The following is a 113616-nucleotide window of genomic DNA, read 5'->3' as shown; positions in this document are numbered from 1 at the left end:
AACACGATCCGCTTGTTCGACGGGTCAACGGTGCGGCCCCGAAGTTCGGCGAGGACGCGCAGTTTGGCCACGGTGTCGACATCGTCGCCCTTGACCGGGTTCAGGTCCCGTGCCGCGACGACGACGTCCACACCCGGGAGGTGACCCAGTGGCATCAGCTCGGCGGCAGAGAACGCGGCGTGCCGCGCGCCCCGGCGGCCGAGCAGTACGACTTCGCGAATATTGCTGCGTGACAGTGCCTCAACGGCATGGTCGGGAATGTCGGTGTCGTGCAATTGTTCGCGGTTCATCAGCAGGACACGCGCGACGTCGAGCGCGACGTTGCCGTTGCCGATGATGACGGCGCGCTCAGTGCCGAGGTCGTAGCGATCGCCGGCGTGGTCGGGATGCCCGTTGTACCAGGCGACGAACTGGGATGCCGGATGGCTGCCGGCCAGTTCTTCGCCGGGGATGCCGAGATCGCGACTGCGGGATGCGCCGACGGCGTAGATGACGGCGTGGTGGCGCCGCGCGAGCTCGTCATGGGTGAGATCACGACCGACTTCCACGTTGAGGTAACAGCCGACCCTGTCGTCGGTGAAGATCGTGTCGAAGGCGGTGACGACGGCTTTGGTCCGTTGATGGTCGGGTGCGACGCCGGCGCGGATCAGACCGTAGGGCGTCGGCAGCCGGTCGAACAGGTTTATCTCGACCCCACCGACCCGCAGCAGGTCGGTGGCGGCGTAGAGGGCGGCCGGTCCGGTACCCACGATCGCGACCCGTAGCGATCCGGACTCGACGGGTGGATGTGCCGGGTCGGGTGTGGGATACGCGACAACCAAGGGGTGCTGCACGAAGTAGTCGGCGTTGAGATCGCGAAAGGCCTGCTGATCGGTCGGGAGGTCGTTCTCGGGGTAGATGGCGTCCACCGGGCATTCGTCCACGCAGGCCCCGCAGTCGATGCAGGCGTCGGGGTCGATGTAGAGCATGGGTGTGTCGCCGGCGTCGGCGGGGTCCGGACGGATGCAATCGACCGGGCATACGGCGGCGCAACTGGCATCCTTGCAACAATTCTGGGTGATGACGTGGGCCATGTCGGGGGCTAGCTCCGTCCGTTCACGAGGGGAAGCAACGGCTGAAAGCGAGCAGCAGTTGGGGTGATCCGCGCAGCTTGATGCGCAGCCTGAGCAACGCCCAGATCAACGACGCGTGCCCGTTGAGGAATCGAATCCAGGTCGTGGAGTCGGCGGTCACCCGGAGGTCGGGCGACCCCTGGTGCCCGTCGGAGACCGTCAGCCGGCGGTCACGAATGGCGATGGTCACCTTGCGCGGCTCCGCACCGGTGAACGTGAAGTGATAGGTCGCCGACATGTCTTTGGCCTGCTCCCGCTGGAAGATGACGGGCAGTCCCTCCACGAAGCCGGCAATGCTGTTGGCGCGCAGACTCTGTCCCACCTGTTTGATCTGCTTGTGCGGGAACCGCTTGGCGACATAGCTTTCCGCGTCTGATCCGGGCACGACATAGATGGTTTCCTCCTTCAGTTGAAGGGGGCGGACAACCTCGGCGAGGTGGGTCTTGCGATCATCGAGCCAGGGCCGGAGCACATCTTCGCCGGCCGGGCAGACTGCCATGCAGTACGCCGCTTTGTAATTGGCGCCGAACGACAGGCTCTGCCACACCGAGGCGGTCTCGTTGTCGGGGACCTTCGACCGGTAGTCGGTGGCGTTCTTGCTGTCCGCGACCTGGCCGACCCAGTCACCGAAGCCGCCCATGAATTCACGGTAGTTGTGGGTGTAGCAGGCCGAGAAGTCGAAATGACCGTCCGAGGCGATGGCGCCGGTCGGACAGGCGGCGACGCACAGTTTGCAATCGAGGCACGGGTTGAAGGCGATCGGTTGCGAGTCGTCGTTCACCTCGGCCTCGATCAGCACGGTGCCCAGCAGGATGAAGTTGCCGAATTTGGGGTGAATAACGTTGCGGTGCAGACCTATATGCCCGAGTCCGGCCGCGACGGCGACCGGCTTGTGGCTGACGACCCACGTCTTGCGCGGAAACTTGTCCATCTCCATCGGGAAGCCCATCGCCGGGTTGATGGCGCGGATGCCCAGCGCCTCCAACTTCGACACCACTGTCCGACCGACCGCGTCGGAGTGGTCGCCGGTGTGGTGGAACTCGAGATTGGCCACCGAACGTGCCGGGGTGCGGATGTTCTCCCGGTTCATCTTGCACACGAAGCTGATCAACGTCCTCACGCGCGGCATTACCGCCGTCAGATCGGCCCTCTGGTCGGCGATCTCGGCCCGATCGATGGCAACGAACCCCACGTCATCGGCGCCTGCGTCGAGGCAGAGTTGGCGCAACCACGTTGTGTCCAGCGACTGTGCCGGGCGGGGCTCGGTGTCGCTGCTCTCGCGTACCAGGGCTACGGTCGGATGGCTGTCGATCTTGCTCGGCTTAGACATTGGATCCGTTTCGTTGTGGTGCCCCAACCGATTTGCGATCGGTGGGCAGCGTGTCGAGGATGATGCGTGCCACGAGACGGGGCTGTTCCAGGGCAGAGAAGTGGCCGGTGCGTGGCAGGTTCACTCGGTGGACACGGCGCAGCGCGCTTTCCGCAACTCGTCCAGCAGGTCGGCCGGGAGCGCGGCGTTGTCGAAGAAACCGCCGTGCAGCACTGCACGCATGACAGGCCGAGGCTCGATGCCGGTGGTGTAGTACCGCAGCCGAGATCCATGGCCGCGGCTGAAGTTCCGAACTTCGCCACGGCCACCGGTCCACGTCCGTGTGTAGCTCGAATCGGGTAACTCGGTAGATGTCATGAGAAGCGTCTCCCGCCTTGGTTCTCCGATCATCTCCATATTAGACAAAAAAATCAAGCGATAGATTGATAATTCTGCCTCAGTGCAAATGGGAATAGAACCGACGATCCTCTAGATTCAGGTGATGGCTGTGCACAAGACCTATGGCCAGAACTGCCCGGTGGCTCTGGGTATGGACGTTCTGGGCGAACGCTGGACCATGTTGATCCTGCGTGAGCTGTTCGGCGGACCGCGCCGCTACAGCGACCTACGTGCCGAGTTGCCCGGCATCGCCACCAACCTGCTTGCCGACCGATTGCGGGCATTGGAGCTAGAGGGTCTCCTCAAGCGGACGGACCTGCCCCCACCGATCGCCCGTACGGTCTACGAACTCAGTGATACGGGCTGGCGGAAGCTCACCCCGGTCCTTCGAGCTGTTGCCATCTTCGGGATAGATCGGATCGACGACAGCGATCTCGCCGGAAAGCCCCTGACCGGGTTCCTCGCGGGCCTGATTGCCGGCTTCGAATCGCCCGGTGCTGCCGATGCAGTGGCCTCCTACCGTGTCGATATCGACGGGCGCACCTTCGAGTTCTCGGTGGATCACGGTGAACTGGCACCGCCACGAGACAACCCGGCGGTCACGATGCAGGCGACGGCGCTCGACTTGATCGCGATGCGGGCGGCGCCGACAGCTACGCGACGGAAGGCTGCCCTTCGGCGCCTCAAGTTCGATGGCGACCCCGCAGCGGTCGCAGAGATGCGGCGGATCTTCCACCTGGCCGCGTGATCGGCCGGGAGCGATCAGCTGTCCATCGACTTGATCGTCGCGGCCTGACCGGTCAACAACGTGTCGATGAGTTCGCGGTACGGGCCGACCAGGTATGCGGTATCTCCCGCACAGAGCTGGGTGTCGCGCCGCGGCCTCCGATGCGTCGTACCCGCCCGGGTGATGGCGATGACCCGGATTTGCGTGGGCACCTCCGCCATCCGCATGCCGTCGAGTGCGCTGCCCGCGTCCACGTGGACGCCGCCCACGGTGAACGACTGCTGTCCCACCGTGAACGTGCCCAGCACCTGCAATCCCATGGCCGCACCGACGAACCACGGGGCCGCCAGCTCGACCGTCGACCGGACGTTGGCGAAGCCGAACCGCTGGGCCACCGCAGCCCCGAGCGTGCGGTCGTAGATCCGCAGCACCAGCGGGACGTCGGGCCGGTCGATTTCCGGCAGCACCCGGGGACTGAGCATCTCGCGTAGCACGATGCCGGTCTCGATGTTGACCATGTCGTCCTGGGTCAGCACCGCGACGGCGCGGGCCCGGTCGAGCCGGGCCAGCTCCAGCGTCTGCCGCAGGGTGGCGTCGCCGAAGATCACCGGGACGTCCAATTGCGCGGCCTGCGCGAGGAACCGGTTGGACTCGTCGCGTTCGATGACGGCGACGTCGTAGCCGGCTGCAGTCAGGTCGCTGACCACCCGGATGCCGAACGATCCGAGGCCCACCACGACGATGTGGTTGCGCAGATGCTGCACCCGCCGCCGCCCGGACGAATTACCGAGACGACGGGACAGCAGTGCGTCGGCGACGAACGCGACCAGGATCGCGGTGGTGGTGACACCGGCGAACATGAGCCCAATGCCCCACAGCCGCAACCAGGTTGGTTGATGCATGAAACTGAAGTCGCCGTAGCCGACCGTCGCGATGGTCTCGGTGGAGAAGTACAGCGCATCGATCCAGCTCATGCCGGCCGGGTTGTGATACGCGAAACGCAGCAGGATCGTCGACCCGAGCAGCAGGGACGCCGACGTGCCGAGGGCCCACCAGAAGATGGGGTTGATGTCGTCGCGGATGACGCGCAGCGTGTCGATCAGGCGGCGCGGCCACGGGCGGTGCGTTCGGCTGGTCAACGGACGTGGCACCGTGATGCCGGCGTCCGCCAGCTCGTCGGCGGTGCCGATCATGGCCGTCCAGTCGCCGGTGCGCACCTCGAAATCCCTGCCGGGACACGGTGTCACCTCGCCGGGCGACTCGGAGTTCTCGCCGCGGACGACGGCGACGGGCGCCAGATCGCCGAACATCTCCCGCAGCGTGGCATCGCGCGGGGCCTCGGTGCCGGAGATGACGTAGTCCACGCCGGCCACCGAGATGGCGTGGGTGGTGCGGGCCAGGCAGGCCTCCACGACCGACGGCGCGGCCAGGTCGGCGACGTCCAGGACCGCGCCGGGGCCGTTGTCCTGGGCCACCGCGGCGCGCAGCACGCTGTTGGCCAGACGGGTCACGACCCGGACGGTGGGATTGAGTTCCCGTGCCAGCAGGGCGATTTCGAGGTTGACGGCGTCGTCGTCACCGACGCAGACGATGGCGGCGGCGCTGGTGACGATGGCGGCCTTCAGGCCGGCGGGTTCGTGGATCGTCACCACCGTCGCGCCCGCCGCCTGCAGCCCCTCGGCGATGCGGTTGGCCAACGCGTCGGTGCCGCAGACGATGACGTGCCCCTGCATACGGCTATTGCCCAGTCAGTGCGAAGTCGGCGAAATCGAAGCCGGGCACCACGACACAGCTGACGAGAGTCGGCTCGTCGACTGTGCTGTTTCCCCGTCGCTCCGCTCGCCCGGGCCGGGCCAGGGCGCGCTGCCAATGCCCGGGCGGCACCAGCGCCTGCGGCTGTTCACCCGCCGCCACGTCGGCGCCGAGCAGCACGGTGTCCGCGGTGTCCCGGTCGGCCCCGACCTCCAGCAGCAGCGGGCTGCCGCGGTGGTACAGCCACAGCTCGGCGCTGTGCACGGTGTGCCAGGCCGACTGCTGGCCCGGCATGAGCAGGAACAGGATCGCGGTCCCGGCGCTGCGCGGGCCCGTGTACTGCGCGGGCAGTGCGGACTGCGGAACGGTCAGGTCGCTGCGCCAGGTCTCGCGGTACCAGCCGCCTTCCGGATGCGGCGACAGGTCGAGCTGTCGCGCCCAATCGGGGAGATCCGTCATGGCAGTTGAGGCTACGGCGCAATGGCGGTGTCGGCAGGTCGATACGCTCATGCCATGGAACGGTTGCGGCCCGCCTGGATCGTGGCGCTGTGCGCGGCGGTGCTGTTGGTCAGTGCCTGGTTGCCGTGGTTGTCGAGCCCGGCGGGGCATGCGAACGCCATCGGCGGCAAGGTCGGGCACATCGCTGTTCCGCCACCGGGTTTCGGGGTCGGGCAGCTGATGGTGCTGCTGTCGTCGTGCCTGCTGGTGGCGGCCGCGATGGCCGCGCGCAAGGTGTCGCCGCGTGCCGCTTCCGTTGTGGCCCTGGTGCTTTCGGCCGGACTGACGGCGCTCGGCGTCTGGTACCACCTGCTGTACGTGCACGGCCCCGTGGTCGCGGCGTACGGGCTCTATGTGGGCTTGGTGGCAGCCGCACTGGCCATCGTGCTGTCGGCGCTGGCTTCCGTCGTCGCCTGGCGTGCGTGATGGGATTTGTCGAGCCGGTCGTGCTGACGGGACGGCAGTGGGTCTCGCTGGAGCCGCTGACCGAGGATCACGTGCCGGAGATCGCCGAGGCCGCCGCCGATGGGGACCCGGGCCGCTTGTGGTTCACCTCCGCGCCGTCCCCGGCGACGGCGGAGCAGTGGGTACAGGCCCGGTTGGCGGCGCAGCGCCCCGATACCGGGCTGACGTTCGTCGTGCGCTCGCTCGACGGCCGGCTCATCGGGTCGTCCAGCTACCTGAATGTGGACGGTCCCAACCGGCGTCTGGAGATCGGCGCGACCTGGTATGTGGAGTCGGTTCGCCGGACCGGGGTGAACACCGAAGCCAAGCTGCTGCTGCTCGGGCACGCTTTTGAAGCGCTCGACTGTATAGCAGTGGAGTTCAGAACCCACTTCTTCAACTCGGCGAGTCGCGCGGCAATTGAGCGGCTCGGAGCCAAGCTCGACGGGGTGTTGCGCTCGCATCAGTTGCTCAGTGACGGCTCCCGACGTGACACCGTGGTGTACTCGATCCTGGACATCGAATGGCCCGCAGTGCGCAACAACCTGCAATTCCGCCTGAATAGGTAACGCCGCCCACCCCGGTGATCAGCATCTCTTGAGCAAAACTTGACAGTTTGCCAAGCTATGTTTTTGAATTCGTGTCTAATCGTGACCGAATTGTGATTTGATCCAAGCATCGGTTCGTTCGCTTGATCGGGGGGACGGATGTACGCAATGAGCTTCAAGTCGTATGCGGGTGCCATGCTCGCGGCCGCTTTGATCGCCGGTGTGGGGGTGGTGTCGGCGCCGCTGAGCAACGCCGACTCGGCGGTGTACGTCGGTCCCACGGGCTACGGCCAACCCGTCTCCAGCCCCGGCCGAACCATGGGTGCGGTCCAGGCCTCGAACTCCGGTTGGCCGGGTCAGTGCACCTGGGGTGCACTGCAGATGGCCTACCAGAACGTGGGCTACTACCCGGACATCCACGGCAACGCCAGGCTCTGGGCGGATTCCGCCCGCTCGCGTGGCTGGACGGTCGTCGACGAGCCGCAAGCCCGCTCCATCGCGGTGTATCCCGCCGAACTGCCGGGCGTCAGCGAGTACGGCCATGTGGCGTGGGTGAATTCGGTGTCCGGCCGGTGGATCAACATCACCGAGATGAACAACGAGTCGCACGGTGGGCCGTTCGCCTGGTGGACCCGCGACACCCAGCACGTCCCCGGGATGAGCTACATCCTGATTCCCTGATCGCTCAGGGGCGTGCCTCGAAGACGAGATTGAACGGTGTCTCGGTGGCCCGCCGGAATTGGGTGAATCCGCTCTGGTCGACGATGACGTCGCGCAACCTGGCCTCGCCGGCCTGCGCGCCGAGTGCCGGCCCGTTGCGGGCGAGCGAGACCGGCACACAGATCTGCGATGACGCGCCGTACATCATGCGGCCGACGGGATTCATGTTGTCCTGCACGTGATCATTGGCGAATGGCTCGACGATCATCGCGATGCCGTCGTCCTTGAGGGCGGCCCGGGTGTGCTGCATCGCGCCGACCGGATCGCCCATGTCGTGCAGGCAATCGAAGAATGCGATCAGGTCGAAATCCTCGTCCGCATATCCCGTCGCGTCGGCGACCTCGAACAGTGCGTTGGTCACGCCGGCTTCCTCGGCGTGTTCGGCGGCGACGTGGATCGACTCGGGGTGGTAGTCGTAGCCGATGAACGTGGAGTTCGGGTAGGTCTGCGCCATCAGGATGGTGCTGACCCCGTGGCCGCAGCCGACGTCGGCCACCTTGCCCCCGGACTCGAGGCGTGCGACCGCGCCGTCGAGGGCCGGCAGCCAGGAGCTGACGAGTTCGGCGTTGTAGCCGGCGCGGAAGAACCGCTCGGTGCCGGCGAACAGGCACGGATGGTGCTCACCCCATTCGAGGCCGCCGCCCGATTTGAAGTTTTCGGTGGTGCGGTCGAGGACGTGGAACACCGCCTCGACGATGTTGTAGGCGCCGGGGATGTCGACCGGTCCGTTCGGGTCGGCCAGGCAGGCGGCTTGTTCCGGGCTCATAGACCACGTGGCGCTGTCGGCATCGAATTGGACGTAGCCGCCGGCTGCCTGGTTGGACAGCCATTCGCGGACGTAGCGCTCCACCGTGCCGGTCTTCTCGGCCAGCTGGGTGGAGGTGAGTGGCCCGGCCGCCAGGGCATTGTACAGCCCGAGGCGGTCGCCGATGAGGACCAGGCTGGCGCTCATCGCGGCGCCCATGTCGCCGATCGCCATGCCGAGAAATTCGTTGAGTTTGGCTTCGTCCACGGTCATGTCTGACCCTCCGATATTTGGTTGTCAGCTTGACTGTACGGCCGCGGAAATTCCTGAACAATGCGTAGATTTCCGACGGTTGAATGGGTGTTGAGGCAATCGGTGCGCCAGCGGCGTCCGCTTCGGATTCGGGGCATCTCCGACCGATCCGCGGCGTCGAATGTTATTGATCAGGGGTGACTCACCAAATGTGGATCGTCGTCGGCATCCTGGCCGGGGCGGTCGGGCTGTTCGTGTGGGGCCGTCCGCGCGCCGACATCGTCGGCGTGCTCGTGGTCGTCGCGTTGATGAGCAGTGGAGTGCTCACCCCGACCGAGGCGCTGGCCGGCTTCGGCTCGCCGGTGGCGATTCTGCTGGCCGGGATATTCATCGTGAGTGCAGGCCTGGTCAACACGGGGATCACGCAGCGGCTGGGCGAATTCGTCGTCAAGGTCGGTGGCCGCAGTGAAGCCCGGCTGGTCGCGTTGGTCATGGTGCTCGCTGCCGGCATCGGCTCGGTCATGAATTCGGCGGCGATCGTCTCGATGCTCATTCCCGTGGTCCTCACGGTCACGGCCGCAACGGGTTTGAACCGCAAACGCATGCTGATGCCGTTGTGCGTGGCCGTCATGATCAGCGGCATGATGACGTCGATCGCGTCATCGCCGAACATCATCATCGAGAGCATCCTCAGTCAGCGCGGCATCACGCCGACGCTCGGCTTCTTCGGCTTCACGCCGTTCGGCGTCGTCACGCTCGTCGTGAGCGTCGTCTTCATGCTCGTCGTCGGCCGTAACCTGTTGAGCCGCAAAAGAACCGGTGATGCGGATGCCCAGGAGCCTTCCACCTTCGACGTCATCGAGTCGTACGGTTTGAAAGCCCGCTGGCACTTGCTGCATGTTTCGGCTGACTCGTCATTGGTCGGACAATCGGTTGCGGCGCAACGACAACCGCTGCGCGACCGGTACGGCCTGGAACTTCTCGGCTTCGAGAAACACGGCCGTGGCGCTGCGCGGTACCTGTCGGCGCGGCCTGAAACCGTGTTCGAGGCAGGCGATCTCGTTTTCACGCTGGTCGACGAACAGCAGACCGCCGCGCTGTCCGCGGACCTTCGTTGCCTGGTGACCGGTCCCCGCGCGGAAGATGAGCGCCGCGAGGTGTTGCAGGATGTCGGTGTGGCCGAGGTGATGCTCGCGCCCGAGTCGAAGTCCATCGGCACCACACTCGGCGACCTGGACCTCGCTGCCGCACACAACGTGACGGTGCTGGCGGTCCGGCATCGCGGTCAGTACATCACCGAGGACCTGGCCAGCCGCACCCTCGACTTCGGTGACGCGATGTTGGTGGGCGGCAATTGGGACGACATCGAGCGGCTCAGCGATGCTCGGCGCAATTTCATCCTGTTGAACCTGCCCGCCGAGTACCAACAGCGGTTGGTGGCGCCGGGCCGGGCGCGCGCCGCGGTGGCCATCCTCATCGCGATGGTGGCGTGCATGGCTTTCGGCTGGCTTCCCGGGGCCGACGCGGCCCTGCTCGGGGCGCTGGCCATGGTCGGCGCGCGCTGCGTTCGTGTAGACAGCATCTACCGGCTGATCAGCTGGAACGCCCTGGTCCTGATCGCGGGGATGCTGCCGTTGGCCACGGCGCTGGCCAAGACGGGGACGACGACGCTCATCGCGCACCGCCTGGTCGAGACGCTCGGCGCGCTGGGCCCGACCGGCATGCTCGCAGTGGTGTTCCTGGTGACGGCGGTGGTGGCGCTGTTCATCTCGAATTCGGCGACCGCCGTGCTCATCGCGCCGGTCGCCATCGAGGCGGCCCAGGCGTTGCATGTTTCGCCGCAGGGTTTCGCGATGACCGTCGCCATCGCGTGCTCCGCGGCGTTCGTCACGCCCGTGTCGTCGCCGACCAACATGCTGGTCATGGAGCCCGGCGGCTATCGGTTCTCCGACTACGCGAAGGTCGGCGTGCCCCTGCTGGCGCTGACGATGGTGATCACGGTGGTCATGGCCCGGCTGATCTACCTACCGGGCTAGCGCCCTACGCCGAGGGTGGGGGTTGACGAGGCGACACGCCGCGGCGGACCTCGAAAGGTCGCACGCTCGACGTAGCGCAAACGGAAAGTGCCCCCGGCAGGATTCGAACCTGCGACACCGGCTTTAGGAGAGCCGTGCTCTATCCCCTGAGCTACGGGGGCGGGGGACCTATCGAAATAGGTGTCGAAGACCCATAGGGACGACTCATGCTAAACGCCGAGCGCCGTATCGGTGGCATCGGGACTCTGATGTCAGTCACGGTGCCGTATGCACCGACGGTGATGTTTGACTGTGCGGCGCGGTGTCGGATGAGTCGAGTTGGTCTGCGACGGCGACGACCAAGCCGCCGAGCATGAAGGCAGTGATCGCCGCGGTCAACGTCGGAGTACTCAGCGTAGGGATGAATCGTCGAATTCCGGCGACGCCGGGACCGCCGCCCCCGTGGTACTTGTGAGTCAGCGCGTGGCCTTTGCCCTTTTGCAGCAGGTATCGGTTTACGGGGTAGGAGGCGAAGAAGGCGGCAGCCAGCGCGATCATCATCCCGATCCAGAAGATCGGATTGACCAGGCCGGCGTTCATAGCGCCGGGGATCACGGCCATGACCACGTTGTCGACGATCTCCATGGTCGCTATCGAGAGAGTGTCGGCGGCCAGGACCACGCTGAGCGCCGTGCCGATCGCCAGACCGGCTTTCAGTAGCGGCAGCGTCGACAGGGTGTAGCCGAAGACGAATGCCAGCGCGATGGCCAGCCCGATGGTCGCCAGGTTCGTCAGACCAAGTGCCGTGCCGATGATCAGGCCGACGATCTCCCCGATGGCGCAGCCGGTGAGGCAGTGCAATGTCGCGCTGACTGCCATCGCGTTGATGTCGCCGCCGTGGTGCGCATGATCCATGTGGGAGCTGTGGTCGTGTCCGCCGTGGTGGTCGGCTTGATGGTGCTGGGAATCGCTGGCCATGGTTGTCGTTCCTCATCGTCCAGATCGAGCGCGGTATCGGAGTCGACCCAACGATACCCCTAGGGGGTATATATGCCTATGTGCGTTGCGGAAGTCGCGTCGACTGCCTGCGTCGCCACGCAATGATCGGCAACAGCCGGCCGCGGCGAAAGCCGCTGCCTGACGCAAAACGGATCGGCCCCCTTCTCTGGCGGGAAGGGGGCCGATTTCTGCATATGGAGTGCGGAAATATGGCATTATTTACGCAATTGCAGAATCACGCGACCGGGCGTCGAATGGAATGGTCATTCCGGGGTAAATGTCAAATCGCAGCAATTGTGGTAATGACGTTCTCTGGTTGTCTACACTTCCGTCCAAATGTGTGAATTTGACATGAACGCGTGCGATCCCGTCGATGTGGTGCGCCAGTTGGACGCGACGGGTGTCGCTCAGGTAGCAAACGCCGTGCAATGGGATTGGGTGATCGATTCCCGGGCAGAAATCGATCGTTGGCTGGCCGCGCATGGCGAGAAAGACCATTTCGTCCTATCGCCACAGGATGGGCACCTTGAGTCGATTCATGCGTTCATGGCCAGCGATTCAGTTCGCACATTTCTCGACAATGTCGTGCGCCAGCGCTTCCCGGACCGGGCGCACGAATTGGCCGGTACCGCGGTGCGCATCGTGGCCGGCCCGCACGCCGACGGTGACGCGTGGTGGTTCCACTACGACGCCAGCGTCGTGACCATGGTGGTCCCGCTGTTCATTCCCGAAGCGGAGCCGGGCCGCTCAGGCGAGCTGGTGGGCTACTTCAACAAGCGGCCGTTCCGGCGGTCTGTGGCGATCAACATCCTCGAGAAGATCGTCCACCAGAGCGCCACGTTCCGGCAGCGGATCCTGCAGAGCCTCGGCCGCGCCGGCGGCCCGACCGTCGTCGACATGAATGTCGGTGACGTGTACCTGTTCTGGGGCTATCGAAGCTTGCACGCCAACATGCCGATCGCCTCAGGTCAGCGGCGCGTCACGTTGCTCATTCACTATGGTCAGCCGCACGCGCCCAGCGGCACCTTGGCCGCGGCCAAACGCCTGCACTGGGCGCTGCGCGGCCGCGCCGACGCCGCGGACCAGCCGGCCGCGGCGAGGGCGTACTAGCGGCAGGTGTTGGCGCTGACCCAACGGCCGTTCCAGCCGACGCATCCCTGCACGGGCGGKGGGGGCGGGGGCGGCGGCATGTCCTCGGGCAGCGGCGCGTAGTAGGCCGGCGGCGGCGCGTATGGCGCGACGGCGCCGAAGTCGGTGCATCCGCTGACCGTGATGCGTCGTCCGGCGCCGAAGCAGACGTCGGCACTCGCGGTACCGGCGGGGGCGACGGCGATCAATCCGGGCACGGCTGCAGCTGCCAACGCGGCAGCGACGAGGCGCATCATTCGCCGAGCAGCGGGCGGTCGGGCTGCGCCAGGCCGCAGCGCTCGCGGAAATCGGTCATGGGCTGACGGATCGCCCGAAGTTCGTTGTGCGCCTGCGGGTTTGCATCGAAGAAGGTGCGCACGTCGTTCGCGACCTCATCGCGGGGCTTGCCCTGCAGGCTGCCGTAGAAGTCGTTGACGTCCGGGTGCGTGAACAGGTAGGCGGAGGCGGCAGCGGCGACACCCGAAGCCACGCCGGCCAGGTCCGCGGGGGTGCAGTTGGGGGCCGTCGGGGCGGCCATCGCCTGACCCGAAGTCGGCAGGGCGACAGCCATGACGGCCATGACGGCTCCTGCGGCAGCCACGACCGCCCGCTGGGCGACCGATTTGGTGAAGACCATTGCCGTATTCCTTTCCACAGTGCCAGGTTCGGCGTCGATCGGCGCCGGATATAGCCGGACTGTAGCAGGCGGATTGACCCGGACGACATTTTCTCGGAGAGCCCCGGTGTGCTCGTCGGGCCGGTGGCCGATGTCGCCGCCGCCGCACGTTGCCGGCGGACCCGACAACTGCGTGGTGCTGTGCGGTTTCGTACTTCAGAAAGTTTGCGGAGAATGCTTGGCAACGTCGCAGCGGGATTGGCATGCTTGGTCCACTATGGGTGATCTAGGGGTGTTCGGTGCATGGCTCCTGCTGGCCTTGGTCGTCGGCGGAGCGGTCTGTGTAGCGGTCGGCTGTGTTTTCGTGACGCGCCGCATCATCGCGCGCGATGCGCGTCCGGAACAGAACTCGTTCCTGTCTCCGTTTCTGACCGTCGTCGGCCTGGTTTACGGGGCGCTCCTCGGGTTCACGGTCGTCGTCGGCTGGCAGCAGTTCCTCAGTGCCGAGACCAATGTCGCCAACGAAGCGTCGGCCTTGACGACCCTGTATCGCCAAACCATCGCGATGCCCCAGCAGGAGCAGGCGCAGGTGCGTGAACAGCTACGTAAGTACGCCGCCGCAGTGCAGGGCCCTGCCTGGGGCATGGACGAATTCGCGGACATCAGCAACAACGGTCGCGCTGCGCTCGGCGAGCTGTATCGCATTGTGGGAACGCATAGTTCGGGGCCGACGGCGAGTCCGATCGATTCGCAGTTCCTGAGTGAGCTGACGGTGCTGGCCTCGGATCGCAGCGAGCGCATCCTCAATGCCAGGCAGCGCATCCCCACCTTGCTGTGGTGTGCCCTGATCTTCGGCGGGACGGTGTTGATCCTGCTGACGTGCTTCATGCGGCTGGAAAATGGCCGCGCCCACGCGATCCTTGTCGGCGCGGTTGCCATCTTGTTGTCGTTGTTGATGTACGTCATCTACACCCTCGATCATCCGTTCGGTCCGATAGGTGTGACGTCGCAGCCGTTTTCGCATGCGGTCAAGGTGTTCGACATGGTCGACCGCGGCAGCTGAGCGCTGCTCCGACGACCGCGGTGCGGCCGACGGTCTATTATCTGCGTATGAATGCAGGTAAGCAGATGCCGGCGCCGCTCGCCGATGATCAGGTGCGCCTGGTGGTCGAGGTGTTCCGGATGCTCGCCGACCCGACCCGCGTCCACCTGCTGTGGGCGTTGAGTGCATCCGAGCTGTCGGTCAATGAACTGGCCGAGCGCGTCGGCAAGCCCGCTCCGTCGGTATCGCAGCATCTGGCGAAGCTGCGGATGGCGCGGTTGGTGCAGACCCGTCGTGCCGGGACGACGATCTTCTACAGCTTGGAGAACGAGCACGTCCGCCAGCTGGTGGTGGATGCCGTGCACAACGCCGAACATGCCGGTCCCGGTGTGCCGGCCCATCATCGCCAGGATGCCGGCCTACGGAGCCTCGAAAGGGGCCGACGATGAGTGGGCGTCAACACCACCACCATCACGACCATGGCCATCCGCATGGCCACGGCGTCCGGGGTGTGGTCAAGGGCATCTTCGCGCCGCATTCCCACGATGCGGCGGACAGCCTGGACAGTGCGCTCGAATCGAGCGCGGCCGGTATCCGGGCCGTGAAGATCAGCCTGCTGGTGCTGGGCCTCACCACGGTCGTGCAGATCGCCATCGTGGTGGTGTCGGGGTCGGTGGCGCTGGCCGCCGACACGATCCACAACTTCTCCGATGCGCTGACCGCGGTGCCACTGTGGATCGCATTTGCGTTGGGCGCCAAGGCCGCAACCCGCCGCTACACGTACGGATTCGGCCGGGTCGAGGACCTCGCGGGGTTGTTCGTGGTCGGCATGATCGCGCTGTCGGCGATCATCGCCGGCTATGAGGCGGTACAGCGGTTGATCCACCCCCAGGTCATCGATCACGTGGGATGGGTGGCGCTGGCCGGGTTGGCCGGATTCGTCGGCAACGAAACGGTGGCGGTCTACCGCATCCGGGTGGGACGCCAGATCGGTTCGGCGGCGTTGGTCGCTGACGGCGTGCACGCGCGCACGGACGGATTCACCTCACTGGCGGTGCTGCTCGGCGCCGGCGGGGTGGCCCTTGGGTATCCGCTCGCGGACCCGATCGTCGGGTTGATCATCACGGTGGCGATCCTGGCCGTGCTGCGCACCGCGGTGCGAGATGTGTTCCGTCGCTTGCTCGATGGCGTCGACCCGGCGCTCGTCGACACGGCCGAGCGGTCCCTGGCGGCCGAACCGGGCGTGCGGTCGGTGCACAGTGTGCGCATGCGTTGGATGGGGCACCGCCTGCATGCCGATGTGGAGCTCGACCTCGATCCTGACTTGAGCCTGGCGCAGGCTCACCGAATCGCTCATGACGCCGAGCATCATCTGGTCCACGCCGTCCCCAAGCTCACCACGGCGCTGATCCATGCGTATCCGGCGCGCTAGAGGCGGATCGCGCCGAGCTGTTGCAGCTGGGCGAGGGTGTCGACGACACCCCAGACCTCGGCGATCTGTCCGTCGGAGAACCGGATGATGAACATCTCTTCGTACACAACGGGTTTCCCGGTCGGCGCCAGGCCGCGATACTCGCCGAGATGTGTTCCGGTCACCGTCTGCCGCGAGGCGATCTTGTCATGGTCGACGACCATGTCGTCGACCTTGACGTGAATGTCGGGGAAGGCGCGAAGGAGCAGGGTCCAGATGCGTTTCATGGTGTCCGGCCCGGAGCCGGCCGACAGCGGTGAATGGACGACGGCGTCGGGATGGAAGACGTCGTCGATCGTGCTCACGATGTCGTCGACATCCCCGCTGTTGCAACTGCAGTGGAATCGTTCGAAGGTCGCGACATTGGTGCTCGTGGGTGTCGTGGACACGGTTCTCCTCGCCTATGGGTCAGGCCCGATCTGCCAGCCCCAGTCTCAGGTGCTCGCTGTGGTAGACGGCTTCGTCGAGCAGTTGCGCGACGTGGTTGTCGTAGAGGCTGTAGACGATGCTGCGTCCGCTGCGGGTGCCGCTCACCAGTCCGAGATTGCGCAGCAGGCGTAGCTGGTGGGAGACGAGGGACTGCTCGAGGCCGATCGCGTCGGCGAGGTCTGTGACGGAGCGGGCACCTTGGCGTAGCTCGGTGAGGATCATCAACCGGCTGGGGGTGGCCAGTGCCTGCAGTGTCGTAGCCACCTGAGCTGCGGCGTCGGCGTCGAGACGCCCGGTGGGGCGATCGCGCCCCTCGACACCGTGTCCCATTGTTGTAGTGTACTAGCGCATACACATGAAGACGTGTTCATTTATTCTGATAACGTTGGCCTCATGCGTTTACGAGGTGCGTCATGGCGACGGTGACCCAGGTCGTCCCGCCGGTGACGGCCGGTACGGCGCTGAACCGGTCACGCCGCGGGTGGTTCGACCTATCCGAGATGCGCTGGGCTGCAGCAGCTTTGGTGTTGTTCCTGGCTGGTCTGGTGATACAGCTGACTGGCGGGCCGACGTGGGCATGGTGGGCTCTGTACCTGGCCTGCTATGTCACCGGCGGCTGGGAACCGGCGCTGGCCGGTCTGCAGGCCCTCCGTGAGAAGACCCTCGACGTGGACTTGTTGATGGTCGTGGCCGCGATCGGCGCGGCATCGATCGGCCAGGTCACCGACGGTGCGTTGTTGATCGTCATCTTCGCGACCTCCGGGGCGCTGGAAGCGCTGGCGACCGCGCGTACCGAGGATTCGGTCCGCGGTCTGTTGAACTTGGCCCCCGACACCGCGACCCGGCTGTCGGACGACGGCGAGCAGGTGGTGAAGGCCGCTGAGCTCGCGGTCGGTGACGTGGTGCTGGTGCGGCCAGGGGAGCGGATCTCCGCCGACGCGACGGTGGTCGACGGCGCCAGCGAGGTCGACCAAGCGACGATCACCGGTGAGCCACTGCCCGTGGACAAGAGCGTCGGCGACGAAGTCTTCGCCGGCACGCTCAACGGCACTGGGGCGCTGCGGATCCAGGTGGACCGACGGGCTGCGGACTCGGTGGTGGCGCGCATCGCGGCACTGGTGGACGAGGCGTCGCGGACCAAAGCACGCACGCAGCTGTTCATCGAGAAAGTCGAGCAGCGCTACTCGATCGGCATGGTCGTCGTCACCCTTGCTGTGTTCGTCGTGCCCCTGCTCGCGGGGGACACCGTGCGCGAGGCCCTGCTGCGGGCCATGACCTTCATGATCGTGGCGTCACCATGCGCAGTGGTGCTGGCCACGATGCCACCGCTGCTGGCGGCCATCGCCAATGCCGGACGTCACGGCGTGCTGGTCAAGTCGGCAGTGGTGATGGAACAGCTCGGCGCCACCACCCGCGTGGCCTTCGACAAGACCGGCACGCTGACCCGCGGCGCCCCTGAACTCGCGGAAATTCATTTGCTGACAGTCGATTTCACCGAAGATCAGGTGCTGACGTTGGCGGCGGCGGCCGAACATCCCAGTGAGCACGTGCTCGGCGCGGCCATCGTTCGTGCGGCGAAGGCACGTTGTCTGGCCTTCCCGCATGTTGCCGATTTCGTTGCCGAACCAGGCCGCGGCGTGCGGGCCACCGCCGACGGACGCGCGGTCACCGTGTCCGCGCCGTCGACAGCAAGCGCCGGCGCGGTGGCGCAGGTGGAACAGCGCGGCTGCACCGCGGTGATCGTCGGGGTCGATGGCCGGTCTGTCGCTGTGCTCGGACTGACCGACCAACTGCGCCCGGACGCCGAGGCTGCCGTCACTGGCGTTGCCGACCTCACCGAGCAGCATCCGGTGCTGCTCACTGGCGATAATGCTGCTGCAGCAAGGCAATTGGCCGGTCAGGTTGGCATCGTCGAGGTGCGGGCCGGCCTGCTGCCGCACGACAAGGTGGCCGCCGTCCGCGAGTTGCAAGCCGACGGTACGCGCCTCGTCATGGTCGGTGACGGCATCAATGACGCGCCCGCGCTGGCTGCTGCGCATGCCGGCATCGCGATCGGTGGTGCGGGATCGGACCTGACGTTGCAGACCGCGGACGCGGTGGTTATCGGTGCTGACCTACGCGCCATTCCCGCGGTGATCGCACTGTCCCGACGAGCCCGGCGTGTGGTGATGGCGAACCTGGCCATCGCCGCGACATTCATTGCCGTGCTGGTGGTTTGGGACCTGTTCGGCACGCTACCCTTGCCGTTGGGAGTGGCCGGCCACGAGGGGTCGACGATCATCGTCGGGCTCAACGGCCTGCGGATGCTGCGCAATGCCGCCTGGCGGACTGCGGGAGCGTCAGCTTCGAATCATTCTTCGTAGGGGACGAACTCGTCCTTGCTGACACCGCAGACGGGGCACACCCAGTTGTCGGGGATGTCCTCGAACGCGGTGCCGGGGGCGATCCCGCTGTCAGGGTCGCCGTCGGCAGGGTCGTAGATCATGCCGCAGCGCACGCAGATCCACAGCTGGGCGGTTTGGGTCTCGGTCATTGTGTTTCCGTTCGGAGAAGTGGTGCGGTCAGGGCTCGACGTGCGCCGGGGCGAGGCTGAAGCGGTTGGCCCGGTGGAAGGTGCCGAAGTCGTTGAACCGGACACCGTTGTCGCGCAGTACTTTCTGGCAATCGTGCTTGATCGCCTCGCGCAGGTAGAACGGGTCGCGGACCAGGAAGTGGTGGATGGCATGGGTCTCGCCGAAGTTGAAGCAGAGGGCGTGGAAGGGCTTGAGCCACTTGGCTGTCCATACCTGGGTCTGCTGCATGACGTTGTGCTTCTCGACGTCGCCGTAGTAGTGCATGTTGGAGCTGACGAAGTGCAGGCAGAACGTGCGCACCGCGTTCGGTGCCAGCAGCGTGACGGCGACGAAGTTCAAGGCCGTCACCCAGCTGCCGGAAATGCTGGTGCCGGTGACGAACTCGAACACGTGCAAGCCGATGAACAGGTGCCACAGCGTGTAGTGGATAACCCCCAGCGGGAAGTACACCGCGAGTGTCTTGGCGGCGAGCTGGCGCGCCTCCTCGGCGGAACGGGCCTCGTGGTTGATGTAGGCGGTGACGATGGCCTGCTGCCGGAGCGGCTTGCTGTAGATGCCGAGCATCGAGTCGAGCAGGCTGAGCAGTCGGTGGCTGCCCCAGCCTTCGCCGTTGGTGATGCCCCGTTCCTCGAGGTCTGAATCGGTGCCCGACACCTCGTGGTGGTGCAGGTGCAGGGTCCGCCGGATCCAGGGGTTGATGGTGCTCGGCCGGAAGAACCAGACCCCGAACATCATCACGTTGTGCACCACGCGGTTCTGCCGGAAATACATCGAGTGAATGAGGTCGTGCTCCAGTTCGTGCAGCAACGACAGCCAGAACGCGGTGATCAGGATGGTCGCGTACCAGGGCAGGATGCCGGCCGCGTAGAGCGCGGCATCGACGACTACGCCGGCGATCGACATCAGGAAGATCGCCATCCCGACCCCATCCTGGTGAGCGGTGAGGAACGGATGGCGCTCGCGCCAGCCGTTGCCGATGCGGATGAGCTCGCCCCGGATCTCGGCGATCCGGTCGCGGTCTTCTTCGGCGAGGTTGCGCTCGCCGGGTAGGCGGGTCGCGATGCGTGCCATGATCTCTCCATTCGAGTTAGAGAACGAATGTTCCGTAAGATATGGTTGCCGATATGTCGAGGTCAATAGCTAGAATTGGATTCGTGACCGGTGACACAGAGAACAGACGCTCTCTATCCGTTGACGCGGACTCCGGCAAGGGGCGGGATCGGCATGGTCGCCGGACACAGCAGGAGCGCCGCGAGCACACCCGCCGTGCGCTGATGTCGGCGGCGCTCGATCTGACCGCCAGCGGGTCGAGCTTCGACGCGCTGAGCCTGCGGCAACTGGCCAGCAAGGCAGGTGTCGCGCCGTCGGCGTTCTATCGCTACTTCCAGTCGCTCGATGACCTCGGCCTTGCCGTGATTCATGAGACGTTTCGCACGCTGCGCGAGATCATGGGCGAGATGGCCACTCTCGACATCGATTCGTCCGGCGGCGCCATCCACGTTGGTGTGCAGGCACTTCGTGGTGTGGTTTCGCGCGATCATGCGCACCTGGCGTTCCTGGCTCGCCAACGCGCGGCCGGCCATTCGGTACTCCGGCGTGAGATCCGGTCGGAGATCCGCTTGTACGCCAGCCAGTTGGCCACCTACATGGCCCGGTTCGAACCCATTCGGTCGTGGAGCGTCGGTGATGTGGAGATGCTGTCGAGCATGTTGATGGCCACCATTCTCGCTGGTATCGATTCGATGCTCGAGGTCATCGCGCGCGGGCTCGACGAAGAGACCACGGCGCGCGACCTGGACGCGGCCACCGCGATGCTCGAGCGTCAGATTCGGTACCTGTACGTCGGTGGTACCGCTTGGCGCAGCAGTTGATGGATTGTGGAACTGAAAACCTTTGACTACCAACAGGAGCGACATGACATTCTCACTGCAGCTCAGCGATGACGTCATCGAGGTGCGTGACTGGGTGCACCAATTCGCCGCAGAGGTCGTACGCCCTGCCGCCGCGGAATGGGACGAACGGGAACAGACTCCGTGGCCGATCATCCAGGAAGCGGCCAAGATCGGGCTGTACTCACCAGAGCTGTTCGCCACCCAGGCCGCCGAGCCGAGCGGGCTCGGCATGCTCACCGTGTTCGAGGAGTTGTTCTGGGGTGACGCCGGTATCGCGCTGTCGATCATGGGTACGGGTCTGGCCGCCGCCGCCTTGGCAGGTAACGGAACTCCTGAACAGATAGGTCGCTGGCTGCCGGAAATGTTCGGCACGGCTGCGGATCCGAAGGTCGCGGCCTTCTGTTCATCTGAGCCCGACGCCGGCTCCGACGTCGGGTCCATCCGGGCCCGGGCCCGGTATGACGAGGCCACCCGTGAGTGGGTGCTCAATGGAACCAAGACCTGGGCCACCAACGGTGGCATCGCCAACGTGCACATCGTGGTCGTGTCGGTGTACCCGGAACTCGGGTCGCGCGGCCAGGCCAGTTTCGTCATCGGACCGGACACCAAGGGCTTGACCCAGGGCCAGAAGTTCAAGAAGCACGGCATCCGGGCGTCGCACACCGCCGAGGTGGTGCTCGACAACGTGCGGCTGCCGGAGGATGCGATCCTCGGCGGCCGGGAGAAGTTCGAGGCCCGAGTGGCTCGGGTGAAGTCGGGTGCGTCGGCGGGCGGCCAGGCCGCGATGAAGACGTTCGAACGGACACGTCCGACGGTCGGCGCGATGGCAGTCGGGGTGGCCCGGGCCGCCTACGAATATGCCCTCGAATATGCCTGCCAGCGTGAGCAATTCGGCAAGAAGATCGGTGAATTCCAGGCCATCGCTTTCAAGCTGGCGGACATGAAGGCCCGCATCGACGCCGCCCGGCTGTTGGTGTGGCGGGCCGGCTGGATGGCGCGCAACAATGTGCCGTTCGAAAATGCCGAGGGCTCGATGGCGAAACTGGTGGCCAGCGAGACCGCCGTGTACGTGACCGACGAGGCGATTCAGATTCTCGGCGGCAACGGCTACACCCGTGACTATCCGGTCGAGCGGATGCACCGAGATGCCAAGATTTTCACCATCTTCGAGGGCACCAGTGAGATTCAGCGGTTGGTCATCTCGCGGGCGGTGACGGGTCTGACGATCCGCTGAATTACGACTCGTCGATGCGGTGCTGGTACTCGGCGCGGGCTTTCGGGTCGAAGTCGAGGAAGGTGCTGTATGCGCCCAACTGCGTGTTGATGGCATCGCGCAGCCGGCGCCCGATGAGGGGCTGCGTGCGCAGGATCGGTCCGATGACCTTGGGCACGAACACATCCGCAGTTGGCCGTGCGACGGCATCCACGATTGCCTGAGCGACATCTTCGGGCTGCGCTGTCGGGATGAACTTCAGGCCGGCGGTCCCGGCGATGAGCTCGGTGTTCGTGAATGACGGCATCACGCAGGTGAATTGCACGCCCGTATCGGCATATTCGACGCGGGCGGTCTCGGTGAGCGCGATGACGGCGGCCTTGGTGCCGCAGTAGGTGAGGCCGCCGGGCACCGGCGTCTTGCCGGCCGACGAGGCGATGTTGATGATGTGGCCCGAGCCGCGTTCCACCATGGCCGGCAGCGCCAGGTGCATGCCGTTGATGCAACCCATGACGTTGATCTCGACGGCGCGACGGTGCCTGTCGGCGGACTGATCGAGGAACCGCCCGATCGGCATGATCCCGGCGTTGTTGATCAGCACGTCGAGCGGGGCGTCGGCCGTCGCCTCTTTGTGGAACGCCGCGAAGGACTCGTAGTCGGAGACGTCGACGGGGTAGGCCTCGGTACCCGGGCCGACGAGGCCGGCGGCAGCGGCTGCCGACTCGTTGTCCAGGTCGCCGATCACGATGGTGGCTCCGCGCTGGTACAACGCCCTGGCGGTGGCCAGACCGATGCCGCGGCCGGCGCCGGTGATCGCGATCCGTCGTCCACGTAGGGAAGTGGCGCTCATGGGTGATTCCTCTCGTCGTTCCGGTTCAAATGTAGGTCCACATATATTTCCCGCGCAAGAGGTCTTGACTGTCATATATAACGTAACTTACATTTCAAATGTCGCGTGGGCGGTACGGAATCTGACGAAGGTGGTGAAGCGAGTGGTTGGTTCAACGGCGTACGAGCAGGAGACCGCGGTGGTCGACACGCTGCGCAAGGTGTTCGCTACCGGTCGCACGCGCGAGCTGTCCTGGCGGATCGACCAGCTGCGCGGCATCGAGCGACTGTGCGAGGAACGTGAGCAGGAGATCGTCGAGGCCCTAGCTGCCGACTTGGGCCGCTCGGCGTTCGAGGGTTGGCTGGCCGACATCGCCTCCACCAAGGCCGAGGCGGCCTACGCGCGTAAGCACCTCAAGAAGTGGATGCGCCGACGTCCTGTCGGTCTGCCGCTGAGCCAACTACCGGCCAAGGGCTGGGTGCAGTACGACCCGCTCGGCGTGGTGCTGGTCATCGGCCCGTGGAACTACCCCTTCTATCTGAGCGTCAGCCCGCTGGTCGCCGCCGTCGCCGCCGGCAACTGTGCCGTCGTCAAGCCCTCCGAACTTGCTCCAGCGACCTCTGCGCTCCTCGCCCGACTGCTGCCGCAATACCTCGACCCCCAGGCGATTCGTATCGCTGAAGGGGACGGCGCGACGACCCAGGCGCTACTGGCTCAGGGTTTCGATCACGCGCTGTTCACCGGCGGCACCGAGGTGGGTAGGAAGATCATGGCCGGCGCGGCGCCGACGCTGACCCCCGTCACGCTGGAGCTGGGCGGCAAGAGTCCGGTCATCGTGACTGCGGACGCCGACATCGACGTGGCAGCCCGGCGCATCGCCTGGGTGAAACTGCTCAACTCGGGGCAGACCTGCATCGCGCCGGACTACGTACTGGCCGAGCGAGCCATCGCGGGCGAACTCGTGGCCAAGATCGCCGAAAACGTCGAACGATTCCGGTCGGCCGAGCCGAACACCTCGCAGCGAATCGTCAACGACCGTCAGTTCGATCGGCTCGCCCAGTTGATCGGCACGACGACCGGCACCGTGGTGATGGGCGGCGGCTCCGATCGATCGACGCTGCGCATCGAACCCACCGTCATTCTCGATCCCGCGGCGGACGATCCGGTCATGGCCGACGAGATCTTCGGCCCGATCCTGCCGGTGATTCGCATCGGCTCAGTCGACGCGGCAGTGCGATACATCAACGCCAAGCCGAAACCCTTGGCGCTGTATGTGTTCACCGAGTCGACGGCGCAGGCACGGCACATCATCGACGCGGTCCCGTCCGGCGGCGCTGTCGTCAACCACATCGCGATGCATGTGTTGGTGCCGCAGTTGCCGTTCGGTGGCGTGGGGGCCAGCGGCATGGGTGCGTACCACGGCCGGTGGGGATTCGAAGCGATGAGTCACCGCCGCGCCGTGCTGGCCAAGCGCAGCAGTCCGGACCCGCAGATGTTCTACCCGCCATACGGCCGTCTGGCGAAGAAGCTCATGCGAAAGGTGTTCTGATGCGACGCCTTTCGAGCCTGGATGCCCAGTTCCTGGCAGCAGAAACCCGTACTTTCGGCTCGCACTACAGCGGGCTGGCCATTTTCGAAACCGGTGACAGCACGACCATCACCGCCGCAACGATGCGGAGCCGGGTGGCGGCCTGTATCGATCAGCTTCCGCCATTGCATTGGCAGGTGGTGGAAGTTCCGCTCGGGCTTGATCATCCGGTCTTCATCGAGGCGGACGTCAACCTGGACGATCACATTTTCGAGTCGACGCTGCCGGAGGAGGCCGACGACGAAATGCTGGGCCAGGCGGTGGCCGACATCTTGTCGACGCGCCTGGATCGCGACAAGCCGTTGTGGCGGCTGGACGTCATCCACGGCCTTCCCGGTCGCACTGCTGTGGTGATCACGCTGCACCACGCGGCTGCCGACGGGATCGCGGCAAGCGAAGTCCTGGCCGCGATCCTGGACAACGCGGCGTCGCCGGAGCCCGCACCGCGACGCCGGTCGGAAGCTGCGCCAAACCCGTTGGGGCTGGCCGCTCGTGGACTGGCAGTGCTCCCCGTTCGTGGGGTTCGAGCGCTGCTGGCCGCGCCGCAGACCTTGGCACACCTGGATCAGGTGCCGGCCATCCGTGCGCTGCCAGGAATACACACCCTGGCGCAGACGGTGCGCCGCGACGGAGCTGCGAAGCCTCTCAACGCACCGCGAACTCGGTTCAACGTGAAACTTTCCGGCGCTCGGACCGTGGCATACGGGACGGTGCCGTTCGGTGAGATCAAGGCGTTGAAGGCGCATTTCGGGATCACCGTCAACGATGTGGTGATCGCCTTGTGCGCCGGCGCGCTGCGGCGCCGACTCACCGAGACCGGCGATATGCCGACGGGGCCGCTGGTCGCCTACATTCCGGTATCGAAGCGGTCGCCCGATGCGCGGGATCGTTTCGGCAACGCGATCAGTTCCATCATCGCGCCGGTGCCGGTACACCTGCCGAAACCTGTTGACCGACTGCGTTTTGCGCACGAAACGATGACGGCGGCGAAACAGCGGACCAGCGACGCGCCGGACACCCTGCTCAGCGACGTGAACGATCCGATTCCGGTACCGATCTTCGGGATCGCCGCGCGTGGCCTGATGGAACTGACCTCATCGCGATTCGCCCGGCCGCCGATCAACATGGTCATCTCCAACGTGCCCGGCTCGCCGTCCGCGATGACGTGCGAGGGGGCTCCGCTGGTGGCGACCTACCCGGGCAGCCTCGTGTTCGACGGCTTCGCCCTCAACATCACCGTGGTCAGCTACCAGGACGGTCTCGACATCGGAATCGTTGGTGATGCAACCGCTTTGCCGGATGCGTGGGACCTGCTGGCGGATTTCCGCAGCGAATTGGACGAACTGTCTGCCTTGGTCGATACAGAAAGGAGTGTGCACTGATGTCTGCGACGGACGTCGAACTGGTGGTGCGGCGGCGGGAGACAGCTGCCGATGGCGTGGTGACCCTGGACCTCGTCGAACCCGATGGCAACGAACTGCCCGCGTGGGAGCCCGGCGCCCACATCGACCTGCTGCTCGACGAGGGCCTGGTGCGTCAGTACTCGCTCTGCGGTGATCCGCGCGAGACCGGCACCTGGCGGGTCGGCGTCCTGCTCGACCCGAACAGCCGGGGCGGATCCCAGCATGTCCACGCGCACCTGCAAGAAGGCTCCGCTGTCCGGGTTCGCGGACCCCGCAACAACTTTCCGCTCGTAGAGGCGCCGAGGTACCTGTTCATCGCGGGTGGCATCGGTATCACGCCGATGAAGGCCATGGCCGAAAGCGCGGAGCGCGCGGGCCTCGATTGGTCCATGCTCTACCTCGGCCGCTCGCGGTCCTCGATGGCCTTTCAACAGGAACTGCAGGACACCTACGGTGACCGCGTCACGGTGTGGGCCGACGACGAGCGCGGTGGATTCTTCGACCTGGCCTCTGCGCTGGCGGAGCCGTCGGACGGCGCCGTGATCTACAGTTGCGGGCCGGAGCCGCTGCTCGCGGCAGTCGAAAAGCATTGTGCGCATTGGCCGGACGGCAGCCTGCATGTCGAGCGGTTCACCGCCAAGGCGCCGGCCGCCGAAACCCTCGAGCAGGCGCTGGACACCTACCAGGTGATCTGTCAGCGCTCGGCCATCACCGTCGAGGTGTCGGACGGCGTGCCGATGCTGGAAGCGCTCGAGGACGCCGGCGTTCCGATCATGTCCTCCTGCGGCGAGGGCGTGTGCGGCACCTGCCGGGCCACCGTCCTGGAAGGCACTCCCGATCACCGCGACTCACTGCTCACCGACGCCGAACGTGCGTCCGGAGACGTCATCCTGCCCTGTGTTTCCCACTCCCTATCCGGAAAGTTGGTGCTTGACCTATGACCGTTCAATCCGACATCGATCTGGCCACAGTCGATCTCACCGACCTGTCGTACTTCCAGGACGGGCCGCCGCATGAGTTGTTCGCGCGCATGCGTAAGGAGGCGGGTCCGCATTGGAACGCGCTCACCGACGCCGACGAACCCGGTTTCTGGTCGTTCACCAAATACGCCGACATCCAGGCGATCAGCAGCAACTCCGAACTGTTCTCCTCAGCCCGGGGTGGGGTCTTCTTCACCGCCTCCATGGGCGCCGCACCGATCGAGGCGCTGCGCGAAGTGATCCTCGGGATGGACCCGCCGCGGCACACGCAGCAGCGCATGGTGGTGCAGGCGGTCTTCACCCCACGGATGATCCGGCAGATGGAAGCCGAGGTCCGTGCCACGGTGGCCCGGCTGATCGATGACGTAATCGAAAGAGGTACCTGCGACTTCGTCGAGGAGATCGCTGTCGAGCTGCCTCTCATCGTCATCGCCGACATGCTCGGCGTCGTGCAGGAAGACCGCCGGCAGCTCTTCGAGTGGACCAACATGCTGTCGCGTGCGGCGGCGACCGGTGATTCCCAGATGGGCATGGGCGCCCTGATCCAGATCGGTGGTTACCTGACGGCGCTGACTGCCGCGCGCAAGGAAAACCCCGGCACGGATTTGTTGTCGCGGATGCTGACCGCCGAGGTGGACGGCGAGCGCCTGTCCGAAGCCGAGATCACCTTCTTCTTCGCGATTCTGATGTTCGCGGGCAACGACACCACGCGCAACACCGCCTCGGGCGGCCTTCGTGCGCTCATCGAGAATCCGGCGGAGCGGCAGAAGCTGCTCGACGACCCGGAACTGATCCCCGGCGCCGTCGAGGAGATGCTGCGCTGGGTGTCGCCCGTCGTGTACTTCACCCGCACCGTCACCGCCGACACCGTCGTCGGCGGGCACGCGCTGAAAGAGGGTGAGCGCGTGTGCCTGTGGTACCCGGCCGGCTCCCGCGATCCGGAGAAGAACGAGGACCCCGAGACGTTCAACGTCTCGCGCGGCAAGATGCCGCACATGGCGTTCGGCGGCGGCGGAGCGCACTTCTGCCTCGGTAATCAGTTGGCACGTCTGGAATTGCGGGTGTTGTTCGAGGAGCTCCTGCGCCGCATCCCGGACATGGAGATCACCGGCCCGGTGAACCGGCTGGTGTCGACGTTCTCCAACGAATTGACCTCGATGCCGGTCACTTTCACGCCCGGCAGCAGGGAAGGCTGACGATGTTCCCAGGGACGCACGCACTGACGACGCCCGACAAGGCGGCCGTCATCATGGCTGAATCAGGGCGCATCGTCAGCTACCGCGAACTCGATGACAGCTCGCGCCAACTCGCCGTCGCATTGGCTGATCTCGGGCTCGTCAAGGGTGACGTCATTGCGATGCTCAGCGACAACGCCGCCGAGTGCTTCACCATCTACTGGGCGGCCCTGCGGTCTGGGCTGTACCTGACCGCGGTGAACTTCCATCTCACGGCCGACGAGGTCGCCTATATCGTCGACGACTGCGAAGCCAAGGTGCTGATCGCCGCCGGTGGGCTGGGCGAGTTGGCCGAGCAGGTGCGGGTCCTGGTTCCCGGTGTCGAACACGCCTACAGCTTTGGTGGCGATCTTGCCGGATTCGGCTCGTACGCAGACCTTTTGGCGTCAGCCGGTGACCGAATTCTCGCCGACCAGCCGCGCGGCAGCGACATGCTGTACTCGTCGGGCACCACCGGTCGTCCGAAGGGGATCAAACCGCAGCTGCTGCCGATTCAGGTAAGCGAGCCGGGAGACCCGATCACCGGGCTGCTGAGCACTGCGTTCGGCGTGACCGCTGATGATGTCTATCTGTCTCCTGCGCCGATCTACCACGCCGCACCGCTGCGCTGGTGCGGCGCGATCCAAGCGCACGGCGGCACCGTCGTGGTGCTGGAGAGGTTCAAGGCCGACCGCGCGCTGGCCGCGATTCAGGAGTACCGGGCGACCGCCATCCAGGTGGTGCCGACGATGTTCGTGCGGATGCTGCAAATGTCGGACGAGGAGCGCACGTCGTACGACCTGTCGAGTCTGCGCTTGGCAATCCACGCTGCCGCGCCATGTCCCCCCGATGTGAAGCAGGCGATGATCGATTGGTGGGGACCGATTCTCGTCGAGTACTACTCGTCGACGGAGGCGTGCGGGTTCACCGTCATCAACTCCCACGAGTGGCTGGCCAAGCGCGGATCCGTCGGCCGCAGCATGCTGGGGCCGGTCCACATCTGCGGTGACGATGGCGCTGAATTGCCGGTTGGCGAACCAGGATTGGTGTACTTCGAGCGTGACGTTCGTCCGTTCGAATATCACAACGATCCGGCCAAGACCAAGGAAGCCGAGCATCCGGCGCACTCGAACTGGACGACAGTGGGAGACATCGGCTACATCGACGCGGACGGTTATCTCTTTCTGACAGACCGGAAGTCGTTCATGATCATCTCCGGTGGGGTGAACATCTATCCGCAGGAAGTGGAGGACGCACTCGCGTTGCACCCGTCGGTGTTCGATGTGGCCGTCATCGGGGTACCGGATCCGGCCATGGGTCAGCAAGTCAAGGCGGTGGTCCAGCTGCGCGAGGGGGTGGAGCCCAGCGACGAATTGGCCGAGCTGCTCATCGCGTACTCCCGGAGCAAGGTGGCGGCGTTCAAGACGCCCAAGACCGTCGACTTCGTCGAGAGCCTGCCACGTACGCCGACGGGAAAGCTGGTCAAGCGGACGCTGGTGCAGCGATACGCGGCCGCTCCGGCCGGCTGATGCGATGAGGCGAATCGTGAGCGTCGACGATTACTTCGACGCGGCGATCGAACTGCTTGTGACGGAGGGGCCGGGCAGCATCAAGGTCGGCTCGCTGTGTTCGTCGTTGGGCGTGACGACTGGGTCGTTTTATGGTTACTTCCGGGGGCTGGAAGATTTCGTCGCAGCGCTGCTGGCTGCCCGTTTGTCGACCCAGAACCGGCGACTGGCCGAACTGACCGCCAGTCGTGTGTTGCCCGAGATGCGGATGGCGCAGCTGCGGGAAGTCGCGCGGGATGTTCCGCACCACGCCGAGGCCGCGTTGCGGACCTGGGCGGCAGGCAATCGGGCCGTGGCACGGCTGCAGCAGCGCCTCGACGAGGAGCGGGTTGCCACTCTCGTCGAATTCCTTCGTCCCATCGTGGTCTCGCCCGAGGTGGCGGCGCGGCTCGGCGACTTCGGGATGGTCTTCCTGATCGGGTGGCAACATCGTCACGCCGGCGCCTGCGGCCCGGAGTTCGACGTCATGTTCGACCACTTCGAGGCAGCCATACGCCAATCCGCATGGGCTGGGTAGCTGCACGTCGGCCGCAAATGTAAGGATCATTACATCGAAACCGGCGCAGAGCCGGTGACTTGTTGAACCGGCGGGAGGAATTGCCGTGCGCCTCTTGGTTACACGTGAGCAGTATTTCGACGCAGCCATGACGTTGTTGGCCACCGACGGCGTCGGCAAGCTGAAGATCGCCACGTTGTGTGGGGCCCTCAATGTCACGACCGGATCGTTCTACGGGTACTTCGGCAGTCTCGACGGATTCGTCGCCGAATTCCTCGCCTATTGGGAAGAGACCCAGACTGAGCGGTTGGGGCAGTTGGCCGGCGTACCAGGAGATCTCGCCGCGCGAGTCCACCTGCTGAAGCGCCTGACCGCAGGGCTTCCCCATTCCGCGGAAGCCGCGATACGTGGCTGGGCCCATTCCGACGCTCAGGTCGCAGCGGCCCAGAAGCGGGTGGACGACCGTCGCATCGACATCGTCACCAACCTCCTCGCACCCGCCGTCGGATCGCGCCGGGAAGCAGCGACCCTGGCGATAATGGGTGTGACACTGCTGATCGGGATCCAGCAGTGGCGTTCACCGGTGACCACAAGGGATTTCAACCGCATCTTCAACGAATATGAAAAGGTGCTGTTCGCTCGGATGACCGGCGACGAGACCATCGCGTAGCGGCCCGGTCGGTCGGCTCGCCTTCAGGCCAGCAGATACATCACCGACAGCACCCCGAGCAGTACGAGGCAGAAGAACTCGAATAGGCCACGCAATGCCCACGGTGCCGCGCGAAGCTCCATGAAATAGAGGCCGACCAGGCGTGCCTTGAAGATGGCCACCACGAAGATCGCCAGGCTCGCTGCCACGTGCGCGCCGCCGCTCGCCGTCTGACTTCCGATCACCCATTGGGCCAGTGTCAGCGCAACGAGAACCGCCCAGGCCAGCGACGCCCTGCTCAGTACCAGAGTCGCCATGATCAGTGCACCAGGAAGACGAGTGGAAAGATGATGAGCCACAACAGGTCCACCATGTGCCAAAAACACCCGCCGCCCTCGAAGATCGCAACCTGAGTTCGCGTGGTCTCGGTTTTGCGCGCGAGCCGCCACAGCACCAGCAGCACGATCAGTCCGACGATCACGTGGACGAGGTGTAACCCGGTCAGCGCGAAGTAGTAGAGGAAGAACTCGTTGGTGTTCGGCGTGATACCTGCCGCGACCTTTGTGCGGTACTCGATGACCTTTGCGATCACGAAACAGGAGCCCACCAGTGCACCCGCCAAGGTGAGGCGGGCGGCCAGGTGTCGAAATTGCGTACTTCGCATCGCCCTGACCGCCAATACGATCAACATGGAGCTGCAGAGCAGCACCAGTGTGTTGGCCACTCCCAGAGTCCGGTTCAGGGCCAGTTGAGACTCCGCGAACAGCGCCCGGTTGTGGCTGCGGCTGTTCAGGTACGCGCCGAACAACATCGTGAAAAGCAGCATGTCGCCGAAGATCAAGACCCAAACCCCTTGCTCGCCAGGCACATGTTTGGCGGGTGGGCAGGGGTGCGCGGTCGGTTCGGCCGGCCGAGGACGCGTCGAGACGCTGCCGTCAGGCAACTCCGGCACCTTCGAGCTCTCGGTCTTCGGCCTCCAGTCGCTGCAATGCCGCGCGGGTCAACGGCACCATGGCAAAGAGGTAGACGAAGAACATGACGAAGACGAGCCAGAAGGTGATCAAACCCTGCCACGCGAACGGCCCACGGGTCATGAACGAGATCATCGTCGTCGAGATGAACGTCGCACACGTGAAGAATCCCACCCAGGCGATCCACGACGGGAACAGCGGCTTTTGCCGCTTGTCGGTCAGCATGGCGAAACCGATTGCGCCCCATTGGATGGCGAAGATCATGAATGGCGGGTCGAAGATGAACCAGCCGAGGTCATACAACATCTGAATGTTCTCGTTGGATCGGACACCCGGGCGAAAGGCCGCGGTCATCCAGCAGATTGCCGGTCCGAGCAAGGTGATCATGGCGACCGCGCCGCTGATCGCCTGCAGCTGCGGCAGAACGCTCATGGAGTCTTTCTGCATGCGCTCCATGAGCTTGGACATGGCGATGGTCCAGGTGAGATAGAAGGGAATCGACAAGAACATCAACACCATGCCGATGCGGATGTCGACACTGTTGTCCCGGAAGTAGGTGCCGATCTGGTCAGCGGAGAGGTAGGCCTCCGGTGGCGGAAAGAACCCGCCGAATACCGCGAAGCCGAGCAAGCTGACGATGCAGAGAAGCAGGATCGAGTAGTTGCACAGGTGCAGAACGCGATAACTGGTACGACGTGCTGGGTTCATGGTGGCACTCCTTGTTGAGGTGGCAGAGGTCAGCGCTGTGCGGTCAGGGCATCGTGTAGCCGCCGCTGACCGAGATCAGCTGCCCGGTCACCTGTCGTGCGGCGAAGGGGGACGAGAACCATGCCACCGCGCGGCCGACGTCCTCGGCCGTCGTCAAGCGGCGCATCGGGGTGTCCTTGAGCATGAACTCGATCTGCTTGGGGTTGAAAACGTCGTCCTGCCCGACCGCCCACAGACTCGAGGCGCCGATGGCCTCGGGTCCGTCGGGCATGACGAGCCCGGGGCAGACGACATTCGAGCGGATCCCGTGCCGCCCGTGTTCACGTGCGGTGGTGCGGGCCAACGCCACCATGGCGGCCTTTGACGCGCCATAGACGCCTTGCCGAATCTGTCCGAAAGCGGCATCGCTGGCGATGAAAACGATCGACCCGCAGCCGGCGTCCCGCATCGGACCGATCGCAGCCTGGGTGGCCGCCAGCGCGCTGAAGAAGTTGATCTCCATCGTGCGTTGCCATTTCACGCGGTCGGTGTCGGTGGCCACGAAGCCGGGGACACTCCACCCCGCATTGTTGACCAGGACGTCCACGCCACCCCAGGCATCGACGGCGCGGCCGACGGCCGACTCGGCGCTACCGGGCACGGTGAGATCGGCTATGACCACTTCGACCTCCGCGGCGCCGAGCGCGAGCGCCTCGGCGCGAACGCGCTCGGCCTGCGCCGCGTCGATGTCGTTCAGCACGATCCGGGCGCCCTCTGCGGCGAAGACATGCACGATGCCCCGACCGATGTTGGAGGCCCCGCCGGTGATGACCACGCGGGCGTCCGCCAGTCCCAGGTCCACGACGATCCTTTCTGACCACGGTGTTCGCTCCGTGGATTTAATTCAGAATAGAAATTGGGATTAGATTTGTCTACTAGTCAATCTGGTCGATCGCCTATGCGGGGCGCATGACATCGACCTTGACGCTCCAACACTTTTGAATCTAGATTCAATAGTGAGTTCAATGGACCAGAGGGAGCAAGTCGTGGCAGGAGTGCAGGACAGGGTCATCGTCGTGACGGGTGCGGGAGGCGGGCTGGGGCGTTCGTATGCCCGATTCCTCGCTGCACACGGCGCACTGGTCGTCGTCAACGACCTTGGGGGAGCGCGGGACGGTTCTGGCGCCGGGACTTCGATGGCCGACTCGGTTGTCGACGAGATTCGCACTGCGGGTGGGCGGGCCGTCGCGGACTATTCGTCGGTGGCCGATCCGGACGGAGCGGCCGAAATCATCCACACCGCCTTGTCGGAGTTCGGTGCTGTTCACGGCGTCATCAGCAATGCCGGCATTCTGCGCGACGGTGCCTTCCACAAGATGACGCAGGACAACTGGGACGCCGTCATGCAGGTCCATCTCTACGGCGGCTACCACGTGATCCGGGCTGCCTGGCCGCACCTGCGCGAACAGAACTACGGACGTGTTGTGGTGGCGACGTCGACCAGCGGTCTGTACGGCAACTTTGGTCAGGCGAACTACGGGGCGGCCAAAGCCGGCCTGGTCGGACTGATCAACACCCTGGCAATCGAGGGCCGAAAGTACGGCATCACCGCGAATGCCGTTGCGCCGCTGGCGGCCACCCGGATGACCGCCGACATCGGGTCCGCAGAATTGCTCGACAAGCTCGACCCGGAGCTAGTTGCGCCGGCGGTCGGGTACTTGGCATCTGCGGAAAACACCGACACGGGTTCGGTTTTCGTCGTCGGCGGTGGGCTCGTGCAGCGAGTGGCGCAGTTTCAAAATGCCGGTGTCAGTTTCACCTCGGCACCGGACCTCGCGACGATCACGGACCGGTGGTCGGAGATCAACGACATGTCCGGGGCGACCCTCGGCAGCAATCCGGTGTGAGCGGCGGCTCGGTGGCAGACATGACGCTGACGGAGTCCTACTGGCCGGCCGACCACAGTGTGCCACTCGTCGATTTCACCGTGGGTGCGCTACTGGCTGATCGTGCTGCGCAGTACCCGGACCGCGAAGCGATCGTGGCCTTACGGCACGGTACCGAGAATCTGGCCCGGCTGACCTATCGCGAATTGTTCGACGAGGCGCGCCGGGTGGCCACCGGCCTACGGCGTATCGCGCAGCCCGGCGACTACGTGGCCCTATGGGCGCCCAACGTCCTGGAATGGACAACCATCCAATATGGTGCCGCGTTGGCCGGCGTGGTGCTCGTCGCACTCAATCCGGTCCTGCCGGCCGCCGACCTCGAGTATGCGTTACGCCATTGCGGCGCAGTCGTATTGCTGCACGCCGACACCAGTCGCGGCTACGCCATGGCGGAAGTCGCAGGGGAGGTGTGCGACAGAATTTCGGGGCTGCGCCGAATATCGTTGTCGGACAGTGCCGTCTGGCGACCCGATGACATCGACCACGACGTCATCGCACGTGCCCCGGTTGATCCGGACCGCCCCGTCATGCTGCAGTACACATCGGGCACCACAGGGCGGCCGAAGGGCGTTGTGCTCACTCATCACGCGCTGGTGAATGTGGCGAAGTTGACGATGGAGGCCGCTGGAATCGGCACGGCCGCCGTATGTGTGAACCCGTTGCCGTTGTTTCATACCGCCGGATGCGTGATCGCGACCCTCGGGCCGCTGTGGGTGGGTGGCACCGCGATCGTCTGCGAACGATTCGTCGCGCATGCGGTCCTCGACACACTGCGTGCCGAGGAAGCCTCGGTGCTGTTCTACGTGCCGACCATACTCAGCGCACTGCTGGCTGCGCAGGAGGTCAGTCGGCAACGACCGCCGCCATTGCGCGTGATCATGGGCGGTGCCGCTATGGTGTCCCCGCACTTGATCGACAGCGCCGCAGCAGTTTTCGGGGCCGGCGTGTTCAATCTCTACGGGCAGACCGAGCTGGCCCCCGTGCTGACAATGACCCGGCCGACGGACACCCGGGACGAGCGGCTGTCCACGGTCGGCCGACCGTTGCCTCAGGTCGACTGCAAGATTGTCGATCCGGAGACCGGATGCACCGCACCCGTCGGCCAGATCGGGGAGATCTGTGCTCGGGGCTATCAGCAGTTTGTCGAGTATCTGCACGACCCCGATGCCACCGCGCGTGCACTCGACCCGGACAACTTTGTCCGCACCGGCGACCTCGGCACCATGGATTCGCGCGGATTCGTGTCTGTCACGGGCCGCCTGAAGGAATTGATCATTCGCGGCGGTGAGAACATCGCTCCGGCGGAGATCGAATGTGCCGTCGCTGCCCACGACGACGTGAGTGAGGCCGTCGCGGTGGGTGTCCCCGACGAGCGGCTCGGCGAGATCGTCGCCGTGGTGTGTCGGTTGACCAACGCCGCTCACGTCGGTCTCAGAACCGATCTGGTCGATCATGCGCGCGAACGCCTGCCCGCATACAAACTGCCGGCCCGCTGGTTCGTCGTCGACACGTACCCGACCACGGCGACCGGCAAGGTGCAACGCCACGCGCTGACAGCGGCGATCAGGCGCGGTGAACTCCACGAACTATGAGCGATACCAAGGCGATAGCGGCCCGGCGCGACGAACTGCTCGCGCGCTTTCCCGTATGGCGTGAACGCACACTGGATGGCTGGCTCGATGACTGCGCTGCCCGGTATGCCTCGCGCCCGTTTGTGCTGTCCGATGATGATTGCCTGACCTATGAGCACGTCGCAGTCGAATCGCGGCGGTTGGCGGCGGGTCTGATGGCACTCGGGGTGCGACCGGGCGACCGAGTTGGCCTGGTCATGGCCAACTATCCGGAATTCGTGACGGTGAAATTTGCGATCGCCCGGGTCGGAGCCATCGCGGTGCCGTTCAACTACCTGTACCGCCGCGACGAATTGGCCTTCGTGCTCGGTGATTCCGGGTGCCGGGTGTTGGTCACCATGACCGGTTTCGGGGACCTGGACTATCAGTCGATGTTGGACGACATCGCTCCCGGCTGGGATCACGACGGTTTTGCGGGTCGCGCCGATTCGCCGGACTCGCTCGCCGCGCTGCGTCACGTTGTCGTCCTCGAAACCGACCGCCCGCGCCGAGCGGGCGCGCGGTCGGTGGCAGACCTCGCCGAGCTGGGCGCGGACACGGCGGATCATGTGCTCTCCCAGAGCGATCCGCGCGCCCCTGGCGACATCCTCTACACCTCGGGAACGACGGGGTCGCCCAAGGGCGTGGTCACCTCACACGACGGTGTTCTGCGTACAGCATTCGCATCTGCGCTGACGCGCGCATATGAGGATGGCCGGCGAATCCTGTTCTCGTTGCCGTGTTATCACATGTTCGGTTACGTCGAGGGTCTGCTATCGGTGATGTTCGTGGGTGGGGCCGCGGTCTTGCAGCAGAGGTTCAGTGCCGAAGGCTATTTCCGAGGCATTCAGCATCACCACGCCACCGACATCCTCTGCGTGCCGACGATGGCAGTGGCCATGGTGGAGAGCCCGGCTCGGTCGAGCTTCGATCTCTCCTCGCTGTCTGCGATCCTGTGCGGTTCGGCGCCTGCACCGATCTGGTTGTGGCAGCGGATCGAACGTGACTTCGGTGTGAGTGAGATCGTCACTGGCTACGGGATGACCGAATGCGGCGGTGCCATGACTCTCACGTTGCCTGAAGACGCGCTGTCGTTGACCTCGGAGACGGTCGGTCGTCCGAAACTGGCCGGCGCCGCCGGTGTCGCGGGCACCGACGCGTTGGTCACCTACCGGGTGGTGGACCCCACCACCGGTGCCGATGTCGAGGCCGGCGTCGATGGGGAACTGTTGTCGAGCGGGCCGTCCACCATGCTCGGATACTGGAACCGTGCCGCCGAAACATCCGCAGCGCTCCGCCTGGGCTGGTTGTGGTCGGGTGACCTCGGCTGCCGGCGCGCAGATGGCTACCTGCAGGTCACCGGCCGCAGTAAAGACATGTACAAGAGCGGCGGAGAATTGGTGATGCCCAGGGAGATTGAAGATCTCCTCGCCGATCACCCCGACATCAGCCAGGTCTTCGCGATCGGATTGACCGATGATCGCTGGGGCGAGATCGGTTGTGTGGTCGTGGTTCCGGTGCCGGGCGGAGTCATCACCGAGCGGGAGGTCATGGCGATCTGCCGCGACAACCTCGCCCGCTTCAAGGTGCCGAAACGCGTGGTGTTCTACCGCGCGGACCAGCTGCCGACGACCCTGACCGGCAAGGTGCAGAAGTTCCGCCTCGTGCAGCAGTTGCGTTCTGGCGGTGCCGCGTTCACTGACTAGGCGACGGCGAACACGGTGACACCCGCTTCGGCCCGACTGGACAGCAGGTGTTGTGTGGCAAGCAAATCCAGATGAGCGGCGACCTCGAGCACAGCCGTCATCTGATGCACGACGTCGAGCTCGTCGAGTGTGCGAACGCGGCGGGTCCAGCGCATCTGCGTCGCAACGTCGAACGCTGTGGACGAGCCGGCGGCCACGAATTCGGCGACGCGCGCCAGCCGTTCGCGGTGATGATCGAGCAGTTCTTGGGCGCGATCGCCGGTGCGCCGGTCCGCTGGGCCGTGCGCCGGCAGCATCCGGGACTGCGGCAGTTGGAGGAACAACCGCAGCGAGGACAGGTAGGACCGCAGAGGCAATGCCTCGGGCGCTCGTTCGAAAGCTAGCGAGGGTGTGATCCGGGGCAGCAGATGGTCGCCGGTGAACACCATCTGGTGGTCGACGTCATCGAAGACCATGTGTCCGCGGGTGTGGCCCGGAGTGAACCGTGCGACGACCGACGCACCGCCACAGTCGATCACATCACCATCCATCAACCACCGGTCCGGCGGCGTGAACGCGACACCGCGTTCGTACGGTTCCCACGCCAGCTCTTCGACGGCACGTGCGAGGTGGGGTGCTCCGCTGGTCCTGAGCATCCCGACCTGCGTCGGATGAACGCCGGCCAGCGCCGAGAAGGCTTCGATGCTGTGCCGCTCTTCGTATCCCAGCATCAATTCCGCGTCGTAGGTGCCGCTCCATCGCAGGGCGAGCGAATAGTGGTCCCAATGTTGGTGGGTCACCAGGATTTGTCTGACGTCGGACGGTCCGGCATCGATCCGGCGGAGAGCATCGATCAATACGGCTTCGGAATGCGCGTAATCCCAACCGGGGTCGATGAGGGTGACACCGTCGCCGCCGAGAATGAGGTACGCGTTGACCGACGTGAGGTCGGGCAGCGGCAATGGCAGCGGCACCCGGACCACGTGATCGGCGATCAGTTCGTGCGGGGACCCGACACCAGAGGTACTCAGGGCAGTCATCTCGGCGTCCTCCGGGTGGTTTCATGTGCAACAAATTTAATTTAACACAGATTTGAAAATGGTGTTAGGCTGCGCGTCACGATGGAACGACGCATTGAGAACCTCGGTTGCGCACGCAGTGTGCTGTTCGTGCCGGGCGATCGTCCCGACCGATTCGCCAAGGCCGCCGCATGCGGGGCCGATCTCGTCGTGCTCGACCTCGAGGACGCGGTGGCGCCGGCCGCGAAGAGTGCTGCTCGTGACGCGGTGGATCGATGGCTCGGTACCGGACGGCAAGCCGTCGTCCGGATCAACGGGACCGGCACCCCGTGGTTTGACGCCGACGTCGCTGCGGCGTCGGCGCACCACTGCGCCGTCATGTTGCCGAAAACCTCCAGCGCGGACCATGTCTCGACGGTTGCGCGCCGGCTGCCCAGTCGAATCCCGTTGATCGCGCTCATCGAGACGGCGTCGGGCGTCCTGGCGGCCGGGGAGATCTGTGCAGCCAATCGGATCGCCGCCGTGGCTTTCGGGAGTATCGATCTCAGCGCGGAACTCGGCATTCGTCCCGACGACCGACAGGCACTGCTTCATGCGCGCAGCTCTGTCGTACTCGCGGCCGCTGCCGCGCGGCGGCCCGCACCATGGGACGGGGTGACCACTGCCGTGCACGACGACGAGGCGGTCCGCGACGACGCTGCCCACGCCGGGCAATTGGGGTTCGGAGGCAAGCTCTGCATCCACCCCCGGCAGGTGGCGATCGTCAACGCTGAGTTCCAGCCCTCGTCGGCGGAACAGGCCTGGGCGCACCGCGTCCTGGACGCTGCGGCGGTCGGCGGGGGAGCGGCATGTGTCGTCGATGGCTGCATGGTCGACAAGCCCGTGATCGACAGGGCTGTCCGGCTCTTGGCGCGGGTCCGCAACGACGAACCGCTGCCGTCGGGCGGCCAATTGGAAGGAAAACTGCATTGACCGGGACTGACTCCACATTGACCGCCAATGCCGATGCCGCGCAACGGTTGTACGAGGCATTGCGCGGGGGCGACCGAGACACGCTCGCAGTTCTGTTGCATCCGGAGTTCGTCGGCCACACCACAGCGGGACTGCCGCTGGACCTCGGTGGCGAGCACTCGGGGCCTGACGAGATGCAACGGGATTTCTGGTGGCGGATCGGGCGTCACTACGTGGCAGAGGCGCATCCCGATGAGATGCGCCGCCTGGATGACGGACGACTGTTTGTGCGGGGCCGGTACCGCGGCCATGGCCGCGCGTCGGGTAACCGGCTGGAGGCCGAGTTCGTTCACGTCCTGACGTTCGCCGCAGATGGCACGATCGTGCGGTTGGATCAGCTCACTGACAGCGCTTCCTGGATTGCCGCGTTGGAAGCGGCCGCCGAGCCATCGGTGATCGACTACGCCGTACGCGACGGCGTCGCGACAATGTGCCTCAACCGGCCCGAGGCGCGCAACGCCATCGACATGCGGATGGGTGAGGAGACCCTTCGGGTTGCCCAGCAGATCGCCGAAGATTCCGCCGTGCGGGCCGTGCTCATCTGCGGCAACGGACCTGCGCTGACCGTCGGTGGCGATATCGACTATTTCGTGAGCACACCCCCCGATCGATTCGGTTCGTTGTTCGCGCGCATGACCAGCCCGTTTCACGAAGCGTTCCGGATACTGAGCCGAATCGACGCGCCGATCGTGACCGCGGCGCATGGCGCTGTCGCCGGCGGCGGCCTCGGTTACGTATATGCCGCCGATCTCGTCGTCGCCGCCGAAGGCACGAAGTTCGTGACCGGATTTGCCGACCTCGGCCTTTCCGGCGATGGCGGTGGCACGTGGCATCTACCGCGTCTGATCGGTGCGCGACGAGCTGCCGAGGTGTATCTGCGCAACACCCCGATCACCGCGGCCGACGCATTGCGCTGGGGGATGGTCAATGCGGTGGTTCCCGCAGACGAACTACGTTCGCGCGCAACACAACTAGCTTCAGAGCTGGCGTCTGGACCCACGCGTGCCTTTGGGCGCATGCGGGCGTTGCTGCGTGAGACCTGGAGCCGTGACCTGTCCGAGCAGCTACTGGCAGAGACTGAGTCGATGCGAGAGTTGGGCGGAAGCGCCGATGCCGGCGACGCCATCACCGCGTTCGTCGCGAAGCGAAAGCCGCGCTTCACCGGCAGATGAGTTACTTGGCGCGTTTGTGACGCGGCGATACGTCCTCGTCGGCGCCGGGTGCGGCGATCGCGTTGCGGACGAAGGTCGTCGCGTTGCGGACGACCGAGTCCACGGACCCGCGGCGGGGTGTCCACCATTCGGCAGCCCAGTTGAGCGATCCGATGATCAGGAGCTGAGCGACGGTGAGATCAAGGTCGTCGCGCAGCTGGCCCTCTGCATGGGCCGCCCTGAGGAGCTTGCGCCAAATGGCGGAGTAGGTGGCTTCCTCCGCCAGCTGCCGGGCCCGCAGGTGCTCGGGGACCTGACCGCTGTTGCGGATCGACGCGGTGGCGTAGTCGGACAGCTCGAGTTCGTGGCGCAGGTGTGTCTCGACGGCGACGAGAATCCGGTCCAACGGCGCAGTTTCGGAGGGCAGCTCGTCGAGCACCGACTGCAGATGTCGCGCCATGTCGGCGATGCCGCTCCACATCACCTCCTCGATCAGATCTTCGCGCGAGGGGAAGTAGTAATAGATCGCCGGCGCCTGAAGTTCCGCGTGCTCGGCAACGTCGGTGAGGCGAGTGCCCGCATAACCCTTGGTACTCAGTACGTGCGCTGCGGCATCGAGGATGCGCCGACGGGTGCGCGCTGACTTGGAGTCCGCGTCACTGCCGTCTTCCGACGCCAGAGCTTGGGCCGATTTTCTAGCCATCGTTCAACTATATGGGGAACGGCGGGCAAACGTTCCCCAGGGCACGCGGACGGTTGCTCCTGCCGGTGTCCAGCGCCTGCCGGTGCCTCGAAGCGTCATTGACCAATTCCCAAGTTTTAATCTATATTCAAAAGTAAGAGAGGTACGGAGGTGATGTGCGTGAAGGTTTTTCGGAGCATCGAGGAATTCGCGGCAGCCGAGGGGACGTCGTTGGGTCCCACCGATTGGCTGACGATCGATCAGGAGCGCGTGAACAAGTTCGCCGATGCGACAGGCGATCATCAGTGGATTCACGTCGATCCGGAGCGGGCCGCGCAGGGACCATTCGGCACCGCGATCGCCCACGGTCTACTGACCCTGTCGCTGACGCCGGTGCTGGTTCACGATCTCTACACCGTTGAAGGTGTGCAGATGGCGGTGAACTACGGCTACAACAAGGTGCGCTTCGTCTCGCCGGTGCCGGTCGGTTCGAAGATCCGGGCTGCTGCCGTGGTCGGACCGGTGACCGTCGTGCCCGGCGGTGTCCAGGGGCAGCTCACGACGACCATCGAGATCGAAGGCTCCGACAAGCCGGCGTGTGTCCTCGAATCCATTGCGCGGTACTACGCGTGACGAAGCCGGTTCTGCTCGAGGTATCCGGCAAGGTGGCCACCGTCACCTTGAACCGGCCCGAGCAGCGCAACGCCATCACCGTCGCCCTCGGGGCTGCGTTGGAAGACGCGTTGCACGAGGCCGCTGCCCTCGCTGACGTTGTCGTGGTGCGCGGCGCCGGCGGGAACTTCTGCGCAGGAGGGGATTTCCATGAGTTGGGACGTCTGCGCGCGCTCGGCCGCGCTGCGATGGCCGAGCTCTTCGACAACTTCCGGCGTGCCTGCGCGATCATCGAAACGCTGCCCGTACCGGTGATCTGCGCGGTCGAAGGTTTCGCGACCGCCGGAGGCTTCGAACTCATCCAGGCAGCCGACATCGTGCTCCTGCACGAAAATGCCGTGCTTGCCGACATCCACGCGAAGTTCGGTCAGATTCCGGGTGGCGGCAGCACGCAGCGACTGCCGCGACTGGTCGGCCGGCAACGAGCACTCGCCCACATTCTCACCGCCGACAGCCTGACGGCCGCCCAAGCACTCGACTGGGGACTGGCGTACCGCGTGTTCGCGAGTGACGAATTCGACTCGGCCGTAACAGCCTTTGCCGAGCGGCTGGCGACCAGGGACCGCATTGCGCTCGCGCGCAGCAAGGCCCTGATCTACCAGGGGTTGCGGCAACCACTCGATGAGGGGTTGGCATTGGAGCGCGAGGCGGTGCTGGACCACGTCGCGGTGACCGGAACAGGGGTCGGGCGTGGCTGAGCAATTGGTGCTTCTCGACGTCGCGGACGACGGCGTCGCGCGGTTGCGGCTGAACCGGCCCGAGGCTGCCAACGGCATGAATGTGCCTTTCCTGCAGGCGCTGCACGCTGTGATCATGCAATGCCACGGCAATCCCGCCATCCGCGCCGTGGTCATCACCGGCGAAGGCAAGAACTTCTGCGCCGGCGGCGACGTTCGAACATTCGCGTCCAAGGGTGAGGCGCTGCCGGATTACCTGCGCGAGGCCACCGCATGGCTGCAGCTGGCCGTCGATGCACTGCTCCAGCTGCAGGTACCGGTAATCGCCGGAGTGCACGGATTCGCCGCGGGCGGGGGCGGATTCGGGCTGGTCTGCGCATCGGATTTCGTCATCGCCACCGAGTCCGCGAAGTTCATGTCGGGTGCGGTCCGTGTCGGGATGGCGCCCGACGCCGGTGTATCGGTGACCCTCACGCAACTTGTCGGGCTCCGCAAGGCCATGGAGATCGTGCTCACCAATCCGACACTGTCAGCACAGCAGGCCCTCGACATCGGCCTGCTCACCAAGGTCGTGCCCGACGACCAGCTCGGTGATGAATTAACTTCCTTTGCAGCACAATTCACCGAGATGGCGCCCAAGGCTGTGGGTGCGACCAAGCGGCTGATGTGGGGAGGCGTGGGCGCCGGCGTGGTGCAGCGACTGGGCGAGGAGGCTCGCACCGTGGCCGAGCTGTCCGGCACCGCGGACTCGCGTGAAGGGCTGGCTGCCGTCATCGAGCGGCGGCCGCCCCGGTTCACCGGGAAATGACATGGACGACGTTGTAACGACCTCTGACCACGGGCACACCCGGGTCATCACGCTGAATCGGCCCGACCGGCGGAATGCGATCGACATACCACTGCGCGTGGCGCTGGCCGATCATCTCGAAGATGCCATGGCCGACACCAATATTCGGGCCGTGGTGCTGACGGGTGCGGGCGCGAGCTTCTGTGCCGGCGGTGACATCTCGACCATGCGCCGGATGCCAGAGACACAGAGCCGGCCGCGTGCCGAAGCCGCCGCCCGAGTGGTGCGGGCCATCTGGACCGGTGGCACGCCGGTCGTCGCCGCAGTGGAAGGAGCCGCGTTCGGCGCCGGTGTCTCGCTGGCGCTGGCCTGCGATCGAGTGGTCGCCGCCGAGGATGCGGTGTTCTCCACGGCCTTCACGGGTGTCGGCCTGGCCGGCGACATGGGCATTTTCGCATCACTGCCCGCACGGGTCGGTCCGGCAAAGGCGCGGCAGCTGATGCTGTTGCCACAGAAGCTGTCTGGCGCGGAAGCCTTTGAGCTCGGCCTCGTCGATGCGCTCGTGCCGTCGGGCTCGACGCTGACATCGGCACTTGCTGACGCCGAGCGAATCTCGGCACTCGCGCCCCTCGCGGTTCGCGAGATCAAAGGGGCATTGACCCGTTGGCCCGTTGCGCCGCTGGCGATGCTCGACCACGAGGTCGACGTGGCAGTTCGCCTGTTCGACACCGAGGACTTCGACGAAGGCGTCGCCGCTTTCCATGACCGCCGTCCGCCCCGATTCCGGGGCTGCTGAGGAGAAGCCATGACCACCGCTGTCGAATATTCACGGCTCATCGAGCCGACCCGCGTGCACGGCTCGCTGTACACCGACCCCGCCATCTTCGCCGAAGAGCTGGAGCGCATCTGGTACGGCGGCTGGGTGTTCGTCGGCCACGAGAGCGAGATCGCGCAGCCGAATGACTACGTGCGCAAGCAGATCGGCCCGCAGGACATCATCATGACCCGGAGCCGTGACGGCGACGTCCACCTGCTGGTGAACCGCTGCGCCCACCGCGGCAATCTGGTGTGCGACGACGCGAGCGGGAACTCGGGATCGTTCCGGTGCCCGTATCACGGCTGGACGTACCGCAATGACGGTGCGCTGGTCGGCTACCCGTTCAAGAAGGGCTACGGCGATGAGAAGCTGGACCTGGGCCTCGGACGCCTGCCGAAAGTCGACAGCTACCACGGCTTCGTGTTCGGCAGTTTCAACCCCGACGTACCGCCGCTGCTCGAGCACCTCGGCGCCGCTGCCGGTGAGATGGACCGGCTGGCGCGCCTGTCGCCGGCAGGCCAGGTGCGGCTCGACGCCGGCTGGCTCAAGCACAAGACCCGCGCCAACTGGAAGCTGTTGGCGGAGAACGAGACCGACGGCTACCACCCGCAGTTCGTGCACGGCTCGATCTTCTCGGTGACCGGCAGCACCATCGGCCCGCTCTACAGCGACAAGTCCACCGCCGTCACACGCGCGCTCGGAAACGGGCACAGCGAGAACGACCTCCGGCCGGAGTTCCGCAAGTTCGCCGAGCCGATGCGATGGTTCGGCACGACGGCCGAACGGGTCCCTGACTACGTGGCCAGAATGCGAGCAGTCCACGGCGACGCGGCCGAGCAGATCCTCATCGAGGGTGGCCCGCACGTGATGGTGTTCCCGAACCTCTTCATCGCCGAGATTCAGGTGTTCAACATCCAGCCGCTGTCCGCCGGTGAGTGCATCCAATACTCGACCGCCGTTCAGCTGGAGGGGGCGCCAGAGCTCAACAAGCGCATGCTCTCGCAGTCCATCGGATCGGTTGGACCGGCCGGAATGCTGCTCGCCGACGACACCGAGATGTACGAACGCAACCAGGCCGGCGTCGCGCAACTGCTGCCCGAATGGCTCGACATCCGCCGCGGCACCGTCCGGGAGCGCCAGGACGAGAACGGGTTTCAGATCGGTGGCGCCACGGATGAGACGGCCATGCGCGCCTTCTGGGCGCACTACAAGACGCTGATGGAGCCATGATGACGACATCTACCGGAGCAGACCTGCGCGAGCTCGAGCGATTCATCTACCGCGAGGCCCGCTTTGCGGACGAGCACGAATACGACGCGTGGGAGGCCTTGTGGACCGACGACGCCCTGTATTGGGTGCCTGCCGCGGAATCGCTCGCCGACCCGGAGCACCACGTGTCGGTCATCTACGACAACCGCCGTCGGATCTCGACGCGGTTGCAGCAGTTGCGCACCGGCAAGCGGTACGCGCAAGCGCCGGCATCGAACCTGCGCCGGATCGTCTCCAACATCGAAATCCTCGCGGCGGAGGGTGACGAGTCGACCGTCGGCGCGAACTTCGTGCTCTACGAATCGAAGTCACGCGGCATCGAGACCTGGGCCGGCCGCGTGACCTACCTGCTGCGACGTGTCGACGGCGAGCTGAAGTTGGCCCGGAAAACGGTGCTGCTGGTGAATTACGACGAGGCGTTGCCGACTCTGGGATTCCTGATCTGATGGATGTCGGCGACGTCGTCCACAACGAGTTCGCTCAGGTAGCGGTGCGGGTCGACCGCGTCGGGAACAGTCCCCGGCTGTCGTTGACCGACCTCAAGACCGGGCGCGTGCGCTTCCTCGACGCACTTGAACTCGAGACCATCGTGTGGCTGCCGGACGGGCACATGCAGAAATTGCTCGACCCGTCCGCAGACCGATGGAAAGAAGGATGATCGACCTCAGCGCGCACATTCGCCCTGGCGACACGATCGTCTGGGGGCAGGCTTGTGCAGAGCCTCTGACCCTCACCGAGGCGCTGACGTCGCAGCGTGAGAACCTCGGCGGCATAACGGCTTTCCTGGGTATCCAATTTGCCGGCACCGCGAAGCCCGAGCACGCCGATCACATCCGGTTCGTCAGCTACTGCGGCACCGGAGCGAACCGCGCATTGGCCCAGGCGGGCGTGCTCGACATCTATCCGGGCCACTACTCGACACTGCCCTGGCTGGTGTCACACGGACCGCTGCGAGCGGACGTGGTGCTCGTACAGGTATCGCCGCCCGACGTGGACGGCAATCACAGCCTGGGCCTGGCGCATGACTATCTCACCGCGGCAATCGATGTCGCGCGAGTGGTGATCGCCGAGGTGAACGACCAGGTTCCCTTCGTCGCCGGCTCGCGCTATCTGACCGCCGCTGACGTCGATGCGCTGGTGGAGAGCTCGCGGCCGCCGGTGGAGGCGCCGGCGGGTCGTGTCGACGCGACCACGATACGGATCGCCGAGCTGGCAGCCGGCCTGGTCGAGGACGGGGCGACCTTGCAGCTGGGTATCGGCGCGGTGCCGGAATTGATGTTGGGCGAACTGAAAGACAGGCGCGACCTGAGGTTTCATTCGGGGCAGCTCAGTGACGGCGCTGCCGGACTCATCGAGGTCGGGGCGGCCGGCGGCGGGGTCGCGGCGTTTCTCATCGGTACCCGCCGCCTGTTCGAGTTCGCGCATTGCAATCCGGCGATCGCGTTGCGCCCGGCGTCCTACACGCATGACCCCGATGTGCTTGCGGCACAGGAAAAGTTCGTGGCAGTCAACTCGGCGGTCGAGGTCGATGTGACCGGTCAGGTCAACGCCGAGATCGCCGGCGGGACGTACGTCGGTGCGGTCGGCGGCGCGGCAGACTTTCTGCGTGCCGCGGCGCGGTCGTCGGGCGGACTGCCCATCGTGGCGCTACCCGCGAGCCGGATCGTCGCGGCGTTGTCCGGGCCGGTGTCGACAGCGCGGGCGGACGCCGGAATCTTCGTCACCGAATACGGCATCGCGGATCTACGTGGGCAGCCGTTGGCCCAGCGGCGCCGCTGCATGGTCGAGATCGCACATCCCGACCACCGAGAAGCCTTGTTGGAAGGAACATCATGAGACGCGCGGCAATCGTGAACCCACTGCGTACCCCGGTCGGCACGTTCGGCGGAGCGCTGCGTTCTGTGCCCGCCGAACGGTTGGCATCCACGATCCTGAAAGCCGTTGTGGAGACGTCGAGTATCGATCCGGCGCGGATCGACGACGTGGCAATGGCACAGTCGTACGCCAATTCCGAAGCGCCGTGCATCGGCCGGTGGGCAGCACTGGATGCCGGTCTGCCGGTGGAATTGCCCGGATTTCAGACCGACCGTCGGTGTGGCGGCGGATTGCAGGCAGTCGTCACCGCCGCGATGATGGTGCAGACCGGAGCTGCTGACGTCGTCCTCGCCGGCGGCGTCGAGAGCATGAGCAACATCGAGTACTACACCCAATCGACACGGTGGGGTTCGCGGTCGGGCAATGCCACGCTCTACGACCGCCTGGATCGGGGACGGGAACGTTCGCAGCCGGATTGGCGGTTCGGAGCGATCAGCGGAATGATCGAAACAGCTGAGAACCTCGCGTCCGAGTACAGCATCTCCCGATCCGCCGCCGACGAGTTCGCCGCTCGTAGTCACCAACGTGCCGCAGCCGCTTGGGAATCCGGACGGTTCAGCGACGAGGTGGTGCCGGTCGAGGTGCCGCAGCGGAAAGGCGACCCGATCGTCTTCTCGAAAGACGAAGGCATCCGCCCTGATACCACCGCCGATTCGTTGGCGAGACTTCGCCCGATCACACCCGGCGGCACCGTGACTGCCGGGAACTCCAGCCAGCAGAACGATGCTGCCGCGGCGTGTCTGGTGGTCGCCGAGGACCGGCTCGACGAGCTCGGTCTGGAGCCGCTCGCCTTCCTGCGTGGCTGGGCCGCGGCTGGCTGTGAACCGCGGGTGATGGGTATCGGCCCGGTGCCGGCGGTGGCAAAACTCTTTGCCCGCACCGGGTTGTCGTTCGACGACATGGATCTGGTCGAGCTGAACGAGGCGTTCGCCGTTCAGGTGCTGGCAGTGATGAAGGGCTGGGGATTCGACGATCTCGACCGGCTCAACGTCAACGGTTCGGGCATCTCACTCGGGCATCCGATCGGTGCGACCGGCGTGCGGATCCTCACGACGCTGTCGCACGAACTGCGTCGCCGCGGAGGCAAATACGCCTTGGAGGCGATGTGCATCGGCGGCGGGCAGGGTATGGCGGCGATCATCGAGGCGCCATGACCGGAATCGTCTCGTACGCCACGTATCTGCCGTCGCACCGGTTGCGGGGCCGTCGGGTCGTCGCATCGTTCGATGAGGACAGCACGACGCTGGGTGTCGCCGCCGCGCAGGCCGCTCTCGGCAACAGACCGGCCGGCGCCCTGTATTTCTCGTCCACCACGCCTGCGTACGCGGACAAGGCGAACGCCACCGCCATCCACGCCGCGCTCGGCCTACCGCTGAGCGCGTTTGCAGTAGACATGGTGGGGTCGGCGCGCAGCGCTGTCGCGGCATTCCGGGCCGCGTCCGCATCGGGCGGTATGGCGGTGCTGTCCGATGTCCGGGTCGGGCGTGCCGGGTCCTCCGACGAGAAGGACGGCGCCGACGCCGCGGCGGCCTTCCTGTTCGGCGACACTGACACGATCGCCGACATCATCGGATATGCCGGCGCGACAGCAGAATTCCTCGACCGCTGGCGCGTACCCGGCGGCAAGGGCGCGCAGTGGGAGGAACGCTTCGGTTTCGAGGAGTATCTGCCGCTGATCGAAACGGTGCGCTCCCAGATCGGGGTCGACGACCCGGATCACGTGGTCGTGGTGTCGCCGAACACGGCGGTCCGGAAATGGGCCGCGCGTACGTTCACGACGTCGCCCGTCGGCCACGCAGGCGCCGCTGATCTGGGCATCGCACTGGCGAACGTGCTGGACGTCGCGCAACCCGACGAGACGATCCTGGTGATCTCGGCGGCGGACGGGGCCGACGCCATCGCCCTGCGCGTCACCGCGCAGGTCCGGCGTCAGTCGGCATCTGTGGCCGAGCAGCTTGCGGCCGGTGCCGACGTCGACTACCTGACGTACCTGACGTGGCGCGGACTGCTCGAGCAGGAGCCGCCGCGGCGACCGGAACCCGACCGGGTCGCAGCTCCGCCGTCTGCTCGCGAGCGCGACTGGAAGTTCGGTTTCACCGCAAGCTGCTGCACTGCTTGCTCGTTCGTTCATCTACCGCCGGTGCGGGTCTGCAAGAAGTGCGGCGTCGTCGATCAGATGACGCGGCGGCCGCTGCGTGCGGAGGCCGGGACCGTCGCGACGTTCACGGTGGACCGGCTTGCCTACTCGCTTGCGCCGCCCGTCGTCGGAGCAGTCGTCGACTTCGACGGCGGCGGCCGGTACACCCTCGAGCTCGCGGACGGTGGAGCCGACCGCATCGCTGTCGGCTCCCGCGTTGGTTTGACGTTCCGCTGTCTGCACAGCGCGGGCGGTGTCCACAACTACTTCTGGAAGGCGAAACTCCTGTGAGTAGCAGCGGCATCCGCGACAAGGTCGCTGTGGTGGGCATGGGATGCACCCGATTTGGCGAACGGTTCGGTGCGTCTGCCGAAGACCTCATCATCGAGGCGATCGATGAATGCTTCACGGCCAACCCGAAGCTGGATCGGGCCGGCGTCGGCGCGTACTGGTTGGGCACGCTGGCCACCGGCCAGAGTGGGCTCACTGTGAGCAAGGCGCTCGCCTTGGACTACACCCCGGTGACGCGGGTCGAAAACTATTGCGCCAGTGGATCCGAATCCTTCCGCAATGCCTGCTTCGCCGTCGCGTCCGGTGCTTACGACATGGTGGTGGCCGTGGGGGTCGAGAAGCTGAAAGACTCGGGCTACTCGGGACTGCTGCGGGGCGATCCGCCGGGCGACGGTACCGCTTCGGAGCTTTCGCTCACCGCACCGGCGGCGTTCTCGTTGCTCGACCCGGCCTACTGCGCCCGCTACGGTGTCGACCCCGCCGCGATGCGCGATGCGATGACGCACGTGGCCTGGAAGAACCATCGCAACGGGGCGCGAAACCCGAAGGCGCAGTTCCGTTCAGAGGTCTCCAAGGAGAAGATCGCGCACGCGCCCATCGTCGCCGGACGGCTCGGTGTGTTCGACTGCTCGGGCGTATCCGACGGCGCGGCGTGCGCGGTCATCGTTCCCGCAGAGCGCGCCGCCGAGTACACCGACCAGCCTATGTACGTGAAAGGTGTTGCGCTGGCGGCCGGACCGGGCCGGGGAGCGGTGGACCCCGGTTACGACTTCACCACCTTCCCCGAAGTCGTCCGCTCGGCACGCGACGCGTATGCGCAGGCCGGGATCGAGAACCCGCGTGCGGACATCTCTTTCGCCGAGGTGCATGACTGCTTCACTCCGACGGAGCTGGTGCTGATGGAGGATCTGGGGTTCGTCGGCCGGGGCGATGCCTGGCGTGCCAGCCTCGCCGGTGAGTTCGATGCCGACGGGCGGTTGCCGGTCAATGTCGACGGCGGCCTCAAGTCGTTCGGCCATCCGGTCGGTGCCAGCGGGTTGCGCATGCTCTATGAATGCTGGCTGCAATTCCGTGGCGAGGCCGGCGACAGACAACTGGCCGAGCCGCGAATGGCATTGACACACAACCTCGGTGGACGCCCCGGTGCCTGCGTATCGCTCGTCGCGGTAGTGGGTAACGAACTGGGTTGACACTGTCGCCGAGGCGGCAGCGTTGACCCCCGATAGGTCATTATTTTATTATAGATTCAAAATTACTACGAAGTAGCTCAACGGAATGTGGATCAAAATGACGCTCACCAGCTTGGTTGCTGACACCGCCGACCACGCGATGCTTCGCGACACTGTCGCCAAGATCGCCGACAAATATGGCGCGGAGTACTTCCTGGAACGTTCGCGCGCCGGTGGGAAGGTCGATGAACTCTGGGCGGACCTCGGCGCGGCCGGGTTACTCGGGGTGCACCTGCCCGAGGAATACGGCGGTGGCGGTGCAGGCATGTCCGAGCTGGCCATCGTCATCGAAGAACTGGCCGCACATGGCATTCCGCTGCTCTTGACGGTCATCTCGCCGGCCATCTGCGGTTCGATCCTGGCCGCTCATGGCTCGCCCGAGATGAAGCAGCGCTGGCTGCCCGGCATCGCCGACGGCTCGTTGAAGATGGCGTTTGCGCTGACCGAACCGGATTCCGGGTCCAACAGTCACCAGGTGAAGACCACCGCCCGCCAGGACGGCGACGGATGGTTGGTGTCCGGCGGCAAGTACTTCATCTCCGCCGCCGACGAAGCGCACGCACTGCTCGTGGTGGCGCGGGACGGCACCGCTGCGGACAGTGGGCGGAACCCGCTGTCGCTCTTCGTGGTACCCACCGATGCGCCGGGAGTCACACTCCAATTGCTGGAGACGACCGTGACCTCTCCGGATCATCAGTTCACCGTGTTCTTCGACGACGTTCGGGTCGGACCCGAAGCGTTGATCGGTACCGCCGGCAACGGGCTCAGGCAGGTGTTCGCCGGGCTCAATCCGGAGCGGATTCTGGCGTCGGCGCTCAGCGGAGGCATCGGCCGCTACGCGGTCGAGAAAGCCGTCGCCTATGCGAAAGACCGTGCGGTCTGGTCGGTTCCGATCGGGGCGCACCAGGGCATCTCGCACCCCATCGCCGATTGCCACATCCAGGTCGAGCTCGCCCGCCTGGCTACCCAACGCGCCGCGCAGATATTCGACGACGGCGGGAACGCTGCTGCGGCGGCGAACATCGCCAAGTATGCCGCGGCCGAAGCGTCGCTGAAGGCACTCGACCAGGCCATCCAAACCCATGGCGGCAACGGACTTTCCAAGGAGTACGGACTGGCCGAACTGTGGTTCGTGGCCCGTCTCATGCGCACCGCACCGGTGAGTCGCGAGATGGTGCTGAACTTCGTCGCCCAAACCATGCTCGACCTGCCGGCTTCGTACTGAGGAGAATCCATGCCAAACACATTTGACGCACTCGTCGTCGGCGCCGGCGCGGGCGGGCTGTTCGCCGCGGCGCGGCTTTCGCACCTCGGCTACCGGACGTTGGTCGTCGAGCGGCTCGAGGTCGTCGGCGGGCGGGCGTCGACGCGCGACATTGACGGGTTCAAGGTCAACAACGGCGCCATCGTCATCGAAACCGGCGGCCTCACCGAGGAGACGTTCCACGAGGTCGGCGCGAAGTTCGACGTCCGTGCCGCGGAACCGCCGATTCTCTACCGCATCGGCGATAAAGACGTCGACGTGACCGGCGGTGGCTGGGGATTCCTGCTGTCCAAGCTGACGCGCCAGGGCGCGAAGCTGGTGAGTGGAATCGGCGCGGCCCGAAACGATTCGGGGTTGCCGGAAGACGAGCTTTCGACAGCCGACTGGGTGGCCAAGTACACCAAGAACGAGTCGGTGCATGGCATCTTCCGCAACATGTGCGGATCGGTCTTCGCGGTGGGTTCCGAGGAACTGCCGGCGCGGGTGTTTCTGACGTACTTCACTCGCAAGAGCGCATTCAAGAAGTTCGGCTTCTGCCCCGAGGGCACTATCGGCATCTGGCAGGCGCTCGCCGAGGTGGTGGAGAAGAACGGGGGAGCGGTCTGGCTCTCGTCGGAGGTGCAGCAGCTGCACCTGACGGACGGGCGGATCACCGGAGCCACTGTGGTCCACGGCGGTGAAACTGTCGATATCTCTTGCGGTTTCGTGGTGAGTGATATCGGTCCGTTCGCGACGGTCGAGCTGGTCGGCAGCCAGAATCTGCCCGCCGACTACGTAGCGAAGGTCGATGCGGCAAACCGGCCGTGCTCGATGATCACCGTCAACTTCGCCAGCCGGCGAAAGCTGTTGAAGGCGCCGGGCATGCTGAGCTTCGCGAAGACCCGGCGGCTGTGCTACGTCGCGAACTTCACCGAGACGTGTCCCGAGATGGCGCCGGAGGGCTGGCACCTCTATGCGGGGACCTCGGTGCCCAAACCCGCGGTCGGCGACTTCGACGAGAACGCGGAAACCGAACTGCTACTGGCTGATCTGCGCGCGGAGATCGACGGCTTCACCGATGCCCGCATCCTGTCGATCGCGGTTACCCGCGACGGCTGGCCGCCGCAGCGCGCCGTCGCGGGCTTCGACCTGCCGCACGACACCCCGATCGCGAACTTGTGGAATGTCGGAGATGCGGTGAAGGAATACGCCAACGGCGGGACGACGGCGTGTGCGGAGACGGCCAAGATCGTCGTCGACAAGATTCGGGCCGTGCATTCGCCGACGGCCTGATGCTGTTCCGGCCCTTCGCCATCCGAGGTTGGTGAAGGGCCGGTTCGTCGGCAGGGTGGCCAGTTCTCAGGCGGTCAGTCCACCGCGGGCGACGAGTTGCGCTGCGATGACGTTGCGCTGGATTTCGTTGGTGCCCTCGCCGACGATCATCAGAGGCGCGTCGCGGAAGTAACGCTCGACGTCGTATTCGGTCGAGTAGCCGTAACCTCCGTGAATGCGGACGGCGTTGAGCGCCACCTCCATGGCGACCTCAGACGCGTAGTACTTGGCCATGCCGGCTTCCATGTCACATCGTTCGCCGGCGTCGAACCGCTGCGCCGCATGCAGCACCAGCTGGCGGGCGGCCGTCAGCTTGGTGGCCATGTCGGCCAGATAGCCGCCGACAGCCTGGTGCTTCCAAATCGGGACGCCGAAACTCTCGCGCTGCTGGGCGTAGGCCAGCGCATCGTCGAAAGCGGCCTGACCGACGCCGAGCGCGCGGGATGCGACCTGAATCCGGCCTGTCTCAAGACCTTTCATCATCTGTGCGAAGCCCTGCCCCTCCACTCCGCCGAGGACGGTGTCCAGCGGCGCGCGGAAGTCGTCGAAGGCCAACTCACAACTCTCGACGCCCTTGTACCCAAGCTTGGGTAGATCGCGGGACACGATCAGTCCCGGACCGTGTTCGACCAACAGGATGCTGATGCCGCGGTGCCGGGGCGTGGCCGCCGGGTCGGTCTTGCACAACAGGGCGATGAGCTGGGACCGGCGGGCATTGCTGATCCACGTCTTGGCCCCGTTGATGACATAGCCGTGCTCGTCGCGACGGGCGACGGTGGTCATCGCCTGCAGGTCGGAGCCGCCGCCGGGTTCGGTCAGCGCCATGGTTGCCCGGATCTCTCCGGTGGCCATCCGCGGGAGGTAGCGGCTCTTCTGGTCGTCCGTGCCGAAGTTCAGGATCAATTTGGAGACAACGGTGTGGCCACCCATGGCTCCCGCCAGGCTCATCCAGCCACGCGCCAGTTGCTCGGTCACCCCGACGTAGCACTGGGTGGACACCGGCGCGTCGCCGTACGGCTCCGGGATCGCCAGACCGAAGATGCCCATCTGCTTCATCTGGTCGATGAGCTTTTCCGGGTACTCATTGGCGTGTTCGAGATCGCGTGCGACGGGCCGCACCTCACGGTCGACCCAGTCCCGCACAGTCGCGACGACCTGCCGCTCTTCGGCTGACAACTCCACAGCTGGTCTCCTATCTGAGGATCAGCAGGCCGCGATATCGCGGCCGATGATCTCCTTCATGATCTCGGTCGTTCCGCCGTAGATCGTTTGGATGCGGGTGTCGAGATAGGCTCGGGCCACTGGATATTCAGTCATGTAGCCGTACCCACCGTGCAGCTGCAGGCAGCGGTCGATCACGCGCTTTTGCAGCTCACTGACGTACCACTTGCCCTTGGCCGCATCGATCGCGCTGAGCGTTCCGGCGTTGTATGCCAACACCGAACGATCGACGTAGGACTCCGCGATATCGATCTCCGTCGACATCTCGGCGAGCTCAAACCTGATGTGTTGCTTGTCCGTGAGCGGTTTGCCGAACGCCTGGCGCTGCCGGCAGTAGTCGACGGTGCTGCTGAAGATGGCGCGGGTCGTGGCGATCGCTTTGGCGCTGACGCCGAGACGCTCCCGTGGGAGATGGCTCATCAGGTACGGCAAGCCCATTCCCGCTTCGCCCAGCAGGTTCGTCGCGGGTACCTCGGCGTCCCGGAAGTACAGTTCAGCGGTGTCCTGAGCGGGCAGCCCGATCTTGTCGAGCTTGCGTCCGCGTTCGAAGCCCGGGGTATCGCGCTCCACGACGAACAGACTGAATCCGCGCGAGCCCGCCTCGGGATCGGTTCTGGCAGCAACGACCACCAGGTCGGACATGATGCCGCTGGAGATGAATGTCTTCTGCCCGTTGAGGATCCAGGTGTCCCCTTCGCGCCGGGCAGTGGTGCGAATGCCGCGTAGATCGCTGCCGGCGCCGGGTTCGGTCATGGCCAGCGCGCCGATGATCTCGCCGGCCGCGAACCCGGGCAGCCAGCGCTGCTTCTGTTCGTCGTTGGTCAGGTCGAGCAGATAGTGCAGAACCAGGTCATCCTGCAAGCTGACGGTCAGACCGAACGACAAGGCGTTGATCCGGGAGACCTCCTCGCACACCACCATCCGGTAGCGGTAGTCGGATTCGCCGGCGCCGCCGTACTGCTCGTCGATCTGCAGGGCGTAGATTCCCGCTTTGGCGGCGCGAGCGAATACGGCGCGATCGATCCAGCGGTCCCGATCCCAATCATGTTGATGGGGAACGACTTCACGCGCGAGAAACTCGCGCACCGTCTCGCGATAAGCCGTGTGGTCCGCGGTGTAGAGCGTGCGCTCCATGGCCTATAGCCGCTCGATGATGGTGACGTTGGCCTGCCCGCCGCCTTCGCACATGGTCTGCAGTCCGTACCGACCGCCGGTGCGTTCCAGCTCGTGCAGCATCGAGGTCATGAGGCGGGCGCCGGTACAGCCGATCGGGTGGCCGAGGGCGATGGCGCCGCCGTTGGGATTGACCTTGGCGGGGTCGGCGTTCAGTTCGGTGAGCCAGGCGAGGACGACCGGTGCGAACGCCTCGTTGATCTCGACGACATCGATGTCGTCGATGGACAGTCCGGCACGCTTCAAGGCGTGCTGGGTGGCCGGGATCGGGGCCGTCAGCATCATCACGGGATCGGCCCCGCGCACAGACATGTGGTGGATGCGGGCCCGCGGGGTGAGGTCGAACCGGTCCACCGCAGCCTCGGAGGCGACGAGCAATGCGGCTGCGCCGTCCGAGAGCTGGCTCGCCGCTGCGGCGGTCACGACGCCGCCGTCCACCAGAGGCTTCAGGCCGGCCATCTTTTCCAGGGACGTGTCGGCTCGCGGCCCTTCGTCGACGCTGATTCCGGCGAGTTCGGTGATCTCCCGGGCAAAGCGCCCCTCCGCGATGGCGGCGACGGCACGCTGGTGGCTGGTCAATGCGAACCGCTCATTGTCCTCGCGGGTCAGCTTCCAGTGGGCGGCAATCAGTTCCGCGCCACGGAACTGCGAGATCTCCTGATCTCCATAGCGTGCCCGCCAGCCCTCGCAGCCGGTCCACGGGTCGGTGGCGCCGAACGGTTCGCCGGCGGCGAACGCGCTCAAGATGGGGTACTGACTCATCTTCTGCACGCCACCCGCGACGATGAGGTCGCACGTGCCGCTCATAACCGCTTGTGCGGCAAAGTGAACCGCTTGCTGAGCCGAGCCGCACTGACGGTCGATCGTCACGCCGGGGACGGATTCGGGCAGGCCGGCCGCGAGGGCCGCGGTGCGGGCGATGTCACCGGCCTGCGAACCGATGTTGTCGAGGCACCCGAGGATCACGTCATCGATGGCTTCCGGGTCGATGTCGTGACGGTTCACCACGGTCTTGATCACATGCGCGGCCAAGTCGGCGGGGTGTGTGCCGGACAGCCCGCCGCCGCGCTTGCCGACGGCAGTGCGAGTGGCGTCGACGATGTATGCCTCAGTCATAAAATTGAATTTAACATAGATTCGAAAATGCGGTCAATCGAAGACCTGACCCATCGAGACGGTCTTGTTCAGACGAGTTCGGGCACTCGCAGGTGAGCAATTGCCAGCTCGAACTCGCAGATATCGACCAGGTTGCCGCCCAGTTGCCCGAGCTTCTCGGTGCGCACCTCGCTGGCCTGCTCACGGTTGCGGTCGAGGGCCGCGGCGCTGTCGAACGTCACCGATGACACGGCGAGTCCAGATGGTTTGTCGAGCATGAGGCTGGCGCTGCAGAATCCCTCGAGTTGCTGCACTGCCGGCAGGACCAACGTCCGGTAGAAGTCCGTGGCGAGGTCTGCCTGATGCGGCTCGACGGTGAACCACGCAACCCGCAGGCAGGCGCCCTGCGGCGAGCGGTGGTCGCGGTGCAGTGCCGTGACCTCCCACTCGTTGATCTCCTTGCGGGTGCCGTGCATCAGCTCCGCTGCTCGTTCCCCGAGCGGCCGGGCGGCGTGTGCCGTCAAGTGCATCACCGCCTCGGACTCCCAGGCGCTGGTGGCGATGCACCGGCCGAGGCGCCTATCCACCATCAGGGACATTCCTGCCGCCCCTAGCTCCTCGAGAGCGGGCAGCACGGTGTCGCGCATGTACGCAACACCGGTATCGATCGACGCCGGCTCGGCCTGAAACGTGGTTGAGCGTGCGTACACCAAGCGCTCCTCGGTTACGGCAGCGCCTGGTGGCACTGCTGGTTCTCCTCACAGCGTCCCCTGTCGACCCGGATGGTGTACGGACTTTGCCGGAATCCACAGGTTGCGTTAAGGAGCGAGGACCGCGGTGCCGAACCAATGGCAAAGCAGCAGTGCGACTTCCACGTCGATGCGGTCTTCTTCGATTGGTCTGCCGCGACGCTCGATGGCGCGGTGGACGCGGTACTTCACCGAGTTGACGTGCAGGTGCAGCTCGTCGGCGCTGGATTTGAAGCTGGAGCTGTTGCGCAGAAACCCTCGGAGGGTCTCCCGTAGCCGCTCGTCACCGTCGGTATCCGTGGCCAGCGGGCCGAGGACCCGGGCGACCCAGGAGCGGGCGTTGTCCAGGTCGGAGCTGAACTGTGCTGCGACGATGAGGCCAGGTTCGTCGGCAGCGGTGACCGGCCGTGGTGGCGCCCCCGGTGCCATCGCCACCGCACGGGCGGCGATGGCCTCGCGGTGTGACCGGCGGAATCCGGTGAGTCCGTCGAGCGGGTTTCCCACGGCCAGCCATGGCGCGTCCGCCCGGAGCCGGACAAATTCGCGGATCTGGCTCACCGCGGTGTCGACGGCATCGGAAGCAAAGGGAATCCAGGCCCACCCGGTCATCTGATCCGACGCCACGAACAGGGGACGCTCCCGAGCTCCCAGCGTGGCAGCGAGGTTGGTGACGAACCGCTCCATGGCGTCCAGTTCGTCGCCGCCGGCCTGCTCGGCGCACCAGACGATGAGCGCGAGATGGCTGCGGTGCAGGGGGTACTGGATCAGGTCGGTCGTCTCATCGACATCGAGATCGCCGCCGTCGAGCACCTCGCGTACCCGTAGAGCCCGTATCTGGTTCCGATTGGCCAACCATCGATCGCGCTCGGCTTGATAGGCGGTCACCACCTGGTGCGACACCCGGTCGATGTAGGTGAACGAGCTGGCGGCGATCTCTTCGAAGACCCGCCACCCCAGTTCGGTCTCGAGCTGCGCGGCCCGGACTTCGTCGAGGATCAGTTTGAGGACGCCTTGGTGTCCGAGTCGATAGGCCCGGACCAATTCGTCCATATCGGTGCCGCGCTGTGCCAACCGGCGCGCGTGCTCCAGCGCAGCCGTGGGCGGCTCGATGCGATCGATGGGTATCCCGTGGCGGATGGCGGGGAAGAATGCTTCGAGATTGCCTTGCACCGCGTCGTACAGCAGCGCTGTCAGCTCGCCCTCACCGGCCATTTCCGATCGCTCCTGGACCAGCAACTCCTGAAGGGAGCGGGCAATGGCCGGCAGCTTGTCGCTCAACCGGTCCACGATCATCGCGGCGGTCTCGGCGGAGAGCACCCCGGTGTCGTGACTGCGAGCCATCGCTCGACTCTATGGCTTTAGGGGCGGGCTCACGCCCGCATTTGCTACTGGCTGCCGGCGTAGGCCAGGGTGCGCGCGCGGGCCGGCGCTGCGACGTGCGGCAATGCGACCGAGTGGACGGCGGCAGCAGCGGCGCTGCGACGGGCGTTGAACCACCGGACACCGGCGGCGGCGACGACCAGCAGCAGCGGCCACAGGCCGATGCCGAAAATGACGATGCCGTCGAAGATGAACTTGGCTTCGAACATGGTTCTACTCCTGAGGTTGGTGAAATGTATTTGATCCGTTGATATTTGGCGGTTTCTCAACGGGAAGCTGATAAAAGAACGGTACGGCGCGACCGCGGCGCGACCCAGGTACCGGCGAGACAATCTTTTGCCGATCTGGTCCGAATCGTTGTCTCTGCGGAACAAAGGGGCATCAATTTCCGCGGGTGGCCCCCATTCCGGCCCGCCGAGCCGACAATTGAAAGTGAAGACAGCAACCGAACCGAAGGCGTCTGACGTGTCCGAACCCGACGAAACGCAACGCGGCGTCGCGACCGGCATCGTCGCGGAGCTCGAAGCCGAGGGCTTCTACGGTGCCGAGCCCGTCGGGCGCGGCGGGTTCGGCGTGGTCTACCGGTGCCGCCAGCCGTCGCTGGACCGGGTCGTCGCGATCAAGGTCCTCAACACTGACTCGGACGACGTCGACCTGGAGAGCTTCGAGCGCGAGCAGCGGGCGATGGGACGGGTATCAGGTCACCCGAACATCGTGCCGGTGCTGCACAGCGGGTTGACGTTCACCGGACGGCCGTTCATCGTCATGCCGTACCTCGGCCGCAACACACTGTCGGCGTGGATCAAGCAGCACGGGCCGCTGGCCGTCGGGGAGGCGCTGACGGTCGGGGTGCGGCTGGCAGGGGCCCTCGAAACCGCACACCGCGCCGGCGTGCTGCACCGAGATGTCAAGCCGCCCAACGTACTTCTCTCGGCCTATGGGGAACCGCAGCTGTGCGACTTCGGCATCGCGCGCATCGTGGGCGGGCGGGAAGCCACCATGAGCGTCTTCGTCGGCTCCCCGTCCTACACCGCGCCCGAGCTGTTCGAAGGGGCGACGCCCACCGCGGCCTTCGACATCTACGGGCTGGCCGCCACGATCTTCACCTTGCTCAAGGGGGAGCCGCCGTTCCCGTTCCAGAAGGGTGAAAACCCCATCGCGTTCGCCAAGCGCGTCCTGGCCGGACCGATACCCGACCTGCGTCCGCTCGGGGTGGCCGACCCGGTCTGTACGGCGCTCGAGCAGGGACTGAACGTCGATCCCGCCCAGCGCCCCGCAACGGCCGCGGAATTCGGCGAGCTGCTGCGGGCCGCGGGCGCCCGCATCGGCCTGAACATCGCCGAGGTACCGCTGGAGCTACCGGAAGTCGAGTACGACGGGATGGAATCGTCGCCGGATACCGGGGGACGCTCCACCGGCGGGATCGGACTGCGGACCGACGGATCGGGCCGGTCCACCTATCCGCCCAGCTCACCGGCCCGGTTCCGGCCGCCGACGTTCAGCCGCCCACCGGTGCCGCGCCAACGCATCTTGGATCGGCTCGGCTCTGGACGCAGGCCGAAGCTGGTGCTCATCCACGGGCCGGCCGGGTACGGCAAGACCGTGCTGGCGACGCAGTGGGGCGAGACGCTGGTCCGCGACGGACTGCGGGCGGCCTGGTTGACCGTCGACAGCGACGACAACAATGCCCTCTGGTTCGTGGCGCACCTCATCGAGGCGGTGCGCGTCATGCTGCCGGAGCTCGCCGACGTGCTGCAGCAGGAATTCGATGAACGGCCCGATTCCGCGCTCCGGCAGGTGCCCAACATGCTGATCGACTGGCTGCACTCCAACAAGCAGACGTTGGCCCTGCTGATCGATGAGTGGCACCGCATCACCAGCGCCGACAGCCTCGACACCCTCGCCTACCTGCTGGAGAAGGGCTGTCACCATCTGCACGTGATCGTGGCCAGCCGGACGGGCACGGGCCTGCCGCTGGGCACGCTGGGTGTGCAGGGTGAGCTGGTCGAGATCGATGCATCGCTGCTCAGGTTCGACGTCGGTGAGGCGCGGACCCTCCTGGTCGATCGGTGCGGACTCGACCTGTCCGGCGCCACGGTCGCCGGGCTCGAAGAGTCGACCGACGGTTGGCCGGCGGCCCTGCAGCTGGCCTCGTTGAGCCTGCGGGACGGCGGCGATGCGGCTGCCATCGTCGGCAGGCTCTCCGGATCGGACAGGGCGATCGGCGACTACCTGACGTCCAACGTGCTGGACAGCCTGGAACCCGAACTCGTCGAGTTCCTGTCGGCGACGTGCATCACCAAGCAAATCTGCAGTGGCCTGGCGGCCGCGCTGACCGGCAATCCGCGCAGCCGCGACGTGCTGGAAGACATCGAAAAGCGTGACCTGTTCCTCCGCCGTACCGACCCGGAGGGCACCTGGTTCCGGTACTCCAACCTGTTCTCCGAATATCTGCTGCACCGGCTCAAGCGCGACGACGAAGACCGCGTCAGCGAGTTGCATCGGATTGCCGCACGCTGGTTCATGAAGCATCGGATGTACAACGAGGCCGTCGATCACTGGATGCTCGCGGGAGACGACGAACAAGCCGTCGATGCCGTCGAGCAGGTGTCTCCCGATCTGCTCGAACAATGCGAGCTCATGATGCTGACCGGCTTGGCGGCCAAGCTGCTGCCGCACCTGGCAGATGAGCGGCCGCGGCTGCAGGCGAACTTGGCGTGGGCGAACGTCGTCCTTCGCCGGCCGGTCGGTGTGGCTGACGCGTTGCAGCTCGCGGAAGACAACATCGACATCCTGGACGACGACGAAATCGACGATGTCCGACGAGAATTGGACCTGCTTCGCGTCGTGATGGCCGGACATGCCGACCACATCGACGCGTTCACCGAGACGGCTGCGCAAGCGTGCGTGGACCACGCCGACACCCTGGCGCCGTTTGTGCTGTGCCGCGCGGCGTACACCGCGTCGTACGCCGCATTGCGCAAGTTCGATTTCGACGGCGCATTGCGCTGGCATCGGTGGGCCAACAAATACCGGCGGTCCATCGCGGGGCCGATGACCGTCGGCTACGGGTATCTCATCGCGGCCCTGGCCGCGAACGAGCAGCTCGATGTCGCCGGTGCCGAGGCGCACCTGCGGCACGCGATCAGGATTGCGTTGCTGCCGTCCGGGCGGCCGACGTACATCGCCAAACTCGCCGGCGCGCTGCTGGGCGAATTGCTGTATGAGCGTGGAGAACTCGACGAGGCGGAGGTCCTGCTCGACGAGGCGCATGAACTCGGCAACGAGGGCGGCATCGTCGACGTGATGCTCGCAACCTACCGCGCGGGCGCCTACCTGAAGAATGCCCGCGGCGACAGCGCCGCTGCTGAGCATCGACTGGCGGATGGCATCGGGCATGCTCGGGCGCTGGGACTGCCGCGTCTGGAGGCGGGGTTGAAGCTGACGCACATTCGCGTCGCGGCCTTGTCCGGGACTGAGATCGACAAGGCGCTGGCGCGGCGCGTCATGGCGCACGGTCTGCAAGACCTCGATGAGATCGGTGATCTGACAGCCGAATTCAGGGAAGACGCGCAAATCAGGGTGCTGTTGCTCGACGGCCGGCCGGAGGCGCTGGCGTCCGCGTGCGAGCGGGCCCGCGTCCGGCTCGATCACATCGACAAGCTGCAGCGGCCCCGTGCGCACATGCAGGCCAGGATTCAATACGCCCGGTGTCTCGCGGCAGCAGGGGAGGACGAGAAAGCCCAATGGGTGCTGGCCCCGGCGCTGAAAATCTGTGCCGCACTTGGGCTGAGCCGGCTCCTGATCGACGAGGGGCCCGCGCGCTACTGCGCGTCGCGCACGACGTCGCGGTCGGATGGGAGACCGTCGACGCCGCCACCGCGGCGGACATCAGCGACTTCGTCCACAAACTCGAAGCGGCTGCCCTGCACCGGACGGGGTGACTCAGCGGCGGGGCAAGCTGGCGTGCGCGCGGAACGGCCGGGTCGGTGGCTCCTCCGGCCGGGCGGCGCGCATCCGGGTGGTGGGCAGGTCGGCGACAGACTGGTGCGGTGGGCCGAGTTTCGTCCCCCGGGCCGACTCCCGTTCGATGAGCACACCGCGGGCAATGCGGTCGAGTGCACTCTGGACATGAATGCGCTCGGGTGCACCGTGGAATTCGTCTGACTGCGTGAGGGTTTCGGTGATCCAGCTCGAGATCACATTGCGAGCCGCACTCACCTGGGCAGAGCCGGCCGGGGTCAGCGTGTATTCGCTTCCAGAGCGCATGGCAAATCCGGTGGCAACCAACCGATCGAAGGTCGGTTCGAGGACCTGCCGTGGCACGCGCCGATCGTCCGCGATGTCGAGCAGGTCCGCGGCCCCGGTCGCCGCGGCATACCGGTAGATCAGCATCAGCACCCACAATTGCGCCGTGCCCAGTCGGCTGTTCGAGGTGCGCGCAACCGCTTCCAGGTCAATGCCGTTGCTGTGCTGCAACAGCCGGCCGACAGCGACTTCCAGGAGTTTCTCCGGCGACTCGGTGGTCGGCATGCCGAAACCCTCGCCCATGTCGGTGCTTCCGCTGGCGGCAGCGTCGCGCAGCGGCACCTGCTTGAGGAAGAGCGCCAGGACGAATCCGACGACCGCGACCGGCGCCGCCAACAGAAACACCTGACTCAGGGAATCGGCATAGGCGGTGATGATCGGTGCGGCGGTCTCGTGCGGAAGGCTGTGCAGCACTTTCGGATCGGGTGGCGCTCCAGCTGGGATGCGGGCACTCAGGAAGTTCGCGAACATCGAGCCGAAAATCGCCGCGCCGAAGGAACTTCCGATGGTGCGGAAGAAGGTGACGCCGGAGGTGGCGACGCCGAGATCGGCGAAGTCGACGGTGTTCTGCACCACCAGAATCAGCACCTGCATGCTCAGCCCGATGCCGCTGCCGAGGATCAGCAGGAACAGCGATTGGGTCAACGTCGAGGTGTCGGCGTCCATCCGGGACAGCAGCAGGAATCCCAGTGCCATGATCGCCGTGCCGGCGATCGGGAAGATTCGGTACTTGCCGGTGCGGCCGACGATCGCACCGCTGCCCAGTGAGGTGACGAGTAGACCGGCCACCATCGGGAGGGTGCGCAGCCCCGACGCGGTGGCTGAGACGCCGTCGACGAACTGCATGTAGGTCGGCAGGAACGTCAGCGCACCCAGCATCGCGAACCCGACGACGAACGAGAGCACACAGCACACCGTGAAGACGGGGTTGGCGAACAAGCGCATCGGCAGAATCGGCTCGGGCGCACGACGTTCCACCATGACGAAGCCGACGAGTGCCAACACCGAGGCAGCGAACAACCCGATGATCGTCGCCGAACCCCACGCGTAGGTGGTGCCGCCCCAGCTGGTCGCCAACGTCAGGCCCGCGGCACCGAGCCCGACCAGGACGATGCCGGCATAGTCGACGACGGCGCGGCCGGCACGGGCCATTTCCGGAATGGCCACCGCCGCGATGGCGATGACCACCATCGCCACCGGCACGTTGATCCAGAACGCCCACCGCCAGCCCAGATGGTCGGTGAAGAGCCCGCCGAGCAATGGGCCGACGACGGTCGTGACACCGAAGACCGCGCCCAAAGCGCCTTGATACTTGCCTCTTTCGCGCAGCGGGATGACCTCGCCGATCACGGCGACGGCCGTCACGGTGATGGCGCCACCGCCCAGGCCCTGCAGCGCCCGCGAGGCGACCAGCATCCCCATCGACTCCGAGAGCCCGCACAGGACCGACCCGGCCAGGAACAGCAGGATCGCGACCTGGAAGACCTTCTTCCGGCCGAAGATGTCGCCGAGCTTGCCGACCACCGCCGTCACGATCGTTGAGGCGAGCAGGTAACTCGTGACGACCCAGGACTGGTGACCGGCGCCGCCCAGATCCGCGACGACCGTCGGCAGCGCGGTCGCGACGATGGTCTGGTCGAGCGCGGCCAGCAGCATGCCGAGGACGACAGCGAGGAAGACGAAGTTGCGCTGTCGGAGGCTGGAAGACTCGGCCGTTTGCGGATACATAGTTCTACTAATCGAATTTGATGGGCGCGGCGTTACAAGCGCCCGCCGATCTCAGCGCAGTTCTGCGATGACCTTCGCGAAGGCCTCCGAATGCTGCTGCTGAACAATGAAGTAACTCACCCCGTAGCGATCCCGGAGTTCACGGATCCGGTCGGCCATGTCGGCGGTGCTGCCGCTGAGCACGCCGGGCGTCGTCATCAGTTCGGCATCGCTGAGCTCGGGCTGGAAGTGTCGGGTCATCGACAGGTTCGGGATCCCGGACCCGTCGGTCGGCACCGCGGTGATGGCCAGATTCAGCTCCAGCTCGTCGAACCGGGCACCGGCGGCGTTGCGTACGAACGAAATTCGCTCGGCAAGTGGATCGTGCTCGTCGGTGCGCGGTCCGCCGCCGGTCAGCCCGATGATCTGTGCCTGCTGCGCGGCGACGGTCAGCAGCTTGTCGCCTGCGCCGGCGATCATCACCGGCACATCGGGCAGGTGCGAGCGTAGGTACGAGGTGACATGCGCCGTGTACTCCACCCGCTTCCCGGCGCTGGGGAACGGCAGCTCGGCGGCGTCGAACTCTTCCTTGACGTATCCGGCGCCCAGACCCGTCTCGAAACGCCCTTCGGTCAGGTCGCGCATGGCCGCGATATCGCGAGCCAGCAGCGCCGGTTTGTAGAAGCACGCGTTGAAGACGAAGGTGCCCAGGTGCAGGGAGTTGGTCGCCGCGGCGGCAGTCGCCAGCACCGGAAACGGGGCCGGCGCGCCCAGATGGTCAGGCACCAGGAGGACGTCATACCCGAGGTCCTCACCGCGGCGCGCCGCGTCCTGGACCGCTGACCGACTGTCCGTATTCCGCAGGCCGACTCCGAACCGGAAATCTCTCGTCATGTGTTCGACCTTACGGACACGCAGGGCGCACCTGCCGGTGCAAACTGCAGGTGTGAACGCCAGACTGACCCTGACCGCGGTCTGCGTCGTGGTGTTCATGCTGCTGCTCGACATGACGATCGTCGCCGCGGCGCTGGCCGATATCCAGGCTTCTCTCGACGCCCACCTGTCCGGGTTGCAGTGGGTGGTCGACGCCTATGCGCTGCCGATGGCCGGATTGCTGCTGACCGCGGCGACGGTGGGCGACCGGTTGGGGCGGCGGAGGTTGTACCTCGGCGGGCTGGTGGTGTTCATGTTCGCGTCCGCCGGGTGTGCGCTGGCCCGCAACATCGACGTGCTCAACGGACTTCGGGCGGTACAGGGCTCGGCCGGCGCGGTGCTGCTCGGGGTGTCGCTGCCGATGATCGCGGCCGCGTTCCCCGATGTACGGCATCGGGCGGGCGCCATCGCCGCGTACGGCGCGGCGWTGGGGGCCGGCGGTGCCGTCGGACCGCTGCTGGGCGGCGCGCTGGTCACCGCGTATGGGTGGCCGTCGATCTTCCTGATCAACCTGCCGGTCGGGGTGCTCGCGCTGTACATCGTCATCTTCGCCGTCCCGGAAACCGTCGTGGCACACTCCCGTCCGGTCGACGTCTGGGGCACGGTGGTGCTGACGGCGGCGTTGTTCGCCGGTGTGTACGTGCTGATCGAGGGCAACCGCTTCGGGTGGAGCAGCCCGATCATGTTGGGGCTGAGCGCATTCTGCGTGGCTGCGCTGGCCGCCTTCGCGTGGCACGAGTTACGCCAGGCCGAGCCGATGCTGGATGTGCGGCTGCTTTCCGTTCCCGGTTTCGCCGGTGTCTCCCTGGCCGCGTTCGCCGCCAGCGGGACGCTGATCGCGTCGACCAACTACCTCGCGCTGTACTTCATGAACACCTTGGGGTTCAGTCCGTTTGGCGCCGGATTGCGGGCATTGCCGCTGACGCTGGCCATCGTGGTGGGTGCCCCATTGGCGATGCTCGCGGCGCGGCGGATACCGGTGGCGGCGACCATACCCGCCGGCGTCGCATTGATTGCCGTGGGCATGTGGATGATGACCGCAGTAAACGCGAGTACGACGTGGACGCATTTCATCGCCGGGTCCGTCGTGGCGGGATTGGGGCTCGGCGGGCTGTCTGCGCTGACGTCTGACGCGGCGCTGCGTTTCGTGCCGGTCGCCAACGCCGGGATGGCGACGGGCACGGTCAGCACCGCGCGCCAGATCGGCATTCTGGCCGGCGTCGCCGGGCTCGGTGCGTTGTTCAGCCGGCACGCGGGCGACCTTGCCGCGGCGCGGCTTTCCGCCGTACCAGGGCTTGGCGCCGACGCTGCCGGGCAGCTGAGTGACGGGCTGGCCGCCGGCGCCGGACTCCGGGCGCTCGAGGCGGTACCCGACCGGATGCGTCCGGCACTCGCGACGTTCGCGCGCGAGGCCAGTGCGGCCGGCATGCAGTCCGCTCTGACCGCCGCCGCGCTGGCTGCCACCGTCGCCACCGTGACCGTGGCGCTGCTCATCCGGATAGGGGCCCGGCAAACCCTTCGCGCCGATACTGTGGATTAGCCAAAGTTGCTACGGCCGGGCCTGGATGCGGATACGTTCAAACCTTATGGTCGGCGCTGCTGTTCTCTTCTCAGGGGGGCGGTACAGCGTCGTCATCTCCGATGACCCCGACGAGGTCGAAGCGGCCCAGCGCTTGCGATATCAGACGTTCGCCGAGGAGCTGGGTGCTGCACTCCCGCAAGCCATTCGAGGACCGCGCACCGGCGAGATGATCGACACCGACCGCTTCGATGCGTACAGCGATCATCTGCTGGCTCGCGACGAGGAAACCGGGGCGATCGTCGGCTGCTATCGGTTGCTGCCCCCCGACGGCGCCCTGGCGGCCGGCGGCATCTTCACCGATACCAACTTCGAGATGAGCACCGGCATCGACGCATTGCGGCCGTCGCTGGTCGAGTTGGGCCGGGCCAGTGTGCATCCCGACCATCGCAGCGGCGCGGTGATGGCCATGCTGTGGGCCGGCATCCTGCGGTATCAGGAACTGACCGGCTACCGGTGGGCGATCGGCAGTCTGTCGGTGCGCATGGAGGATGGTGGTCCGCGCGGTGCGCTGGTGCGCGGCGTCCTGGACCGGGCCTTCCGGAAGCATCCGGCGCCCGAGGAATTCCGGGTCACACCACGAAATCCAGTACAGGTCAACGGAACTCCGCTGGCAGAGCTGCCCGATCCGGGCCGGGTACGGATTCCGCCGATGGTCGCCGGCAGCCTGCGGATCGGTGGCGTGATCTGTGGGGAACCGTCTTACGACCCGGAATTCGACATGGCCGATTTCGTGGTGTTGATCAACCGGGACATGGTGCATCAGCTCTATCTCGCTCGGCTGACCCGTGTTTGAGGCCGACATGCTGGGGATCGGATTCGGGCCGTCGAATCTGGCTCTGGCGGTGGCCCTTGCCGAGCGTGGCGTGCGCGGTCGATTCGTCGATGCCCAGCCGCGCTTCGGTTGGCACCGCGACATGTTGTTGCCCGGCACCCGGATGCAGATCCCGTTCCTCAAAGACCTGGCGACGCTGCGCAATCCGCAGAGTGCCTTCACGTTCGTGAACTATCTCAGCGAGCGCGGCAGGCTGGTCGACTTCATCGGTCGTCATGACGTGTTTCCCAGCCGGCACGAGTTCCACGACTACCTGCAGTGGGCGGCCGACCAGTTCTCCGCCGACGTGCGCTACGGCCACCGCGTGGCCGGGGTGACGGCGAATGATGCCGGATTCGCGGTGCGGCTGGACCCCGACGAGGTCATCTCGGCGCGCACCCTGGTGCTGGGCACGGGTCTGCATCCGGTACTGCCCGCCGGCACGCGGCCGAGCCTGCGCCAGTGGCACAGCCACCAACTGCTCAGCGCCTTGGCGGCCCTTGGCTCCGTGGCGCGCGGTCGCTTCGCCGTGGTGGGGGCGGGTCAGAGCGCCGCGGAGGTGGTCGCCTATCTGCACCACACCTATCCGCTCGCCGAGGTGCACGCCGTGTTCAGCCGGTACGGGTACAGCCTCGCCGACGACAGTGCGTTCGTGAACCGCATCTTCGATCCGTCGGCGGTCGACGAGTTCTACGGCGCGGACAGCGTCGAGCGGCAGCGGCTACTCGACTATCACCGGTCGGCGAATTACTCGGCCGTCGACGTCGACCTCATCGCGGACCTGTACGAGCGCGAGTACGGAGAACGCGTGAGCGGGGACCTTCGACTGTTCATCCACCGGGCCTGCGCCGTCGTCGGCGCCGATGAGGACGAGGCGGAGGTGCGCCTCGGCGTGCGCAACCTCATCGACAACACGACCGAGACCGTGCGCTGCGACGCCGTGGTGTACGCGACCGGTTATGCGCCGATGGATGTGTCGGCGTTCCTGGGCGAGCTGGCTTCCTGCTACGAGTTCGACGAGCGGGGCCGCCCGATGGCCACCCGCGACTACAAATTGGTGGCCAGGCCGGGTGCTCCCGGCGACATCTATCTCAACGGCGCGACGGTCGAACACAGCCACGGGCTCGGCGCGACGCTGCTGTCGAACGTGGCCGTCCGCAGCGGCGAGATCGCGGCCGCGATCAGCCCGTGACGGTCAGGTAGATCAGCACCACGTTCAGCGCCGAAATCAATACGGCCACAGTCCATCCCAGTGTCGTGACGACGCGGTGGTTGATGCTCTCGCCCATCACGGCGCGGTTGCTGGTCAGCCGGATCAGCGGAATCAGCGCGAACGGGATGCCGAACGACAGCACCACCTGGGAGATGACCAATGCGCGCGTCGGGTCGAAGCCGACGGCCAGCACCACCAGTGCCGGAATGACCGTGACCGCCCGTCGGAGCAGCAGCGGGTACGACCGGTTGAGCAGGCCCTGCATGATCATCGCGCCGGCGTACGCGCCAACCGAGGAGGACGCCAGGCCCGAAGCCAGCAGGCCGATGGCGAAGCACAGCGCGACCGCCGGACCGAGGGCGTTGCCGACCGCGGCGTGTGCGCCCGCGATGGTGTCGGTGCCTTCGACGCCCTGCAGGTGCGTCGCCGCGACCAGCAGCATCGACAGGTTCACCGCACCCGCGACGACCATCGCCAAGCCGACATCGAAGCGGGTGACGCGCAGCATGTGGCGCAGGGGAGCGCCGGCTTCCGGCTTTCCGTGCCGGTCGCGGGCCAGGCCGGAGTGCAGGTAGACGACGTGCGGCATGACCGTCGCGCCCAGGATCGCGGTGGCCAGCAGGAGGCTCTCGGCTCCGGCGAAGTGCGGCACCATGCCGCCGATCACATCGCCCGCAGCGGGCGGATCGACGAAAAGACTGGTGAGGAAGCCGATGGTGATGATCGCCAGCAGCCCGGCGATGATTCGCTCGAACGCGCGCTGACTGCCGCGGTTCTGCACCGACAGCAGGCACATGGAGACCACGCCGGTGATCACGCCGCCCACGAGCAGGGGCAGGTCGAACAGCAGTTGCAGCGCGATGGCGCCGCCTACGACCTCGGCGAGATCGGTTGCGACCGCGACCATTTCGGCCTGTACCCAGAATGCGATCCGGGTTGGGGTGCGGCAGTTCTCGGCGACCAGTTCCGGCAGCGAGCGGCCGGTCGTCAGGCCCAGCTTGGCTGACAGGTACTGCACCAGGCCGGCCATGACATTCGCGAGCAGGATGACCCACACCAGCAGGAAGCCGAACTTCGCGCCCGCGCTGATGTTGGCCGCGACGTTGCCGGGATCCACATAGGCGATGGCGGCGACGAACGCCGGGCCCAGCAAGGACCAGGTTGGGCGCGACGGTGCGCGGGTCTCGGTCAGCACTGCACTCACTCTCTATCCGGGTCTGCGAATAGAAAAGTTAGGTTAGCCGAAACCTTGCGATTGGGGAAATGTGTCGGGCGGCGGCGGGATGTCACGGATCTGATGCCGGCTGGTGACGCCCAGCTTCGGAAATGACCGGTAGAGGTATCCGGACACGGTGCGAGTCGACAGTTGCAGGCGTGCCGCGATCTGCGGGTTCGTCAGGCCGCGGCCGGCGAGGTAGACGACCTGATGCTCCTGGGGACTCAGCTGTCCGGTGGACGGTATCGCCGGCGCTGCCGTGGGAACGCCGGATGCGCGCAGCTCCCGCGCGCAGATTTCCAGCCAGGGTCTGGCCCCCAGCTTCTCGAAGGTCGCCAGTGCGGCGGAGATGTGCTGGCGGGCTTCTTTGCGTTGGCGGCTGCGCCGAAGCCAGCCTGAGTAACTGAGTCGCAACCGGGCGCGTTCGAATGGCCACTGCTCACCGGCGGGGTCGGCGAGCGTCCGGGCCAGGGCGTCGCCGACATCTCCGACGTTGAGCAGAGCCGAGGCGTGGTTCAGCAGCTGGTCGAGGCGAGCGGAGCGCGGCTGCGGCAGGTGCGTCAGGGCTGCGGTGAATCTGCGCCTTGCGTCGTCGGCCATGCCCGTCCGCGCTGCCGCCTCGGCGAAGTCGGCGAGAGCGCGGAAGGACACGTGCGGGTGCAGTGGCACGCCGGAGGTGGTGAACAGTTCGGCGAGGTGGCCATAGGCGCCGAGGTCGTTGCCCTCCACGATATTGATCAGCCCGAGCACGTGGTGTGCCTGCGCGGAGTGCAATCGGTTGTCTTGGAAGTCCAGCACATTGAGGGCCGCGGTCAGCTGGACCCGAGCCGATGCGGTGTCGCCGCGCCTCGTTGCGACCGTCGCTCGAATCAGGTCCCCGGTTGCGGTCACCAGTGGCTGATCGCTGACAGCTCCGAGCGTGTGTAGTTGGCTGGTGATCCGCAGGGCCTCGTCCCAGCGCCCGGTGTCGACACACGACCAGGCCAGGACCGCGGTCGTCAGCGCGTGCCCGTTCGTCGAATCATGTTGTGTCATCAGGGATTGTGCGATCCGCAAAGTTCGGATGCTGAGCTCGGACTCGTCTGTCACGCCGGCCGCCAGCCCGATCAGGCTCAGGTCCAGAACTCCCAGGCTCTCGATCGGTCGGCTGCTGAACGAGGCCATGTCGGCCTGCGTGCGCAGCGAGTCGGTCACCGCCCGGACCCACAGTCGCGAAGTCGACGAGCCGCCCGCGGTCACCGGCATCGAGTCATCAAGACGCTGCAGCGCCTTCGCTGTGTCCCGATACGCGGACGGATCACCGGACAGGAATGCCGCGGCGGCCGCCACGCGCAGCGGTTCCCAGGCCAGCGCGGGTTCCAGCCGGAGCGCTTCCTCGGCCGCGGTCAGGAGGGTCACGGCAGCAGCCCGCCCGTCATGCCACATCGTGGTCATCCCGTGTGCGGTCAGTGCGCGGACCCGGTCATGTGGATTGCCGGTGGCCGATGATGCGGCATGGGCGCGGTGCCAGGCCTGGCGCTGCGGCAACGCATTCAGCGCATCCGCCAGGAGTTGATGCGCGTCTTGCCGAGCGGTCAGCGGCGCCCCGTAGTACGCGGCAGACCGGATGAGCGGATTGACGGGGTTGATGCGTGCTGATTCAACCCGCACGACGCCTGCGGTCTCTGCCGGTGCCAGGACCGCCGGGTCGGCCACTGCTCCCGGGGGCAGCCCGTGCAGATCTGCGGCGGACGCGGCCGCGACGACGACGAGCGCGGCACGCGTCGATGGGGGGAGGTGGGCCAGGTGCTGTGCATAGATCGCATGGACGCTGATCGGCAGCGGCAGTGGGTCCGGTGCGTAGCCCGCCGAGGGGGTGGCGCCGGCAGTCGTGCTGGAAAAGTCGATGATCGCAGCGGCGTTGCCCGCGGACTGTTTCAGGATCTGCTCGCGCAGCAGTCCGCTCGGCGGTGTGGGTTGAGCCTCGAGCAGCTCGATCGACTGGTCGAGAGTCATTGGTGCGAGCGGAATTTCGACGGCCGACCGACCCGCCAGCCCCGTCGCGGCAACGGTGTCCGGCAGCGTCAGCGCGACGGTGATCGGGCGGCCCGCACTGCGGCGGGCGGCGAACAGCAGAACGCTGCGGGACTGCTCGTCGAGCCAGTGGGCGTCGTCGACGGTGACCAGGACCGGCTGTCGCCGCGGTACCGCGTCCAAGAGTTCGAGCAGCGCCGTGGCCAGTCTGGCGGTGTGTATCTGATCGCCGAACAGTGTTGTACTGAAAAGGGTTTCGATGATGTTGGCCCGGCCGTATGGATTGGCTTCGGCGTCGTTCAACGCACGCAGGAGTCGATGGAGGCCACCCAGCGGAGTGCCGGTCTCACCGGGCAATCCGGCGATTCCGAGGACGCGATGGCCCAACGCATCAGCTTGGCGCTCGGCCGCGACGAGCAGGGATGTCTTTCCTGAGCCCAATGCCCCGGAGATGACGATGACCTGTCCGCGCGGCGGTGACGCGATGGCGTCCCGCAGCACCGTGAGTTCCGCGTCGCGCCCGATGAGCTGCGTCGACCCGGTGTTCACAAGAACCATGAGACATCCGATCGGTCAGCACGTCTAACGACAGATATTGATAAGTCCCATCTACGACGTAGATAATCTGCCGCGTGGAGCTACGGCAGGTCGAGCATTTTGTGGCGGTCGCCATCGAGCGGAGCTTTACCCGCGCCGCACGTCGGGTCCATGTCGTGCAGTCCGCCATCTCGACGTCGATTGCGAAGCTGGAGCGTGAGCTCGGTGTGCAGTTGTTCGATCGCTCCCGTCAGCAGATCGAGCTCACCGTCGCCGGCGAACGATTCCTCGCCCAGGCGCACGAACTGTTGCGCGTCGCGGGTTCGGCTGCAGAATCGGTGGCATCCAGTCGCGGCCAGCTGATGGGTACCGTCGAGTTCGGGTCATTGATCTCGTACGGCCCCATGAATGTCGCCCAGGTGCTCGGCGAGTTTCACCGAGCGCACCCCTTTGTGCGACTTCGGTTGCAACTCAATCAATCTGGTGCCTCGGCATATCTGTCGGCACTGGTCGACGGCTCCTTGGATCTGGCTCTGGTCTCGGTGCCCAACAGATTTCCTCCGCAACTCGAAATGCGGTTGATGTTCGAGGAACCGATGCTCTTCGTGTGCCGCGCTGATCACCCGATGGCGTCGGAGCAGACGGTCGGCCTGCTCGACCTGGCAGCTGAGGACCTGATCGGGTTCCCGCCGGATTGGGGCTTTCGCTCCTTGATGGACAACGCTTTTCTGGCGGCGGGCGCCCAGTCGCGGCCCGTCCATGTGATTCCGGCCGGCTTCTCGGTTGTGGGTGAACTGGTTCGCCAAGGGCTGGGGACCACCTTCATGCCCGCGTCGGAATGCGCGGAATTCGACGATCTGCGAGCCATCGAATTGAGTCACACCGTCAGGTGGCAGGTCTATCTGGCGTCGCAGCCGATGGACCGTCTGACCCCGGCCACCGCGGCCCTGGCGGACATGCTGATTCAGGCCGCGGCTTCGAGCTAGTGCGCCCCGAGTGTCGGCTGGTGGTCGATAATTCGCGAAATCCTCGACCACCAGCCAACATTCGATGTCCTACTTGGCGTGCTCGGCGCCGTGAGATGCCTTGGCGGGCTTGGCATCGGTCTTGCTGGGCTTGGTGTGGGGTTTGGCGGGCTTGGCAGGCTTCGAGTCAGCCTTGGTGTCCGCACCCTTGGTGTCCCCGGCCTTTGTGTCGCCGCCCTTGGTGTGATCAGCGCCCGTGCCCTGCCCCGTCGTGTCCGTCTTGCTGCCGCCGGCGTCCGCGGGCTTGGTCGTCCCGGTCCCGGTCGACGAATCAGGCTTTGTCGCACCAGTTTTCGTGGGCGTCTCCGTCGAACTCGTGGTGTCGGTCTTCGTCGTATCCGTCTTCGTCGTGGTCTGGTCAACAGGCTTGGTGGTTGCCGTGGTCTTTGACGGCGCAGCCGGCAGGGCCTTGACGACGGCCGCGGCCGGTAGTGCGACGGTCGTCGCGTCGGCGGCGGGCACCGAGTTGGCAGCGACCGGTGCGGTGGCTGCGACAGCCGTCTTGGTCGTCGTGATCGGCGGCGGCTTGAGCGCGTCGGCGACGAGTTTCTGCATGAGCTGCAGCGCGGCGACCGGGCCCGGCAGGTTGACCGTGAAGCCGAGCGGTCCACCGCCGATGTTGATGCCGAACGAGGTCAGCAGTCCGCCCGCGTACAGCGGCACGCCGGGCAGGCCCGTGTTGATCACAGTCGACAGGTCCGGGCCGTAGCCGCCGTTGAGGACCCCGTTGAGGACCGTCGCGGGAATCGAGATGAGCGAGGTGGCCACCTTGCCGAGGTCGCCGGTGCGCGTGGCGTCGATGACGTCCTGCACCGCGGCGCCCAGCGCTGCGGGCGCCTGGATCAGCGGGCCGAGCAGACCACCGACGATGACGAGGGCATTGGACGGTTGCAGCCCACCGAAGCCCTGGTTGAGCGTGTTGAGCACGTTGACGGCGTTCTGCAGCGGGTTGGCGGCGATGACTCCCAGCGGGCCGAGCTTGTCGATGGCTGTGACGAGACCTTGCAGCGGGTAGGCGATCGAGTTGATGGCGGGTGTGAGCAGATTGGTCAGCGGAATCAACGCGTTCAAGCCGACCAGCAGCAGCTGATTGGTCGCGTCTTCGACGTTGCCCTTCGCCAGGTCGTTGACGGCGGCGGCCAACAGCGGCGGTACCGCGGTGGTGAGGTTGGTCCCGATCTGGCCGAGGGTGCTGCCCAGCGCGTCCAGCAGCGGCGGGGCCGACGCGAAGGGAACAGCCGGTTGCGGACTGGGATCGACCTTCACCGAACCGGGTGACGACACCAGCTTCAGTAGGTCCTGGAGCGCGGCGAGCTGGTTGTTGAGAGCTGCGGTCAGAATCGGCGTCGGCCCGTTGGTTTGCGCCGTGCTGACGATGGTCTGCAGGCTGGCGACGGTGTTCTTGAACGCTGCACCGAATGCGGCGAAGGGGTCGACGGCGGCGGTCAGGCGTACGGCGGTGCGCTCGATCTGCGCTTCCATGTGGTGGATCTGGGTACTGACGGTCGGCGCCATGACCGGGGCAACGGCGATAGCCGCGGCCCCAGCCAGGGACACGCCGACGGAAGCGAACGGTCGAGCGGCGGTGTGCATAGCGGGCCCTTTCAAAGGCTCAGAATCGGACGCAGTGATTCTGGCTTTGAGAGGTAGGTCACCCGCTAGCGACGAATGACTCTATTTTCGGCGGCGTCAGTTGGGGCGGTACAGGCCTTTTCCGGTGATGAGCGGCAGATCCAGCGTCGTCCGGATGCCCGGTTCGGCGGCGACGACGGCGGGGATGGCGTTCACGACGCGCGCCGCGGTGGCCACGAGTCCGGCGTGATTGTGGTCGCCCTTGCGGCTGCTGAGACACAGGTCAAGGGCGTACGACGGCTCGCCGGTCACCTCGACGCGGTACGAGCCACCTTCCTGGGCCGGCTGCGGCCAGTCGGGGCACAGGTCGTCACGCAGACGGGTGATGTGCTCCAGCACGACGGCCGGGCGGCCGTCTTTCATGCCGCGCACCTCGAACCGCATGGCCGCCGTGGTGCCCGCGGGGATGTGGCCCGACGCGATGTCGAAGTCCTCGGGCGCCGGCACCCGGGTGTGCTCCTCGGTCAGCTCGTCGAGCTCGATGCCGAGGCCCGCGGCCAGCTGGCGCACCACCGAACCCCAGGCCAGGCTGAGCACGCCTGGCTGCAGCAGCATCGGCAGCTCGTCGATGGGCTTGCCGAAGCCCATCACGTCGAACATCACCGTCGCGCTGTCGTAGGTGGCGTAGTCGACGATCTCCATGCACCGGACCTGCTCGATGCTCTGGCAGGTGCCCATGAGGGCAAGGGGGAGAAGGTCATTGGCGAAGCCGGGGTCGATGCCATTGACAAATAGGCTCGAACAGCCCTCCTTTGTGGCGTCTTCGAGCGGCGCGATCAGTTCGGCGGGCAGCACCTGCCACGGGTACTGCAGGAACACTGCCGCACTGGCGACCACGTTGACCCCGGCCGCCAGGATGCGCCGGTAGTCCTCCAGTGCGTCGGGCAGCCGGTTGTCGGCCATGGCGGTGTAGACGACGCAGTCCGGCTTGCCGGCCAGGATGGCGTCGAGGTCGTTGGTGGCCTTGATTCCGGTCGAAACCTCAAGTCCGGCAAGCTCTCCGGCGTCCTTGCCGGCCTTGGCGGCCGAGGACACCCAGACGCCGGTCAGTTCGTAGGCGGGGTCATTGATGAGTTGAGTCAGGGCATGGCGGCCGACGTTGCCAGTGCCGACTGCGGCGACTTTGATTGGCATGTAAGGGTTCCTCACAGGTCCGGGATGGGTAGGTCGAGGTTGGGAAACGTGAGGCCGCCGTCGACCTCCAGCACCTTGCCGGTGACGTAGGCGCCGGCCGGTGACGCCAGATACAGCGCCGCGGCGGCGATGTCCTCGGGGTCACCGAGGCGGCGCATCGGGGTGGCCTTCTCCATGGGATCGCGCAACGCGTCGTTGGAGGCGACGATGTCCAGCGCCGAGGTCAGAATCGAACCGGGGGCGATGCCGTTGACCCGGATCTTCGGGCAGAGGTCCATCGCGGCGAGCTTCGTGTAGTGCGCCAATGCGGCCTTGGCGGTGCCGTACGCGGCGAAACCGCGGCCCGCCAACCGGCCGACGGCCGAGGTGATGTTGATGACGCTGCCGCCGCCGGCGTGCTCCAGCATGAGCGGGACCGCCGCCTGGGTCAGCGCATGCGCGGTGGCCACGTTGAAGGTGAAGGCGTCTTTGAGATCCTGCGGCGAGGTGTACATGAGCGGCGCGGGCATGGTGCCGCCGACGTTGTTGACGACGACATCTAGTCTGCCGAAGGCTTCCACCGCGACGGCGGCGAGCTTGGCGGTCTCGTCCGGGTGTGCGAGGTCGGCGGCGACGATGTGCGCCCGTCGGCCGGCCTGCTCGACCAGCTTCGCCACGTCCTGCAGCTGGGACTCGGTGCGCGAGGCAATCACCACGTCAGCACCGGCTTCGGCGAATGCGACGGCGATGGCCGCGCCGAGGCCGCGGCCCGCGCCGGTCACCACGGCTACCTGGTTGTCGAGTCGGAATCTGTCCAGAATCACGTGTGCCTCATTCGCCTCGTCGTGGTCGTTGTTAGGCACGCTAGCAAGATTGAGGCGCTGCGGGAACAGATTTCTAGAACACGTTTCAATTAGCCTTTGCGGGCTTTGACGCTGGCCTCCAGCTTGGCCAGCAGATCGGAGACGTCCTCGGTCGCGTCCAGTTCGGTCGCCGCTTCCTCGGTGGTGAACGCCTCGCCGCCCGCGATCTTCGCTTCGATGAGCTCTTCCATCTGCTCGCGGTAGGTGTCGTGGAACTGCTCGGGGTGGAAGTCGTCGGTCATCGAGTCCACCACCTGCCCGGCCATCTTGAGCTCGGCGGGCTTGATCTCGACTTCCTTGTCCAGCACCGGGAAATCCGGGTCACGAACCTCGTCGGGCCACAGCAGGGTGTGCACGATCATCACGTTGCGCTTGCCGAAGTCCTTGACGCGCAACGCCGCAAGCCGCGTCTTGTTGCGCAGCGAGAAGTGCACGATGGCGACCCGATCGGTCTGCGCCAGCGTCTGGGCGAGCAGCACGTACGACTTGGACGACTTCGAGTCGGGCTCCAGGAAGTAGCTCCGGTCGTACATCAGCGGATCGATCTGATCGGCGGGAACGAACTCCACCACCTCGATCTCGCGGCTGCGCTCCTCGGGCAGGGTCGCGATGTCGTCATCGGTGATGATGACGGTCTGCCCGTCCTCGGATTCGAAAGACTTGGCGATATCCCGGAACTCGACGACCTCGCCGCAGACCTCGCACACCCGCTTGTATCTGATGCGGCCATTGTCCTTGGCGTGCACCTGATGAAACTTGATGTCGTGATCCTCGGTGGCGCTGTACACCTTCACCGGCACATTGACCAGTCCGAAGGCGACTGACCCCTTCCAGATGGACCGCATACCCAAGTATGGCCCATGATCGCGTCTGGGCTTGGATACTTGAGCAGTGGAGCAATTCGGACGGGTGCGGCTGACCAACCCGGACAAGGTGCTCTACCCGGCGACCGGGACCACCAAAGCCGACGTGTTCGACTACTATCTGGCCGTTGCCGATGCGATGTTGCCGCACATCACCGGTCGCCCCGTGACCCGTAAACGGTGGCCCAATGGTGTTGCGCAGCAGCCGTTCTTCGAAAAGCATCTGGCGTCGTCGGCGCCGGAGTGGCTGGATCGCGGAGCCATCACCCATCGCGGCGGGACGACCGTCTACCCGATCATCGACACCGTCGAGGGGCTGGCCTGGATCGCCCAGCAGGCAGCACTGGAAGTGCATGTGCCGCAATGGCGTTTCGTGGGCGATGCTCCAGGCCCGGCCACTCGCATCGTGTTCGACCTCGATCCCGGCGACGACGTCACCATGGCGCAGCTGTGCGAGGTGGCCCGTGCGGTCCGCGACCTCGTCGCCGGCATGGACCTGGAGGCCTATCCGCTGACCAGCGGCAGCAAGGGGCTGCACCTCTATGTGCCGTTGGCCTCGCCAGTCAGCTCGCGCGGCGCCTCGGCCGTCGCCAAACGTGTTGCCCAGCAGCTCGAATCATCGATGGGCGGGCTGGTCACCGCGACCATGACCCGCAGCGTGCGGGCCGGCAAGGTGTTCCTGGACTGGAGCCAGAACTCGTCAGCCAAGACGACGGTGGCGCCGTATTCGTTGCGCGGCCGCGACGAGCCGACGGTGGCGGCGCCGCGGAGCTGGGACGAACTCGACGACACCGGGTTGCGCCAGCTGCGGTTCGACGAGGTGCTGACCCGGCTGAACCGGGACGGTGACCTGCTCGCGGGACTGGATGCAGGTGCGCCCGTGGCCGACCGGCTCACCACCTACCGCAGCATGCGCGACCCGGGCCAGACACCCGAGCCGGTGCCTGCTGCCGAGCCGGCGTCGGGGGAGAACAACCGCTTTGTCATCCAGGAGCACCACGCCCGCCGGCTGCACTACGACTTCCGGCTGGAACGCGACGGCGTGCTGGTCAGTTGGGCTGTGCCGAAGAACCTTCCGGACACCTCGACCGTCAACCACCTGGCGGTGCACACCGAAGATCACCCACTGGAGTACGCGACCTTCGAAGGAGACATTCCCAAGGGCGAGTACGGCGGCGGGCACGTCACGATCTGGGATGCGGGCACCTACGACACCGAAAAGTTCCGGGACTCAGGCGAACGCGGCGAGGTGATCGTCGATCTCCACGGCAGCCGGGTTTCCGGGCGGTATGTCCTGATCCAGACCGAAGGCAAGAACTGGCTGGTCCGACGGATGAAAGAGCAACGGCTGCAACCGATGCTGGCCACCCATGGCTCGGTGGGCCGACTGTCGCCGGATGACTGGGCCTTCGAAGGTAAGTGGGACGGCTACCGATTGCTGGTCGACGCCGACCACGGCCGGATCCGGCTCACCGCGCGCAGTGGGCGGGACATCACGGACGAGTTCCCGCAATTGCAGTCCCTGGCAGCCGATCTCGCCGAGCACCACGTGATCCTCGATGGTGAGGTGGTGGCGCTGCAAGATGGGGTACCGAGTTTTCAGGCCATGCAGAACCGCGGCCCCGACACCCACATCGAGTTCTGGTGTTTCGACATCCTGGCCCTCGACGGGCGTGATCTGAGCCGGGCGAAGTACCGGGATCGGCGAAAGCTGTTGGAAACGCTGGCCTCCGATGGCGCATTGACGGTGCCGCCGCTGCTGCCCGCGGAGGATCCCTTGACGTATGCGGGTGACCGCGGTTTCGAAGGCGTGGTCGCCAAGAAATGGGATTCCGGCTACCGGCCCGGACGGTCCGAGGCCTGGGTCAAGGACAAGTTCTGGAGAACCCAGGAAGTGGTGATCGGTGGCTGGCGTGCCGGGGAAGGCGGCCGCACCAGTGGCATCGGGGCACTGCTGGTGGGGGTGCCTGCTGAGGGCGGTTTGCAGTTCGCCGGGCGGGTCGGCACCGGGTTCACCGACAAGATGCTGGGCGACCTGCGGGCGCTGCTGCAGCCGCTCGAAACCAGCGAATCACCTTTTACCGCACCACTTTCGACCCTGGATGCCAAAGGCGTGACGTACGTGCGGCCCGAGCTGGTGGGGGAGGTGCGCTACAGCGAGCGCACCACCGACAGTCGGTTGCGCCAGCCCAGCTGGCGGGGGCTGCGGCCGGACAAGACGCCGGAGGATGTCGTCTGGGAATAGCGTGAATTGAGTTCTGCGCGGGATCTCAACCGTTAATGGCCGCAATAGGTTTCGATCGCGTGGAGACAGCACGTGTCAGTTGTGCCGGGGTGGCCGATCAGTGACTGTCCGCAACGAGTGCCGGACGTAGCGGTGCATCTCCTGCTCGGGGAGATAGGGGACTTCCCGCAAGGTCGCCGTACGTTCGCGGAAACGCCCGTCGGAGGCATCCAGCGCCAGCACACCGGTAGTCGAATCGCTGACGCAGAACCCGTTCACCGAGATGGCGAGGTTGTCGAACGCCGCTTCGTTATCGGCATAGCGTCCGGGGCTTTCGTTCAGCCGCTCCAGCAACTCCAGTGGTTCGAGACCGCGCAGTACGAAGACGTCCTTGCCGTCGAGGAACAGCGGGTGGCGTGGGCCGGCGGGCATGATTTCGCAGAGGCGGTCGGCCTCGTACCTCAGCACGAGGCCACCGCGGGTTTCGGTCACGCTGTCTGCGGGTGGGCCGTTGTCTGCGTACTCGGCGATGAGGGCCTGCTTCTCGTCGTCGGTCATCGCGTCGCCGAACATCTCCAGCGTCTCCCGCAGCATGTCGTCGGCGATGCGATCAGCACCGCGACCGGTGATGGTGCCGTACGTCGCCGACAGTGAATCCACCTGCGCCGGGGACATGCCGAATTCGAGCCGACCCAACCCCTCTCGGGGACGTATGGTCCAGCTTGTTTCTGCTGACATCGTGGCCACCAGGATGCCACGGCGCAGTCACGGTCGAGGAACTCCGCAACGTCCAACACGTCGGAAACGGTTTCCTTGGCGGAACAGCGAGTCCCGACATGACGTGTGGTTCGACGACTACCGCACACTCCACATACTGCACCTCCGCCCGTTATCTGGGAGTGAGTGCGCCGACAGCGACTGCCTCTTCCAGACCCCGGGTCGCCAACTGGTCGGCCAGCTCGTTGTCGGCGACGCCGGCGTGCCCCTTCACCCAGAACCACTCGACCTCGTGCCGGGCGCACGCGGCCTGCAACCGCTTCCAGAGGTCGACGTTCTTCACCGGCTGCTTCGACGCCGTCAGCCAGCCGTTGCGCTCCCACCCGTGCACCCACTTTGTGATGCCGTTGCGGACATAGGTGCTGTCGGTGTGCAGGTGCACGACGACGGGCCGCGTCAACGCTTCGAGCGCCATGATCGGCGCCGTCAGCTCCATCCGGTTGTTGCTCGTCTCACCAGGCTCGCCGCCGCACATCTCGCGCACGTGGTGACGCAGGCGCAGTACCGCGCCCCAGCCGCCGGGACCGGGGTTGGGGCGGCAGCCGCCATCGGTGTGGATGACCACGATGTCATCGGTGTCGGAGTCGCTCATGACTGGCGCGCCTCCTGGAGCAGTCGCACGGCCTTCGGTCCGACGCCGTGCATGGGGAGAAGCTCGCTGAGATCGGCGGGCAGGTCCGCGAGGGTGCGATAGCCGGCGTCGATCAGCGCGCCGGTCGCGGGCCGCCCGATCGAGATGCCGTCGAAGACGGGGCCGCGGTCGGTCATGGTGCGAGGTTAGCGTCCCGGACGTGCGGGGAGATCATCGCCGTGCGGACCGACATCCCGAATTCCTGGTGGCGCAGCGTGGTGATTCGTCGTCCCGGCTGCACCGCCGGTTTGATTGGTGCGGTGCGGTCGCCGAAGAACGCGGCGGTGGCGTCGATGTCCTGGGCGACGAAGGTCAGACCCCACAGCGTCGACGGCCCGTCGCCCGTCGTCTCGGCTGAGCCGACGACTTCGAGGATCACCACACCCAGGCGGAAGAAGATCTGACGCATCGGTCGTCCGCCGAGTTGTCCGTCGCGTTCCCGGCGCGGGTGGACGTCCACCGCCGCCAGCGACGCAACGGTCCGATTCAGATCTGGCGACAGCAGCACGACGTGGTCGATCGAGATGGCGCCGTTCGCGTGCACGGCCGGCGTCGTTGCCAGGGTGTCCGACCGGGTGGTGGGAATGCCGTCGAGCGGAGCGTCGGACGGCAGCCCGCGCAGCGACCAGCCGACGATGCCCTTGCCGCGGTCACGCCCGACCAACCGGACCCGGACGCCGCCGATCCGGCATACGCCGTCCGGGTCGACGGTGAAGCCGGCAGCGGTCCATGAGTCCGCGGTGTCCGCGACCTCGAATGCGTCGACGGTGACGGTCATTGCGCGGCCTCGTCGACAGCCACCCGCAGCCGCGGTGGTTTCGTATCCGGCGCCACCCGTTGCCACACTGCGTCGACCATGGGTGCCAACAGTAGTTCGCCCATCTGCCGGGCCAGCACGGCGACGACCTGGGTGTTCTCGCGTCGGGTGGTCGAGGCGCGTCCGGTCTTGCGGGCGGCCCGGACCTCGCGCTGGGTCAGGTCGACGATGACGTCGATCAGGTGACTGTCGGCGACGTTGGGCTGCAGCAGGGCCCGGCGCACGTAGTCGACCACCGTCGGATTGGCCCGCAGCATGTCCCGGACGGCATCGTCGCGCACTGCCGTCGAGGCGGATTCGGGGACGTCGGCGAGGGCATTGGCGAAGTAGTCGACCACCAGCTGATCCACCGCATCCCGCAGGCCAGCCTTGGTCTTGAAATGGTGCTGCACCAGTCCCACCGTGACGCCGGCCTCAGCGGCGATGGCGCGCAAGGAGATTCGGTCCTCGCCGTGTTTGGCGTAGAGGTCCAGCGCGGTGTTGCGAATACGCGCCTTGGCCGTCAGGTCATCGACAGTTGCCCGTGGATCAACCATCAGACCTCCCGTCGACAACCAGATCAATGTACTGTACACATGAACAGGGGCCTATACAGTTGTATAGCACGCGGAACTCTAGCGAGGTGGACCAATGTCAGAGCTTTTCCCGAAGTACCGGGCCAGCTGGGAGACTGATCAGCACCGCGAGCTGCGTCAGCACGCCGCGGCGTTCCTGGCCAAAGAGGCCACGCCCAACCAGGAACGGTGGGCCAAGAATCACCAGGTCGACCGCGAGTTCTGGAACAAGCTGGGCGACGCCGGCCTGCTGGGCCTGGACCTGCCCGAGGAGTACGGCGGCGCGGGCGGCGACTTCGGCTTCTCGGCCGTGGTGGCCGAAGAGTTTGCGCTGGCACATGATTCGGCTTCGGGCTGGTCGGTGCACTCGCCGATCGTGGCCCATTACATCGACACGTACGGCAGCGCGGAGCAGAAGGCCCGCTGGATGCCGAAGATCATCAGCGGCGAGGCCGTGCTGGCCATCGCGATGACCGAGCCGGGTACCGGTTCGGACCTGCAGGCCGTCCGCACCACCGCGATCCGCGATGGCGACGACTACGTGATCAACGGGTCAAAGACCTTTATTTCCAATGGATCTCTGTGCGACATGGTGGTGATTGTCGCCAAGACCGATCCCACTCAAGGGGCGGCGGGTGTCTCGCTCATTGTTGCCGAGGTCAACGACCTGCCGGGCTTCGAGCGTGGCCGGGTGCTGGAGAAGGTCGGCCAGCACGGCCAGGACACCCGCGAGCTGTTCTTCACCGACATGCGGGTACCGGTCGCCAACCTGCTCGGCGAGCAGGAGGGGCTGGGCTTCTACCAATTGATGTCGCAGCTGGCTCGCGAGCGTCTGGTCATCGGCTCCATCTGCGCCGGCATGGCCGAGGCCGCGGTGCTGGAGGCCATCAAGTACACCAAGGAGCGCGAGGCGTTCGGTAAGCCGCTGATCAAGTTCCAGCACAACCGATTCCAGCTCGCCGAGCTCAAGGCCGAGGTGCTGTCCATCAAGACCACGGTGGACTACTGCGTGCAGGCGTTGATCGACGGCGACAACGATCCGGCGATTGCCTCCATGGGCAAGTTGATCGCCGCCGACCGGGCAGTGGCGGTCGTCGACCGGTGCGTCCAGTTCTTCGGTGGCTACGGGTACATGATGGAGTACCCGATCGGCCGCGCCTACGCCGCGGCGCGGGTCAACAAGATCTACGGCGGCACAAGCGAAATCATGAAGGAGATCATCAGCCGCACGCTGTGATCTCTATTCCCGCGAGCAGACGTGAACACCCCCAAAGCGCGATGGTTTTGGGGGTGTTCACGTCTGCTCACCGGTTGGTGAGCAGTTGGTCGCGGGATTTGGCGATACGTGGCAAGGTGAAGCCATGAGCGGCTCAGACGAGGACGGCGTCGACGACGACGATCAGCTGACCCAGGAGGACATGCTGATCGACCGCGGCGTCGACGACCTGCTGGACGAAGGCTACGAACCGCCGGACGCCTGGCGCGAGCCGCGCGATCACGAGACGCTCGATGAACTCCTCGCCGAGGAGGAGCCGGACCCCGCAATGCAACTCGACGATGTCGACACGGTCGACGAGCAGTGGGGTGACGACGAGGTGGGTGACCAGCGGTCCGGCCGCCTTGTCTCGGGCGATCAGGACGGTGAACTCACCGGCGGCGATGTCGGAATCGATGGTGGTGCGGCCTCGGCCGAGGAGGCCGCCATGCACATCATCGACTTGTAACCACCGCGCGAAAACCCCCAAAACGTGCTGGTTTTGGGGGTTTCGCGTCCTCGCGGCGACTAGACCTTGGCGATGACGTTCTCCGCGAACATCTCGAGGTGCTTGATCTTCTCGTCGAGCGGCTGGGTGTCCTCGCCCATGATGTAGGGCACCCGGAAGCCGACGATGACGTCGGTGACGCCCTTGTCTTCGAGGCGCTTCACGCCGTCGACGGTGAAGCCGTCGATCGAGATGACGTGGATCTGGTACTCGTCGCAGAGTCCGATGCGCTCCTCGGATTCGCGGTACTGCGCCAGCTTCTTCAGCAGTGGGTCGAGTTCGGCCGGGTCGCCGCCGCCGTGCATCCAGCCGTCGTTGCGGGCCGCGCGCTTGAGTGCGGCGTCGGCGTGGCCTCCGACCAGGATCGGCACCGGCTTGGTCGGCGCGGGCGTCATCTTGGTCTTGGGGATGTCGTAGAACTCGCCGTGGTACTCGAAGTAGTCACCCGAGGTCAGGCCGCGGACGACGTCGATGCACTCGTCCATGCGCTTGCCGCGGCGGGCGAACGGCACGCCCATGACGTCGTAGTCCTCGGGCCACGGGCTGGTGCCGACGCCCAGGCCAAGGCGGTTGTCGAACATCGCGGCCAGGGACCCGGCCTGCTTGGCCACCAGGGCCGGCGGCCGGATGGGCAGCTTCAGCACGAAGATGTTGAAGTGCAGCTTGGTGGTGACCGCGGACAGGGCGCCGATCAGCGAGAACGACTCGATGAACGACTTGCCGTCGAGGAATTCGCGGCTGCCGTCGGCGGTGTACGGGTAGGTCGAGTCGGACTCGAAGGGGTACGCGATGCTGTCCGGGATGGTCATCGCGTGGTAGCCGGCCTCGTCGGCTGCCTTGGCCAGCGGGATGTAGTAGGACGGGTCGGTCATCGCTTCGGCGTAGGTGAACCTCATGACCCGATGTTAGAACGTGTTCTAGTTTTGTGTGCCGGGTACGGCCCATTCAGTGGCCGCTAGGTGAGCGGGAACGGCGGCAAACCGGCGCCGCTGACGGCGTAGCCGCCTTGCTGGCTGCGCTCGGTGACCCGTGCCGTCGCGGTGCGGTCGCCCACCGCCACGGTGACGGGGGTGCGGGGCAGCTCATCGAGTGCCTCGAAAACCGTTCCGCGCCAGTGGTACTGGCCGTCGATCGGATCCAGGTGTCCGGCCAGCCGGACCCGCACCTCGCGGCCGTCGATGGTGGCGGGTCCGTCATAGAGGTCTTCGGCGTCGGCGATGTCCGCGCGTGCCGCGGGCGCGATGGGGCCGCCGGGCAGGAATCCGCTGCGTCGCCACAGCCGGCGCGCGATGGGGCCGAGGAGTCCAACTTCCTCCAGGAACGAGGCCAGCGGCGCGAAGCCCGCGATCTGCGTCTCGATCCGGTGCGGCGAGGTCCGCGCCATCCGGCGGGCGGCCCGCGCGTCCAGGCCGACGCGGCGGTACTGCACCTTGTTGGTGAACAGGAACCGGAAGAACAGCCCACCCACGCCGTTGAGATTGCCGATCCAGAAGCGCTTCGGCCACGACATCTCGGGCGTGCGCTTGCGCAGCCCGTCGCGGGCGAACTGGATGTGTCGGGCCTCTTCGGTGACGTGAATCCGCATGAGCCGCTGCACCATTGGCTGCAGCTCGGGGTCGTCCATCATCTGCCGCTGCAGCGAATCGAAGATTTCCTCGCCGATCAGCGCCGCCACCCACAGCATCGAGCCCTGGAAGGCGAACGGCAGCATGTTGATGATCGTGCGCTGGTACCACTTCGGCCGCACCGGATCGGCGCCGACCTTCTCGATGGCCTTGCCGAACATCACCATGTGCCGGGTCTCGTCACCCAGCTCGGTCAGCTCGTAGTGGGTCGTGCTCGCAGTCGGGTCCTGGTGCATCATCTTGCGCAGCAGCGCCTGGTTCAGGATGTTCTCGAACCAGATGCCCGCCGAGAGGGTGTTCACCAGTTCCTGGCGGGACAGTTCGATCTGCTCGGCCCGGCTCATCGATTCCCAGATCGGCGTGCCGTACAGCGACACCACTTTCGGTGGCAGGAAGTACTTGTCCGGATCGATCGGCGCGTCCCAGTCGATGTCGACGATCGGCGCGTAAGACTTGCGCACCGAGCCTTTGAGCAGGCGCTCGGCGAACTCTGCGCGACTGGTCTGGCCCTTGACCGAAGCTGTCATCGTTGACATCCCTTCGAAAGTGTCCGGTGTCTCGAAGTTACGTCCGATACCGGAGGTAGTCAATACCTGCGGTACTGGATAAAAGTGAAGCCGCCGTAGACCGCTAGCCTTCGCGGATGCGCACTATCCACGTCATTGGTATCGGTGCCGGCGACCCGGACTACGTCACCGCTCAGGCCGTCGCGGCGCTCAATGACACCCAGGTGTTCTTCGCGATGGACAAGGGTGACACCAAGGACGACCTCGTCGCGCTACGCCGGTTGATCTGTGAGCGGTTCATCGAAAGCCCCGACTACCGGTTCGTGGCGCTGCCCGATCCCAAGCGGGCGAAGGCCGTAGATGGTCGGGCCTACCACGACGTTGTGAATGAATGGCATGCCGCGCGGGCCCGGCTGTGGGCGCAGGCCATCGAAACCGAACTCGGGCCCGACGGCGTCGGCGCCTTCCTGGCCTGGGGCGATCCGTCGCTCTACGACAGCACGCTGCGGATCCTGGACCGGGTCGCCGAACACGTCGAATTCGAGTTCGACGTCATCCCCGGCATCACCGCGATCCAGGCACTCACCGCCCGACATCGCATCCCGCTCAACGACATTGGCGAGCCGGTGCTGATCACGACGGGCCGTCAGCTGCGTGAGCACGGGCTGGCCGGTGCCGCGGTGGTGATGCTCGACGGCGAGTGCTCGTTCCTGGAATGCCCACCGCAGACCCGTATTTGGTGGGGCGCCTACCTCGGCACCCCGGACGAGATGCTGATCGCCGGCACCGTCGCCGACGTTGGGGAACGGATCACCCGGGAGCGTGCCGAGGCCCGGGCTCGGCACGGCTGGATCATGGACATCTATCTGCTGCGGGCAGAATCGACGGTATGAAATCGTTGTTGCTGCGGGCCGCCGTGACCGGCCTGGCGTTGTGGGTGGTCACCAAGATGGTGTCGGGGATCGCCTTCGTCTTCCCGGTGGGCAGCAGCCAACTGGAGCGGGTCGGCATCATCCTGGTCGTCGCGTTCGTCTTCGGGTTGGTCAACGCCATCATCAAGCCGATCGTGCAGCTGTTCGCTATCCCGCTGTACATCCTCACGCTCGGCCTGGTCCACATCGTGATCAACGCGTGGATGCTGTGGATCACCTCGTGGATCACCGAGAACACCACGCACTGGGGCCTGTCGATCGACCAGTTCTGGTTCACTGCGATCTGGGCGGCGATCCTGCTGTCTGTCGTCGGCTGGGCGCTGGGTCTGGTGCAGCGCGCCATCGAGAACTAGCGATTTGTGCACGATTTTCCGCGGTCGGCGCGGAAAAACGTGCACAAATCACTACGTCAGCGACGCCCGGATCGCCTGTAACTCGGTGGCGCCGAAGGCCGGTGGCTCGATGATGTCGGCTGCCGGACGTCCGGTGCGGACTGTTTCGGCCAGGTCGCCGATGGTTGCGGTCAGCCGCTCGGCGTCGTCGGGGGTGATCGGAGCTTCGGACCGTTCGGTGGCCCAACCCGCGGCGAGCGTCCGGTAGGCCAGTTGCTCGGTGGCCACGATCGCCGGCCAAAGTCGTTCTGCCGCAATCCGGTCCCTGGTCGACCCGCCGATGGCGGTGTCGTAGACCGGGAGCATGGCCATCGCGCGCAGCTGCAGATCGCGACGGTCATTGCGGGCCTGATCGGTGGTGACCGCGCCCGCGGCGAGATGGCTGACGACGACGGCGACGGCATCCAGCGTCGCGGCGATCGACTCGGCGGGGCGCGCTGCCGGATGTCCGCGCCGCGTCAGCCACAGCACCAGAAGTGCTACCGCGCAGCCGATCACGGTGTCGATGCCGCGGGCGAGCAGGAAGTCGAGCACGTTCGTGATGCGGTGACCACCGGAGGCGATGGTGAGTGCCGCCGGCGTGATGAAGATGACCGCGACCGTGTAGTTGCGCACCACGAACATCTCGATCACGAACTGCAGCGTGCCGACGATCAGGGCGAGCCAGGGACCACCGGGCGCGGCGACCAAGATGCCCCCGGCCAGCAGCAGACCGAGCCAGGTGCCCAGGGTGCGTTCGATGCCGCGTTGCACTGTGCGCCGCCAATCGAACCCCTGGTGCAGCATCAGCACTGCCGCCGCCATGGCCCAGTAGGCGTGGTCCATGTTCAGGCCGACGGTCACGGTACCGGCGATCGCCACGGCGACCGCGGTGCGCAGTGCGGCGGTCAGCGGGGGAGCCCCCGGCGTCACGGCCCGACGCAGCAGGGTGCCGACGGACGGCCGTCCCAGCGGGATCAGGCCCTCGAAACTGCCGCCGATGTCGTCGGGCACCGCGCCCAGCTGCCGTGCCGACGCGGCGCCGTCGACCGACATGGGTTGGCCGCGGTCGGCGGCGGCCATGGCTTCGGCGAACAGCACGTGTAGCCGGCGGTTCGTCATCCGCAGCCGATACAGGGCGTCATCCGGTTTGGGCCGCACCGGCTGGAACGTCACCAGGGTGATCCACGCTTCGTGCAGGAGTTGGGCGGCACGGTGCCGGGCGTCGGGCGACGAGGTTTCGATGTAGGTGGCCACCGCTTCGGCCGCACTGGCCACCGCGGCGCGCTCCGGCCCGCGCGGGCGGACCAGGACGCCCGCCATGTGAACCACCCAGGAGAACGCACCGCCGGCCAGCACCAGCGCACCCAGTCGCCACGGGCTCAGGTGCTCGGCCGCGATCCCGACCGCCGCCGCGCAGGCCAGCACCGGCATGTAGGCGCCCGGTGGTCCGACGGAGAGAGCCTGGCAGATCAGCACGGCGATCATCGCGATCACCGACACCACCAGCACGGCGGACCATGGGGTCGCGGCGGCCCAGTCGCCGAGTGCCACGACCACCGCGAAGGCGACGGCGATGGCGCCGAGGTACATCGCGCGGTTGAGATACGGGCGCCCACTGCCGTAGAGCGAGGTGAATCCGCCGATCGTCGCGACCAACCCGGCGGACACGTCTCCGGCGGCCCACCCGGCGAGAATCGGCACCATCATGCAGACCGCGGCCCGCAGCGCGAACGGCCAGCGGCGCGGTACCGCGTTCATGACCAGCATGCGTCGGAGCGGATTGGTGGCCGGGGCGGGCGCCGAGCGGTCTGCCATGTGTACAGCATGCGGTACCTCCAGTCGCTAGCCTGAACCCATGCCGGAACTTCCCGAGGTCGAGGCGCTCGCTGATCACCTGCGTCGTCATGCGGTCGGTCTGCCGATCGGCCGCGTCGACGTCTCCGCCTTCTCTGTGCTCAAGACCTTCGATCCGCCGCCGACGGCGCTGTACGGCAACGAGGTCACCGGGGCCAACCGCTGGGGCAAGTACCTGGGCCTGCAGGTCGGCGACCTGCACCTGATCACGCACCTGTCCCGGGCGGGGTGGTTGCGCTGGTCGGAGAAGCTGGCTCCCGCGCCGCTCAAACCAGGCAAGGGCCCGATCGCTTTACGGGTGCATCTCGGAAAGCCGGGTGAGGCACCGGGTTTCGACCTGACCGAGGCGGGGACCCAGAAGCGGTTGGCCGTCTGGCTGGTGAACGATCCGCTGGCGGTCCCGCAGATCGCCACGCTGGGACCGGACGCGCTGTCACTCGGGCCGACGGAATTGGGTGCGGTCCTGGCCGGCAACACCGGCCGGATCAAGAACGTCATCACTGACCAGCGGACGATTGCCGGGATCGGCAACGCCTACAGCGACGAAATCCTGCACGTGGCCAAGCTGTCCCCGTTCGCGACCGCGGGCAAGCTGACCGACGAACAGTTGGGGACGCTGCACGACGCGATGATCTCGGTGCTCACCGATGCGGTGAGTCGATCGGTCGGGCAGGGCGCGGCAACCCTCAAGGGGGAGAAGCGGTCTGGGCTTCGGGTGCACGCCCGCACCGGGCTGCCGTGCCCGGTGTGCGGCGACACGGTCCGTGAGGTGTCCTTTGCGGACAAGTCTTTTCAGTACTGCGCGACGTGCCAGACGGGTGGCAAGGTGCTGGCCGACCGGCGAATGTCCAAGCTGCTCAAGTGATTCAGCTGCAGTAGTTCTTGGTCGCGGCTGCCAGTGCCTGCTGATACAGCGGGTCCAGGTGCCGCTGCTCGGTCACCTGGGTGCGGGCCGCGTCCAGTGCGACGGCACAGCCCGGGCCGTGCAGAACGCCCTGCTGCGCGGCCATCTCGGTGACCATCGTGTGGTTGAAACCGTCTATCGCCGTGCGTGATTGGGACAGATCGGGCGCCGCCACGGGAGCGGTGGCCGGATCGAACTTCCACTGGCTGAACCGCAGGTACTCGATGCCCTCGGTGGCGTGAACCTGGTCGGTGAACACCTGCCGCACGAACGCGGGGTCGGCACCCGACGCTGTGGCCTGGGCGCCGACGGCGGACAGCACCTGATCGACCCGCGCGGGATCCTCGATCGAGCCGCCGTTGATCCACTTGACGGCGGCGACCGGATCGGCGGTCTGCAGCCGCTGGGCTGCGGTGTCGACCAGGCGGAACAGCGGATCGGTGTCGGCGTGGGCGAGGGGAGAGGACACCGGACCCCACGCGATGCCCAACCCGATGACCAACAGGGCGGCGAGCTTCATACGTCGATCCTGCACCCTGCGACCTTTCTTGACACGTGTCGAGTTCGCTACGCTGCAGTCATGACTCGGCAGAAAATCCTCATCACCGGAGCGAGCTCGGGCCTGGGCGCCGGTATGGCCCGGCAGTTCGCCGCCAAGGGGCGCGACCTCGCGCTGTGTGCCCGCCGGCTGGACAACCTCGAAGAACTCAAGGCCGAACTGACGGCGCAGTACCCCGGTGTCACGGTCGCCATCGCGTCGCTCGACGTCAACGACCACGACCAGGTGCCCAAGGTGTTCCAGGAGCTGTCCGACGAACTCGGCGGCATCGACTGTGTCATCGTCAACGCCGGCATCGGCAAGGGCTACCCGCTGGGCGGCGGGAAACTGTGGGCCAACAAGGCGACCATCGAGACGAATCTGGTTGCGGCACTGGTGCAGATCGAAACGGCGCTGGAGATCTTCAAGGCGGCGGGCCGGGGTCACCTGGTCCTGGTGTCGTCGGTGCTCGGCAACGTGGGCGTCCCGGGGTACAAGGCCGCGTATGCCGCCAGCAAGGCCGGCGTCACCTCGCTGGGCGAATCGCTGCGCGCCGAGTACCCGTCCGGCCCCATCAAGGTCACGGTGCTGGAGCCCGGCTACATCGAGTCCGAGATGACCGCCAAGTCCAAGTCCACCATGCTCATGGTCGACAACGAGACCGGCGTGAAGGCCATGGTCGACGCCATCGAGAAGGAGAAGGGCCGCGCTGTCGTCCCGGGCTGGCCGTGGTGGCCGCTGGTCGAGGTGATGAAGCTCGTCCCGCCGCGCTTCACCAAGTACTTCGCCTAGCGATTTGTGCACGATTTTCCGCGCGGACCGCGGATTTTCGTGCACAAATCACTACGAAACGCGGCCGCGTTCCGCTCGGTAATGCCGCACGAGGGCGTCGGTCGAGCTGTCGGACTGCGTGGCGGGTGCGGCGTCGGACGTGATGACGGGCAGCAGGGCCTTGGCCTGGGTCTTGCCCAGCTCGACGCCCCACTGGTCGAACGAGTCGATGCCCCAGATGACGCCCTCGGTGAAGACCTGGTGCTCGTACAGCGCGATCAGTTGCCCGACCACTGACGGCGTCAGCTTGGTCGCCAAAATCGAAGTGGTGGGCCGGTTTCCGGGCATCACCTTGTGCGGCACGACGTCGCCCGGGGTGCCCTCGGCCGCGATCTCCTCGGCAGTCTTGCCGAACGCCAGCACCTGTGTCTGGGCGAAGAAGTTGCTCATCAGCAGGTCGTGCATGCTGCCGGTGCCGTCGGCGGTGGGCAGGTCGTCGGTCGGCTCACTGAACCCGATGAAGTCGGCGGGCACCAGCCGGGTGCCCTGGTGCAGCAGTTGGTAGAAGGCGTGCTGGCCGTTGGTGCCCGGTTCGCCCCAGAAGATTTCGCCGGTGTCGGTGCTCACCGGCGTGCCGTCGGCGCGCACCGACTTGCCGTTGGACTCCATGGTCAGCTGCTGCAGGTAGGCCGCGAAGCGGGCCAGGTCGTTGGAGTAGGGGAGCACCGCGCGCGCTTGCGCGCCGAAGAAATCCGAGTACCACAGGCCGATGAGGCCAAGCAGCACAGGCGCATTCGCTTCCAGCGGTGCGGTGCGGAAGTGCTCGTCGACCAGATGGAAGCCGGCCAGGAACTCGCCGAACCGCTCCTTGCCGATGACGGCCATGACCGAGAGCCCGATGGCGCTGTCCACCGAGTAGCGGCCGCCGACCCAATCCCAGAAGCCGAACATGTTGGCGGTGTCGATGCCGAACTCCGACACCAGCTTTGCGTTCGTGGAGACGGCCACGAAATGCTTGGCGACGGCGTCATCACCGAGTGCGGCGACCAGCCAGCGGCGGGCCGCAGTCGCGTTGGTCAGGGTCTCCAAGGTCGAGAACGTCTTGGAGGCGACGATGAAAAGCGTTGTGGCAGGGTCGAGTCCGTCGAGCTTGGCAACCAGGTCCGCTGGGTCGACGTTCGACACGAACCGGGCCGAGATGCCGGCGTCGGCGTAGTGGCGCAGGGCCTGGTCGACCATCACGGGCCCCAGATCGGAGCCACCGATACCGATGTTCACGACCGTCGTGATGCGCTGCCCGGTGGCGCCGGTCCACTCGCCGCTGCGCAGCCGGTCGGTGAACGTGCCCATCTCGTCGAGCACTGAGTGCACGTCGGCGACCACGTCCTGACCGTCGACCACCAACGACGCACCCCGCGGCAGCCGCAACGCGGTGTGCAGCACCGCGCGGTCCTCGGAGGTGTTGATGTGCTGGCCGGCGAACATGGCGTCGCGGCGCTGTTCCAGCCCGGCCGCGCGGGCCAGGTCGAGCAGCAGCGCAAGGGTCTCGCGGGTCACCCGGTGCTTGCTGTAGTCGATGTACAGATCACCGACGGTGAGCGTCAGTTCCCGGCCACGGTCCGGGTCGTCGGCAAACAACTCGCGCAGCGTCGTCGTCTCGACCGCGGCATGGTGCGCGCTGAGCGACTTCCAGGCTGTGGTGGTCGAGATGTCGGCAGCGGGAGTGTGATCAGCCATGCCTCAAACCCTAGTGTGACGCAGGAAACGCCGCCCGGTATGGGGCTAGTGGCCGAGGCGGCCGCGGCCCAGGCGCAGGAGCAGCATCGCGAGGTCTTTACCCTCGGGGCCCAGCTCGCTGTAGCGCTCGATGACCTTCATCTCGCGGCTGTGCACCAGTCGGGTGCCGCCGGAGGCCATCCGGGCCTTGCCGATGAGCTTGGAGACCTCGGTGCGACGGGCGACGGCCGCCAGGATGGTGGCGTCCAGCTCGTCGATCTCGAGGCGGAGCTCGTCGATGTTGGGGAGTTCGGTTTCGGTTGACATGTTTTCCTCGCTGTTGGTGGATTCTGGTGTCATCCGAATTCAGGCCTCACACAACAAACGAGCCCCGGATCCGGATGCGGACCACGGGGCTGAAGGGAAGCAGCTAAACCCCGGGTACCGGCGTCCGGTACCCGTAGAAAAATCGCTGCTGCGCATTGAGCACGTTTCGAGTGTGCCATCCCGGCCGGTGCCAGCGCAAAGTTGTCGGTCTGCAGCGGTAAGTTTGAGCTGATATGACGAGCGCAGCCCCCGACACCGATCAGCTTCTAGACGGCCTCAACCCACAGCAGCGCGCAGCGGTGCTGCATGAAGGTTCGCCCCTGTTGATCGTGGCCGGAGCCGGCTCGGGCAAGACCGCGGTGCTGACGCGGCGCATCGCCTACCTGCTGGGCAACCGCGACGTCGGCGTCGGCCAGGTGCTGGCCATCACCTTCACCAACAAGGCCGCCGCCGAGATGCGTGAGCGCGTGGTCCAGCTGATCGGCCCGCGCGCCAAGTCGATGTGGGTGTCGACGTTCCACTCCACCTGCGTCCGCATCCTGCGCAACCAGGCCTCGCTGCTGCCGGGGCTGAACTCCAACTTCTCCATCTACGACGCCGATGACTCGCGCCGACTGCTGATGATGGTCGGCAAGGACCTCAACCTCGACGTCAAGCGGTACTCGCCGCGCATGCTGGCCACCGCGATCTCGAACCTGAAGAACGAACTGATCGACCCACTGCAGGCCGCCTCCGAGGCGTCCGAGGCCGACGAGGACCTGCCGCGCATCGTGGCCGAGGTGTACGGCGAGTATCAGCGCCGGCTGCGGGCAGCCAACGCCATGGACTTCGACGACTTGATCGGCGAGACAGTCGCTGTGCTGCAAAGCTTTCCGCAGATCGCGCAGTACTACCGGCGGCGTTTCCGGCACATCCTGGTCGACGAGTACCAGGACACCAACCACGCCCAGTACGTACTGGTGCGCGAGCTGGTCGGGCACCACGCACCGGAAGGCTCCGATGACGTCCCGCCCGCCGAACTGTGCGTCGTGGGTGACGCCGACCAGTCCATCTATGCGTTCCGCGGCGCGACGATTCGCAACATCGAGGACTTCGAGCGCGACTTCCCGAACGCGAAAACCATTCTGCTCGAACAGAACTACCGGTCCACCCAGAACATCCTGTCGGCCGCCAACGGCGTCATCAGCCGCAACGCCGGACGCCGCGACAAGAAGCTGTGGACCGACGCCGGTGAGGGCGAACTGATCGTCGGCTACGTCGCCGACAACGAGCACGACGAGGCCCGGTTCATCGCCGAGGAGATCGACACGCTGACCACCAAGGGCAGCGGTATCGACACCAAGTTCACCTACGGCGACGTCGCGGTGTTCTACCGCACCAACAACTCGTCGCGGGCGGTTGAAGACATCTTCATCCGGGCTGGCATTCCGTACAAAGTCGTTGGCGGCATGCGCTTTTACGAGCGCAAGGAGATTCGCGACATCGTCGCGTACCTGCGCGTGCTGGACAACCCGGGCGACGCCGTGAGCATGCGGCGCATCCTCAACACCCCGCGCCGGGGCATCGGCGACCGCGCGGAAGCCTGCGTGGCGGTGTACGCCGAGAACACCGGCGCCAGCTTCAACGACGCCCTGCAGGCCGCCGCCGAGGGCCGGGTGCCGATGCTGAACTCCCGCTCGGAGAAAGCGATTGCCAGTTTCGTCGAGCTCATGGACAGCTTGCGCGGCGGGCTCGACGGCGAGTTGGGTGACCTGGTGGAGACAGTGCTGGACCGCACCGGCTACCGCCGCGAACTGGAGGCCTCCAGCGACCCGCAGGATCAGGCGCGGCTGGACAACCTGAACGAATTGGTCAGCGTCGCACACGAATTCAGCACCGACCTGGCCAATGCGCAGGCCTTGCAGGAAGAGGAACTGGACGAGGACGTGCCCGACACCGGAGCGCTGGCCGCGTTCCTGGAGCGGGTCTCCCTGGTGGCCGACGCCGACGAAATCCCCGAAGACGGCGACGGCGTCGTCACCATGATGACGCTGCACACCGCCAAAGGCCTCGAATTCCCCGTCGTCTTCGTGACCGGCTGGGAAGACGGCATGTTCCCGCACATGCGCGCCCTCGGCGATCCGACCGAACTGTCCGAGGAACGGCGGCTGGCCTACGTCGGCATCACCCGGGCGCGGCAGCGGCTGTACCTCAGCCGCGCGAAGGTGCGGTCCTCGTGGGGGCAGCCGATGCTGAACCCGGAATCACGCTTCCTGCAAGAGATTCCACAAGAGCTGATCGACTGGCGGCGGGTCGAGCCGCCACCATCGTTGTCGGCACCGAGCCGCTACGGGTCCGCTGGCTCGAGCGGCCTGGGCGGTGGACGTCCGTCGCCGATGCGGCCGGCGCCGAACCGCAACAAGCCGCTGGTGGTGCTGTCCCCGGGCGACCGCGTCACGCACGACAAGTACGGTCTGGGTCGCGTCGAAGAGGTCAGCGGCGTCGGCGAATCGGCCATGTCGCTCATCGATTTCGGCAGTTCCGGCCGGGTCAAGTTGATGCACAATCACGCGCCCGTACAGAAGCTTTAACGTCGCCGCGCGCGAAAATCAGACGGTGCGATCTCGCTGATTTTTAGCCGGATTCGCCTCGGTGCGTCAGATTTTGGTGCACCAGCGCCCGGTGACGGGCAGCATCGCGAGCACCATGCTCGCGATGGGCAGCACCGGGATGCCGTAGACGATCGGCGGCAGTTTCGCCCCGGCGACGAACAAACTGGCGAAGATCACCAGCGTCACCAGGGCACCGACGACCACCACCACCCGGCCCGTGCGGCGCCGTAGCAGGACAGCGATCTGCCCGCCGATGGTGGCGCCGCAGCCGACCGCGGCGAGGAATCCGATGGCGACACAGAACAGCGGATCGGTGCGCCACCACCCGGCGATCAGCGAGGTGGCGATGACCGCCGTCGCCCAGCCACTCAAGATGCAGGCCGTGGCGGTGGCGCAGGCGGCGAACGGGCCGGGCGGCGGTTTCGGTGCCGGTGTCGGAGTGTCCTCGGCAGCTGGAATCGGGGCCGAAGCCGGGATGATCGTGGTCGCCGGAGCATCCTCAGCGGCGATCAGGCCCGTCGCGGGCTCGATGATGCTGGTCTGCGGAGCGTCGGCGACAGGGATGGCGCCGGTTGGGGTGCGGCGGATGATGCTGGTGGCCGGTGCGTCAGCAGCGGGGAACGGACCCGTCGGCACCCGACGGATCAGGCCGGTTCTGGGTTCGTCGTCAGACTGGCGCCCGAACGTCTGGGTGGGGTCGGACAACGGCCCATCGGCGGAGTTGTCGTCCGTCACGAATCAGCCGACGTAGCTACCCGGGCTCAGGCCACGCTGCGCCAGCCACGGCACGGGGTCGATGCGCTGGCTGCCGCCCATGAGCACCTCGAAATGGCAGTGCGGGCCGGTCGAGTTGCCGCGGTTGCCGATGGTGGCGATCTGGTCGCCGGCGAAAACGCGCTGGCCAACCGACACCACCCAGGTGTTGACGTGGCCGTACAGGGTCACGGTGCCGTCCGAGTGACGGACCTTGACCCAGGCGCCGTAACCGGCGGTCGGACCCGCGGCGACGACAACGCCGTCGGACACGGCGACGATCGGGGTGCCGATCGGGCCGGCGATGTCGATACCGCCGTGCAGGGCGCCCCAGCGGTAACCGAAGCCTGAGGTGAACACGCCCTTGGTCGGCATCACGAACAGCGGGCGGGCCAGCCGGGCTTCGCGCTCGGCGCGCTCCTGCGCGAAGGCGGCGCCATTGGCCAGTTCCTGGGCGTGTACGGCGCCGGACGCGGCAGCGGGTGCCACGTTGACGATCTGGATGCCATCGCTCGAGCCGGCGGAACCCGACGCCAGGACCTGATCGGCGGCCAGCTTGGTGCTGGTCGGCTGATCGGCGCTGGTCATCATGGAGTACCCGGCGGCGGCGGTGGCGCCGACGGCCATGGCAGCGGCGACCAGGCGGCCCTTCACGCCGTTGACGGGCTCAGGCTTGCGGTGGGTGCCGCGGCTCGCGCGCAGATCGATGACGTCGGTGTCGTCGAGACCATTGCTGGTATCGGTGTGGCTGTCGCGGTAGGCGCTCGCGGAGAGGCGCTGGGCGCCCTCGGGCTGCCGGAATTCGGCCGGGACAGTCAGGATCAGGGGGGTCTGGTCGTCGGTGTCGTCCAGATCGTCGAGCTCGGGGGCGGCGTTGACGCGGGAATCGCGGTCGAAAGCGCTCTCGGAGAGGTCCAGATCGTGCAGATCGCCGAACTCGTTGAACGGGATGATGTCGGTCACTTCGGCGGGGCTCATAGCGCGGGATAGCTTGATGGTGGTGCGGTCAGCATTCTCGGTGATGCCGGCGTTCGTCGCCTCTCCGAGGGGAGTACCAGACGAATCGTGCTCAGCCAACCGAAAATTCCTTTGCTCCGTGACCGTACCGTTACCGAGACCGCCCATGACGGTACTGAAAATCAGAACCGATTGGCAACCTATCGATGCCATTGGCCGGGAACTGTGATTTGCCTCACTCGTGGCTGTCGGGTGAGATGTACCACATGGGTGGTAGGCGGTGCAGGCTACTCATTAGTACGTGGCTAAAGTGCCGAGCGAGCCAGTGCGGCCCAATGCTGAAGTGAATTCAACCGTCAACGCAGACAGAACGGGATTTCTCAGAGCTCATGGATCTCTTCGAGTACCAGGCGAAAGAGCTGTTCGCCAAGCACAACGTTCCTACTACACCGGGCCGGGTCACCGAGTCCGCCGATGACGCGAAGGCGATCGCCGAAGAAATCGGCAAGCCCGTCATGATCAAGGCACAGGTCAAGGTCGGCGGCCGCGGCAAGGCCGGTGGCGTGAAGTACGCCGCCACCCCGGAGGACGCCCTCACCCACGCGCAGAACATCCTCGGCCTGGACATCAAGGGCCACGTCGTCAAGAAGCTGCTCGTTGCCGAGGCCAGCGACATCGCGGAGGAGTACTACATCTCCTTCCTGCTCGATCGCGCCAACCGCACCTACCTGGCCATGTGCTCGGTCGAGGGCGGCGTCGAGATCGAAGTAACCGCCGAGGAGAACCCCGACGCCCTGGCCAAGGTGCCCGTCGACGCGGTCAAGGGTGTCGACCTGGCGCTGGCTCGTGAGATCGCCGAGAAGGGCAAGCTGCCCGCCGAGGTGCTGGACGCCGCGGCCGTGACCATCCAGAAGCTGTGGGAGGTCTTCGTTGGTGAGGACGCCACCCTGGTCGAGGTCAACCCGCTGGTGCGCACCCCGGACGACCAGATCCTCGCCCTCGACGGCAAGGTCACCCTGGACGAGAACGCCAACTTCCGTCAGCCCGGCCACGAAGAGTTCGAGGACAAGGACGCCACCGATCCGCTCGAGCTCAAGGCCAAGGAGCACGACCTCAACTACGTCAAGCTCGACGGCGCGGTTGGCATCATCGGTAACGGTGCCGGTCTGGTCATGTCGACGCTGGACGTCGTCGCGTACGCCGGTGAGAACCACGGCGGCGTGAAGCCCGCCAACTTCCTGGACATCGGTGGTGGCGCCTCGGCCGAGGTGATGGCCGCCGGTCTGGACGTCATCCTGAACGACAGCCAGGTCAAGAGCGTCTTCGTGAACGTCTTCGGTGGCATCACCGCGTGTGACGCGGTCGCCAACGGCATCGTCGGCGCGCTGAAGACCTTGGGCGACGAGGCCAACAAGCCGCTGGTCGTTCGTCTCGACGGCAACAACGTCGAAGAGGGCCGTCGCATCCTGGCCGAGGCCAACCACCCGCTGGTGATCCAGGCCGAGACCATGGATTCCGGTGCCGACAAAGCCGCCGAGCTGGCGAACAAGTAAGGGAGCCAACTACTTATGTCTATCTTCCTGAACAAGGATTCCAAGGTCATCGTCCAGGGCATCACCGGCGGTGAGGGCACCAAGCACACCAAGCTGATGCTGAAGGCCGGCACCCAGGTCGTCGGTGGCGTGAACGCGCGCAAGGCCGGCACCAAGGTCTCGCACGTGGACAAGGACGGCAACGACATCGAGCTGCCCGTGTTCGCCACGGTGGCCGAGGCCATGAAGGAGACCGGCGCTGACGTGTCGATCGCCTTTGTGCCGCCGGCCTTCTCGAAGGACGCCATCATCGAGGCCATCGACGCCGAGATCCCGCTGCTCGTCGTGATCACCGAGGGCATCCCGGTGCAGGACAGCGCCTACGCGTGGGCCTACAACGTCGAGAAGGGTCAGAAGACCCGCATCATCGGCCCGAACTGCCCGGGCATCATCACCCCCGGTGAGGCGCTGGTCGGCATCACGCCGAACAACATCACCGGCAAGGGCCCGATCGGTCTGGTCTCCAAGTCGGGCACCCTGACCTACCAGATGATGTACGAGCTGCGCGATTTCGGTTTCTCGACCGCTATCGGCATCGGCGGCGACCCGGTCATCGGCACCACCCACATCGACGCCATCGAGGCGTTCGAGAAGGACCCGGAGACCAAGGTCATCGTGATGATCGGTGAGATCGGTGGCGACGCCGAAGAGCGTGCCGCCGACTACATCAAGGCCAACGTCACCAAGCCGGTCGTCGGCTACGTCGCGGGCTTCACCGCGCCGGAGGGCAAGACCATGGGCCACGCCGGCGCCATCGTCTCGGGCTCGTCGGGCACCGCCGCCGCCAAGCAGGAGGCCCTCGAGGCCGCCGGCGTGAAGGTCGGCAAGACCCCGTCGGCCACCGCTGCGCTGGCGCGCGAGATCCTGCAGTCGCTGTAATTCAGTAGTTTCAACAATGCCCCGCACCTTGGTGCGGGGCATTGTTGTTTGTGGCGGCGAATGCGCCGTCAGACGCGGCCGCCCAGGTGCTGGGACAGGAAGCGCTCGACGGCGTGGTTCATGTCGATCTGGTTGTCGGGGTTGAGGAATCCGTGTCCTTCGTCGGCCTTGACCATGTATTCGACCTCGACTCCGCGGATGCGCAATGCCTCGACGAGGTTGTCGGATTCGGCTTGCACGACGCGAGAGTCGTTGGCGCCCTGGACAACCAGCAGTGGTGTGCGGATTTGATCCACCTTGGTGATGGGGGAGCGGGCCAGCATGTCGGCCTCCTGCGCAGGGTCATTGGGGTCGCCCACGTACGTGTGCCAGTTGGTTGCAAGAAAGGGCCGGGCCACGTTGGGCAGGGTGCGCATGAAGTTTGCGAGACTTGAGATCCCGACGTAGTCGATGGCCGCTGCAAACACGTCCGGGGTGAACGTCACGCCCACCAGCGCGGCGTAGCCACCGTACGAGCCGCCGTAGATCGCCACCTTGTCCGGATCGGCGTAGCCCTGTTTGACGGCCCAGGCCACGGCATCGATCAGGTCGTCGTGCATCTTGCCCGCGAATTCCCCGATCGCAGCTTTGGTGAAGGCCTTGCCATAGCCCGTCGATCCGCGAAAGTTGACCTGCAGCACCGCATATCCGCGATTGGCCAGCAGCTGCACATCGGGTTGGAAGCCCCAGCAGTCGCGCGCCCACGGACCGCCGTGGACCAGCAGGACCAACGGCAGGTCAAGAGGCTTGATCCCGACCGGCAGCGTCAGATACGCATGCAGGTTCAGCCCGTCGCGCGACGTGATGGTCACGGGTGTCATCGGGGCCAGCGCATCGGGGTCCAGACGCGCGTAAGGCCGGAACAGCAGCCGGCTTTCGCCAGTCGAGTGGTCGTAGAGATAGGTGGCCCACGGATCACGGTCATGGGTGAAGCTGACCACCCACCGCTCCCCACTGTCGTCGGAAGACACGCTGGCGAGGTCGCCGTCCGAGAGTTTGGCCAGATTCTCCAGCACCGCAGCGAAATTCGGGTCCAACGGGTGGATGACCTGGCGTTCGCCGTAGTAGCGGACGCCGATCAGATCACCGGTCCGCTGGCTGAGGATGAACGGCGACGGGAGGACCATCTGGTTGCCCAGATCGAATGTCGGGTGGCTGTCGATCTCGGTCTCAGTGCCGTCGGCCACGTCGACCACGACCAGTCGAGACCGGTCGCTGTTCTCATAAGAGGGGAGCCAGATGCCCTTGCCGTCCGGTGTGACGGTGACGGGGAAGATGCCTACCGGGTAGTCGCTGCCGTCATAGACTTTGACCGGACGAAGGGTGCTCGTTGCCGGGTCCCAGTGCGAGATCTCGACGTCGCCTTCCGCGGTCAGCGTATTGGTGAACAGGTCGCCGCTTGGCCCGCTGAGCCAGTTGACGACGTTGCCGGGATTCTCCGCGCGAAGCGTGAGTTCGCCTGTGGCAATGTCGAGTTCGTAGACATCGAACAGTTCGGGATTGCGATTGTTGATCTGGACGATGGCCTTGCCCGGCAACCTCTTGGGCAGTTCGAAACTCGCTCGCGTCCCGGGAAACGGGGTCAGGTCCACCGCGGGCGTGTCCGGGTTCTCCAGGTCGATGCGGTACACATGCCAGTTCTCGTCACCGCCAGCGTCCTGCATGTAGAGCATCCATCGTGGATCGTCGGTCCACCGGTAGATGTACACACTGCGCGTTTCGTCGGCCGTGACGCACCGTGCGGTCGCGTCGTCGTCGACGTCCTGCACCCAGACGTTCAGACGGTTCTTCCACGGTGCCAGGTACGCGATCCTGGTTCCGTCGGGCGAGATCGTCGCCGCCGTGCGCTCGGGTGCGTCGAAAAGGTCTTCGACCGAGATGAGTTCGGGTAGCGCCATGGGAATTCCTTTCTTGGACAAGCTTGTTCGCCGGGCCGGCGTCGCCGGCTCGTGAGGAGTATGGGATTTTCAGTGTTTGACTGGGCCGCCCAGCCTGCCGTTGGTGGCTTCGCGGATCGCCCGGTCCATGAGCGTGAGCGCCTCGTCCTGGCTGACGCTCTTGCCGTCGACCACGATTGCCCTACTGACGTCTTCGTCGACGACTCGGAAGGCGCCCGTGACTGCCGCCGCGCACAGGCGGACGGTGAGATCGTCGTCGGGTAAGCCCAATCGGTCGGCGATGACCGGGATGAGTCCCCGCTCCATGCGGTCGTGGACCATCAGGTAGGCAGTGCGCAGGGCGGGGTCGGATGCTGTCATGGTCGCCAGCCGGATCGCGCTGAGCTCGTCCTCGATGTCCTGCGGTGACAGCGGATGCGCAATGGCATCTGCCGCAAGGTGTTCCGACAACGACAGTTCGTGCGGCCAGCGCCGGGCGCTCGCCAGGAACCGGTCGGCTGACTTGGCGAGCAGGGGTTCGACGCAACTCTCCTTGCTGCGGAAATAGCGCCAGATGGTGCGGGTGGAGAGCCCGGCGGTCGCTGCGATGTCGTCACCGCTGGTTCCGGCGACGCCCCGTTCCCAGAACAGGGCACAGGCAATGCGCGACACCGCAAGCCGCGCCTGGTCCTGCTTGTCGCTCATTGCCCTACCCTCCTGTCACTTAGTGACAGCCCAACTGTGTCACTAAGTGACAGGTTCGTCAAGGCGTCGGGTCGTGTTCGCTCGGAAGGGCGCAGATCGCAGTTCCGGCTTACGCGCGCTCGCTCGGCACGCTCGCGGCGTCAGCGTCAGCGTTGGCGGCGCTCGCGGTGGTGCAGATAGTTCCGGAGCAGCGGGTCGCTGAGGTCGTACCAGGTGGCGCGGCGATCGCCGTACTCCGCTTTTGCGGCGTGGACCCAACCGCCGGCCGTGAGGCGGCCCAGGGCCGCTGATGCCGACTGATTCGAAATACCCACGGCAGCAGCAAGATCGGTCACCGTCCGCGGACCGTCGGCGCGGGCGAGTTCGACGACGAGGCGTTGTTCTCCGGCCGGCAGCTGCCACAACAACTGTTGATAGTGCGGCGTCAGCTGTTCGAGTACCGCGTCGGCGGCGGGAGTGACACTCTCTAGTGCGGCTCGGTCGACGGTCTCGGCGATGATCTGCCAGGCGCGCGGCGCCCGGCCGATGATCTGCGCCACCTCGCCGATCTTGGCGCGCCCCTCGGAAGTCTTGACGTACGAAGCCAATTCGCGGTCACGGGCGTGCTGCGCGAGGAGTTCGGCGATATCGGCTTCGGCGAGGTCAGGTAGTTCCTCGATGATGAATGATCCGTACCACGGGTGGGTGCGGGACGAGACGGCCGGAAACAGCGCCGGCGCGGTGGCGAAAACCAAGACGGCGGTGGAGGTTTCGACCCAGGCGCGGAAGCTGCCCTGGCCCGCTTCGCCGATGGCATCGAAGATCCGGTCAGCGTTCTCGATCGCGACCAGCACCATGCGACCCGCAGCCAGGTCGAGGATTTCCCGTTCGAGTTCCAGTGCGTCGCCGCGGAGATCGCGAGCCCGCTCGTGGATCTCCTGGCCCTGAGTACGCAGCAGCTCGATGAGCAGATCCGGGTAGCTGCCGATGGCCAGTGCGTCCTCTGGAAGTGCCAGCAGCAGTGTGGCTTTGGCGGCCTTGCGCTGTTTCAGTGCCCGATGGATCGCTACCTGAAGCGTGTGGGTTTTGCCCGCGCCGCGCGGTGCGATGAGCAAGGTGTGCGGGCGGGAGCCGTCCTGCGCAGAGCTGACGATGCGGTCCGTCAGACGCTTGAGCAGTGGGCCGCGGCCGACGGTGCGGGCGTCGAGGTCCGCGGGGTCGACGGTGCCGGGGGAGAAGGCAGGGTGGGTCATGGCCTACCGCCTCATGGCGCGCCACGCCGATTGCACCAGACCGGAGGCGAAGCAGTCGTCGTCGCCGACGCGGCGGAGGTAGTGGTCCTGCTCGAGGCGTTCGATGAAGGACACCAGCTGGTCGCGGTCGCCGATGGGTGAGCCCTCGGTCTTCAAGAACTGCAGTGTTGCGTCGACGCTCAAAGGTGTTGGGGCATGGGCGTAGATGTCGAGCAGGCCGGCGATGGCGGGGGCGTCGTCGCCGTAGTAGTTGCGCAGTCGGTCACGGTAGTGCCGTAGGTCCCACGGGTCGTGCGGGTCGGTGATGGCGGCCGCGAGCAATTCCGCGATCCGGTCCGGCTTGACGGAGCCCTCCCGCGCAGCGCCCGCCACCAGGTGCTGGATGTAGTACGGCACGTTCTCCGCCGCGGCTGCAACGGATTCCGCGACCTGGTGCCGGTCGGTGGTCGGGACATTCGCGCCGAGCAGCAGGCACTCGGCGAGGTAGGTGGCGTGGTCGTGGCGGATGGGCCCGACGGTGACCTTGCGGATGTCGTTGACCGAGCTGAGCGCGTCTTCCGAAACATGGTGGAAGCCAATGGAACCGGAGAGGACGGTTGCCAGCCGGCCGGAGTTGTCCTGACGGAACCGGCGCAGCAGATGTAGGAATGCGTCGCCGCCGCCGGGCTTTTCGCGTTCGAGATTCCGCGCCAGGACGGTGACCTCGTCGATGAACAGCACCAGCGGGCCGTTCTTGGTGCGTGCGACGGCGCGCTGCAACAGGTCGTCGAGGGCGGCGTCGGCGCGGACTCGCTCGAACTTGAACGGTCCGGTGCCGACTGCCACCTTCCAGCGGTCGACCTCCTGGCGCAGGGCGTTGTCGACGCGGCCGAGTTCGGCGGCGAGGGCCGTGACGAACTCGGCGTAGGTCTGCCGCTCGGCGCTGACCGAGACGACGGTCAGGCCCTGCAGTCGCGCGGTGTGGGCGACGAGGCGGGACAGTGATGTCTTGCCGTGTCGGCGGTCGCCGACGAGCGCAGCGCCGCCGTCGGGCAGGCTGGCCAGGATTTCCTGCTGTTCGCGGACGCGGCCCACCACGTTCTCGGGCGGTACGACACCGCCGACCACGAGCGACATGGGTCTGATGGGCCAATTCATCTGGCAATTGTACGTCGAATTAGATGTACGTCTAGATAGTTGTACGTTGGAATTGTCGTGGGTTAGAAGGTCCAGCTGCCGGTCGGCGAAATGACGAAACCGTGGTGTTGGCTGGTCACGCAAGCAATGTAGTGGTCGTCACCGACAGCGCATCCCGGCGCGCCAATCGTGATCGACTTCGATCTGGCCATTGCTCAACCGTGCGTCGCCCCGGGGGTACCTCCTGACGTGAATGTGCAGCTACCCGCATTGTGGCGTCTTCATCGCAATCGGTTAGCCTATCGAATTAACAGTTGCCTGGAGGTTTGTAATGGGTGTCGATCCGCGTACGCCGGTAATCGTGGGTGTCGGTCAGTTCACCGAGCGACTGGAGGACCCCGACTACCGCGGGATGTCGTCGGTTGACCTCGCCACCGCAGCCGCGCAGGCGGCGCTGCAGGACACCGGGGCCGACGGCGCGGCCGTCGCCGCAGCGATCGACACCATCGCCGGCACCCGCCAGTTCGAGATCTCCGGGCGCACACCCGCGCCGCTCGGCAAGTCCAACAACTACCCGCGCTCGGTTGCGCAGCGCATCGGCGCTGACCCGGCCCGCGCGGTGCTGGAAGTCATCGGCGGGCAGAGCCCGCAGCATCTGATCACCGAATTCGCAGGTGAGATCGTGGCCGGCCGCGCCGACGTCGTGATGGTCATGGGGTCGGAGAACACTTCGAGCCTCAGGTATTTCGACGGCCGCGACGACAAGCCCGATCACTCGGAGACCATCGACGGTCAGCTCGAAGACCGTGGCTACGGTTACGACGGCATCTTCGACGACTACACCGTTCGCCACGGGCTGATCGGTGCGCCGGTGCAATACGGCCTGTTGGACAACGCCCGGCGTGCGCGGCTCGGTTTGTCCGTGCAGGACTACCGGCAGGCCATGGGGGAGCTGTTCGCTCCGATGTCGAAAGTCGCTGCCAAGAACCCGTATTCGTCGGCGCCGGTTGAGCGCACCGTCGACGAGCTGGTCACCGTCACCGACAAGAACCGAATGATCTGTGACCCGTATCCGCGGCTGATGGTGGCCCGCGACCAGGTCAACATGGGCGCAGCGGCGCTGCTCATGTCTGTGGAGTCGGCGCGCAAACTTGGTGTGCCGGAATCCAAGTGGGTGTACTTGCGTGGTCATGCGGACATGAAGGAGCAGAAACTGCTCGGCCGTCCCGACGTGGGTGCCAGCCCGGCATCGGTGCTGGCTGTGGAAGAAGCGTTGCGGGTAGCCGGAATTGGGCTCGACGACGTTTCGGCGTTCGACCTGTACAGCTGCTTCCCGTTCCCGGTGTTCAACATCTGCGACGGCGTCGACCTATCCACTGACGACCCGCGTGGTCTGACGCTGACCGGCGGACTGCCGTACTTCGGCGGCCCGGGAAACAACTACTCATTGCACGGCATCGCTGAGGCCGTCACCCGAATGCGGGAAACCCCAGGAAAATTCGCGCTGGTCGGTGCGAACGGCGGCATCGCAAGCAAGTTCTCGGTCGGCATCTATTCGACCGATCCGGCCGACTGGGTGGCGGACGACAGCGCCGAATTGTGTGCCGAGGTTGCGTCGTGGCCGACGATTGCAGTCGTCGAGCATGCGAACGGCCCGGCGACCATCGAGACCTACACCGTCCGATACGACTGGACTCCCAACACCGGCATCATCATTGGGCGCCTCGACGGCGACGGGAGTCGGTTCTTGGCGACGACGACCGATGCTGACCTGATGGCCTTGCTGTGCGACGGCGAACCGCTGGGAGCGAAGATCGTCGTGACCTCAACCGACGAGGGCAACCGGGCTGTACTGGCCTGATCTGCGGCGTCGAGATCGACGAAATGGTTGTTCTGCAGCAGGTTTCGCGACAATTTCGTCAATCTCGATTTGTCAGAACAGCAGGGGTTGATCGGTTGTGAGAGCGAATCCGTGATCGCCGATTCGGCATGCGGGCGTTCCATTGTCGATGACGCCGCAAACGAGGGCGTCCTCGGTGCGCTTGACAACATGACGAGTGGGTAGGAGAACTGTTGTTGGTTCAGATGTTCCAGCTTCGGATGCTCCAACTGGGGCCCGCGCGGTGATGTCCTTGATCGTGGCGGCGTTGTACTGCCCTGCGACTAGCTCCCATTGGCCGGGTTTGCCGGGCAGAGGGCCCCAGCAGGTGATCCTTGCAAATTTTCGCTCGGGGTAATCGTTTGAAGAACAGATCATTCCGCTCGGTGTCTGAAAAGCAATCCCCGAATAGCGTTGTCCGCTGCTGAAATACGTGTGCTGGTCGGCCTCGATGAATTTCGACAGATCTGGAAAACCGACGACGGTAGAGGGTGACGTCGTGGCTGAAGTGCTGCTCGTCGGTTGCTCGGATCCTGCGGGAGTGCACGCGACTGCCGCAATGAGAACTATTGCGGCGAGGCCGTTTTGGCCTTTCCGCACTAGTAGCGTAGGGATCATCCGTTTGGGGATTTCTCGAACAAGGTCAGCTTGCCCGTACCCACCAGGAAGCCACCATGGTTGGCGAGGCAGGCGGCGGTACCGTTGTCGATAATGCCGCATTGTGCTTTGCCATCGTTGAATCGCAGGACGTGATGCAACGGCAAGGTTGGTGCTGTCGGCTGGGCAGGCTCGTCGGGATAGGCCGCCGAAGTGGACTGGCCTCCAACGCCGTAACCAGTATCGAAACCCATGTCCCACTCGCCATCCCGACCGGGAATCGGGCCCGCGCAGCCGATCGATGGAGCATACGATTTGGTGACGCGCATGCGGCACCGCTGCCCGCTCGGTGTCGTGAAACGGTACTCGGTGGACGTCTCCGGCCCATCTGAATAGTAACTGTGCGGATCTGCAGGCGTGTAGCTGCTGAGGTCTGGAAAGCCGAAGCCCGGAGGTGTGCCAGGTGCCGTCCCGCTTGGTTGTTTGGGTGTACTTGGCGTGCAGCCGATAGCGGCGACGATAATTGCTGTGGCAATTAGCATTCTTTGAGAACAATGGCTGGTGAATGAACGCATTGCTACAGGACCCCTTAGAAAAGGACAACATTGTCGGGGTTCACAACGAACCCGTGATCGCCGATGTGACAGGCCGGGGTTCCGGCATCAAGGATCCCGCAAGCGATGTCGCCCTGGTTGATCTGTAGTGCTTCGCGGCGAGCCAACGTTCGTGACGGTGGCTTCGGAGGCGTGAAAATTCCAGGTCCACTCTTGTTTAGTTCAATGTGTATCTTTGCACCGCTGCCACGTTCGGCACGAAGCGACCATTGGTGCGCGCGGCCTGGAATTGGCCCGACGCAACTGATGCCGTCAGGTCGTGACTCGCGGCCGCCGGCAAGGCCGCAATCTAGACCTAGGGGCGTCAAGAAACCGAATACTGAGTTGTTGTCGCTCGGTATTGAATACCTACTGGAATCAGCTGCGGTGAATGTGCTGAGGTCTGGAAATTCGACGTCGCGTGGTATCGCTGGAGTGTGTGAAATGTCCTTGGGCTGTGAACATGCCGTCAACTGGAGCGACAGCGTCAATAGAACCACGGCCAGTTGTGGTGTGCGCATGTCAGTACGCCCCGAGATTTTTGGTGTCCGAGTTTTCAATCTGGTAGAGCGCCGTTCCGTATCGATTCCACAGTGACAGCGTGGAATCGATGGAGTCGCCTCCCGAGAAAGGTGATTGGAACGCGCCGTACGCCCCACCCTGCTGCACTACCTGAGTAGGCGCAGTCCAACCTGTGCTTCCGTTGGCTGAGGAACTTGTATAGATGCCGCCGGACGCGTCATTGAACGTAACCAGCACCTTGTTCTCGTAGAAGTGCACGTTGGGCTCTCCGATTCCGCTGACCCCTGGTGGCGTTTTGATGATGGGCGGACTCGCATTTGGGTCATGGACGGTGAATGAGCTTCCGTCCCAATACTTGTATGCGGATCGGTCAGTAATTTGATTTGCGGGGACTTGGGCGGCGTGCAGTCCGTCGTTGGTACGGCCGTCCTGAGTGCCGTACATGTAGACGGTCTGGCCGTCTTGGGATAGGGCGAAGCTCTGGACTTGAAATGGGTTGTTGAGCTTGTCGTTGTTGGGCCACGTGGCAGCGACTTTCCAGGTTTTTCCGCCGTCCGTGGATTGCCAGAGGTCGGCGCTACGTGTCTGCCAGGTGTTGTTGTTCCAGTTCTTCACGTTCATCACTGAGGCGTACATGGTGTCGCCGACGTTGAATGTCGACGTTGGGATCGTCGAGATGTCGAGTGGGTCGCCGTTCTTGTCGAGTTCCGGTTTGAACGGGTTCTTTACCACTTCATCGACGACCCATTTCCCGTGCTCGTCCATCTTCCAGTAGATGATGTTGTTGTTCCCGCCGCCGCCTTCATCCTTAGATGGACGGTCTCCGGGACCGCCTGTCCCGGGCATGTTGTCCTTGCCTTTGTTCATGCCCTTGCCGGTATCCCCTTGGATGGTGAACATGCGGCCATCTGGCGTCATGCCCATGATCGACAGATCGGTATTTGGCACGCCCACACCGCCCTCGCCGGTTCTTGGGTCACCAAAGCCAGCCATCGTCTGCTCGAACCCGATCTGGCCGTTATTGAAACTGTCTGGATCGATGCCAGGGGTGAAGCCCGGGACTGGCCTCGGGTTGTTGCCCGGAGTGTTGCCGTCCGCAATGGTTTTCAGACTGTTCGCCAGGTTCTGATCCTGGTCCATGAACGCCTTGATCATGTTTTGCGTGCATTTCGTGAAGGCGGCCGCAATGTTGTCCCAGGCCCCGCCGGTCCGCGGCGGGCGAGTGGTGACAATGCCGTCGTCGGAGACATTGAACATCTGGGACACCGTGCTGACCCAGTTGAGTAGAACGTCACGCAGTGTCGAGAGGATCCGGCCGCCGGCGATCATGGCCGTCGCCATGGCATCGGTGATCTCGTGGAAGCGGTGCTGGCGCTCGATGTTCCGGTAGGCGGCTCCACGGGCGGCGTTGGCCGCCTTGCCCTTCCAATCTTGCTCGAGTTCCTGGACGGCAAATACCTGCTTGCCGATCAACTCGTCGAGGTCTTCAGCCTTGCGCTTCAGATCACGGCCGCCCTCGACCACCGTTAGCGGATTCGTGCCGCGAATCTTCAGGATCGACACTGGCCCCACCCACCGACAAGCCGCCCCATGTCCCTCAGTCTATGGCGGTGGCCGTTCGCGCCCTGACGGAAATTCGGCACAACGTTGCGGAGTCGCGCGCAGCCGTGGCTGTCCGACGTCCAAAGCGAAGGCAAAAGGTCAGCCGTCTCGCTCACCAAGGTGCTCTCCGCTACGTCACAAATGTGGCGACGTTCGCCCGCCCCAAGTTGGTTCGTCCAAACCTCGAACTAGTATGGCGGCGAACCGTTTCCGTCAACAGTTGACGGGCTCTACTCCGCTTGTCGGTTCTGCAGGAGCACCACCGCCGAGTCGGACCGGGTGCAGCGAGTTAGGAACCTTCCGCCGCTTTCGGCAAGGCATCTCCAGTTCTCGAACTCGACGTCGTAGCCCGCGCTTCGACTGGGAGTGGCGAACCACAGTTCACCAACCCGGTGCGCCTCGGCACAGTCGATGTTCCTGCTGCCTCGAATGGCGTGCGTCGTTTCGGTTCTGTATTGATGGACCACGCCGCAGTCCTCCTCGATCTCCGGTGGCCCTGGAGTCGTGAAGACGACCGATGGAGAGGTGCTTGTCGAGGAAGGGGCGGACACAGCCTCTTCCGTTGAACAACCGAGCAGCCCTGCGCAAGCGGCGACAACCAGCACTGGTATCCGCATGGATCAATCGTGGCACGGCGGTGAGGTGCTCTCCGACGCCAAAAGCGCCGGAGAGCCTCAGATCTCAGATCGCGAAGTCGCTCAGCTTCTTGGCCAGCTTCTCGACGTACGCAGACACGGTCGCGTCGTCGCTGTCCGGCAACCCAAACAGCACCTCGGTGACGCCGAGCTTCTTCCAGCGCGCCAGCTTGTCGGCGTCCGGCTTGAAGTCCAGCGCGACGATCGTCGGTGCGCCCGAACGTCCGGCCGCGGCCCAGGTGTCCTGCAGCAGCTTCACTGGCTCATCGATGTCGAAATCGCGGGGCGTGGTGATCCAGCCGTCGGCCGACTTGGCGATCCATTTGAAGTTCTTCTCGGTGCCGGCCGCTCCGACCAGGATCGGAATGTGCGACTGCACGGGCTTGGGCCACGCCCACGACGGACCGAACTTCACGAATTCACCGTCGTACTCGGCTTCTTCCTGGGTCCACAGCGCGCGCATCGCCTCCAGGTACTCGCGCAGCATGGTGCGCCGCCGGGCCGGCGGGACGTTGTGGTCTTGGAGTTCGTCTGTGTTCCAACCGAATCCGACGCCGACCGACACGCGGCCGCCCGACAGGTGATCCAGCGTCGCAAT

The 113616-nt window shown here is 65.7% G+C and carries 105 protein-coding genes, 1 tRNA gene and 1 pseudogene (2 of these 107 running past the window's edge); 53 read left to right on the top strand and 54 right to left on the bottom strand.

The window, feature by feature from the left end; translation table 11 throughout:
- Nucleotides 1–1073, bottom strand: partial view of an FAD-dependent oxidoreductase gene (locus AC1U2B_RS12335; RefSeq protein ID WP_480217019.1) — the 5' portion only. The gene continues 505 nt to the left of window position 1, outside the view; 1073 of the gene's 1578 nt are visible here — the first part of the coding sequence; its start codon is at nucleotides 1071–1073; the stop codon falls past the left edge of the window.
- A gap of 22 nt (nucleotides 1074–1095) precedes the next feature.
- Nucleotides 1096–2442: an SCP2 sterol-binding domain-containing protein gene (locus AC1U2B_RS12330; protein ID WP_480217018.1), complete on the bottom strand. Its 1347-nt coding sequence runs from the start codon at nucleotides 2440–2442 to the stop codon at nucleotides 1096–1098.
- Nucleotides 2443–2923: 481 nt separating this feature from the next.
- Here AC1U2B_RS12330 and AC1U2B_RS12325 point away from each other — a divergent pair, with 481 nt between their 5' ends.
- Nucleotides 2924–3568: an HxlR-like winged helix-turn-helix transcriptional regulator gene (locus AC1U2B_RS12325; protein ID WP_480217017.1), complete on the top strand. Its 645-nt coding sequence runs from the start codon at nucleotides 2924–2926 to the stop codon at nucleotides 3566–3568.
- A 14-nt stretch (nucleotides 3569–3582) separates the two neighbouring features.
- Here the strand turns inward: AC1U2B_RS12325 and AC1U2B_RS12320 are convergent, their stop codons facing one another.
- Nucleotides 3583–5280: an NAD-binding protein gene (locus tag AC1U2B_RS12320; RefSeq protein ID WP_480217016.1), complete on the bottom strand. Its 1698-nt coding sequence runs from the start codon at nucleotides 5278–5280 to the stop codon at nucleotides 3583–3585.
- A 4-nt stretch (nucleotides 5281–5284) separates the two neighbouring features.
- On the bottom strand, nucleotides 5285–5758 hold the full coding sequence (locus tag AC1U2B_RS12315; RefSeq protein WP_480217015.1) for a cupin domain-containing protein: 474 nt from the start codon (nucleotides 5756–5758) through the stop codon (nucleotides 5285–5287).
- Between the two features lie 54 nt (nucleotides 5759–5812).
- Between AC1U2B_RS12315 and AC1U2B_RS12310 the strand changes: the two genes are divergently transcribed.
- From AC1U2B_RS12310 to AC1U2B_RS12300, 3 genes are all read left to right on the top strand, one after another.
- Nucleotides 5813–6223: a hypothetical protein gene (locus AC1U2B_RS12310; RefSeq protein ID WP_480217014.1), complete on the top strand. Its 411-nt coding sequence runs from the start codon at nucleotides 5813–5815 to the stop codon at nucleotides 6221–6223.
- Nucleotides 6220–6810: a GNAT family N-acetyltransferase gene (locus AC1U2B_RS12305; RefSeq protein ID WP_480217013.1), complete on the top strand. Its 591-nt coding sequence runs from the start codon at nucleotides 6220–6222 to the stop codon at nucleotides 6808–6810. Before AC1U2B_RS12310 ends, AC1U2B_RS12305 begins: the two co-directional genes overlap by 4 nt.
- Before the next feature lie 147 nt (nucleotides 6811–6957).
- Entirely contained in the window at nucleotides 6958–7470 is a 513-nt protein-coding gene (locus AC1U2B_RS12300) for a CHAP domain-containing protein (protein WP_051954474.1), read from the top strand.
- 4 nt (nucleotides 7471–7474) lie between these two features.
- Here the strand turns inward: AC1U2B_RS12300 and AC1U2B_RS12295 are convergent, their stop codons facing one another.
- On the bottom strand, nucleotides 7475–8527 hold the full coding sequence (locus tag AC1U2B_RS12295) for a class I SAM-dependent methyltransferase (protein ID WP_480217012.1): 1053 nt from the start codon (nucleotides 8525–8527) through the stop codon (nucleotides 7475–7477).
- A gap of 176 nt (nucleotides 8528–8703) precedes the next feature.
- Here AC1U2B_RS12295 and AC1U2B_RS12290 point away from each other — a divergent pair, with 176 nt between their 5' ends.
- Entirely contained in the window at nucleotides 8704–10542 is a 1839-nt protein-coding gene (locus tag AC1U2B_RS12290) for an SLC13 family permease (protein ID WP_480217011.1), read from the top strand.
- Between the two features lie 88 nt (nucleotides 10543–10630).
- Here AC1U2B_RS12290 and AC1U2B_RS12285 read toward each other — a convergent pair.
- Together AC1U2B_RS12285 and AC1U2B_RS12280 are read right to left on the bottom strand one after the other, a co-directional pair.
- Nucleotides 10631–10703 (bottom strand) — tRNA-Arg (locus AC1U2B_RS12285).
- A 94-nt stretch (nucleotides 10704–10797) separates the two neighbouring features.
- Nucleotides 10798–11499 carry a DUF4396 domain-containing protein gene (locus AC1U2B_RS12280; RefSeq protein ID WP_480217010.1) on the bottom strand — a complete coding sequence of 234 codons (702 nt, stop codon included), beginning with the start codon at nucleotides 11497–11499 and terminating at the stop codon, nucleotides 10798–10800.
- Between the two features lie 357 nt (nucleotides 11500–11856).
- Here AC1U2B_RS12280 and AC1U2B_RS12275 point away from each other — a divergent pair, with 357 nt between their 5' ends.
- Nucleotides 11857–12630 carry a hypothetical protein gene (locus AC1U2B_RS12275; RefSeq protein WP_480217009.1) on the top strand — a complete coding sequence of 258 codons (774 nt, stop codon included), beginning with the start codon at nucleotides 11857–11859 and terminating at the stop codon, nucleotides 12628–12630.
- On the opposite strand, the gene AC1U2B_RS12270 is transcribed toward AC1U2B_RS12275, so the two are convergent.
- Nucleotides 12627–12905 carry a hypothetical protein gene (locus AC1U2B_RS12270; protein ID WP_043983946.1) on the bottom strand — a complete coding sequence of 93 codons (279 nt, stop codon included), beginning with the start codon at nucleotides 12903–12905 and terminating at the stop codon, nucleotides 12627–12629. The genes AC1U2B_RS12275 and AC1U2B_RS12270 overlap by 4 nt on opposite strands.
- Nucleotides 12902–13285 (bottom strand): heme-binding protein, encoded by a 384-nt coding sequence (locus tag AC1U2B_RS12265; protein WP_133762262.1) that lies wholly within the window; start codon nucleotides 13283–13285, stop codon nucleotides 12902–12904. The genes AC1U2B_RS12270 and AC1U2B_RS12265 overlap by 4 nt, the downstream gene beginning before the upstream one ends.
- Nucleotides 13286–13415: 130 nt before the next feature.
- On the opposite strand from AC1U2B_RS12265, the gene AC1U2B_RS12260 reads away from it, so the two are divergent.
- The 3 genes from AC1U2B_RS12260 to AC1U2B_RS12250 are packed head-to-tail and all read left to right on the top strand — an operon-like array spanning nucleotide 13416 to nucleotide 15738.
- Complete coding sequence (locus tag AC1U2B_RS12260) at nucleotides 13416–14327, top strand: bestrophin-like domain (RefSeq protein WP_480217008.1); 912 nt, start codon at nucleotides 13416–13418, stop codon at nucleotides 14325–14327.
- 47 nt (nucleotides 14328–14374) lie between these two features.
- The gene (locus AC1U2B_RS12255; protein WP_043390641.1) at nucleotides 14375–14755 is read left to right on the top strand and encodes an ArsR/SmtB family transcription factor; all 381 of its coding nucleotides are present in this window, start codon (nucleotides 14375–14377) and stop codon (nucleotides 14753–14755) included.
- Entirely contained in the window at nucleotides 14752–15738 is a 987-nt protein-coding gene (locus tag AC1U2B_RS12250; RefSeq protein ID WP_480217007.1) for a cation diffusion facilitator family transporter, read from the top strand. The genes AC1U2B_RS12255 and AC1U2B_RS12250 overlap by 4 nt, the downstream gene beginning before the upstream one ends.
- Here AC1U2B_RS12250 and AC1U2B_RS12245 read toward each other — a convergent pair.
- Nucleotides 15735–16166, bottom strand: a complete 432-nt coding sequence (locus tag AC1U2B_RS12245; protein ID WP_480217006.1) for an ester cyclase — start codon at nucleotides 16164–16166, stop codon at nucleotides 15735–15737. The two genes, AC1U2B_RS12250 and AC1U2B_RS12245, sit on opposite strands and share 4 nt — an antisense overlap.
- 19 nt (nucleotides 16167–16185) lie before the next feature.
- Complete coding sequence (locus AC1U2B_RS12240) at nucleotides 16186–16536, bottom strand: ArsR/SmtB family transcription factor (RefSeq protein WP_260932985.1); 351 nt, start codon at nucleotides 16534–16536, stop codon at nucleotides 16186–16188.
- 83 nt (nucleotides 16537–16619) lie between these two features.
- Here AC1U2B_RS12240 and AC1U2B_RS12235 point away from each other — a divergent pair, with 83 nt between their 5' ends.
- A complete protein-coding gene (locus tag AC1U2B_RS12235) occupies nucleotides 16620–18569 on the top strand; it encodes a heavy metal translocating P-type ATPase (RefSeq protein ID WP_480217005.1) in 1950 nt (649 codons plus the stop codon).
- Here the strand turns inward: AC1U2B_RS12235 and rd are convergent.
- Together rd and AC1U2B_RS12225 are read right to left on the bottom strand one after the other, a co-directional pair.
- Complete coding sequence (rd, locus tag AC1U2B_RS12230) at nucleotides 18557–18739, bottom strand: rubredoxin (protein ID WP_043390653.1); 183 nt, start codon at nucleotides 18737–18739, stop codon at nucleotides 18557–18559. The two genes, AC1U2B_RS12235 and rd, sit on opposite strands and share 13 nt — an antisense overlap.
- Nucleotides 18740–18767: 28 nt before the next feature.
- The gene (locus tag AC1U2B_RS12225) at nucleotides 18768–19850 is read right to left on the bottom strand and encodes a fatty acid desaturase (RefSeq protein WP_480217004.1); all 1083 of its coding nucleotides are present in this window, start codon (nucleotides 19848–19850) and stop codon (nucleotides 18768–18770) included.
- A gap of 83 nt (nucleotides 19851–19933) precedes the next feature.
- Between AC1U2B_RS12225 and AC1U2B_RS12220 the strand changes: the two genes are divergently transcribed.
- Entirely contained in the window at nucleotides 19934–20650 is a 717-nt protein-coding gene (locus tag AC1U2B_RS12220) for a TetR family transcriptional regulator (protein ID WP_480217003.1), read from the top strand.
- A gap of 43 nt (nucleotides 20651–20693) precedes the next feature.
- On the top strand, nucleotides 20694–21905 hold the full coding sequence (locus AC1U2B_RS12215) for an acyl-CoA dehydrogenase family protein (protein ID WP_260932972.1): 1212 nt from the start codon (nucleotides 20694–20696) through the stop codon (nucleotides 21903–21905).
- A 1-nt stretch (nucleotide 21906) separates the two neighbouring features.
- Here AC1U2B_RS12215 and AC1U2B_RS12210 read toward each other — a convergent pair whose 3' ends face one another.
- Nucleotides 21907–22734: an SDR family oxidoreductase gene (locus AC1U2B_RS12210; protein ID WP_480217002.1), complete on the bottom strand. Its 828-nt coding sequence runs from the start codon at nucleotides 22732–22734 to the stop codon at nucleotides 21907–21909.
- Between the two features lie 142 nt (nucleotides 22735–22876).
- Between AC1U2B_RS12210 and AC1U2B_RS12205 the strand changes: the two genes are divergently transcribed.
- The 7 genes from AC1U2B_RS12205 (at nucleotide 22877) to AC1U2B_RS12175 (ending at nucleotide 30632) form a co-directional block, all read left to right on the top strand.
- Nucleotides 22877–24262, top strand: coding sequence for an aldehyde dehydrogenase family protein (locus AC1U2B_RS12205; RefSeq protein ID WP_480217001.1), 1386 nt, complete (start codon nucleotides 22877–22879; stop codon nucleotides 24260–24262).
- On the top strand, nucleotides 24262–25683 hold the full coding sequence (locus AC1U2B_RS12200) for a wax ester/triacylglycerol synthase family O-acyltransferase (RefSeq protein WP_480217000.1): 1422 nt from the start codon (nucleotides 24262–24264) through the stop codon (nucleotides 25681–25683). The genes AC1U2B_RS12205 and AC1U2B_RS12200 overlap by 1 nt, the downstream gene beginning before the upstream one ends.
- Complete coding sequence (locus AC1U2B_RS12195; RefSeq protein WP_480216999.1) at nucleotides 25683–26645, top strand: PDR/VanB family oxidoreductase; 963 nt, start codon at nucleotides 25683–25685, stop codon at nucleotides 26643–26645. Before AC1U2B_RS12200 ends, AC1U2B_RS12195 begins: the two co-directional genes overlap by 1 nt.
- Nucleotides 26642–27880 carry a cytochrome P450 gene (locus tag AC1U2B_RS12190; protein ID WP_480216998.1) on the top strand — a complete coding sequence of 413 codons (1239 nt, stop codon included), beginning with the start codon at nucleotides 26642–26644 and terminating at the stop codon, nucleotides 27878–27880. Before AC1U2B_RS12195 ends, AC1U2B_RS12190 begins: the two co-directional genes overlap by 4 nt.
- Nucleotides 27881–27882: 2 nt before the next feature.
- Nucleotides 27883–29427, top strand: coding sequence for an acyl-CoA synthetase (locus AC1U2B_RS12185; protein WP_480216997.1), 1545 nt, complete (start codon nucleotides 27883–27885; stop codon nucleotides 29425–29427).
- A 16-nt stretch (nucleotides 29428–29443) separates the two neighbouring features.
- The gene (locus AC1U2B_RS12180; protein ID WP_480216996.1) at nucleotides 29444–29983 is read left to right on the top strand and encodes a TetR/AcrR family transcriptional regulator; all 540 of its coding nucleotides are present in this window, start codon (nucleotides 29444–29446) and stop codon (nucleotides 29981–29983) included.
- An 85-nt stretch (nucleotides 29984–30068) separates the two neighbouring features.
- Entirely contained in the window at nucleotides 30069–30632 is a 564-nt protein-coding gene (locus tag AC1U2B_RS12175) for a TetR/AcrR family transcriptional regulator (RefSeq protein ID WP_480216995.1), read from the top strand.
- Between the two features lie 23 nt (nucleotides 30633–30655).
- Here AC1U2B_RS12175 and AC1U2B_RS12170 read toward each other — a convergent pair whose 3' ends face one another.
- The 4 genes from AC1U2B_RS12170 to AC1U2B_RS12155 are packed head-to-tail and all read right to left on the bottom strand — an operon-like array spanning nucleotide 30656 to nucleotide 33131.
- A complete protein-coding gene (locus AC1U2B_RS12170; protein WP_480216994.1) occupies nucleotides 30656–30928 on the bottom strand; it encodes a cytochrome C oxidase subunit IV family protein in 273 nt (90 codons plus the stop codon).
- Nucleotides 30929–30930: 2 nt separating this feature from the next.
- Complete coding sequence (locus tag AC1U2B_RS12165; RefSeq protein WP_480216993.1) at nucleotides 30931–31563, bottom strand: cytochrome c oxidase subunit 3; 633 nt, start codon at nucleotides 31561–31563, stop codon at nucleotides 30931–30933.
- Nucleotides 31547–32290: a hypothetical protein gene (locus AC1U2B_RS12160; RefSeq protein ID WP_480216992.1), complete on the bottom strand. Its 744-nt coding sequence runs from the start codon at nucleotides 32288–32290 to the stop codon at nucleotides 31547–31549. The genes AC1U2B_RS12165 and AC1U2B_RS12160 overlap by 17 nt, the downstream gene beginning before the upstream one ends.
- A 43-nt stretch (nucleotides 32291–32333) precedes the next feature.
- Nucleotides 32334–33131, bottom strand: coding sequence for an SDR family NAD(P)-dependent oxidoreductase (locus AC1U2B_RS12155; protein WP_071286646.1), 798 nt, complete (start codon nucleotides 33129–33131; stop codon nucleotides 32334–32336).
- A 184-nt stretch (nucleotides 33132–33315) separates the two neighbouring features.
- Between AC1U2B_RS12155 and AC1U2B_RS12150 the strand changes: the two genes are divergently transcribed.
- Genes AC1U2B_RS12150 through AC1U2B_RS12140 form a run of 3 tightly spaced genes read left to right on the top strand, consistent with a single transcriptional unit; the run spans nucleotide 33316 to nucleotide 37531 of the window.
- Nucleotides 33316–34176: an SDR family oxidoreductase gene (locus tag AC1U2B_RS12150; RefSeq protein WP_480216991.1), complete on the top strand. Its 861-nt coding sequence runs from the start codon at nucleotides 33316–33318 to the stop codon at nucleotides 34174–34176.
- A gap of 20 nt (nucleotides 34177–34196) precedes the next feature.
- Entirely contained in the window at nucleotides 34197–35807 is a 1611-nt protein-coding gene (locus tag AC1U2B_RS12145) for a class I adenylate-forming enzyme family protein (RefSeq protein WP_480216990.1), read from the top strand.
- Nucleotides 35804–37531 (top strand): class I adenylate-forming enzyme family protein, encoded by a 1728-nt coding sequence (locus tag AC1U2B_RS12140; RefSeq protein WP_480216989.1) that lies wholly within the window; start codon nucleotides 35804–35806, stop codon nucleotides 37529–37531. Before AC1U2B_RS12145 ends, AC1U2B_RS12140 begins: the two co-directional genes overlap by 4 nt.
- On the opposite strand, the gene AC1U2B_RS12135 is transcribed toward AC1U2B_RS12140, so the two are convergent.
- Nucleotides 37528–38550: an MBL fold metallo-hydrolase gene (locus AC1U2B_RS12135; protein ID WP_480216988.1), complete on the bottom strand. Its 1023-nt coding sequence runs from the start codon at nucleotides 38548–38550 to the stop codon at nucleotides 37528–37530. The two genes, AC1U2B_RS12140 and AC1U2B_RS12135, sit on opposite strands and share 4 nt — an antisense overlap.
- Before the next feature lie 81 nt (nucleotides 38551–38631).
- Between AC1U2B_RS12135 and AC1U2B_RS12130 the strand changes: the two genes are divergently transcribed.
- Both AC1U2B_RS12130 and AC1U2B_RS12125 read left to right on the top strand, forming a co-directional pair.
- Entirely contained in the window at nucleotides 38632–39501 is an 870-nt protein-coding gene (locus AC1U2B_RS12130; RefSeq protein WP_480216987.1) for an HpcH/HpaI aldolase/citrate lyase family protein, read from the top strand.
- The gene (locus AC1U2B_RS12125) at nucleotides 39498–40712 is read left to right on the top strand and encodes an enoyl-CoA hydratase-related protein (RefSeq protein ID WP_480216986.1); all 1215 of its coding nucleotides are present in this window, start codon (nucleotides 39498–39500) and stop codon (nucleotides 40710–40712) included. The genes AC1U2B_RS12130 and AC1U2B_RS12125 overlap by 4 nt, the downstream gene beginning before the upstream one ends.
- 1 nt (nucleotide 40713) lies before the next feature.
- Here AC1U2B_RS12125 and AC1U2B_RS12120 read toward each other — a convergent pair whose 3' ends face one another.
- Nucleotides 40714–41394, bottom strand: a complete 681-nt coding sequence (locus AC1U2B_RS12120) for a TetR/AcrR family transcriptional regulator (RefSeq protein ID WP_480216985.1) — start codon at nucleotides 41392–41394, stop codon at nucleotides 40714–40716.
- A gap of 153 nt (nucleotides 41395–41547) precedes the next feature.
- Here AC1U2B_RS12120 and AC1U2B_RS12115 point away from each other — a divergent pair, with 153 nt between their 5' ends.
- From AC1U2B_RS12115 to AC1U2B_RS12055, 13 genes are all read left to right on the top strand, one after another.
- A complete protein-coding gene (locus AC1U2B_RS12115; RefSeq protein ID WP_413784705.1) occupies nucleotides 41548–42006 on the top strand; it encodes a MaoC family dehydratase in 459 nt (152 codons plus the stop codon).
- Nucleotides 42003–42743: an enoyl-CoA hydratase/isomerase family protein gene (locus AC1U2B_RS12110; protein ID WP_480216984.1), complete on the top strand. Its 741-nt coding sequence runs from the start codon at nucleotides 42003–42005 to the stop codon at nucleotides 42741–42743. The genes AC1U2B_RS12115 and AC1U2B_RS12110 overlap by 4 nt, the downstream gene beginning before the upstream one ends.
- Nucleotides 42736–43530: an enoyl-CoA hydratase/isomerase family protein gene (locus tag AC1U2B_RS12105; RefSeq protein WP_043390690.1), complete on the top strand. Its 795-nt coding sequence runs from the start codon at nucleotides 42736–42738 to the stop codon at nucleotides 43528–43530. Before AC1U2B_RS12110 ends, AC1U2B_RS12105 begins: the two co-directional genes overlap by 8 nt.
- Nucleotide 43531: 1 nt before the next feature.
- Entirely contained in the window at nucleotides 43532–44305 is a 774-nt protein-coding gene (locus AC1U2B_RS12100) for an enoyl-CoA hydratase/isomerase family protein (RefSeq protein WP_480216983.1), read from the top strand.
- Between the two features lie 9 nt (nucleotides 44306–44314).
- Nucleotides 44315–45556 carry an aromatic ring-hydroxylating oxygenase subunit alpha gene (locus tag AC1U2B_RS12095; protein WP_480216982.1) on the top strand — a complete coding sequence of 414 codons (1242 nt, stop codon included), beginning with the start codon at nucleotides 44315–44317 and terminating at the stop codon, nucleotides 45554–45556.
- Nucleotides 45556–46041, top strand: coding sequence for an aromatic-ring-hydroxylating dioxygenase subunit beta (locus AC1U2B_RS12090; protein ID WP_480216981.1), 486 nt, complete (start codon nucleotides 45556–45558; stop codon nucleotides 46039–46041). The genes AC1U2B_RS12095 and AC1U2B_RS12090 overlap by 1 nt, the downstream gene beginning before the upstream one ends.
- Nucleotides 46041–46253 carry a hypothetical protein gene (locus AC1U2B_RS12085; RefSeq protein ID WP_480216980.1) on the top strand — a complete coding sequence of 71 codons (213 nt, stop codon included), beginning with the start codon at nucleotides 46041–46043 and terminating at the stop codon, nucleotides 46251–46253. Before AC1U2B_RS12090 ends, AC1U2B_RS12085 begins: the two co-directional genes overlap by 1 nt.
- Nucleotides 46250–47431: an acetyl-CoA hydrolase/transferase family protein gene (locus AC1U2B_RS12080; RefSeq protein ID WP_480216979.1), complete on the top strand. Its 1182-nt coding sequence runs from the start codon at nucleotides 46250–46252 to the stop codon at nucleotides 47429–47431. Before AC1U2B_RS12085 ends, AC1U2B_RS12080 begins: the two co-directional genes overlap by 4 nt.
- A complete protein-coding gene (locus AC1U2B_RS12075; RefSeq protein WP_480216978.1) occupies nucleotides 47428–48624 on the top strand; it encodes an acetyl-CoA C-acetyltransferase in 1197 nt (398 codons plus the stop codon). The genes AC1U2B_RS12080 and AC1U2B_RS12075 overlap by 4 nt, the downstream gene beginning before the upstream one ends.
- Nucleotides 48621–49898, top strand: a complete 1278-nt coding sequence (locus AC1U2B_RS12070) for an OB-fold domain-containing protein (protein ID WP_480216977.1) — start codon at nucleotides 48621–48623, stop codon at nucleotides 49896–49898. Before AC1U2B_RS12075 ends, AC1U2B_RS12070 begins: the two co-directional genes overlap by 4 nt.
- A complete protein-coding gene (locus tag AC1U2B_RS12065; RefSeq protein ID WP_480216976.1) occupies nucleotides 49895–51088 on the top strand; it encodes an acetyl-CoA acetyltransferase in 1194 nt (397 codons plus the stop codon). The genes AC1U2B_RS12070 and AC1U2B_RS12065 overlap by 4 nt, the downstream gene beginning before the upstream one ends.
- Nucleotides 51089–51185: 97 nt before the next feature.
- Nucleotides 51186–52352, top strand: coding sequence for an acyl-CoA dehydrogenase family protein (locus tag AC1U2B_RS12060; protein WP_480216975.1), 1167 nt, complete (start codon nucleotides 51186–51188; stop codon nucleotides 52350–52352).
- 9 nt (nucleotides 52353–52361) lie between these two features.
- Complete coding sequence (locus tag AC1U2B_RS12055; RefSeq protein ID WP_480216974.1) at nucleotides 52362–53663, top strand: phytoene desaturase family protein; 1302 nt, start codon at nucleotides 52362–52364, stop codon at nucleotides 53661–53663.
- Nucleotides 53664–53729: 66 nt separating this feature from the next.
- On the opposite strand, the gene AC1U2B_RS12050 is transcribed toward AC1U2B_RS12055, so the two are convergent.
- The 6 genes from AC1U2B_RS12050 to AC1U2B_RS12025 form a co-directional block, all read right to left on the bottom strand.
- Entirely contained in the window at nucleotides 53730–54884 is a 1155-nt protein-coding gene (locus tag AC1U2B_RS12050; RefSeq protein WP_260932903.1) for an acyl-CoA dehydrogenase family protein, read from the bottom strand.
- Nucleotides 54885–54905: 21 nt separating this feature from the next.
- A complete protein-coding gene (locus AC1U2B_RS12045) occupies nucleotides 54906–56057 on the bottom strand; it encodes an acyl-CoA dehydrogenase family protein (protein WP_043390715.1) in 1152 nt (383 codons plus the stop codon).
- Nucleotides 56058–56060: 3 nt separating this feature from the next.
- Entirely contained in the window at nucleotides 56061–57212 is a 1152-nt protein-coding gene (locus AC1U2B_RS12040) for an acetyl-CoA C-acetyltransferase (protein WP_480216973.1), read from the bottom strand.
- Nucleotides 57213–57280: 68 nt separating this feature from the next.
- Nucleotides 57281–57901 (bottom strand): hypothetical protein, encoded by a 621-nt coding sequence (locus tag AC1U2B_RS12035; protein ID WP_043390719.1) that lies wholly within the window; start codon nucleotides 57899–57901, stop codon nucleotides 57281–57283.
- Nucleotides 57902–58009: 108 nt separating this feature from the next.
- The gene (locus tag AC1U2B_RS12030) at nucleotides 58010–59281 is read right to left on the bottom strand and encodes a PucR family transcriptional regulator (RefSeq protein ID WP_480216972.1); all 1272 of its coding nucleotides are present in this window, start codon (nucleotides 59279–59281) and stop codon (nucleotides 58010–58012) included.
- 44 nt (nucleotides 59282–59325) lie between these two features.
- Nucleotides 59326–59529, bottom strand: a complete 204-nt coding sequence (locus tag AC1U2B_RS12025; RefSeq protein ID WP_480216971.1) for a hypothetical protein — start codon at nucleotides 59527–59529, stop codon at nucleotides 59326–59328.
- 223 nt (nucleotides 59530–59752) lie between these two features.
- Between AC1U2B_RS12025 and AC1U2B_RS12020 the strand changes: the two are divergent.
- Nucleotides 59753–63127 (top strand): annotated as a pseudogene (locus AC1U2B_RS12020) (protein kinase domain-containing protein); the annotation flags it as partial.
- Between the two features lie 138 nt (nucleotides 63128–63265).
- On the opposite strand, the gene AC1U2B_RS12015 reads toward AC1U2B_RS12020, so the two are convergent.
- Both AC1U2B_RS12015 and AC1U2B_RS12010 read right to left on the bottom strand, forming a co-directional pair.
- A complete protein-coding gene (locus tag AC1U2B_RS12015) occupies nucleotides 63266–65356 on the bottom strand; it encodes an MDR family MFS transporter (protein ID WP_480216970.1) in 2091 nt (696 codons plus the stop codon).
- 51 nt (nucleotides 65357–65407) lie between these two features.
- The gene (locus AC1U2B_RS12010) at nucleotides 65408–66229 is read right to left on the bottom strand and encodes an LLM class F420-dependent oxidoreductase (protein WP_480216969.1); all 822 of its coding nucleotides are present in this window, start codon (nucleotides 66227–66229) and stop codon (nucleotides 65408–65410) included.
- 64 nt (nucleotides 66230–66293) lie between these two features.
- Between AC1U2B_RS12010 and AC1U2B_RS12005 the strand changes: the two genes are divergently transcribed.
- Genes AC1U2B_RS12005 through AC1U2B_RS11995 form a run of 3 tightly spaced genes read left to right on the top strand, consistent with a single transcriptional unit; the run spans nucleotide 66294 to nucleotide 69853 of the window.
- Nucleotides 66294–67808, top strand: coding sequence for an MFS transporter (locus AC1U2B_RS12005; RefSeq protein WP_480217294.1), 1515 nt, complete (start codon nucleotides 66294–66296; stop codon nucleotides 67806–67808).
- A 46-nt stretch (nucleotides 67809–67854) separates the two neighbouring features.
- Nucleotides 67855–68643 carry a GNAT family N-acetyltransferase gene (locus AC1U2B_RS12000; protein ID WP_480216968.1) on the top strand — a complete coding sequence of 263 codons (789 nt, stop codon included), beginning with the start codon at nucleotides 67855–67857 and terminating at the stop codon, nucleotides 68641–68643.
- On the top strand, nucleotides 68636–69853 hold the full coding sequence (locus AC1U2B_RS11995; RefSeq protein WP_480216967.1) for a lysine N(6)-hydroxylase/L-ornithine N(5)-oxygenase family protein: 1218 nt from the start codon (nucleotides 68636–68638) through the stop codon (nucleotides 69851–69853). The genes AC1U2B_RS12000 and AC1U2B_RS11995 overlap by 8 nt, the downstream gene beginning before the upstream one ends.
- Here AC1U2B_RS11995 and AC1U2B_RS11990 read toward each other — a convergent pair.
- Nucleotides 69843–71069, bottom strand: a complete 1227-nt coding sequence (locus AC1U2B_RS11990) for an Nramp family divalent metal transporter (RefSeq protein ID WP_480217293.1) — start codon at nucleotides 71067–71069, stop codon at nucleotides 69843–69845. The genes AC1U2B_RS11995 and AC1U2B_RS11990 overlap by 11 nt on opposite strands.
- A 42-nt stretch (nucleotides 71070–71111) precedes the next feature.
- Complete coding sequence (locus tag AC1U2B_RS11985) at nucleotides 71112–73661, bottom strand: AAA family ATPase (RefSeq protein ID WP_480216966.1); 2550 nt, start codon at nucleotides 73659–73661, stop codon at nucleotides 71112–71114.
- 74 nt (nucleotides 73662–73735) lie between these two features.
- On the opposite strand from AC1U2B_RS11985, the gene AC1U2B_RS11980 reads away from it, so the two are divergent.
- Nucleotides 73736–74626, top strand: a complete 891-nt coding sequence (locus tag AC1U2B_RS11980) for a LysR family transcriptional regulator (protein WP_480216965.1) — start codon at nucleotides 73736–73738, stop codon at nucleotides 74624–74626.
- A 69-nt stretch (nucleotides 74627–74695) separates the two neighbouring features.
- On the opposite strand, the gene AC1U2B_RS11975 is transcribed toward AC1U2B_RS11980, so the two are convergent.
- The 4 genes from AC1U2B_RS11975 to ku form a co-directional block, all read right to left on the bottom strand.
- A complete protein-coding gene (locus tag AC1U2B_RS11975) occupies nucleotides 74696–76258 on the bottom strand; it encodes a hypothetical protein (RefSeq protein WP_480216964.1) in 1563 nt (520 codons plus the stop codon).
- Between the two features lie 96 nt (nucleotides 76259–76354).
- The gene (locus tag AC1U2B_RS11970; RefSeq protein WP_480216963.1) at nucleotides 76355–77431 is read right to left on the bottom strand and encodes an NAD(P)H-dependent amine dehydrogenase family protein; all 1077 of its coding nucleotides are present in this window, start codon (nucleotides 77429–77431) and stop codon (nucleotides 76355–76357) included.
- 11 nt (nucleotides 77432–77442) lie between these two features.
- Nucleotides 77443–78234, bottom strand: coding sequence for an SDR family oxidoreductase (locus tag AC1U2B_RS11965; protein WP_043390976.1), 792 nt, complete (start codon nucleotides 78232–78234; stop codon nucleotides 77443–77445).
- An 89-nt stretch (nucleotides 78235–78323) separates the two neighbouring features.
- Nucleotides 78324–79118, bottom strand: a complete 795-nt coding sequence (gene ku / locus AC1U2B_RS11960) for a non-homologous end joining protein Ku (RefSeq protein WP_043983996.1) — start codon at nucleotides 79116–79118, stop codon at nucleotides 78324–78326.
- A 46-nt stretch (nucleotides 79119–79164) separates the two neighbouring features.
- Between ku and ligD the strand changes: the two genes are divergently transcribed.
- A complete protein-coding gene (gene ligD, locus AC1U2B_RS11955) occupies nucleotides 79165–81381 on the top strand; it encodes a non-homologous end-joining DNA ligase (protein WP_480216962.1) in 2217 nt (738 codons plus the stop codon).
- Between the two features lie 75 nt (nucleotides 81382–81456).
- Here the strand turns inward: ligD and AC1U2B_RS11950 are convergent, their stop codons facing one another.
- The 5 genes from AC1U2B_RS11950 to AC1U2B_RS11930 all read right to left on the bottom strand — a co-directional run bounded on the left by AC1U2B_RS11950 (nucleotide 81457) and on the right by AC1U2B_RS11930 (nucleotide 84121).
- Nucleotides 81457–82035 (bottom strand): hypothetical protein, encoded by a 579-nt coding sequence (locus tag AC1U2B_RS11950; protein ID WP_480216961.1) that lies wholly within the window; start codon nucleotides 82033–82035, stop codon nucleotides 81457–81459.
- 214 nt (nucleotides 82036–82249) lie between these two features.
- The gene (gene rnhA, locus AC1U2B_RS11945; RefSeq protein WP_480216960.1) at nucleotides 82250–82729 is read right to left on the bottom strand and encodes a ribonuclease HI; all 480 of its coding nucleotides are present in this window, start codon (nucleotides 82727–82729) and stop codon (nucleotides 82250–82252) included.
- Nucleotides 82726–82905, bottom strand: coding sequence for a hypothetical protein (locus tag AC1U2B_RS11940; protein WP_043984000.1), 180 nt, complete (start codon nucleotides 82903–82905; stop codon nucleotides 82726–82728). The genes rnhA and AC1U2B_RS11940 overlap by 4 nt, the downstream gene beginning before the upstream one ends.
- Nucleotides 82902–83546, bottom strand: a complete 645-nt coding sequence (locus AC1U2B_RS11935) for a glyoxalase (RefSeq protein ID WP_480216959.1) — start codon at nucleotides 83544–83546, stop codon at nucleotides 82902–82904. The genes AC1U2B_RS11940 and AC1U2B_RS11935 overlap by 4 nt, the downstream gene beginning before the upstream one ends.
- On the bottom strand, nucleotides 83543–84121 hold the full coding sequence (locus AC1U2B_RS11930; protein WP_480216958.1) for a TetR/AcrR family transcriptional regulator: 579 nt from the start codon (nucleotides 84119–84121) through the stop codon (nucleotides 83543–83545). Before AC1U2B_RS11930 ends, AC1U2B_RS11935 begins: the two co-directional genes overlap by 4 nt.
- Before the next feature lie 94 nt (nucleotides 84122–84215).
- Here AC1U2B_RS11930 and AC1U2B_RS11925 point away from each other — a divergent pair, with 94 nt between their 5' ends.
- On the top strand, nucleotides 84216–85376 hold the full coding sequence (locus tag AC1U2B_RS11925) for an acyl-CoA dehydrogenase family protein (RefSeq protein ID WP_480216957.1): 1161 nt from the start codon (nucleotides 84216–84218) through the stop codon (nucleotides 85374–85376).
- A gap of 124 nt (nucleotides 85377–85500) precedes the next feature.
- The gene (locus AC1U2B_RS11920) at nucleotides 85501–85863 is read left to right on the top strand and encodes a DUF5709 domain-containing protein (protein WP_480216956.1); all 363 of its coding nucleotides are present in this window, start codon (nucleotides 85501–85503) and stop codon (nucleotides 85861–85863) included.
- A 59-nt stretch (nucleotides 85864–85922) separates the two neighbouring features.
- Here the strand turns inward: AC1U2B_RS11920 and AC1U2B_RS11915 are convergent, their stop codons facing one another.
- Both AC1U2B_RS11915 and AC1U2B_RS11910 read right to left on the bottom strand, forming a co-directional pair.
- Nucleotides 85923–86798 (bottom strand): LLM class flavin-dependent oxidoreductase, encoded by an 876-nt coding sequence (locus AC1U2B_RS11915; RefSeq protein WP_133763254.1) that lies wholly within the window; start codon nucleotides 86796–86798, stop codon nucleotides 85923–85925.
- Between the two features lie 59 nt (nucleotides 86799–86857).
- A complete protein-coding gene (locus tag AC1U2B_RS11910; RefSeq protein ID WP_480216955.1) occupies nucleotides 86858–88054 on the bottom strand; it encodes a diiron oxygenase in 1197 nt (398 codons plus the stop codon).
- A gap of 116 nt (nucleotides 88055–88170) precedes the next feature.
- Here AC1U2B_RS11910 and cobF point away from each other — a divergent pair, with 116 nt between their 5' ends.
- Together cobF and AC1U2B_RS11900 are read left to right on the top strand one after the other, a co-directional pair.
- Complete coding sequence (gene cobF, locus AC1U2B_RS11905; RefSeq protein WP_480216954.1) at nucleotides 88171–88926, top strand: precorrin-6A synthase (deacetylating); 756 nt, start codon at nucleotides 88171–88173, stop codon at nucleotides 88924–88926.
- Nucleotides 88923–89318, top strand: coding sequence for a phage holin family protein (locus AC1U2B_RS11900; RefSeq protein WP_260932843.1), 396 nt, complete (start codon nucleotides 88923–88925; stop codon nucleotides 89316–89318). The genes cobF and AC1U2B_RS11900 overlap by 4 nt, the downstream gene beginning before the upstream one ends.
- A gap of 51 nt (nucleotides 89319–89369) precedes the next feature.
- Here the strand turns inward: AC1U2B_RS11900 and AC1U2B_RS11895 are convergent, their stop codons facing one another.
- Nucleotides 89370–91154 carry an FUSC family protein gene (locus tag AC1U2B_RS11895; protein ID WP_480216953.1) on the bottom strand — a complete coding sequence of 595 codons (1785 nt, stop codon included), beginning with the start codon at nucleotides 91152–91154 and terminating at the stop codon, nucleotides 89370–89372.
- 40 nt (nucleotides 91155–91194) lie between these two features.
- Between AC1U2B_RS11895 and AC1U2B_RS11890 the strand changes: the two genes are divergently transcribed.
- On the top strand, nucleotides 91195–92058 hold the full coding sequence (locus AC1U2B_RS11890; RefSeq protein WP_260971674.1) for an Fpg/Nei family DNA glycosylase: 864 nt from the start codon (nucleotides 91195–91197) through the stop codon (nucleotides 92056–92058).
- Nucleotide 92059: 1 nt separating this feature from the next.
- Here AC1U2B_RS11890 and AC1U2B_RS11885 read toward each other — a convergent pair whose 3' ends face one another.
- On the bottom strand, nucleotides 92060–92617 hold the full coding sequence (locus tag AC1U2B_RS11885; protein ID WP_480216952.1) for a chorismate mutase: 558 nt from the start codon (nucleotides 92615–92617) through the stop codon (nucleotides 92060–92062).
- A 60-nt stretch (nucleotides 92618–92677) separates the two neighbouring features.
- Between AC1U2B_RS11885 and AC1U2B_RS11880 the strand changes: the two genes are divergently transcribed.
- The gene (locus AC1U2B_RS11880) at nucleotides 92678–93427 is read left to right on the top strand and encodes an SDR family oxidoreductase (protein WP_480216951.1); all 750 of its coding nucleotides are present in this window, start codon (nucleotides 92678–92680) and stop codon (nucleotides 93425–93427) included.
- 51 nt (nucleotides 93428–93478) lie between these two features.
- Here AC1U2B_RS11880 and pgi read toward each other — a convergent pair whose 3' ends face one another.
- A complete protein-coding gene (pgi, locus tag AC1U2B_RS11875; RefSeq protein WP_480216950.1) occupies nucleotides 93479–95143 on the bottom strand; it encodes a glucose-6-phosphate isomerase in 1665 nt (554 codons plus the stop codon).
- A 45-nt stretch (nucleotides 95144–95188) separates the two neighbouring features.
- Nucleotides 95189–95482 (bottom strand): chorismate mutase, encoded by a 294-nt coding sequence (locus tag AC1U2B_RS11870; protein WP_133763263.1) that lies wholly within the window; start codon nucleotides 95480–95482, stop codon nucleotides 95189–95191.
- Nucleotides 95483–95682: 200 nt separating this feature from the next.
- Between AC1U2B_RS11870 and pcrA the strand changes: the two genes are divergently transcribed.
- The gene (pcrA, locus tag AC1U2B_RS11865; protein ID WP_480216949.1) at nucleotides 95683–98019 is read left to right on the top strand and encodes a DNA helicase PcrA; all 2337 of its coding nucleotides are present in this window, start codon (nucleotides 95683–95685) and stop codon (nucleotides 98017–98019) included.
- A 66-nt stretch (nucleotides 98020–98085) separates the two neighbouring features.
- Here the strand turns inward: pcrA and AC1U2B_RS11860 are convergent, their stop codons facing one another.
- Together AC1U2B_RS11860 and AC1U2B_RS11855 are read right to left on the bottom strand one after the other, a co-directional pair.
- A complete protein-coding gene (locus AC1U2B_RS11860) occupies nucleotides 98086–98775 on the bottom strand; it encodes a hypothetical protein (protein ID WP_480216948.1) in 690 nt (229 codons plus the stop codon).
- Nucleotides 98776–98778: 3 nt separating this feature from the next.
- Nucleotides 98779–99870: a M23 family metallopeptidase gene (locus AC1U2B_RS11855; protein ID WP_480216947.1), complete on the bottom strand. Its 1092-nt coding sequence runs from the start codon at nucleotides 99868–99870 to the stop codon at nucleotides 98779–98781.
- Nucleotides 99871–100139: 269 nt separating this feature from the next.
- On the opposite strand from AC1U2B_RS11855, the gene sucC reads away from it, so the two are divergent.
- Both sucC and sucD read left to right on the top strand, forming a co-directional pair.
- Nucleotides 100140–101303: an ADP-forming succinate--CoA ligase subunit beta gene (gene sucC, locus AC1U2B_RS11850; RefSeq protein ID WP_260932819.1), complete on the top strand. Its 1164-nt coding sequence runs from the start codon at nucleotides 100140–100142 to the stop codon at nucleotides 101301–101303.
- Between the two features lie 15 nt (nucleotides 101304–101318).
- Complete coding sequence (gene sucD / locus AC1U2B_RS11845; RefSeq protein ID WP_020099021.1) at nucleotides 101319–102221, top strand: succinate--CoA ligase subunit alpha; 903 nt, start codon at nucleotides 101319–101321, stop codon at nucleotides 102219–102221.
- A 68-nt stretch (nucleotides 102222–102289) separates the two neighbouring features.
- On the opposite strand, the gene AC1U2B_RS11840 is transcribed toward sucD, so the two are convergent.
- The 4 genes from AC1U2B_RS11840 to AC1U2B_RS11825 form a co-directional block, all read right to left on the bottom strand.
- Nucleotides 102290–104158, bottom strand: coding sequence for a S9 family peptidase (locus tag AC1U2B_RS11840; RefSeq protein ID WP_480216946.1), 1869 nt, complete (start codon nucleotides 104156–104158; stop codon nucleotides 102290–102292).
- Between the two features lie 69 nt (nucleotides 104159–104227).
- Complete coding sequence (locus AC1U2B_RS11835) at nucleotides 104228–104842, bottom strand: TetR/AcrR family transcriptional regulator (RefSeq protein ID WP_081936506.1); 615 nt, start codon at nucleotides 104840–104842, stop codon at nucleotides 104228–104230.
- A 146-nt stretch (nucleotides 104843–104988) separates the two neighbouring features.
- Entirely contained in the window at nucleotides 104989–106074 is a 1086-nt protein-coding gene (locus tag AC1U2B_RS11830) for a MarR family transcriptional regulator (protein ID WP_480216945.1), read from the bottom strand.
- Between the two features lie 3 nt (nucleotides 106075–106077).
- The gene (locus tag AC1U2B_RS11825; RefSeq protein WP_480217292.1) at nucleotides 106078–107190 is read right to left on the bottom strand and encodes an ATP-binding protein; all 1113 of its coding nucleotides are present in this window, start codon (nucleotides 107188–107190) and stop codon (nucleotides 106078–106080) included.
- Nucleotides 107191–107521: 331 nt separating this feature from the next.
- Between AC1U2B_RS11825 and AC1U2B_RS11820 the strand changes: the two genes are divergently transcribed.
- Nucleotides 107522–109051, top strand: a complete 1530-nt coding sequence (locus AC1U2B_RS11820; protein WP_480216944.1) for an acetyl-CoA acetyltransferase — start codon at nucleotides 107522–107524, stop codon at nucleotides 109049–109051.
- Between the two features lie 632 nt (nucleotides 109052–109683).
- Here the strand turns inward: AC1U2B_RS11820 and AC1U2B_RS11815 are convergent.
- The 3 genes from AC1U2B_RS11815 to AC1U2B_RS11805 form a co-directional block, all read right to left on the bottom strand.
- Complete coding sequence (locus tag AC1U2B_RS11815; RefSeq protein WP_480216943.1) at nucleotides 109684–110241, bottom strand: hypothetical protein; 558 nt, start codon at nucleotides 110239–110241, stop codon at nucleotides 109684–109686.
- 540 nt (nucleotides 110242–110781) lie between these two features.
- Complete coding sequence (locus tag AC1U2B_RS11810) at nucleotides 110782–112344, bottom strand: DUF4185 domain-containing protein (RefSeq protein WP_480216942.1); 1563 nt, start codon at nucleotides 112342–112344, stop codon at nucleotides 110782–110784.
- Between the two features lie 720 nt (nucleotides 112345–113064).
- A protein-coding gene (locus AC1U2B_RS11805; RefSeq protein ID WP_480216941.1) for an LLM class F420-dependent oxidoreductase crosses the window boundary here: on the bottom strand, nucleotides 113065–113616 show its 3' portion. It continues 300 nt past the right edge of the window; the window shows 552 of its 852 coding nt (coding positions 301–852); the start codon falls outside the window, past its right edge — the gene reads right to left on this strand; the stop codon is at nucleotides 113065–113067.

The sequence above is a fragment of the Mycolicibacterium sp. P4_G11 genome, assembly GCF_056555145.1.
This window is presented reverse-complemented; position numbering and strand designations above follow the sequence as displayed.

Coding starts and splice junctions, on each gene's coding strand:
- AC1U2B_RS12025 (WP_480216971.1), bottom strand. CDS start 59,529: ATGTTCGAAGCCAAGTTCATCTTCGACGGCATCGTCATTTTCGGCATC.
- AC1U2B_RS11950 (WP_480216961.1), bottom strand. CDS start 82,035: ATGTCCCCGGCGCAGGTGGATTCACTGTCGGCGACGTACGGCACCATC.
- AC1U2B_RS11920 (WP_480216956.1), top strand. CDS start 85,501: ATGAGCGGCTCAGACGAGGACGGCGTCGACGACGACGATCAGCTGACC.
- AC1U2B_RS11975 (WP_480216964.1), bottom strand. CDS start 76,258: ATGCACACCGCCGCTCGACCGTTCGCTTCCGTCGGCGTGTCCCTGGCT.
- AC1U2B_RS11885 (WP_480216952.1), bottom strand. CDS start 92,617: ATGAAGCTCGCCGCCCTGTTGGTCATCGGGTTGGGCATCGCGTGGGGT.
- AC1U2B_RS12260 (WP_480217008.1), top strand. CDS start 13,416: ATGTCGCCGCCGCCGCACGTTGCCGGCGGACCCGACAACTGCGTGGTG.
- AC1U2B_RS11940 (WP_043984000.1), bottom strand. CDS start 82,905: ATGACCGACCGCGGCCCCGTCTTCGACGGCATCTCGATCGGGCGGCCC.
- AC1U2B_RS12195 (WP_480216999.1), top strand. CDS start 25,683: ATGTCTGCGACGGACGTCGAACTGGTGGTGCGGCGGCGGGAGACAGCT.
- AC1U2B_RS11880 (WP_480216951.1), top strand. CDS start 92,678: ATGACTCGGCAGAAAATCCTCATCACCGGAGCGAGCTCGGGCCTGGGC.
- rnhA (WP_480216960.1), bottom strand. CDS start 82,729: ATGAGCGACTCCGACACCGATGACATCGTGGTCATCCACACCGATGGC.
- AC1U2B_RS12265 (WP_133762262.1), bottom strand. CDS start 13,285: ATGGTCTTCACCAAATCGGTCGCCCAGCGGGCGGTCGTGGCTGCCGCA.
- AC1U2B_RS12055 (WP_480216974.1), top strand. CDS start 52,362: ATGCCAAACACATTTGACGCACTCGTCGTCGGCGCCGGCGCGGGCGGG.
- AC1U2B_RS11825 (WP_480217292.1), bottom strand. CDS start 107,190: ATGTCGCTCGTGGTCGGCGGTGTCGTACCGCCCGAGAACGTGGTGGGC.
- AC1U2B_RS11970 (WP_480216963.1), bottom strand. CDS start 77,431: ATGCCAATCAAAGTCGCCGCAGTCGGCACTGGCAACGTCGGCCGCCAT.
- AC1U2B_RS12080 (WP_480216979.1), top strand. CDS start 46,250: ATGATCGACCTCAGCGCGCACATTCGCCCTGGCGACACGATCGTCTGG.
- AC1U2B_RS11985 (WP_480216966.1), bottom strand. CDS start 73,661: ATGGTTCTTGTGAACACCGGGTCGACGCAGCTCATCGGGCGCGACGCG.
- sucD (WP_020099021.1), top strand. CDS start 101,319: ATGTCTATCTTCCTGAACAAGGATTCCAAGGTCATCGTCCAGGGCATC.
- AC1U2B_RS11870 (WP_133763263.1), bottom strand. CDS start 95,482: ATGACACCAGAATCCACCAACAGCGAGGAAAACATGTCAACCGAAACC.
- AC1U2B_RS11930 (WP_480216958.1), bottom strand. CDS start 84,121: ATGGTTGATCCACGGGCAACTGTCGATGACCTGACGGCCAAGGCGCGT.
- AC1U2B_RS11830 (WP_480216945.1), bottom strand. CDS start 106,074: ATGACCCACCCTGCCTTCTCCCCCGGCACCGTCGACCCCGCGGACCTC.
- AC1U2B_RS12320 (WP_480217016.1), bottom strand. CDS start 5,280: ATGCAGGGGCACGTCATCGTCTGCGGCACCGACGCGTTGGCCAACCGC.
- AC1U2B_RS12190 (WP_480216998.1), top strand. CDS start 26,642: ATGACCGTTCAATCCGACATCGATCTGGCCACAGTCGATCTCACCGAC.
- AC1U2B_RS12085 (WP_480216980.1), top strand. CDS start 46,041: ATGGATGTCGGCGACGTCGTCCACAACGAGTTCGCTCAGGTAGCGGTG.
- AC1U2B_RS12325 (WP_480217017.1), top strand. CDS start 2,924: ATGGCTGTGCACAAGACCTATGGCCAGAACTGCCCGGTGGCTCTGGGT.
- AC1U2B_RS12300 (WP_051954474.1), top strand. CDS start 6,958: ATGAGCTTCAAGTCGTATGCGGGTGCCATGCTCGCGGCCGCTTTGATC.
- AC1U2B_RS11815 (WP_480216943.1), bottom strand. CDS start 110,241: ATGCGTTCATTCACCAGCCATTGTTCTCAAAGAATGCTAATTGCCACA.
- AC1U2B_RS11910 (WP_480216955.1), bottom strand. CDS start 88,054: ATGACAGCTTCGGTCAAGGGCCAGACCAGTCGCGCAGAGTTCGCCGAG.
- AC1U2B_RS11925 (WP_480216957.1), top strand. CDS start 84,216: ATGTCAGAGCTTTTCCCGAAGTACCGGGCCAGCTGGGAGACTGATCAG.
- AC1U2B_RS12280 (WP_480217010.1), bottom strand. CDS start 11,499: ATGGCCAGCGATTCCCAGCACCATCAAGCCGACCACCACGGCGGACAC.
- AC1U2B_RS11820 (WP_480216944.1), top strand. CDS start 107,522: ATGGGTGTCGATCCGCGTACGCCGGTAATCGTGGGTGTCGGTCAGTTC.
- AC1U2B_RS12160 (WP_480216992.1), bottom strand. CDS start 32,290: ATGAACCCAGCACGTCGTACCAGTTATCGCGTTCTGCACCTGTGCAAC.
- AC1U2B_RS12255 (WP_043390641.1), top strand. CDS start 14,375: ATGAATGCAGGTAAGCAGATGCCGGCGCCGCTCGCCGATGATCAGGTG.
- AC1U2B_RS12135 (WP_480216988.1), bottom strand. CDS start 38,550: ATGACTGCCCTGAGTACCTCTGGTGTCGGGTCCCCGCACGAACTGATC.
- sucC (WP_260932819.1), top strand. CDS start 100,140: ATGGATCTCTTCGAGTACCAGGCGAAAGAGCTGTTCGCCAAGCACAAC.
- pgi (WP_480216950.1), bottom strand. CDS start 95,143: ATGGCTGATCACACTCCCGCTGCCGACATCTCGACCACCACAGCCTGG.
- AC1U2B_RS12200 (WP_480217000.1), top strand. CDS start 24,262: ATGCGACGCCTTTCGAGCCTGGATGCCCAGTTCCTGGCAGCAGAAACC.
- AC1U2B_RS12100 (WP_480216983.1), top strand. CDS start 43,532: ATGGACGACGTTGTAACGACCTCTGACCACGGGCACACCCGGGTCATC.
- AC1U2B_RS12170 (WP_480216994.1), bottom strand. CDS start 30,928: ATGGCGACTCTGGTACTGAGCAGGGCGTCGCTGGCCTGGGCGGTTCTC.
- AC1U2B_RS12235 (WP_480217005.1), top strand. CDS start 16,620: ATGGCGACGGTGACCCAGGTCGTCCCGCCGGTGACGGCCGGTACGGCG.
- AC1U2B_RS12130 (WP_480216987.1), top strand. CDS start 38,632: ATGGAACGACGCATTGAGAACCTCGGTTGCGCACGCAGTGTGCTGTTC.
- pcrA (WP_480216949.1), top strand. CDS start 95,683: ATGACGAGCGCAGCCCCCGACACCGATCAGCTTCTAGACGGCCTCAAC.
- AC1U2B_RS11840 (WP_480216946.1), bottom strand. CDS start 104,158: ATGGCGCTACCCGAACTCATCTCGGTCGAAGACCTTTTCGACGCACCC.
- AC1U2B_RS12250 (WP_480217007.1), top strand. CDS start 14,752: ATGAGTGGGCGTCAACACCACCACCATCACGACCATGGCCATCCGCAT.
- AC1U2B_RS12240 (WP_260932985.1), bottom strand. CDS start 16,536: ATGGGACACGGTGTCGAGGGGCGCGATCGCCCCACCGGGCGTCTCGAC.
- AC1U2B_RS11890 (WP_260971674.1), top strand. CDS start 91,195: ATGCCGGAACTTCCCGAGGTCGAGGCGCTCGCTGATCACCTGCGTCGT.
- AC1U2B_RS12310 (WP_480217014.1), top strand. CDS start 5,813: ATGGAACGGTTGCGGCCCGCCTGGATCGTGGCGCTGTGCGCGGCGGTG.
- AC1U2B_RS12060 (WP_480216975.1), top strand. CDS start 51,186: ATGACGCTCACCAGCTTGGTTGCTGACACCGCCGACCACGCGATGCTT.
- AC1U2B_RS12095 (WP_480216982.1), top strand. CDS start 44,315: ATGACCACCGCTGTCGAATATTCACGGCTCATCGAGCCGACCCGCGTG.
- AC1U2B_RS12215 (WP_260932972.1), top strand. CDS start 20,694: ATGACATTCTCACTGCAGCTCAGCGATGACGTCATCGAGGTGCGTGAC.
- AC1U2B_RS12185 (WP_480216997.1), top strand. CDS start 27,883: ATGTTCCCAGGGACGCACGCACTGACGACGCCCGACAAGGCGGCCGTC.
- AC1U2B_RS12070 (WP_480216977.1), top strand. CDS start 48,621: ATGACCGGAATCGTCTCGTACGCCACGTATCTGCCGTCGCACCGGTTG.
- AC1U2B_RS12315 (WP_480217015.1), bottom strand. CDS start 5,758: ATGACGGATCTCCCCGATTGGGCGCGACAGCTCGACCTGTCGCCGCAT.
- AC1U2B_RS12010 (WP_480216969.1), bottom strand. CDS start 66,229: ATGACGAGAGATTTCCGGTTCGGAGTCGGCCTGCGGAATACGGACAGT.
- AC1U2B_RS12045 (WP_043390715.1), bottom strand. CDS start 56,057: ATGGAGCGCACGCTCTACACCGCGGACCACACGGCTTATCGCGAGACG.
- rd (WP_043390653.1), bottom strand. CDS start 18,739: ATGACCGAGACCCAAACCGCCCAGCTGTGGATCTGCGTGCGCTGCGGC.
- AC1U2B_RS12075 (WP_480216978.1), top strand. CDS start 47,428: ATGAGACGCGCGGCAATCGTGAACCCACTGCGTACCCCGGTCGGCACG.
- AC1U2B_RS12295 (WP_480217012.1), bottom strand. CDS start 8,527: ATGACCGTGGACGAAGCCAAACTCAACGAATTTCTCGGCATGGCGATC.
- AC1U2B_RS12145 (WP_480216990.1), top strand. CDS start 34,197: ATGACGCTGACGGAGTCCTACTGGCCGGCCGACCACAGTGTGCCACTC.
- AC1U2B_RS12225 (WP_480217004.1), bottom strand. CDS start 19,850: ATGGCACGCATCGCGACCCGCCTACCCGGCGAGCGCAACCTCGCCGAA.
- AC1U2B_RS12030 (WP_480216972.1), bottom strand. CDS start 59,281: ATGGCTCGCAGTCACGACACCGGGGTGCTCTCCGCCGAGACCGCCGCG.
- AC1U2B_RS12015 (WP_480216970.1), bottom strand. CDS start 65,356: ATGTATCCGCAAACGGCCGAGTCTTCCAGCCTCCGACAGCGCAACTTC.
- AC1U2B_RS12120 (WP_480216985.1), bottom strand. CDS start 41,394: ATGGCTAGAAAATCGGCCCAAGCTCTGGCGTCGGAAGACGGCAGTGAC.
- AC1U2B_RS12000 (WP_480216968.1), top strand. CDS start 67,855: ATGGTCGGCGCTGCTGTTCTCTTCTCAGGGGGGCGGTACAGCGTCGTC.
- AC1U2B_RS11915 (WP_133763254.1), bottom strand. CDS start 86,798: ATGAGGTTCACCTACGCCGAAGCGATGACCGACCCGTCCTACTACATC.
- AC1U2B_RS11900 (WP_260932843.1), top strand. CDS start 88,923: ATGAAATCGTTGTTGCTGCGGGCCGCCGTGACCGGCCTGGCGTTGTGG.
- AC1U2B_RS12210 (WP_480217002.1), bottom strand. CDS start 22,734: ATGAGCGCCACTTCCCTACGTGGACGACGGATCGCGATCACCGGCGCC.
- AC1U2B_RS12040 (WP_480216973.1), bottom strand. CDS start 57,212: ATGACTGAGGCATACATCGTCGACGCCACTCGCACTGCCGTCGGCAAG.
- cobF (WP_480216954.1), top strand. CDS start 88,171: ATGCGCACTATCCACGTCATTGGTATCGGTGCCGGCGACCCGGACTAC.
- AC1U2B_RS12275 (WP_480217009.1), top strand. CDS start 11,857: ATGTGTGAATTTGACATGAACGCGTGCGATCCCGTCGATGTGGTGCGC.
- AC1U2B_RS11895 (WP_480216953.1), bottom strand. CDS start 91,154: ATGGCAGACCGCTCGGCGCCCGCCCCGGCCACCAATCCGCTCCGACGC.
- AC1U2B_RS12330 (WP_480217018.1), bottom strand. CDS start 2,442: ATGTCTAAGCCGAGCAAGATCGACAGCCATCCGACCGTAGCCCTGGTA.
- AC1U2B_RS12140 (WP_480216989.1), top strand. CDS start 35,804: ATGAGCGATACCAAGGCGATAGCGGCCCGGCGCGACGAACTGCTCGCG.
- AC1U2B_RS11935 (WP_480216959.1), bottom strand. CDS start 83,546: ATGACCGTCACCGTCGACGCATTCGAGGTCGCGGACACCGCGGACTCA.
- AC1U2B_RS12115 (WP_413784705.1), top strand. CDS start 41,548: ATGTGCGTGAAGGTTTTTCGGAGCATCGAGGAATTCGCGGCAGCCGAG.
- AC1U2B_RS12090 (WP_480216981.1), top strand. CDS start 45,556: ATGACGACATCTACCGGAGCAGACCTGCGCGAGCTCGAGCGATTCATC.
- AC1U2B_RS11835 (WP_081936506.1), bottom strand. CDS start 104,842: ATGAGCGACAAGCAGGACCAGGCGCGGCTTGCGGTGTCGCGCATTGCC.
- ku (WP_043983996.1), bottom strand. CDS start 79,118: ATGCGGTCCATCTGGAAGGGGTCAGTCGCCTTCGGACTGGTCAATGTG.